We start from the raw sequence: 85,902 nt of genomic DNA on the forward strand, positions 1-85,902 counted from the left end.
GCGAGTGCGTGGTGGAAGGGGCCCTTGCGCAGCCGCAACTCGGTTTCGGGCACGGCGAGTTCGAGGTCGGGCAGCCGGTGGATGAGCTGGGTGAGGGCGGTCTCGGCGATGCTCATCGCGGTGCCGGGCACCGGGCAGGCGTGCGGGCCCATGGACCAGGCCAGGTGGGAGCCGCGCCCGGAGGCCGTGCAGCCCGGGCCCTGGGGGTCGGTGCCGATCGCCTCGTAGCCGATCATGACCAGGGTGTGGGCGGGGATGCCGCGGCCGTGGAAGGTGAGGTCCTGGCGGGGGTAGTGCGCCCCGTAGTTGGAGATGGGCGGCTGGTCGGCGAGGACCCGGTCGATGGCCGGGATCACGTCGAGGGTGCCGCTGACCACCTGGTTGTACAGCTCGTCGTCGCGCAGCAGCCGGGCGAGCGGGCTGGCGATGAGGTTGGTGGTGGGCTCCTGCCCGGCGCCGAAGGTCAGCACCACCTGGTGGACGATCTCCACCGGGTCGAGTCCGGCGGGGTGCTGGAGCATCCAGGTGGTGAGGTTGCGGCCCGGGTTCTCGCGCTTCTCCGCGATCAGCTCCATCAGATAGGACTCGAAGGCCTTCTTGCCCGCGTCGGCCTCCCGGCCGCCCTCCATCATCTTGGCGAGCCCCTCGACGAGCCGGGGCGCGAAGAAGTCGTCCCGGCCGAAGAGGCGGTTGAAGACATAGCTCGGCAGCGGGCGCGCGTACCGCGCGACCAGGTCGGCCTCGCCGTCCGCGGCGAAGGTGTCGATGAGCCGGTCGGCGACGTCGCGGACCATGTCGCGCAGATGGTGCGGCTCGATCATCGCGAAGGCGTCGGCGGTGACGCCGCGGTGCCGGGCGTGGTCGGCGCCGTCGGTGAACATCGGGTTGGGGCGCGGGCCGAGCATGCCGAGGATCGGGTGGTCCGCGGGCCACTGCGCCGCCCATGCGGTGGAGTCCTTGGTCCAGGTCGCGGTGTCGTGCAGCACGTCGGCGGCGGCGCGGTGCGAGACCACCAGGTAGCCGAAGACGCCGTCGACCAGCTCGATCGGGGCGAGGTCGCCGTAGTGCCGGCGCATGTCGGCGTAGTACTCGTGGCGGCGCTGCGCGAAGTCCTCGGTGTGCAGGCGGTAGTACGGGGGCGGGGGGAAGCTCATGGGCCTGTGTTCCTGCGGTAGACGTCGAGGGAGTGGCTGACGAGGCCGATCAGGGCGTCGATGGAGGACTCGCGCTCCAGCGCGTTGCAGAACAGCAGCGGCGTCTCGGGGTGCAGGTCGAGGTCGGCGCGGACGGTGGCGGCGTCCAGGACGGGCGAGCCGGGGAAGTCGTTGACGGCCACCGCGTACGGCATCCCCGACTCCTCCACCAGGTCCATCGCCTCGTAGCTGACCTCGGGTCTGCGCAGGTCCATCAGGACCAGGGCGCCGCGGGCCCCGTAGGCGGTGTCCAGCCAGGCCTGCCGGAAGCGGGCCTGGCCGGGGGTGCCGAAGAGGTAGAGCACCGTCTCGCCGGACTCGCCGAGGGTGAGGCGGCCGAAGTCCATGGTGACCGTGGTGTGGGTCTTCCGCGGGGTGAAGGCGAGGCTGTCGACGCGGCTGGACGGCGCCGTCATGACCTCCTCGGTGTGCAGCGAACGGGTCTCCGAGACGGAGCGGATCAGGGTGGTCTTGCCGACCCCGAGTCCGCCCGCGACCACCAGCTTCACCATGTTCCGCACCGAGCTGGGCAGATAGGCGGGGCCGTCCGGCGCGGCGGCCGGATCAGGCCGGCTTCTTGAGCTTGCGAAGGCCATCGAGGACGTTCTCCAGCAGTTCGACGTCGGGGAGTTCAGCGGGCTCGACGGCCTGGATGAGGCCCAGGTCGAGCAGGTCGCCCGCGAGGATGCGGACCGCGGAGACGGGCAGGCGCAGATGGCCCGCCGCGTCCGCGAGGGTGAGATCGCCGCCGTCGACCGCCGTCAGCAGGTGGTGCTGCGGCGGGCTGAGCGAGGCGGCGGCCCGTCCGTCCACCCGGACCAGCCGGGTCAGTACGTCGGGGAGCGCACGGCGCGCACTGGTCCGGCCGCCCGTCGCCAGATAGGCGGGGGTGATCCGGACCGGGTCGCGCCGGCGGCTCACCTCCCGTCACCCCGGCTGCTGATGTGCAGGGCGAAGGTGTCGGCCAGCTTGGCGAGTTCGTACATGACCCCGCCGAGGTCCGGGTCGGGCTGGGTGAAGGCGGCGATCCGCAGATTGTCCCCGGCGGCGACGATCAGCAGGAAGCGGCCGTCCTCGCCCTCGATGGTGACGCTGCGCGCGCGGGCGCCGCCGCCCGCGACGACCGCGAGGGACTCCCGGCCCAGGCTGTAGAGCCCGGAGGCGGAGGCGGCGGTGGTCTCCGCCTGCTCGCGGTCGACCTCGCCGCCCGCCCCGGCGATGAGCCCGTCGGTGCTGAGGAAGACCACGGCGGCGAGGTCGTGGCGCTGTTGGAGCAGCTTCTCCGCCTGCTCCGAGTAGTTGGGCGCCTCGGCGAGCGGGGTGCTCTGGGCACGGCGGTCGGGAGTGGTCATCGGGACGGCTCCTCGTGGGTGACTGGCGATTCGCTGCGGGCCCGCTCCAGGCTCGCCTGCATGCCCGCGTACCGGTCGCGGGTCGCGCTCGGGTCGTTGGGCCGGGGCGCCGCGTCCTGCGGTGCGGCCTGCCCGGCGGCGGGTGCCCGGCGCCTGCGGCGGGGCAGTCCGCCGGGGCCGGCCGCGGCGGGCGGGGCGGAAAGGGGGTCCTCGGCCGGTTCGGGGGCGAGGGGGCGGCTCGGTTCGGCGGGCAGCGGGGCCGCGGCGGACTGGCCGCCGCCCGCGGCCCGGTCCATCGAGACGAGCAGCGAGGCGTCGATGTGCACGACCGCCTCCATGCCGCGGGTGGCGGACGGCGACATGGCCACCTCGATGGCGTGCCTGCGGGTCAGCCGCCCGATCGCGGCGAAGCCGAGCTTGGGCGGGCTGCCGATCCCGGTGAGCAGGATGCGCCGGGAGGTGTCGAGCATCCGCAGCGCGAACTCCTGCTTCTCCGCGGTGTCCAGGCCGGGCCCCGAGTCGCTGACGACCACGGCGGCCCCGGCGGCGGTGCGGTGGATGCCGACGCGCACCGGCATGCTGCCGACGGTGCAGTAGGCGGCGTTGTCCATCAGCTCGGCGAGGACCATCGCCAGCGCCTCGGCGGCCGGTGCGGCCACCCCGAGCTGGGGCCCGGCGGGCAGGTGGTTGGTGATCTCGATGCGCCCGTAGGACTCGACGCGGGACTGGGCGGCGGTGACCAGGTCGGCGAGGTAGGAGTCCTGCCGGGCCAGGCCCGGGGCGTCACCGCAGACCACGCCGACGGCCTGCACCACGCGGCGCATCAGCACGGTGCGGTGGTCGAGTTCGTAGAGCACGGGGGTGAACTCGGGCCGGTCGCCGAAGTCGTGCTGCGCCTTGTCGAGGATCTTCTCCATCTGGGCGGCCAGGGTGCGCACCCGGCCCGCGACGGTGCGCATGACCTCCTGCGCGGCCTCGTCGGTACGGACCTGGCTGTCGCGCACCGCGGCGGTCAGCTGCTCGGCGACAGTGCGCAGCGCCTTGTCGACCTCGGTGTCCGCGAGCTCCGGGTGCGCGAGCGGCGGTACCCGGTGGGCGGGGTGGGCGAGTTGCCGGATCAGCGCGGGCACCCGGTTCTCGGCGAGGTGGCTCACCTCGGACAGCAGGGCCCGCCGCTGCCGCTCCTGGGCCCCGGCCTCCCGCCGCGCCTCCTCGGTCTCGGCGCGGGCGCGGGCGGTGGCGGCGCGGGCGCGGGTCAGGAGTACGGCGGCGAGCAGGCCCCACAGGGCGAGTACGCCGAGGGCGACGACGAGCGGTACGGGTATGTCCATGGGTGAGTCCTCGGTCAACGCGGTCGCCGGGCCCGGGGGAAGGGGAGTCCGGCGTGACGGTGCGGGCGGCGCGGTGGGCGGGGAGCCCGGGGTGCCGCCGGTGGGGATGGGTCCACGGCGGGAGCGGTCGGGGAAGGTGTCAGCCGCGGGCTCCTGTCGGCCGCGCAGGGGTGCGGCCCTGCGGGGCGCCGGGCGTTCTCGCGCCGCCGGACAGCGCTGCCCGGCGCGCCTCGCCGCCTGCGCTCCGCGCGCCCGCGCTCAGGCCTGCACGTACGGTTACTGACACGTACTCAAGACTGGTACAGCCGCTCCGCTTTGGCAATAAGTCGCTCTGCGGAGGCTTCGCGAATTTCCGGCACGGACAATCCTTCGCGATGCCCGCATCGCCAACTCCCCTGCCGCACAACGCAGATACGTCACTTCAGCGCGAATGAACGTTTCCCGGCGGCCCGGGAATTCACTTTTCCGTAATACGGCGGATACGCTGAGGCATGTCGGCAACTCTGGTGCGTCGGCGCCCTCTTGGGGATAATCCGCACAGAAGCGGAAGCCGGTCGACAGGCCAGGCAAATGGGGACAGCCCCGCGGGCGCGCGGCCGGAAATTGTGAGCGATGCCACATCCACGGCCGCCGACGCGCGTTTCGAAGGCTGGACAAGCGGTCGGGACCACCTCTCACCGGGCAGGTCCGCCATCCGCCGCCATCGGCCCCGGCAGGCCGCGCAGAGGGCCTCGCGGGCCGGGCCGGCACCGCCCGCACCGCCCCGCGGGACAGTGCGCCCGATATTCACAGAACCTTAGTGGTGGCCACTCAATTCGCCTTCACATGCGCGGAGTTGCTTCACTGACGAGTGATAAGGTCGGCGAACTTCCAGTGGGCTGACGGTGCGTGGATCGCACCAGGGGGATCAGCCGCTCAGGCCTCATCTCGGAGGGGACGACGACCGACGTGGTCGCATAGGCTGCGGCGGCCTCTTGGAGAGGTGGCTTCTTCCGAGGTCGGGAAGGGCCAGCCGTTCTTTCCGTTACGCCACTTGAAGAGAGTTCCATGACGTCACTTGTGCAGGACCCTGTCTTCTGGGTCCTGATAGCCGTAACTCTGGTCGCCCTGGCCGCCGTTCTGCGCGCGCGGCGGACCAACGTCGGCCTGCGGAAGCGTAACGCAGATCTCCATGACGAACGCGGCACCCTGCTGGGCAAGTTCGACGAGCTCCAGGCCCATCAGGCAGGCCTGCGGGCGCAGTTCGCGGCCGAGCTCGCCGATGTCCGCTCCGACGCGGAAGAGGAGACCAAATCGGTCCTCAAGGCCGCGATGCGCACCCTGCAGAGCCTCGCCGACGAACAGCAGATCGTCATCGACCAGGCGCAGAAGAAATACGGCGAGGACCCGCAGATCCTCGCCGACCTGATGGCGATCGACCACACCAACAGCCAGTTCGGCCGCCGCGCCCAGGGCATCGCGGTGCTCTGCGGCGGCTGGCTCGGCCGCCGCGAGTCGGTCGCCTCCGTCTACGACGTGGCCCGCAGCGCCCAGGGCCGCATCCGGCAGTTCGACCGGGTCCGCATCCACGCGCAGGCCAGCTTCTCCGTCGTCAGCAGAGCCGTGGAACCCGTCGCGGTGGTGCTCGCCGAGCTGCTGGCCAACGCCACCAAGTACTCGGCGCCCTCCACCCCGGTGGAGATCAACATCAAGGCCGTCTCCAAGGGCGTCTGCCTGATCGTCGACGACGGCGGCCTCGGCATGGGCCAGGAGGAGAAGGACCGCGCCGCCGCCCTGCTCTCCCCGGCCGCGCCGCTGACCATCTCCAGCCTGGGCAACCCCCCGCAGTTCGGCTTCGCCGTCTCCGGGATGCTCGCCACCCGGTACGGGTTCACCGTCTCGGTGGACTCGGTCTCGCCCTACGGGGGCGTCCGCGCGGTGATCCTGCTGCCCGACGAACTGCTCACCACGGAGGCAGTCCTGCCACCTTCCGCCGCCTCCCGTCCGCAGGGCCCCACCCCCATACAGCAGCCGCCCGCCCCGCAGCCCGTCGCGGTCGAGCACCCGGAGTCCCCCGCGGAGACGACCACCCAGCTCACCCCGGTCAGCGACAGCGGGCCCGGCCCGATGCCGCCGGTCGGCACCACGGCGGGCGGACTGCCCAAGCGGCGCCGCTCCAGCCCGGTCGCGGTCGTCCCGCCGGCCCAGCAGTCCACCCCCGAACCTGCCCGTTCCAACCAGGAGACGGCCTCCCTCCTCGGCGCCTTCCAGCGCGGGACCCGCTCCGGGCGTACCACCACGACGCACACGGAAGGACAAGAGAACTCGTGAACCCCGATCTGTCGTGGGCGCTCAACGACGTGCTCCAGGTACGCGGCGCGCGGCACGCGATCCTCGTCTCGTCCGACGGGCTGCTCCTGGAACACTCCAGTGAGTTCGGCCGCGACGACGCGGAGACCGTGGCCGCCGCGATCAGCGGCATGCAGTCGCTGAGCCGGGCCCTGGCCCCCTTCATCGGCAGCGGTCACACCACCGGCTGGCGCCAGACCCTCCTGGAGTACAACGACGGCTGGATCTTCCTGATCGCGGCGGGCAGCGGCGCCTACCTCGCGGCCACCGCCGGTGCCGACGTGGACATGGAGGCGATGTCCTTCCGTATGCAGCAGCAGGTGAGCGCGCTCGGCAAGGCCCTGATGACACCGCTGCGCGAGCATCCCGGCAGCGGCGCATGACGGCGCCCGGTGAGGAGCAGCCGGTCACGAGCGGGTTCATCCGCTCCTACGTCATCACCAACGGGCGGGACCTGCCGGACGCGGACGGGTTCTCCCTGGTCACGCTGGTCACCATCGCGCCCGACCGGGAGCCCCCGGCCCGGCTCAGTCCCGAACTGCGCTCCGTGTGGGACCTGTGCTCGGGCGGCTACCTGTCGGTCGCGGAGGTGGCCGCCCGCCTCGAACTGCCGGTCGGTGTGGTGCGGTTGCTCCTGACGGATTTAGCGGATCAGGGCCACCTGCTCCGGCGGGCCGCACCGCCGCCCGCCCAACTTGTCGACAGGAAGATCCTCAAAGAGGTGCTGCATGGACTCCAACGCCGCTTCGGCTGACAGCATTTACGTGCCGGACGCGGTGCAGACGGCCGCGAAGATCCTCGTCGTCGGCCACTTCGCGGTGGGCAAGACCACGCTCATCGGCACCCTCTCCGAGATCGCCCCGCTGCGTACCGAGGAGAAGATGACGCAGGCGGCGGCGCACGTCGACGACCTGCGGGGCGCGCCCGACAAGAAGACGACGACCGTGGCGCTCGACTTCGGCCGTCTGACGCTCAGCGACGAACTGGTCCTGTACCTGTTCGGCACCCCGGGCCAGCAGCGCTTCATGCAGCTGTGGGAGGACATGGCCAGGGGCGCGCTCGGCGCGCTGCTCCTGGTCGACCCCTCACGCCTGGCCGAGACCTTCCCGGTCATCGACCTGATCGAGAAGTACGGCCTGGAGTTCGCGATCGCGGTCAACAGCTTCGACGCGCGCTCCCGGTACGCGGAGGAGGAGCTGCGGGAGGCGCTCGACCTGCTGCCGCACACCCCGGTCGTCTACTGCGACGCCCGGGACCAGCACAGTTCGGCGCAGGCCCTGATCACCCTCATCCAGCACCTGCTCGCGCGCGCCTCCTGACGCGCCTGCCCCATCCGCCGCCCCGGACCTCCCCAAGACCCGGGCTCAGACCGAGAAACACCGAGGAACGACGATGGATTCTCAAGCCGGAGCCTCCCCGCAGACCGCACCGCCCGCGGGCTGCCCCATGCACCAGCCCCAGTCCGCGCCGCTGTACGGGGAGGACTTCGCCGCCCACCCCCAGGAGATCTACGCGCGTCTGCGGGCCCAGGGTCCGGTGGCCGCGGTCGAGCTGGCCCCGGGTGTCGACGCCGACCTGGTCATCGCGCACGACGCGGCGCTCAGGGTGCTGCAGAACCCCTCGCTGTTCGCGCGCGACGCACGGCGCTGGGCGGCGCTGAACGAGGGCCGGGTGCCCGCCGACAGCCCGGTGCTCGGCATGATGGGCTACCGCCCGAACGCGATGTTCTCCGACGGCGCGGAGCACCTGCGGCTGCGCAAGGCGATCACCGAGTCCCTCGCCCGGATCAACACCGCCCGGCTGAGCCGCGATGTGGAGCGGGTCGCCGACTACCTGATCGACCAGTTCAGCGAGCGCGGCAGCGCGGACCTCCTGAACGACTACGCCAAGCTGCTCCCGCTGCTGCTCTTCAACCAGCTCTTCGGCTGCACCGGCGACATCGGCGACCGGCTGACCCACTACATGTCCATGCTCTTCGACGGCCAGGACGTGGTGCGCTCCAACGAGGAGCTGAACGCCTGCCTGATGGAGCTGGTCGCCCTCAAGCGCCGCCAGCCCGGCGAGGACATGACCTCCTGGCTGATCCAGCACCCGGCGGGCCTGCGCGACGAGGAGCTGAAGGATCAGCTCGTCCTGCTGATGGGCGCCGGTGTCGAGCCGGAGCGCAACCTCATCGGCAACGCCCTGCTGCTGCTCCTGTCCGAGGAGGCCCCGGCGCCCGGTTCGCGCGGCGGCGGCCTGCTCGTCGAGGACGCCCTGGACGACGTGCTGTGGAACCACTCCCCGATCGCCAACTACGGCACCCACTTCCCCCTCCAGGACGTCGACCTGGACGGCACGGTGCTGCCCGCCAACTCCCCGGTGCTGATCAGCTTCGCGGCGGCCAACAGCGACCCCTCGCTCACCGACGCCCGGCAGACCCTCAGCAAGGGCGCGCACCTGGCCTGGGGCGCGGGGCCCCACGCCTGCCCCGCCAAGTCCCCCGCCCAGCTGATCGCGCTGACCGCGATCGAGCGGATCCTGAACGCGCTGCCGGACATCGCGCTGGCCGCCCCGGCCCGCGAACTCGCCTGGCGGCCGGGCCCGTTCCACCGCGCGCTCGTCTCGCTGCCGGTGCGGTTCACCCCGACCGCGGCCCGGCGGGCGGCGGCGCCCCGGCCGGTGGCGCAGACGGTGCCGGTGCCGCCCACCCAGGCCGTCCCGGGCGAGCAGACGCCCAAGAAGGCCAAGGGCTGGTGGAGTTCCTTCCTGGACGTTTTCCGGGTATGAGATCTGGCGTCCGTCGGCCGGTTGTGCGAGCCTGGCCGAAAACAGTCACCCTCCGTAGCTGGCATGTGACAATGGCAACAGCCAAACGTGCATGACCAAGGTGCCCGCAGGGGATGGTTGCGTAGACAACTACTCCCCTTGGCCAAGGAGTCGGAGTGACATCCCCTGTAGGCGACATAGCCGTCGACCGGCGTGCCGTTGTCCCTCTCCTCGGGCGTCTTCGCGCGCCCGAGGGGCTGGCGGAGCCCTTTCCCGTGTGGAATGAGATCCGGTCGCTCGGCGAGGCGGTGCCCACGCCCTGGGGAGGCTGGCTGCTGACCGGCTTCGACGTCTGCAACCAGGTGCTCCGCGGCCGGGACTGGCTGGTTCCCGACTTCGCCTGGCAGGCCCGGCAGCCGGACACCGAGCGCTGGCAGGCCCCGGCGACCCAGGAGATGAGCCGGACCCTCTCGCGCCTCAACCCGCCGATGCACACGCACCAGCGGCGCGGGATCGGCAACCTCTTCGACCGGGCCGCGCTGACCAGGCTCGGCCCGATGGTCGACGGGCACACCACCCACCTCCTGGACGAGCTGGCGGAGCGCCTCGCGCGCGGGCCCGCCGACTTCGTCCGGCCGGTCGGCGAGATGCTGCCGATCGCCACCATCGGGGACTGGCTGGGCATCCCGCCCGAGGACCACCGGTACCTGGTCGAGCTCACCCACGACCAGGCGCACGCCCAGGAACTGCTGCCCAACAAGAGCCAGTTGGCGCTGTCGGAGGAGGCCACCCGGCAGCTGCGCGGCTACTTCACCCAGTTGATCGCCGAGCGCCGCACGGCAACCGGCGAGGACGTGCTCTCCAGCTGGATCCGCACCTGGGACGAGCTGGAACCGGACCGGGAGAGCGCCGACGAGATCCTCTACACGCTCACCATGTTCGTCACCGTGGCCGCCCTGGAGACCACCACCACCCTGCTGTCCACGGTGGTCTGGCGGCTCCTCCAGGACCCGGCCCGCTGGGACTGGCTGCGCCGCAACCCGGAGCACATCGACAGCGCCCTGGACGAGGCGCTGCGCTACGACCCCCCGATCCAGCTGAACACCCGTATCGCCGCCGTCGACACCGAACTGGCCGGGATACCGCTCGCGAAGGACACGATGGTGCACGTGATGTACGGGGCCGCCAACCACGACCCCCGGGCCAACGACAACCCGGGTGACTTCGACATCCTGCGCGGCGGCAACCACCTCACCTTCGGCGGCGGCATCCACTACTGCCTGGGCGCGCAGCTCGCCCGCCTGGAGGCCAGGGCCCTGCTCGGCCAGCTCCTGGAGCGCTTCCCCACCCTGCACACCCCCGGGGCGCCGCACTACGCCTCCCGGATGGTCTTCCGCCGCATCATCTCGCTGGAGTTGGCCGTATGAAGTTCATGAACCTCTTCGGCGGGCAGGCCGTGCCCCACCAGCTGAAGACGGTCCGCGCCGAGCAGCACGACGCGGTCCTGTACGTGGAGCTGAACAGCCCTCAGACCGGCAACGCGGTCACCGAGCCCATGCTCGACGACCTGCTGTCGGTGCTCACCGAACCCGACCCGGCGACCCGGGTCATCGTGCTGTCCGGGGCGGGCGAGGACTTCTGCCTCGGCGGCGACCGCAGCGAGTTCGCCACCATGGTCGACATCGACCCGACCGGCGGCGGCATCCGCGGCACCGGCAACAAGGCCCGCCGGGTCTGCGAGGCGATCACCCACAGCCCGGCGGTCACCATCGCCCGCCTCCAGGGCAAGACCATCGGCGCGGGGCTCGCCCTCGCCCTCGCCTGCGATCTGCGGGTGGGCGCCGGCACCGCGAGCTTCCGGCTGCCCGAGCTGGCCCTCGGCCTGCCCACCGCCTGGGGCGGCGTGCTGCCCCGCCTGCTGCACGAGGTGGGCGCCGCCCGGGTGCGCGAGCTCGTCCTCACCGGCCGCGCCTTCGACGCCGCCGAGGCGCACCACCTCTCCGTGCTCCAACGCGTTGTCCCCGAGGCCGAGTTGGACGCCGCCGTGGACGCCTGGGCCAAGCCGGTCAAGCGCCGCCCGGCCGCCGCCCTGCGCGTGACCAAGGCCCTCTTCAGCGCCTACGCCGCCCAGACCCGCCTGGCCGACCCCTCCGCCCTCGACGGCGAACTCATGGCCTCGGTGGTCGCCGCCGCCCACTACGAACGCCAGCAGGCCACGGGCTGACCCCGGTCCGGACGGCTCCCGTACGGGCGGCTCCTGTACGGGAAGGTCTCGTACGAGCGGATCCCGTACGGCCGGATCCCCTGCGGGCGGGCTAGCGTCCCCGGAAGCTGCGCCGGTAGGAGAGCGGGCTGACGCCGGTGGTGCGCCGGAAGCGTTCCCGGAAGGCGTTGGCGGAACCGAACCCGACCTGGGCGCCGATGCGTTCGACCGGGTGCTCGGTGGTCTCCAGGAGGTGCTGGGCCTGCCGGACGCGGGCGCGGTGCAGCCACTGCAGCGGGGTGGTGCCGGTCTGCTCCCGGAAGCGGCGCATCAGGGTACGGGTGCTGGTGCCCGCCCGGTCGGCGATCTCGGCGAGGGTCAGCTCCCGGCCGAGGTTCTCCTCCAGCCAGCCGAGCAGGGGCTCCAGAGCGGCCCCGCGCGGGACCGGCGGATGCGGCGGCCGGACGATGAACTGGGCCTGCCCGCCCTCGCGTTCGAGCGGCATCACGGAGAGCCGCGCGGCGTCGGCGGCGACCGCGGAGCCGTAGTCCCGCCGGATCATGTGCAGGCACAGGTCGAGCCCGGCGGCGGCGCCCGCCGAGGTGAGGAACTGCCCGTTGTCCACGTAGAGCACCTCCGGGTCGACCTCGATCCGCGGGTGGGCGGCGGCGAGTTCGGCCGCGGCCAGCCAGTGCGTGGTGGCCCGCAGCCCGTCGAGCAGCCCCGCGGCGGCGAGCACGAAGGTCCCGGAGCAGATCGAGGCGATACGGGTGCCCTCGGCGGCGGCACCGCGCAGCGCCTCCCGCACCTCGGGCGGCAGCGGCGCCGCGGGGTCGGCGGTCCCGGGCACGATCACCGTGTCGGCGCCCCGCAGCCCGTCCAGCCCCCAGGGCGCCCGGAGGCGGAAGAGACCGGCGTCGACCTCGGGCCGGGCGGCGCAGACCCGCACCCGGTAGCCGGGCCGCCCGTCGGGCAGCCGGGTCCGCCCGAACACCTCGATCGGCGTGGACAGATCGAAGGGGATCACCTGGTCCAGGGCGAGCAGGGCGAGGGTGTGCATGGCGGGAATCTACCGGGTCCCGGATTCCCGCCAGCGGGCGATGCCGGGGAGTACGGACACGAGGGCGGGCACGGGGCCCCCGCGACCGGTGGATTCACGCCGCTCCCGGCCCTGGCGGCATCCGGGGGGAACCTGTCACGAATGCCACTGGGACGGCCTCGCGCGGGCGCCTAGCGTCGGGGCCGCACCGGCTCCCGCACCCGGCCCGGTGATCCCCGTCCCTCCCCTGTCCTGGAGCCCGTATGCACGCCTGGTCCGTTCCCCCCGCCGGCCCCCGCCCGACGCACTGAACGGGGGCGCCTGATGACGAAGTTCTTCCTCTCCCTGCACGTCCTGGCCGCGGTCCTGGCCATCGGTCCGGTGACGGTGGCGGCGAGCATGTTCCCGAAGTTCTGGCGCCGCGCGCAGGCGGACCCGGGGGAGGCGACCGCCCGTACGGTCCTCGCCACCCTGCACCGCATCTGCCGCGTCTACGCCGCGATCGGCCTCGCCGTCCCCCTCCTCGGCTTCGCGACCGCGAGCAGCCTCGGGGTGCTCGGCAGCGCCTGGCTGATCGTCTCCATCGTGCTCACCACGGTGGCGGGCGGCGTGCTGCTCCTGCTGATCCTGCCCGGCCAGGAGAACGCGCTCGAAGCACTGGGGGTCCCGGACGGCCACCTCGGAGCGGAGGGCACCACGGGCGGCGTCCCCTCGGCCGGAGCGAGGGCGGCCGGAGCGAGGGCGACCGAAGAGACGGCGGCCGAAGCGGCGGTCGAAGAAGCGGCGGTGGGCGTGGGGGCCGTGGAGGCGGTGCCCGGTCCGGAGACGACCGGCGCGAGGACACCGGCCCACGAGACGGCACCCGCACAGGAGGCGAAGGCGCCCGCACAGGAGACGAGGGCACCCGCCCAGGAGACGAAGGCGCCCGCCCCGGAGTCGGCGAGCGCGCGGGGCCGTGGGCCCGGGGCGCGGACCGCCGCCGGGCTCGCGATGTCCACCGGGGTCTTCAACCTGCTGTGGGCGACGGTCACCGTGCTGATGATCGTCCGGCCGGGCTCCACCACCGGGGCCTGAGCCCCCGGCACACGGGCCGACCGCGCTTCAGGCGCCGAGGCGGCCCGCCGGCCGTAGGGCGGGCCACTGACCTTGGGGCGGGCCACTGTCCGTAGGGGCCCGCCTCGCCTGGGTGGGCCCGCCTCGCCTGGCTCGGCCCGCCGGGCCGGAGGTGGTGCGCAAGCCTCGCCCGCAGCGGGCCCGTGCGGTCTCGCCGGTGCGGTCTCAGCCCGCCCGGTGCACGACCGCGTCGCACAGCTCCAGGAGGGCCGCCTTCGCGGCGCACTCGGGCAGCGGGGCGAGGGTGGCGCGGGCGTCCTCGGCGTAGCGGACGGTGTCCTCGCGGGCGAGTTCGAGGGCCGGGTGGACGCGCAGCCGGGCCAGTGCCTCGGCGTGCCGGGCGTCGTCGCTGAGGTCGGACTCCAGGAGGGCGACCAGCTCACGGTCCTCCTCGCGGCCGCGGCGGGCGGCCAGTTCGCGCAGCCGCAGCACCGGCAGCGTGGGGATGCCCTCGCGCAGGTCGGTGCCGGGGGTCTTGCCGGACTCCTGGGAGTCGGAGGCGATGTCCAGGACGTCGTCGGCGAGCTGGAAGGCGACCCCGAGGCGTTCGCCGAACTGCGTGAGGATGTCGACGACCTGCTCGTCGGCGCCGGACATCATCGCGCCGAAGCGGCCGGAGACGGCGACCAGCGAGCCGGTCTTGCCGCCGAGGACGTCGAGGTAGTGCTCGACCGGGTCGCGGCCGTCGCGCGGGCCCGCGGTCTCCAGGATCTGGCCCGTGACCAGGCGCTCGAAGGCCTGCGCCTGGATACGGACGGCCTCGGGACCGAGGTCGGCCAGTATCTGCGAGGCCCGGGCGAAGAGGAAGTCGCCGGTGAGCACGGCCAGCGAGTTGCCCCAGCGGGTGTTGGCGCTCGGGACGCCGCGGCGCACGTCCGCCTCGTCCATCACGTCGTCGTGGTACAGCGTCGCCAGATGCGTCAGCTCCACGACCACCGCGGCGGGCACGATGCCCGGTTCGTTCGGGTCGCCGAACTGCGCGGCCAGCATGACCAGCAGCGGACGGAACCTCTTGCCGCCCGCGCGCACCAGGTGCTGCGCGGCCTCGGTGATGAACGGCATCTCGCTCTTGGTGGCCTCGAGGAGGCCCTCCTCGACAGCCGTCAATCCGGCCTGGACATCGGCCTCGAGAGCCGTGTCCCGCACGCTCAGCCCGAAGGGCACGACGACGGTCACGAGGGGGTCTCCTGTCTGCTGACGATCACAGAGTCGATCACACGGTTTGTCGATGTGTCGCTGCGTTCATTCAACTCAGCGTATCCGGTCGTCTTTCGATCACAGTGAGCGCCTGCCCGGACAATCGGGGCAGCATGCGGTCACCAAGCGCGGTCAGCGGCCCGGGGCCCGTGATTGCCGGGCGAGCGGCGCCCTCCGGCCGCGCCCCCGCGGCTTCCCGGGGTCCGCCGGATGCGCCCCTGGTACGGCAGGAGAGTCATCCCCGGCCCCGGCGGTCCTGAGGGCGCGCGGCACCGCGCGGATCCCGCCGGGCCGCCCGGGGGAACTCCGCCGCCGGGCACCGCGCCCCTTCCGGCACGGCACCCGGCGGCGCCTCTGAGGGGCCCGCACGCCCTCAGGACCGGCGGGGCCGGTGAAACCGGCGGGGCCGGTGGAACCGCACCTCCGGGTTCTGCGGGGTCGGCCCCGTCGAGCAGCGGCTGCGGTACCGACTTCAGGTGCAGGCTGAGGAAGGCGGCGAGGGAGGTGTCCCCCGTCTCCGGGTCGGTCCGCTCGCAGGCCACGCAGGTCAGGGTGCGTCCGCCGGGGAAGGCGGTGCCGGAGGACTCGTAGGCGGGGTCGATCGCGGCGACCACGTACCCGCGGGAGGCGAGGTCCTCGGCGAGCGAGGTGAGGGTCGCCCTCGGCAGGGTGAAGCCGGGCGAGAGCAGCACCAGCGGGAAGCGGCCGGGCGCCGGGCGTGCGCCGGTGCGCGCATGGGTACGGGTGGCCGCCACCCGCGCCGGGTCCACCCCCGGCCGCTCCGGGAACTCGACCAGGAGCCGGGCCTCCTCCCCGGTGAGGTAGGGCCGCTCCCGGCCCGCTCCCCCGCCGCGGGCCGGGTAGGAGAGCGAGACCATCAGCTCCCGGTCGCCTGCCTCCGGCACCCAGGGGTCGCGGCGGCTGTGGTCGGTGAGGTGGAGGGTCTCGGCGCCGACCCGGAAGGGCCCGGTGGGGCGCGGCAGCCGGAGCCGCTCCTCCGCGCCCGCGTGCGCCTCCCCCTGGGCGGCGGCCGGGGACCGTTGGACGGCGCCCGGGGACCGCTCGGCGACGGCCGAGGACGGCTCGGCGCCCCGGTACGGGCCGGAGCGGCGCACCTGTACGGGCCGGGACGGCACCCTGGTACGACCGGCCCCGAGGCTCGTACCACCCGTCCCGAGGCCGGTACGACCGGTCCCGAAGCTGGTCCCATCCGTCCCGGCGGCCCCCTCAGCCGAAGTGGCGTTCCAGTACCACCGCGACCCCGTCCTCCTCGTGGGAGAGGGTCACCTCGTCGGCGACGGCCTTCAGTTCGGGGTGGGCGTTGGCCATGGCGACGCCGTGGGCGGCCCACTGGAACATCGGGATGTCATTGGGCATGTCCCCGAAGGCGATGGTCCCGGCGGGGCCGAGACCGAGCCGGGCTGCGGCGAGCGCCAGGCCCGCGCCCTTGGTGACGCCGTAGGGCTGGAGCTCCACGATGTCGGTGCCCGCCCGGGTGACGGTGACCAGGTCGCCGACGATCTGGTGGGCGGCGGCGGCCAGTTCCTCGTCGCTGAGGTCCGGGTGGCGCACCAGGACCTTGTTGATCGGCTCGGCCCACAGCCCGCGGCGGCCCTCGACCCGGGTGGCGGGCAGCGTCGGGTGCGGCATCCGGTAGCCGGGCTCGGCGAGCGTCAGGCCCTCGGTGTCGGCCTGGTTGACCGCCGCGTGCACGGCGCCGACCTCGGCCTCCAGCTTGCCGAGCACGGTGTCGGCGAGTTCGCGGTCCAGGGTGACGGAGTGCACCAGGCGGTCCTGCGCCGCGTCGTACACCTGCGCGCCCTGGCCGCACACCGCGAGCCCCTGGTATCCGAGACCGGTGAGCAGCGGCCGTACCTGGGGCACCGGGCGGCCGGTGGCCACGATGTGCACGGCACCGGCCGCGGCGGCCCGGGCGAGGGCGGCCCGCGAACGGGCCGAGATCGTGTCGCCGGTGCGCAGCAGGGTGCCGTCGAGGTCCGTCGCGATCAGCGCGAAGGGGGCGGCGGGGGCGGAGGTCCCCCCGGTTCCGGCGGGGGAGGGATTGTGCATGGGAGCGAGCATACGAAAGAGAGATCACCGGAGCGCGCCCGTCCCGGAGTGCAGGACGGCCCCGCCCCCGCCGCTCCCGCCGTACGGCGAGGGGCAGTTGCGGCGGTCCCGGCCCCGGCGCGGGGCGGCCCGCCGCCGGGCGGACTGTGACGTACGAGACCTCCGCGCTCCGGCTCTCGTACCCCGGCCGGGGAGCCGGTACCGTCTGGTCGGTCTGTTGACCACGGTTCAGTGACCAGGGCCCGGGCCACCGGGACACCGAGCAGGAGGAGGGGCGATGGCCCGCGCCGAGGCGAACGGCATCGAGATCGAGTACGAGACCTTCGGCGCCCCCGGGGACCCCGCCCTGCTCCTGGTCGCCGGGCTCGGCCAGCAGCTGCTCGCCTATCCCGCGGAGTTCTGCCGGATGCTGGCCGGGGCGGGCTTCCACGTCGTCCGCTACGACAACCGGGACAGCGGGCTCTCCTCGGGCACCCCGGAGGACGTCCCGCCGCCGGACTGGCAGGCGATCGTGAGCAACGACTACTCCTCCGCCTCCTACACCGTCCCCGACCTGGCCAAGGACGCCGCCGCCCTGCTCACGGCGCTCGGCATCGGCTCCGCGCATCTGGTCGGCGTCTCCATGGGCGGCATGATCGTGCAGCAACTGGCCATCCTGCGGCCTGATCTGGTGCGCAGCCTGACCTCCGTCATGTCCACCACCGGCGAGCGCGCGGTGGGCCGCCCCAGCCCCGAGGCCTCCGCGGTCCTCTTCGCCCCGCAGCAGCGCACCCGCCAGGCCGCCCTGACCCAGATGGTCCGCTCCCTCCAGGTCCTCGCCTCCCCGGAGTACCCCACCCCGGAGGAGGAGCTGTACGCGTACGTCGCCGCCGCCCACGACCGCGCCCACCGCCCCCTCGGCACCGCCCGCCAGCTCGCCGCGGTGATGTGCTCCCCGGACCGCACCGCCGAGCTCGCCCGGCTGGACGTCCCCGCCCTGGTGGTGCACGGCGGCGACGACTGCCTGATCGACCCCAGCGGCGGCCGGGCCACCGCCGCCGCCATCCCCGGCGCCCGCCTCCTCACCGTCCCCGGCATGGGCCACGACCTCCCCCGGCAGCTCTGGCAGCGCCTCGCGGACGAGATCATCCGGCTGGCGAAGGAGGCGGAGGCCGCGCGGAACGGGTCCGCCTCGCGGGGCGCGGAGCCTACCGACGGCGTGCGGGCCTGAGGGGGCGACGGGCCCGGCGAACGCCCCGGGCCCCGGGGACGCGTCCGCTCACCCTCCGCACTGCTCCAGCATCGTCGTCCGGTCCGCCGTGGTCACCGGAAGCTCGTACTTGCCGGCGACCTGGGCGAACCGCGTGACGTACGCGCAGCGGATCGTCCTGTCCGGCGGCAGCCAGGAGGCGGGGCCGGAGTCGCGCTTCGAGGAGTTGGCGCGGCCCTCGACCGGGAGCAGGTTGAGCACGTCGTTCGCCAGTTGCCTGCGCTTGCTCTCCGGCCAGCGGGCGGCGCCCATCTGCCAGCTGTAGGACAGCGGGACCACATGGTCTATCTGCACCTCGGCGGCCTCCGCCTTCTTCCAGGCGATGTCCTTGCCGGTGTACGGGTCGTGCAGGGTCATCGAGGCGACCACGCAGTCGGAGCCGGAGCGGAACCGCACCTGCCGCCCGTGGAGTTTGAGCAAGTCGTTGCGGGTGTCACAGCCGTTCCTCGCCAGCGGGACCCCGTCGGCCGTGTCCAGCCACGCGTAGCCGAACTCCTCCCGCTCGTACCCCGTCTTCGGCCCGCGCCCCTTGGTGGCGAGTCCTCGGATGAGCTTGCGGGCCTTGGCCTGATCCGCCTCCGAGGTGAGTGCGGCGAGCCCCGGCCCGGTGCCGTCCGGGTTGGCCAGCGGGCTCACCGCCCGGCTGTCCCCGGTGCCGCCGCCGGGCGGGGCGGCCTCGTCCGGGTCGGGCAGCCGGTCGCAGCCGAGGGCCAGGGTCAACAGGCCGAGCAGGCCCACCAGTCGAGTGCCCAGGAGCCCGGGGCGGGTCGCCCTGCCGGGCCCCGCCCAGAGCCGCGGGCCGCCGGTGTCCGCCCCGGGAAGCCCCGCCCGTCCGCCCGTCTCCGCCACGCCCGCCTCCGCCCGCCGCTGCCCCGACGGCATGTCCGTACGGTGACGGGCGACACGCTAGCCGGGGGCGGCGCCGAGCGGTACGGGAGGGCCGGGTGGCGGGCGGCCCGACGGGCCCCCGGGGCGGGTCAGTCGAGGACCGAGGTGAGGAACTCCCCGGTCCAGGCGAGGAGTTCGCGCCCGGTGACCGGCTTGCCGCCGATCCTCGCGGGCTTCGGGCGCGGCACCAGGAGCTGGCGGGCGGTGCCCTTGATGACCGTGCCCGGGTAGAGGCGCTTGAGGCGCAGCTCCTGGGATTCGCGCAACTCCACCGGGGAGAAGCGGATGTTGGGGCCCTGGAGCATGATCTCGCCGACCCCGCAGGACCGGGCGAGCATCCGCAGGCCCGCGACGAGCAGCAGGTTCTCCACCGGCTCGGGCAACTTGCCGTAGCGGTCGGTGAGTTCCTCCCGTACCGAGGTGATGTCCTCCTCGGTGTTCGCCGAGGCGATGGCGCGGTAGGCCTGGAGGCGCAGGCGCTCGCCGGGGGCGTAGTCGTGCGGGACGTGCGCGTCGACCGGCAGCTCGATCTTGACCTCCAGGGGCGGCTCCTCCTCGACGCCGCCTTCGAGGGAGGCCCGGTAGTCGGCCACCGCCTCGCCCACCATCCGTACGTACAGGTCGAAGCCGACGCCCGCGATATGGCCGGACTGCTCGCCGCCGAGGAGGTTGCCCGCGCCGCGGATCTCCAGGTCCTTCATGGCGACGTACATGCCCGCGCCCATCTCGGTGTGCTGGGCGATGGTGGCCAGGCGCTCGTGCGCGGTCTCGGTGAGCGGCTTCTCCGGCGGGTAGAGGAAGTAGGCGTAGCCGCGCTCGCGGCCGCGGCCGACCCGGCCGCGCAGCTGGTGCAGCTGGGAGAGGCCGAAGTTGTCGCCGCGCTCGACGATCAGGGTGTTGGCGTTGGAGATGTCGATGCCGGACTCCACGATCGTGGTGGAGACCAGGACGTCGAACTTCTTCTCCCAGAAGTCCACCACCACCTGTTCCAGGGCCTGTTCGGACATCTGGCCGTGCGCGGTGGCGATCCGCGCCTCGGGCACGATCTCGCGCAGCCGGGCCGCCGCCCGGTCGATGGACTCCACCCGGTTGTGGATGTAGAAGACCTGCCCCTCGCGCAGGAGTTCGCGGCGGATCGCGGCACCGATCTGCTTGGTCTCGTAGGGGCCGACGAAGGTGAGCACCGGGTGGCGCTCCTCGGGCGGGGTGGTGATGGTCGACATCTCGCGGATGCCGGTGACGGCCATTTCGAGCGTACGGGGGATGGGGGTGGCCGACATGGTGAGCACGTCGACGTTGGCGCGCAGCTTCTTCAGCTGCTCCTTGTGCTCGACGCCGAAGCGCTGCTCCTCGTCGACGATGACCAGGCCGAGGTCCTTGAACCTGGTCTCCGAGGAGAACAGCCGGTGGGTGCCGATGACGATGTCCACCGAGCCCTCGCGCAGCCCCTCCAGGGTGGCCTTGGACTCGGTGTCGCTCTGGAAGCGGCTGAGCGCCCGCACCTTGACCGGGAACTGCGCGTACCGCTCGGAGAAGGTCCCGAAGTGCTGCTGCACGAGCAGGGTGGTGGGCACCAGGACCGCGACCTGCTTGCCGTCCTGGACCGCCTTGAAGGCGGCGCGCACCGCGATCTCGGTCTTGCCGTAGCCGACGTCGCCGCAGATCAGGCGGTCCATCGGGACCGTCTTCTCCATGTCGTCCTTGACCTCGGCGATGGTGGTCAGCTGGTCGGGCGTCTCCGCGTACGGGAAGGCGTCCTCCAGCTCGCGCTGCCAGGGGGTGTCGGCGCCGAAGGCGTGGCCGGGGGCGGCCATCCGCGCCGAGTACAGCTTGATCAGGTCGGCGGCGATCTCCTTGACGGCCTTCTTCGCGCGGGCCTTGGTCTTGGTCCAGTCGGCGCCGCCGAGCCGGTGCAGGGTGGGCGCCTCCCCGCCGACGTACTTGGTGATCTGCTCCAGCTGGTCGGTGGGGATGTAGAGCCGGTCGCCGGGCTGTCCGCGCTTGGCGGGGGCGTACTCCACGACCAGGTACTCGCGGGTGGCGCCCTGCACGGTGCGCTGGACCATCTCGATGTAGCGGCCCACGCCGTGCTGCTCGTGGACGATGTAGTCGCCCGCCTCCAGGGTGAGCGGGTCGATGGTCTTGCGGCGGCGGGCGGGCATCCGCTGGCCGTCCTTGCCCGCGGCCTTCTGCCCGGAGAGGTCGGTCTCGGTGAGGACGGCGAGCTTCAGCCCGGGGTCGACGAAGCCGTAGTCGATGGAGCCGCAGGAGACGTGCACCACGGAGGGGGTGAGCGCGGCGAGGTCGGTGTCCAGGCGGGCCGCGATGCCCTCGCCGGAGAGGACCTCGGCGGTACGGGCGGCGGGGCCGTGCCCCTCGGTGACGTAGACGGTGCGCCAGCCCTCGGAGAGCCAGTGCTTGGTGTCGGCGAGGGCGCGGGCGGTGTCGCCGCGGTAGGTCTCGGGGGCGTGCATGCCGAGCTTGAGGGTGTCGCTCGCGCCCTCGGGGTCGAAGGCGGCGAGTTCCTCGTCGGCGGCGAAGGGGGAGACCGACCACCACATCATGCCGAGCTCGCGGGCGTGCTCGCGGATGTCGGCGAGCGAGCGCAGCGAGGCGGCGCCGACATCGATCGGGGCCTCGCCGCCCCCGGCGGTCGCGGCCCAGCTGGCCTGCAGGAACTCCTGGGAGGTGGCGACCAGGTCGGCGGAGCGGGTGCGCACCCGCTCCGGGTCGCAGACCACGCCCATGCTCCCGGCGGGCAGCACGTCCAGGAGGAGTTCCATGTCGTCGACGAGGACCGGGGCGAGCGACTCCATGCCCTCGACGGCGATGCCCTCGGCGATCTTGCCGAGGAGTTCGCCCAGTTCGGGGTGGTGCTCGGCGAGGGCCGCGGCCCGGCCGCGTACCTCCTCGGTGAGCAGCAGCTCCCGGCAGGGCGGCGCCCACAGGCCGTGCTCGGCGACCTCCAGGGAGCGCTGGTCGGCGACCTTGAAGTACCGGATCTCCTCGACGTCGTCGCCCCAGAACTCCACCCGCAGGGGGTGCTCCTCGGTCGGCGGGAAGACGTCGAGGATGCCGCCGCGGACCGCGAACTCGCCGCGCCTCTCGACCAGTTCGACCCGGGCGTAGGCCGCCGCGGACAGCGCCTGGACGACCTCCTCCAGGTCGGCGCTCTGACCGCCGCGCAGGGCCACCGGCTCCAGGTCTCCGAGCCCCGCGACCTGCGGCTGGAGCACCGAGCGCACGGGGGCGACGACGACCGAGACCGGTCCGGTCTCGGGGTCGTCGGGGCGGGGGTGGCTGAGCCGGCGCAGCACGGCGAGGCGGCGGCCGACGGTGTCCGAGCGCGGGGAGAGCCGCTCGTGCGGAAGGGTCTCCCAGGAGGGGTACTCGACGACGCCGTCCGGCGGCAGCAGGGTGCGCAGGGCGGCGGCGAGGTCCTCGGCCTCCCGGCCGGTGGCGGTGACGGCGAGCAGGGGGCGGCCGCTCTCCCGGGCGAGCGCGGCCAGCGCGAAGGGGCGCGCGGCGGGCGGGCCGACCAGGTCGACGTGCATGCGGTTGCCGTCGCGGGCGGCGCCCACCGCCTCGGTGAGTGCCGTGTCCTTGACGACGGCGTCGAGCAGACCGGTGAGGCTCATGGGATCTCTTGCTTCCTTCCGGTTCCCGGGCCCCGGGCGCCGGGGGCAGAGGAAGCCGACGGGCCGACCGCAGGGTGGACAACGCGAGTGCCCCGACTCGTGTACGGGCCGGGGTCTACCAAGAGTACGACGGGCCGGTGACAGCGGGAGGCCACGGCAGGAAGGGCCGGGTGCGCGCGGCTCTCGCCGCACGCACCCGGCCCTTCCTCCTCTCCCCGTCCCCCGTCGCCACCCGCCCGCTCCCCCGGTTCCCCCGTGGGCGGGTGGCGGCGGTGGTCTTCGCGCGCCCGGCGCTCAGTCCGTGGCGATGGCGTTCAGGACGTTCATCCGGCCGGCCCGGAAGGCCGGGACGAGGGCGGCGAACAGTCCTACGAAGGCCGAGCCGATGAAGACCCCGACGATGGTCGGCCACGGGATCTCCAGGGTCTTCAGCCCCTCCAGGGCCAGCAGCTTCTGGGCGGTGGCGCCCCAGCCCATGCCGAGCCCGAGGCCGACAAGGGCGCCGAAGAGGGCGATGACGACCGATTCCAGACGGATCATGCGGCGCAGCTGGCGGCGGGAGAGGCCGATGGCGCGCATGAGGCCGATCTCCCGGGTCCGCTCGACCACCGAGAGCGCCAGGGTGTTCACCACACCGAGGATGGCGACGATGATCGCGAGTCCGAGCAGGCCGTAGACGATGTTCAGGAGCTGGCCGACCTGGTCCTTCAGGTCCTCCTTGAAGTCCGCCTGGTTCTGCACCTTGTACTGGGGGTACGGGGCGAGCGAGGCCTTGATGCTCTTGTAGGCCTCCTTCTCCTTACCGTCCACGGCCGCCGCGAACATCATGTTGTTCGGCGGCATCCGGTCCGGGGTGATGTGCTTGCGCGCCGTGTCCAGGGAGAGGTACATCGCGCCCTTGTCGAGGCTGCTGTCGTCGCTGGTGATGGCGGCGATCTTCAGCTTGGTGCTGTCGCCCTCCTTGAAGTCCACGCCGAGGGTGTCGCCCACCTTGAGGTGGTTGCGGGTGGCGAACTCCTCGCCGACGGACATCGAGCCCGGCGCGTAGGCCTCGGCCAGCTCACCGGAGAGCGTCTCCCGGCGGAGGTCCTCGGCGTACGTGCGGTCGGCGCCGGTCAGGTCCTCCTTCTCCGTCTTGCCGCCGGGCAGCGTGAGGGTGGCCGGAAGCGACTTGTACTCGGTGATGTGGTCGAGGTACTTCGCCTTGCCCAGGGACTCCTGCGCCTTCGGCGTGATGCCCTGGGAGGAGCCCTGGATGATGAAGTCGGCGCCGACGGACTTGTCGAGTTCGTCGGTGGCGGAGGCCACCATCGAGGAGCCGACCACGGACAGGCAGGCCACCAGGGCCAGACCGATCATGAGCGCCGAGCCGGTGGCGCCGGTGCGGCGCGGGTTGCGCAGGGCGTTGCGCTCGGCCATGCGGCCCACCGGTCCGAAGACCCGGAGCACCACGACGCTGAGGACGCGGACGACACCGGCGGCGAGCAGCGGGGCGATCACCACGAAGCCGACCAGGGTCAGGAGCACCCCCAGGCCCAGGTAGCCCGAGCCCGGCTTGGCCTCGTCCGCCTGCCCGGCGGCGACCAGGGCGGCACCGCCCGCGCCGCTCAGCACCAGGCCGATGACGGCACGGATCCAGCTGGAGCGGGTGGAGGCGGGCATGCCCACCTCGCTGAGCGCCGCCATCGGGGAGATCTTCCCGGCCCGGCGGGCGGGGAGGTAGGCGGCGAGCACGGTGACGAGGACGCCGAGGGTCACGCCCACCACGGGGGTCGTCCAGGCCACGGTGAGGTCCCTGGTGGACAGCTCCATGCCCATCGAGCTCATCAGCTTCATCAGACCGACCGCGAGGCCGACCCCGGCGCCCACACCGAGCACGGAGCCGAGGACGCCGAGCATCATCGCCTCCACCAGCACGGAGCGGTTGACCTGCTTGCGCGAGGAGCCGAGGGCCCGCATCAGCCCGATCTCCCGGGTCCGCTGGGCGACCAGCATCGAGAAGGTGTTGATGATCAGGAAGATGCCGACGAGGAGGGCGATCCCGGCGAAGCCGAGCATCGCGTACTTCATGACGTCGAGGAACTGGCCGATGCCCTCCCGGCTGGCGTCGGCGTTCTCCTTCTGGGTCTGCACCTTGAACTCGCCGCCGAGCGCGGAGGCCACCTTCGCCTTGAGGGCCGCGTCCTCGACGCCCTTGTCGGCGGTGACGTTCACCTGGGTGTACCGGCCGGTCTCGCCGAGCAGTTGGCGCTGGGCGGTGGCGGTGTCGAAGTAGACCACCGCGGCGCCCGGGTTGGTCACCTTGAAGGACGCTATGCCGGTGATCTTCGCGGTGAAGTCGCCGGGCAGCGCGATGGTGCGCAGCTCGTCGCCGATCTTCAGGTGGTGCTTGTCGGCGGTGTCCGCGTCGACCATCACCTCACCGGCGCGGTGCGGGACCCGGCCGGAGGAGATGTCCATGACGCGGGAGTCGTTCTTCGTCCAGTTCCCGGCGATGGTGGGGGCCCCGGTGCTGGAGCCCATGTTCTTGTTGGCCTTGTTGACGACGGTCACGCTCATGCTGGTGACCCCGCCCTCGGCACGGCGGACGCCGTCGACCTTGCGGGTGCTTTCGAGGGTGTCCGCGGGCAGGGACTCGGGCTTGCCGTTCTCCGGCAGTTCGTCGGGGTCGGTGGCGTTCTTCGGGAACACCGTCACATCGGAGGCGGTGGCCGCGAAGAGCTTGTCGAAGGTGGTGTTCATCGTGTCGGTGAACACCAGGGTGCCGCAGACGAAGGCCACCGAGAGGAGGACCGCCACGGCCGACAGGGCCATGCGTCCCTTGTGCGCGAGGAAGTTGCGCAGCGAGGTCTTCACGACGGTCATGAGGTGCGCCCCCGCGCGTCGAAGGACTTCATCCGGTCCAGGACCTGCTCGGCGGTCGGGTTGTGCATCTCGTCGACGATGCGGCCGTCCGCCAGGTAGAGCACCCGGTCCGCGTAGGAGGCGGCGACCGGGTCGTGGGTGACCATGACGATGGTCTGGCCCAGCTCGGTCACCGAGCGGCGCAGGAAGCCGAGGATCTCCGCGCCGGCGCGGGAGTCGAGGTTGCCGGTGGGCTCGTCGCCGAAGATGATCTCCGGCTGGGCGGCGAGGGCGCGGGCGACCGCCACCCGCTGCTGCTGACCGCCGGAGAGCTGGGTGGGCCGGTGCTTGAGGCGGCCCGCGAGGCCGACGGTCTCCACGACCTGGTTCAGCCACCGGGCGTCGGGCTTGCGGCCCGCGATGTCCATCGGCAGCGTGATGTTCTCCAGGGCGTTCAGCGTGGGCAGCAGGTTGAACGCCTGGAAGATGAAGCCGATCCGGTCCCTGCGGAGCCGGGTGAGCTTCTTGTCCTTGAGCCCGGTGATCTCGGTCTCGTCCAGGTAGATCTGGCCGGAGCTGACGGTGTCGAGACCGGCGAGGCAGTGCATCAGGGTCGACTTGCCGGAGCCGGAGGGCCCCATGATCGCGGTGAACTGGCCGCGGGCGATGTCGACGTCGACCTGGTCGAGGGCGACGACGCGGGTCTCACCGGAGCCGTACGCCTTGACGACCTGCCGCGCCCGCGCGGCGACGGCCGTACGCCCTCCAGCGTCCCTGGGAATGGTCACAGCCGATGTCACGGTGGTTCTCCTATGTCGAATCCGGCGCGCGAGGGCTCCGGGAGCGGATGACGTCATGCACGGTGCCGCGGCCACTCCCCGGGGCGGGGCGGGGCCTTGGGCGGTCCGGCGAACTTTCAGGGCGCTCGCCGTCGGTCCTCAGTCTGGGCCGCGAGAGGTGCCGGGCACCCTGGTGCACAGCGCAGTCTTTTCCTGAGGAAAACCCCACCCCCCGGCCTGAGGCCGGCCCCCTCGCAGCGGGTAAAGCAAGGTTAAGGACGTGTACACGGTCTCCTCGTCCTCCGCCGGTACGAACCCTTGCCGGTCCCAAGTGCTGACTTCCCCCTAGGGGGTCTCCACCCGTCGGTGGACCGTTTCTCAGGGTCCCTCCACCCAACCGCCCCCGCGCCCTCGGCCCCCGGACCGAGCGCACCCGCTCCGACCACGCCCGTCACCGCGGTCCGGCCGGATGAGAAGGTGGAGACGACCAGGACCCGGGGTGGAGGAGGAGCGGGGATGGGGGAGGCCCGCGGACACCAGCCGCCCGCGCCGGACGGCGAGGACACCCCGGCGGCGGGCGACGCGCGAAAGGGCGGCCGGAGCGGACCGGGCGCGCCCCTGGTCGCCGCGCTGATGACGACCATGGCGCTGCCCGCGCTCGACGCCACCATCGTCTCCACCGCCGTCCCGCAGATCGTCGGCGACCTCGGCGGCTTCGCCGTCTTCTCCTGGCTGTTCTCCGGCTATCTGCTCGCCGTCACCGTCTCCCTGCCGGTCTACGGAAAGCTCTCCGACACCTTCGGCCGCAAGCCCGTCCTGATCGCGGGCAGCCTGCTCTTCCTCGCCGGTTCCCTGCTCTGCGCGCTGGCCTGGAACATGGCCGCCCTGATCGCCTTCCGGGTCGTCCAGGGCCTCGGCGGCGGCGCCCTCCAGGGCACCGTGCAGACCGTCGCCGCCGACCTCTACCCGCTGCGCGAACGCCCCCGTATCCAGGCCCGGTTGTCCACCGTGTGGGCGCTGTCCGCGGTGGCGGGACCGGCGCTCGGCGGGGTGCTCGCCGGGTACGCCGACTGGCGGTGGATCTTCCTGATCAACCTGCCGGTGGGCGTCTTCGCGCTCTGGCTGCTCGTCCGCCATCTGCACGAACCCGACCGGGTCCGCCGCGCCCGCCCCCGCGTCGACTGGGCGGGCGCCCTCGCGATCTTCGCCTGCGGCGGCGTGCTGCTGACCGCGCTGGTGCAGGGCGGCGTCGCCTGGGACTGGCTCTCCGCCCCCTCGCTCGCCCTGCTCGGCACCGGCGCCGCCCTCGCCGCCCTGGTCGTCCTCGTCGAGCGCCGCGCCGCAGAGCCCGTCATCCCCGGCTGGGTGTGGCGGCGGCGCACCATCGCCGCCGCCAATCTCGCCCTCGGCGCGCTCGGCGTCCTGATGGTCGCGCCCACCGTCTTCATCCCCACGTACGCCCAGGCCGTGCTCCAACTCGCCCCGGTGGCCGCCGGGTTCGTGCTCTCGGTGATGACGCTGAGCTGGCCGGTCTCGGCCGCGCTCGCCCAGCACGTCTACGCCCGGGTGGGCTTTCGCAACTCGGCCGCGCTCGGCATCGGCGCGGCCACCCTGGTCCTGCTCGGCTTCCAGCTGCTGCCCTACCCGGGGGCCGCCTGGCAGCCCGCGCTGATCATGCTGCTGCTCGGCGGCGCGCTCGGCATCTTCCAGCTGCCGCTGATCATCGGCGTGCAGTCCACGGTCGGCTGGGCCGAACGCGGCACCGCCACCGGCTCCATCCTGTTCTGCCGCCAGATCGGCCAGACCCTCGGCGCCGCCGTCTTCGGCGCGGTCGCCAACCACGTCCTCGCCGGGCACCTCGGCACCGCCGGCGACCTCGACGCCGTCAACCGCGCCCTGGAGGAGCCGGGGCGGGTCGACGAGACCCTGCGCCGCGCCGTCGACGCCGCGGTGGACGCGGTCTTCCTCGGCGCCGCCGCCGCGGCGGGCGCCGCCCTCCTGGTCCTGCTGCTCCTCGCGCCCCGCCGCTTCCCCGTCCTGTCCGCCGAACCGGCCCCCACCGCCGAGGCCGCCGCCCCCGAACCGGGCCCCTCCCCCGGGGCGCCCCCGGGAACCCCGCCGGTGCCCCCGGCCGCGGGACCGGCCGCTCCCCGCGAACCCGGCCAGGGCGTACGCCCCGACTGACCGCCCGCCTCGCCCTCAACTCCCCGGCGGCGTACGCCCGTCGGCGAGCGCCCCGAACAGCTCCCGCGCCGCCGGGCCGTCCCACAGCACGACATCGCCGACCCCCGCCACCGCCGTCTGCCCCGCCACCGGCACGGTGCGGGTCGCGCCCTTGCCCGCGGAGAGGTCCCGGGTCTGCTGCGCCAGCCGGGCCAGCGCGGGGACGCCGGTGCCGGAGTCCACGGTCAGCGCGTCCAGGCAGGCCCCGGCGAAGGGCAGCTGCCGCCAGGGGCTGAGCAGCACGCCGAGGCTCAGCGCCTTGCCGGAGACCGCGCCGACCAGCTGCCGCTGCCGCCGCACCCGGCCGAGGTCGCCCTCGGGGTCGGTGTAGCGGGCCCGTACGTAGGCGAGCGCCTGGGCGCCGTCCATGGTCCGGCAGCCCGGGCCGAAGTCCGCCCCGGACCTGCTGTCGTGCAGCCCGCCGCGCGGCAGGCACAGGCGCACCCCGCCCAGCGCGTCCACGACCTCGGTGAAGCCGAGGAAGCTGATCTCGGCGTAGTGGTCGAGGCGCAGCCCGGTGGCGCCCTCGACGGTACGGGTGAGCAGCCGCGGACCGCCGAGCGCGAAGGCCGAGTTGATCTTGCCGCGGCCGTGCCCGGGGATCCGTACGTAGGAGTCGCGCGGCAGCGAGATCAGCCGGGTGCCGCCGGGCCCGTGGTGCAGGACCATCAGGGTGTCGGTGTTGCGGCCGTGCTCGCCGCCCACATGGAGCCTGCTGCGCTGGGCGGGGGTCAGCCGGGAGCGGCTGTCGGAGCCGACCAGCAGCCAGTTGGTGCCCTTGCCGGGCGCCGGGCGGCCCGGGTGGTCGGCGAGGGCGGCGGTGGTGTGCAGCCGGGATCCGGCCCAGAAGTACCCGGCGACGCCGTAGCCGAGCAGGAGCAGCAGCAGGACGAGCAGGACCACCAGGAGCCGACGGCCCCACCGCGGGCGCCGTCGCGGCGGCGGGCCCGGCGGTGCGGACCCCCCGGGCACCGGCTCCCTGCTCATGCGGGCATGATCCGGGCCCGCCGGCCCGCTCGCGGTTCCGCACCCCGGCCGGGCGGCGGGCGGCACCCGTACGGGCACCGCCCGCGGCGCGAGTGGCGGATCGGACGGCGCACGGGTGGCCGATCGGGCCGCGGCGGGGGGCCGATCGGGCCATGGCGCGAGTGGACGGTCGGGCCGCGGCGCGGAGCGACGGGCAGACCGCGGCGCGAGTGGCCGACCGGGCCCCGGCGCGGCTCGCCGATCAGGCGGCGCCGCTACGTCAGCCCGCCCCCCGGGAGGGGACCGCTAGAGCAATCCGTCCCACATCTGCTCAAGGAGCACCGACCACCAGCTCTCCGCGGAGGCCAGCGCAGCCGGGTCGAGCTGGGCCAGCTGGACCTGGAAGTCCATCGTCCAGCGCGCCGCCTGCTCCGGGTTGAGCCCGGTCCGCAGCCGCCACATCCGGCCGAGCAGTGCCAGGCAGCGCACGAACTCCGGCAGCGAGTTGTTGACGAACTGCGGCGGCACCGGCGCCCCGCCGGGACCCGCCTCCACCGGTACGGCCACGATGTGCGCGGTGCCGTACTGCACGCAGATCGCCCGGCCGAAGTCGGAGCCCATCACCAGGTAGGAGCCCGCGTCCGAGGCGGGCTGCACCCCGCGCTCCGCGGCCAGTTCGGCGAGCGTCGGCACCGGGCGGCCCGGCTGCGCCTGCGCCCAGAAGAACGGGCCGAAGTCCACCGGAAGGCCCGCCCACAGCAGGGTCGCGGCGACCACCTCCGGCACCCCCTGGCGGGCCACCGACCGCTGGTCGAAGCGGAACACGGCGGGACCGAAGGCCTGCGCCAGCTCCTGCGCCACCCCCTCCGGCGGGACCGGCGGCAGCGGCTGCACCGGCGGCAGCGGCGCGCGCACCGGCGCCGGGCGCGCGGGGCCGTCCGCGACCTGGTGCAACTCGCCCTGGTGGGCCAGGAGTTGCTCCATGCCCTGGCGGCGCGAGGCGTGGTCCCTGCCGTACGGGGCGATCGAGGTGATCCGCGCCTGCGGCCAGGTCTCCCGGATCATCCGCGCGCAGTAGGCGCCCGGCAGCTCGCAGGACTCCAGCTCGGTGTGGAGTTCGAGGACCTGCTGCGGGGGGACGTTCATCGCCCGCAGCTCGTACATGATCTGCCACTCCGGGTGCGGGCTGCCCGGCGCGCTGCGCCGGATCAGCTGCTGCTCGGAGCCGTCGGCCGCGCGGTAGCGCAGCACCGCCTGATAGCCGGGTCCGACCATCGGCTGCCCGGGGGGCGCCTGCGGATAGCCGTACGCGGGCGGCTGCCCCGGCACCGCACCCGGCGGCATCCCGGGCGCACCCGGCGGCGGCATCCCCGGCCCCGGGGGCGGCCCGCCCGGGGCACCCGGCGGCATCCCGGGCGGCGGCGCACCGGGACCGCCGACCGCGGGCCCGGCCAGCATGGTCGCGGCCTGGTGGACATTGCCGCCCGGGGGCGGCGTCGAGCCCGGCGGGGGCGGCGGCGGGGTCGAACCGGGCGCGGGCGGCGGCCCGGGCGGCGGGGTCGAACCGGGCGGCCGCGTCCCGCCGAGGCTGCCCATGCCGCCGAGGCTCGGGTCGGCCAGCATCGTCGCGGCCTGGTGGACATTGCCGCCCGGCGGCGTCGAGCCCGGTGCGGGCGGCGCACCCGGCGGCGGAGTCGACCCGGGCGCGGGCGGCGGCCCGGGCGGCGGGGTCCCCCCCGAGGTGCTGTCCGGCAGCTGCGAGACCAGCTGCGTCGGTACGTAGCCTCCGGCGGGCGTACCCGGCGCTCCCGGACCCGAGGGCGGCGGCGTCGCCCCCGGGCGGGCACCCGGCGTACCGGGGGCGCCGGGCGGCGGAGGCGGCGCCGAGCCGCGGGACTTGCGCGGCGGCGGGCCGGCCTTGCTGGTCGCCGCGTCGGCGATGTCACCGGCCGGCTGCCCGGACTCCGGCCCGTGCGGGGCACCACCGGAGGGCGGACCGCCCGGCACCGACGGCGCACCCGGCGGCGGGGTCGCACCCGGCGCGGGCGGCGCCCCGGGCGGCGGGGTGCCGGGCTGTTGCGCGCCCGGCGGCGGGAAGAGCGGGTTGCCCTGGGGGTCCAGGGCGGGCGCGATCGCGGTGGGCGGCAGCTGGCTGCCGCCCGAGATCAGCGCCGTCTTCGCCTCCGAGGAGGTCGAGGGGGGCGGCGGCGTGGCCGGGTCGCCGGCCGGGTCCGGCAGCTGCGGCGCGAACACCGTCGCGGGCAGCGGGACCGAACGGTCCTCCTCCGCACCGGCGTTGGTGTCCGTACCCGCCCAGGGCGTCGTCGAGGCGTCGGAGGCGGACTGCGCGCCCGCCTCGCTGCCCGCCGCGGCGGGCCACGGCGAGGCCTCCCCGGCGGCGGCGACCGGAGCGGGCGGTGCGGGAGCAGCGGGAGGAACGGGCGCACCCGGGGCCTCCGGCCGGTCCGCGCCCGACGAGCCCGCGTCCGGGGAGTCCACCCCCGCGGAGCCCCCGCCCGCCGGCTCCGAGTCCGCCGAGCCGCCCCGGCGTTCGCCGATCCCCAGCTTGTCCGCGGCCTCCTGCAACCACTCCGGCGGAGTCAGCAGGAAGGAGGTCTGGTTCAGGTCCACCCGCTGCGGGGGCGCGGGTTCCGCCTCGGCCGCGGGCTCCTCCCGGACGCCGTACTCCTCCTCGTACCGGCGGATCACCTCACCCACCGGCAGCGAGGGCCACAGCGTCGCCTCCCCGCTGTCCCGGGCGATCACCAGGCGCTGCGCGCCGCCGTCCACCCGGACACCGCCCGCGCGGTCCTCCGCCCAGGCCACGAAGCCCAGATCGAACTCCCGCACCCGCACCTCGCGGTGCTGGTAGGCGGGCACATCCGCGTTCACCCACTCCTCGGCGCGCTCCTGCGCCTGCGCGAAGGTCACCATCGAAGTCACTCCCCCACCGGGACGGCATGGGCGAAACCGCCGTCCACCATCAGGTTCGCCACGGTCTCCAGCTCGGGCGGATTGCCCGCGAGCCGCCCGAGGAACACGTCGAAGTCGTCACCGCAGGGCAGCAGCAGCTGCTCCACCCGCTCCGCCACCGACCAGCCGTCCCGGTCCCGGGCGTCGTCGTACGCGCAGAACCAGACCGAACCCGGCCGCTCGCCCCGCACCTTCACCGCGAGCAGGCCGCCCTGGACGAAGCCCACGCCCAGGTAGTCCTTGGTCAGATGGTCCCGCAGGCACTTGTTCGCGTACACCAGGTCGTTCACCGCGGCCTCGTCCCGCACCGTGAAGAACGGCTGGTCCACGAGGAGCCCCAGCTCCGCGTCGAGCGCCGCGCCCACCGGGGCGCAACCGCCGGCCGCCTTCAGGAAGGAGCGGTAGGCACCGGGCAGCCGGTAGCCGAGGTCCTCCTCGACGCCCTGCACCTGCTGCTCGCTCACCGCCGCCGACTTCGGCAGCCCGAAGTGCGCGGGCCGCACCTCCTGCAGCGGCCGGGTGCCCCGCTTGCCGTGGTCCACCGCCGCCGTCGCCAGCCCGCCGTGGTGCCGGAGCAGCGCCTTCACCTCGACCGGCACCAGTTCCAGACGGCGACCGCCCGGTACGTGGTGCCAGGTCCAGCCGTGCGGGGTCGCCACGGCCGGGATGGTCTCCCACAGTTCGTGACCGGAGGCGGCGAGCGCCGCGTTCGCGGAGACGAAGTCCGTCAGCCGCAGTTCGTCGACGCCGAAACCCTCCGGCGGCTCCGCGATCTCCGCCGCCGCCCGCGCGTAGGGCGTGAACACCGGAAACCCGCGCTCGTCGACCCGCACACCCCGCGGATGGCGCGCCGCACGCACCGGATCAGGAAAACTCACCACCTGACCCGCGTACGCCGCATTCGGCGGCGCGGCCTCCTGCCCGAGGCGCCCAGTGGTCATGGCAGATGCCCCCATACGTCCAGCAAACGAGTCCAGCGGATGGCGAACAGCCTAAGCGCTCCCAGCAAAGCGGTCACCGGAGCTCTGCCCGGTCACCAGTCGTCACCGCGCTCTCACCCTCCCCGGCGGCTCTCCCCCGCCCGCCCGCGTGTCACCATGCCCCCGCTACCGAACCACCCACCCCATTTGGCAGGATCTCCGGCACTCGGCGCGACGCCCCAGGCCGCCGCCCGAGCAGGGAGGGGGTCCCGAGGGAGGGGGAAATCACATGAACACCACCGGCACCACCACCGAGGGCACCGGCCCCACCGACCCCGCGGGCACCACCCGGCACCCCGAGACCACCGGCGCCCGGCCGCCCGGGACGACAGGCACCGGGCACTATGAGACCGCGGGCACCCGGCACCCCGAAGTCCCCGGCGCCCGGCCGCCCGAAACCGCAGGCACCCGGCACCACGAGCCCCCCGAGAGCGGGCACGACCCCCGTGTCCCCGAGGGCGGGCACGACCCCCGCGTCGGCTGGTCCACCACCCACGCCCCGCCCCCGCCGCGCCTCACCGCCCGTCGCGACGGCATCCTCCCCGCCATCGCCGCCGCCCTCACCCTCCCCGGCGCCGGTACCCCGAGCCTCACCGGCACCGCCAGCCGCGCCGACCGGCCGCCCGCACTGCACCACCTGGTCCAGGACTTCCTCGACGCGCTCCCCACCGCCGCCCGCGACCGCTTCACCGGACGCTGCGCCGAGGCCCTGCTGCTCTCCCGCCACCTCACCGCCGCCGACGCCCAGCGCAGCAAACGCGCCCAGCGCAAACCCATGACCAACGGCGAAGCCCGCAAGACCCTCAAGAACGCCCGCCTCACCACCCGCCACATCCGCGAGGACGGCGACCCCCTGCACGGCGGCTACGCCCCGCCCTGCCGCGCCTGCACCGCACTCGCCGCCCACTTCGGCATCAGCCTCGACGACCCCGCACGCCCCTGACCCCGCGCCCCCACCCCAAGGCCACACCACCATGTCCGAGCCCAGCCACCACGACCGTCCCGCCGACGGCCCCACCCACCGCTTTCCCGAGGCCATCGAGCAGACCCTGCGCGCCGTCGGCTGGCAGCCCGGACGCTGGAACATCAAACAGGCCGAGTTCTGGGCCGACACCCTGCGCGGCCACACCTCGCCCGCGGGCCACCGGCACGCCGTCTTCCCCGCCGCCGTCGAGGCCTGGGCCGAATTCGGCTCCCTGCGCCTCACCCCGCCGGGCCCCGGCCGCCACCTCGCCCCGTCCGGCGTCCACCTCGACCCCCTGCACGGACTCCACCTCGCCCGCACCCTCGCCGACCTCGGCCGCGCCCTCGGCACCGAGACCGCACCCCTCGGCGAGGAGATCCACACCCGCGCCCTGCTCGCCATCGACACCGAGGGCCGCGTCTACAGCCTCGACCACACCGGCGACTGGTACCTCGGCCCCGACATCGACCAGGCCCTCACCACCCTCCTCACCGGCACCCGCCCCCAGCGCCTGACCACCGACGGCTAGCCGGGCTGCCGCAGCCGCCCTCGGACCTCCCGTACGACCGAACCTTCCGCACGGATCAGGCCCACCACCGACCTCGCGCACATCTCCCCTACGCATCGGGCCAGTTGACCGCTCGCACGCATCAGGCCGCGGAGCGCGGCGTACAGGCCACGGACCTCACGCACAGACCGCAGGGCTGACGTACGAACCGCGAGGTTCACGTACAGACCACAGGGCTCACGTACGGACCGCAGGGCTCACGTACGGACTTCAGCTCACCTGCACGGACACGGACACGGCTACGCGGACACGGACCCGCCTCAAGAAACCGGCAGTACCGCCGACACCCGGAAGCCGCCCGCGTCCGTCGGGCCCGAGACGAACACCCCGCCCAGCGCGGAGACCCGCTCCCGCATGCCCACCAGGCCGTTGCCCCCGCTGGGCAGGCCCGCGTCCGGGACCCCGCCCGGGGGCGGCTCGTTCTCGACCTGCATCGCCACCTCGGCGCCGCGGTGCGCCAGCCGCACCCGGGTCCGCGCACCCCCCGCGTGCTTGTGCACATTGGTCAGCGCCTCCTGGACCACGCGGTACGCGGTCTGCTCGACCACCGAGGCGTACACCCGGACCTCGCCCTCCACCAGGAGCTCCACCGCCATGCCGGCCGCCCGCGACTGGCCCACCAGCTCCTCCAGCTCCGCCAGCGAAGGGCCCTCGCCCCCGTCCTGCGCCACCGCGCGCGAAGCCGCCGCGGCCGCCGCGGCCCCCACCGCGGCCAAGGGGACCCGCGAGGAAGGCGCCCAGCCCTGCGTGCCCGCCCCGGCACCGGCGAACCCGGCACCGGGTCCCGCGGCGCTCACCGCCCCCGTACCGGACCCGGCACCCGCCGCCCCCGAAGCCGCAGGGGAACCCGGCGCGACCGGACCCCCGCCCCCCGAGGACGGAGTCCCCTCCCCCGACCGCAGCACCCCGAGCATCTCCCGCAGTTCGGTGAGCGCCTGGCGGCCCATGTCCCCCACCAGCGCCGCGTTGCGCACCGCCTTCTCCGGGTCCTTGCGCGCCACCGCCTGCAGGGCCGCCGCGTGCACCACCATCAACGACACCCGGTGCGCCACCACATCGTGCATCTCCCGCGCGATCCGGGTGCGCTCCTCACTCCGCGCCCACTCCGCACGCTCCTCCGCGCGGTCCGCGAGCAGCTGCAACTCCCGCTCCAGCGAACCGGCCCGCTCCCGCAGCGACTCCATCAACCGCCGCCGCGCCCCCACATACAGACCGAGCAGCACCGGCGGCGCCGTCACCCCGACCGCCGTACTGACCGCCACCGTGGGCACCACCCACTCGCCCAGCTGCACGTCCCCGTGCATCAGGTCCTGCCGCACCCGTACGAAGGTGACGATCAGCGTGGCCACCAGCGACATCCCGGAGAGCACCCCGATGATCCGCCGGGGCAGCTCCGAGGCGGCCAGCGTGTACAGGCCGACGAGTCCGAGGAGCAGGCCCATCTGCGCCGGTGCCACCGCGATCCCCACCAGGACCACCGCGATCGGCCAGCGCCGCCGCACCACCAGGGTCGCCCCGGCCAACAGGCCGAAAACCACCCCCACCGGGACCGGCAACCCGGTCTCCCGCGCGAAGGCCACCCCCTCCACCGCGCACTCCGCCGCGGACAGCAGCGCCAGACCCACGTCCAGCACGGCACTGCGCGGTCTCTGCCACCACCAAGGCCCGGTCACGGCCGCGGCGTGGTCGTCCCCCGTCGTGGTCATGCCCCCAGCCTACGGGCGCCCGCCACTCCTTTTCCGGCAGGATTCGCACGTACCCCGCATCACACAATCCGGCGCAAGACAAGAGAACCCGGAAGTAACGCCCGATATCGTGAACCACCCCGAACGTCTGCCCGTGATCCGCCCCTCCGCACGAAGGCTGGGGGCATGAACAGCCGGCCCGACTCGGGCGGACCCCCGAGCAAGTACGCCCCCTTCGAGGCCCTGCGCGAACAGGCCGTCACCCTGCGCCGCGCGGGCCTGAGCCGCCGCCAGATCCGGGACCGCCTGCACCTCGACAACAACGACATCCTCAACCGGCTGCTGCGGGGCGAACCCGCCCCGGAGTGGACCAGGCGCCCCAACGCCAAGGACGAGTCGCGCGAGAAGGCCCGCGCGCTCCGCCTCCAAGGCCTGACGTACGACCAGATCCAGGTGGAGGTGGGCTGCTCCAAGAGCTCGATCTCGCTGTGGGTGCGGGACCTCCCCCAGCCGGACCGCAGCCGGACCCGCGAGGAGGCCTCCGCCATCGCCCGGCGCGGCTGGGAGGCGACGCTGCGGGCGAGGGAGGAGCTGCGGCAGGCGACCAGGCGGTCGGCAGCCGAGGAGATCGGGGCCCTGAGCGACCGGGAGCTCCTGATCGCGGGTGCCTGCCTCTACTGGGCGGAGGGCGCCAAGTCGAAACCCCACCGCCGCCAGGAGCGCGTGACCTTCGTCAACAGCGACCCCGACATGATCAGGGTCTTCCTGCGGTGGCTGGATCTGCTCGGCGTGGAGCCCGCGCGGCGGCGGTTCGCCGTGCAGATCCACGAGTCCGCCGATGTGCCCGCGGCCGAGAGGTTCTGGGCGGCGCTCGTGGGGGTCGACCACGGCGCGCTCCAGAAGACGACGCTGAAGAAGCACAACCCCCGGACCAACCGGAAGAACACCGGCGAGACCTATCGCGGCTGCCTGCGCGTCCACGTGCTCCAGGGAGCCGAGTTGTACCGTCGCATCGAGGGCTGGTGGTACGGCATAGTGTGGGAGGGTGACACGAACGGGCCGCTGTCGAGGCCCGCGTCTCCACCTTCCCCCATGGTGTAACCAGGCAGCACAGGGAGTTTTGGTCTCCTCAGTTCAGGTTCGAATCCTGATGGGGGAGCTGTCGGCGTTCGGGTCCTGGCCCTCCGGGTCGGGACCCGTCGTTCTGCCCGCCGCAAAGGCCCCCCTACGCCCCGGTATTCTGCGGATGTCCGTACGCACCACCGTGTATCCCACACGCATCCACCCGGCCGAAGGGCAGTTCCGTGAGCGCCAACCTCCCCCCCGTGGCAGCCGTCGTCGTCCTCGCGGCGGGTGAGGGCACCCGGATGAAGTCCGCCACCCCGAAGGTGCTGCACGAGCTCTGCGGGCGGTCCCTGGTCGGTCATGTGCTCGCGGCGGCGCGGGAGTTGGCGCCGCGGGAGCTGGCGGTGGTGGTGGGGCACGCGCGGGAGCAGGTGGCGGAGCATCTGGCCGGGGTGGACGCCGGGGTGCGTACCGCGGTGCAGGAGGAGCAGCTCGGTACGGGGCACGCGGTGCGGATGGCCCTGGCGGAGCTGGGCGAGGTGGACGGCACCGTGGTGGTGGTGTGCGGGGACACTCCGCTGCTGCGGGGCGAGACGCTGGGGCGCCTGGTGGCGGCGCACGCCACGGACGGGAACGCGGTGACGGTGCTGACGGCGGAGGTGCCGGACGCGACGGGGTACGGCCGGATCGTGCGGGAGCCGGGCTCGGGCGCGGTCGCGGGGATCGTGGAGCACAAGGACGCGAGCGAGGCGCAGCGGGCGATCCGGGAGATCAACTCGGGGGTGTTCGCCTTCGACGGGCGGCTGCTCGCCGAGGGGCTCGGGCGGGTGCGCCGGGACAACAGTCAGGGTGAGGAGTACCTGACGGATGTGCTGGGGATCCTGCGGGAGCTGGGGCACCGGGTGGGTGCCGCGGTGGCGGCGGACCACCGGGAGATCGCGGGGATCAACAACCGGGTGCAGCTGGCGGAGGCGCGGCGGGTGCTGAACGAGCGTCTGCTGGAGGCGGCGATGCTGTCCGGGGTGACGGTCCTCGATCCGGCGACGACGTGGGTGGATGTCGCGGTGTCCTTCGGTCAGGACGCGGTGCTGCTGCCGGGGACGATGCTGCTCGGTGAGACCTCGGTCGGCGAGGGCGCGGTGGTGGGCCCGAATTCGCGGCTGACGGATGTGCGGGTGGGCGCGGGCGCGCGGGTGGACAATTCGGTGGCCGAGGGCGCGGAAGTGGGCGCGGGGGCTTCGGTCGGTCCGTTCGCGTATTTGCGGCCCGGTACCCGTCTCGGGGTGGCGTCGAAGGCCGGGACCTTTGTGGAGATGAAGAACGCCTCGGTGGGCGAGGGCACGAAGGTGCCGCATTTGTCGTACGTCGGCGACGCGACGATCGGTGAGTTCACGAACATCGGGGCGGCGAGTGTGTTCGTGAATTACGACGGTGAGGCGAAGCACCACACGACGGTGGGTTCGTACTGCAAGACGGGCTCGGACAATATGTTTGTGGCGCCTGTCACGGTGGGGGACGGCGCCTACACGGCCGCGGGGTCGGTGATCACGAAGGATGTGCCGCCGGGTTCGCTGGCGGTGGCGCGGGGCCAGCAGCGGAATATCGGGGGCTGGGTGGCGCGGAAGCGTCCCGGGAGCTCGGCGGCGAAGGCGGCCGAGGCGGCGGAGCGTGAGCAGGGCGGCACGGACTCGGCGGAGTGACCTGGTGCGGTTTCGTCGTACGGTAAGTGGTGCACGTTCCGGGGGCTCGTGGGTGTCCACCGGGTAAATACATGTGGCTGACACTCCGTCGCTGGGGGGCGCGGGCGGTTGGGCGCTTGAGATCACGTCGAGGAGACTGTGCTGTGACCGGGATCAAGACGACCGGCGAGAAGAAGTTGATGTTCTTCTCCGGCCGCGCGCACCCCGAGTTGGCCGAAGCAGTTGCCGATCAGCTGGGTGTCGGTGTGGTGCCGACGAAGGCTTTCGATTTCGCGAACGGCGAGATCTATGTGCGCTATCAGGAGTCGGCGCGTGGTGCGGACTGTTTTCTGATTCAGAGTCATACGGCTCCGATCAACAAGTGGATCATGGAACAGATGATCATGATCGATGCGCTGAAGCGTGCTTCGGCGCGGAGCATCACGGTGATCGTCCCGTTCTACGGCTATGCCCGTCAGGACAAGAAGCACCGCGGCCGGGAGCCGATCTCGGCCCGTCTGGTGGCGGATCTGATGAAGACGGCGGGTGCGGACCGGATTCTGACGGTGGATCTGCACACGGATCAGATCCAGGGCTTTTTCGACGGTCCGGTGGACCATTTGTTCGCGCTGCCGATTCTGGCCGACTACGTGGGTCAGAAGGTGGACCGCCAGAAGCTGACGGTGGTCTCCCCGGACGCGGGCCGGGTGCGGGTCGCGGACCGCTGGTGCGACCGGCTCGGCGCCCCGCTGGCGATCGTGCACAAGCGCCGCGACAAGGACGTGGCGAACCAGGTGACGGTGCACGAGGTCGTGGGTGATGTGCGCGGCCGGGTGTGCGTCCTGGTGGACGACATGATCGACACCGGCGGCACCATCTGCGCGGCGGCGGACGCCCTGTTCGCGCACGGCGCGGAGGACGTCATCGTGACGGCGACGCACGGGGTGCTCTCGGGTCCCGCGGGCGACCGGCTGAAGAACTCGAAGGTGAGCGAGTTCGTCTTCACGGACACGCTGCCGGACCCGGGCAATCTGAACCTGGACAAGATCACGGTGCTCTCGATCGCGCCGACGATCGCGAGCGCGGTGCGCGAGGTCTTCGAGGACGGTTCGGTGACCAGCCTCTTCGACGAGCAGTAGGCGGACGGCGGAAGGTCCGTGGACGAGCAGTAAGGTTCCGGCAGCCGCGGGTGCGCGGCCGGTGATCCTTTTGGGTGCGGCCTCCCGGCCGAGTAGACTGCGACAGTTGCTCGGCGAGGGAGGCCGCATCTTCGTATGCGGTGGTCCGTTATCGACGCGCTCTTCGTAGCAGGCCGTAGGTGGCCGGGTGACCTGCCATGTACGTCCCCGTGGTCCGCCCCCTGGGTGCGGGTCACCGCTTCTGCGAGGAGTGCCTTGTGTCCGAGGTGAAGATTTCCGCCGAGACCCGTAGCGAGTTCGGCAAGGGCGCCGCCCGCCGTATCCGCCGTGAGGACAAGGTCCCGGGTGTGCTCTACGGGCACGGCACCGACCCCAAGCACCTGACGCTGCCGGGCCACGAGCTGCTGCTCGCGCTGCGCACCCCGAACGTCCTGATCTCCCTGGACCTCGACGGCAAGAACGAGCTGGCGATCCCGAAGTCGGTGCAGCGCGACCCGCTGAAGGGCTTCCTGGAGCACGTGGACCTGCTCCTGGTCAAGCGCGGCGAGAAGGTCGGCGTCGAGGTCCCGGTCGAGGCCGAGGGCGAGCTGGCCCCGGGCGGCAACCTCCTGGAGCACGTGCTCAACGCGCTGCCGGTCCAGGCCGAGGCGACCCACATCCCCGAGTCCTTCTCGGTCTCGGTGGAGGGCCTGGAGGCCGGTGCCTCGATCCTGGCGAAGGACATCAAGCTGCCCAAGGGCGTCACCCTGGACGTCGAGGACGACGCGGTCGTCCTGCAGGTGCTCGCCGCGCAGGCGGAGGAGCCCACCGAGGAGTCCGAGGAGACCGAGGCCGAGCCGGCCGCCGAGGCCGGCGCCGAGGCCTGAGCGGGACGGTAGTTTGCTGGTCGGCCGCCGACCGGTCGCCTGCGGGCACCGGGCGGCGGCCGGTCCGCTGTACGGGGCCCTCCGGCGGCCGTACGGGGCCTTCGAAGAGCGAGCGCGGGAACCGGCACGGGCCGCGGGAAACGGAGTGGGCGGATGACGTCGGACAGCGGTGCGCCGTGGCTGGTGGTGGGCCTGGGCAACCCGGGCCCGGGGTACGCGGCGAACCGGCACAATGTGGGCTTCATGGTGGCGGACCTGCTCGCGGGGCGGATGGGCGGTTCCTTCAAGCGGGCGGCGAAGGCGCAGGCGCAGGTCCTGGAGGGCCGCTTCGGTGCGCCGGGCCCGGCGAGCCGCCGCGTGGTCCTGGTGAAGCCCGCCTCGTACATGAACCTCTCGGGCGGTCCGGTGTCGGCGCTGCGGGACTTCTACAAGGTGCCGCTGGAGCGGGTGCTCGCGGTCCACGACGAACTGGACATCGACTACGGGACCCTGCGGCTGAAGCTCGGCGGCGGGGACAACGGGCACAACGGGCTGAAGTCGATGACGAAGGCGATGGGGCCGGACTACCACCGGGTGCGGTTCGGGATCGGGCGGCCGCCGGGGCGGATGCAGGTCGCGGACTTCGTGCTGAAGGACTTCTCCTCGGTGGAGCGCAAGGAGCTGGACTACTTCGTGGACCGGGCCGCGGACGCGGTGGAGTCCCTGGTCGCGGACGGCCTGGAGCGGGCGCAGAGTTCGTACAATTCGTGAGCTCCGCTCCCGGGTCCGGGGCTTTCGCGCTTGCGAACGTGCCCTTCTTCACGGGTGTTTGTGCTCTGCGGCGGTTGACCAGGGGCAGTCCGATGGCCAAGGATCCCGGGCATGCCTGTCATGTCCTCGGCGCCCGCGAACCGGGTGAAGCGTTCGCGGGTGCGCAGAACCGGTGAGAGCGCCTTCGGTCTGCTGCTGCTCGGGCAGCGCCTGGTGATGGTGCTCGTGGCCCTGCTGCTCGTGGTGGCGGGGGTCTGGGCCTCCTGGGGTTCGGCGCAGTACGTGATGCTGACCGAGGGCCGGGAGCGCGGCTCGATGAAGGTGGAGCGCTGCGGCGAGGAGCACTGCACGGGCGCCTTCCTGCCGTCCTCGCCGGGCGCGCGGGCCCGGGCGGAGGTGACGGTGGAGGCCTCGGTCGCGGTGCGGGCGGGCGAGTCGGTGCCGGTGGTGGTGAAGCCGGACGGCTCCGGGGTGGTCCGCGCGGGCGCGACCGGCGTGCTCTACGCCTGGCTGCCGCTCGGCGGCGCCCTGGTCCTCGCCGCCCTGGTGGTGGCGGGCGGACTGCGGATGACCCGCACGGCGTGCGTACTGGGGCTCGCGGGCGCGGGGTTGGTGACGGCGGCGTTCGTGGCGCTGTAGGCGGAACGAACGGCGAAGGCCCGTACGTCCAAGGGGCGTACGGGCCTTCGCCGTCGGTGTGCGGCGGCTCGCTCAGCCGGTGTTCCGCAGCCCCGCCGCGACCCCGTTGACGGAGAGCAGGAGGGCGCGGGAGAGCAGCGGGTCGGGCTCCTCGCCGGCCTCGGTCGCCGCGCGCTGGCGGGCGAGCAGGGCGACCTGGAGGTAGGAGATCGGGTCGAGGTAGGCGTCGCGGATGGCGAAGGTCTGCTGGAGGACCGGGTTGGTGTCCAGGAGTTCCTCGCCGCCGGTGATGCGCAGCACCTCGTCGACGGTCAGCGCGTGTTCGGCCTCGATGGTGGCGAAGACGTGCTGGAGCTCCTCGGGGACCAGGGTGTCGACGTAGTGCCGGGCGATCCTGAGGTCGGTCTTGGCGAGGGTCATCTCGACGTTGGACAGGAAGTTCCGGAAGAAGTGCCAGTGGGTGTGCATCTCGTCCAGGACGCTGTCGAGCCCCGCCTCGCGCAGCGCCTTCAGGCCCGAGCCGACGCCGAACCAGCCGGGCACGATCTGCCGGGACTGGGTCCAGCCGAAGACCCAGGGGATGGCGCGCAGCCCGTCGAGCGAGACGCCCGAGCCGGGGCGGCGGGAGGGCCGGGAGCCCAGGTGCAGGTCGGCGAGCTGGTCGACGGGGGTGGAGGCGAGGAAGTACGTCGGCAGGTCCGGGTCCTCGACCAGGGCGCGGTAGGCGCCGTGGGCGGCGTCGGAGACCAGGTCCATCGCGGCGTCCCAGCGGGCGAGCGCCTCGTCGGACTGGCGGGGCGCGGTGTGCAGGGCGGAGGCCTGCAGGGTGGCCGCGACGGTGAGTTCGAGGTTCTCCCGGGCGAGCGAGGGCACCAGGTACTTGTCGGAGATGACCTCGCCCTGCTCGGTGACCTTGATCTCGCCTTCCAGGGTGCCCCAGGGCTGGGCGAGGATCGCGTCGTGCGAGGGGCCGCCGCCGCGGCCGACGGTGCCGCCGCGGCCGTGGAAGAGCCGCAGCCGTACGCCGTAGCGGTGGGCGACGTCGCGCAGTCGGCGCTGGGCGCGGTGGATCTCCCACTGGCTGGTGGTGATGCCGCCGAACTTGGAGGAGTCGGAGTAGCCGAGCATGACCTCCTGGACGTCGCCGCGCAGCGCGACCAGGCGCCGGTAGGAGGGGTCGGCGAGCATGGCGTCGAGGATGACGTCGGCGGCCTTCAGCTCGTCGGTGGTCTCCAGGAGCGGGACGATGCCGATCTCGGCCCAGCCCGCGTGCAGGTCGAGGAGCCCGGCCTCGCGGGCGAGCACGGCGGCGGCGAAGACGTCGTCGGCGCCCTGGCACATGGAGATGATGTACGACTCGATCACCTCGGGCCCGAAGACGTCCAGGGCCTTCTTGACCGTGTGGAAGACGCCGAGGGTCTTCTCGCCCGCCGCGTCCAGGGGCGCGGGGGTGGGGGCCAGCGGGCGCCGGGAGCGCAGTTCCTTGGCGAGCAGCCGGGTGCGGTAGTCGCGGGGCATGTCGGCGTAGCGCCAGGACTCCTCGCCGAGCCGGTCGAAGAGCTGGCCGAGCGCGTGGTGGTGGGCGTCCGCGTGCTCCCGTACGTCCATGGTGGCGAGCTGGAGGCCGAAGGCGGCCAGGGTGCGCAGGGTGACGTCCATGCGGCCGTCGGCGAAGAGCTCGCCGCGGTGGGCGCGGAGCGAGGTCTGGATGACGGTGAGGTCGTGCAGCAGCTCGGCGGTGCCGAGGTAGTCCCGGCCGGGCTCGTGGGCGGTGCCCTTGGCGAGGCGGGTCTTGGTGTTCTCCAGCTTCTGCCGTACGCAGGTGGCCTTGAGGCGGTAGGGCTCCTCGGCGTTGAGCCGCTTGTAGCGGGGGCTGATCTCGGGGAGCCGGTCGAGGTCGGCCTGGAGGGAGTCGAGGAGTTCCTCGGTGGCGCCGGTGTAGCGGATGGAGTTGGAGAGCAGTCCGCGCAGCCGGTCCACGCTCTCCAGGGCGCCGTTGATCCCGTGCTCGTGCTGGAGGATGAGGACGTCCCAGGTCACCTGGGGGGTGACATTGGGGTTGCCGTCGCGGTCGCCGCCGATCCAGGTGCCGAAGGTGAGCGGGCGGGACTGCTCGGGCAGCTCGACGCCGACCCGGGCCAGCTCGGCGGTGAGGTCCTCCAGGACGTCGCCGACCGCGCCGGCCTCCAGCTCGTCCAGGTAGTAGACGGCGTTGCGGGCCTCGTCGGCGGGTTCGGGGCGGACCACGCGCAGCTCGTCGGTCTGCCAGACCAGGTCGATGTTCTCGGCGAGGCGGGCGTCCTGGCGGCGGCGCTCGGTGCTGGGCGCGGACTCCTGGAGGAGTTCGGCGATGCGGCGCAGCTTGTTCAGCACCGAGCGGCGGGCGGCCTCGGTGGGGTGGGCGGTGAACACCGGGCGGACGTTGAGGCGGGCGACGGTCTCGCGCAGGTGCGCGGGGTCGGCGTCCTTGAGGCGGTCCGCGGTACGGGCGAGGAGCCCGCCCTCGTCGTCGCGGCGGGCGCGCAGCTCGCGGCCGCGGTGCACCTGCTCGGTGACGTTGGCGAGGTGGAAGTAGGTGGAGAAGGCGCGCACCAGCTTGGCGGCGGTCTCCAGCTCGGTCTCCCCGAGCAGGCGGGCGGCGGCCTCGCCGTCCTCGCGGGTGAGGCGGCGGACCTTCTCCACCAGGTCGAGCAGCTCGGGGCCCTCCTGGCGTACGAGGGTCTCGCCGAGGAGGTCACCCAGGCGGCGGATGTCGGCGCGCAGCTCGGCGCTCGCGGCGGCCTGGCGGCCCTGGTCGTCGGCACTGCTCACAGGTGCGGCTCCTTGCAGTGTTGAGCTTGTCCCCGGGGTGTCCCGGGCATGCTTTCCGGGATGAACACAGCGGACCGCGCTGTCCGACCGCGTCCCAGGATAGGTGGCACTCGGGGCGCGCGGTCGCGGACCTCTTGCCGCCGGGCCACGCGCTGCCATACTTACGACGCCGTAGGTTATGCGGGCGCAGGGCGACCGTAACCGGGCTCTTCCCACCACCCTCGACCCCCCAGGGGCTGCCCATGTCCACTCAGTCCGAAGTCCTCGACCAACCCGCGAATCCGCCGGCGGCGCAGCCCGCCGCGGCGGGCACGCTGGGCGGCGAACGCAAGGGAACGCTGGAGAAAGCCACCCTCGGCGCGTTCATCGTCGTGCCGTTCCTGGCGCTGCTCGCCGCGGTTCCGCTGCTGTGGGGCTGGGGCGTGAGCTGGCTGGACCTGGGTCTCCTGGTCTTCTTCTACTACCTGGGGATCCACGGCATCACGATCGGTTTCCACCGGTACTTCACGCACGGTTCGTTCAAGGCGAAGCGCCCGCTGCGGATCGCGCTGGCGCTGGCCGGTTCGCTCGCGGTGGAGGGTCCGCTGGTGCGGTGGGTCGCCGACCACCGCAAGCACCACAAGTTCTCCGACGCGGAGGGCGACCCGCACTCGCCCTGGCGGTACGGCGAGAGCGTGCCCGCGCTGATGAAGGGCCTGTGGTGGGCGCACATCGGCTGGATGTTCGACGAGGAGCGCACCTCGCAGGAGAAGTACGCCCCCGACCTGCTGAAGGACGGCGCGACCCGGGTGATCTCCAAGCAGTTCATCATGTGGACCGCGCTCTCGCTGCTGCTGCCCGCGCTGATCGGCGGACTGGTGACCTGGTCCTGGTGGGGCGCGGTGACCGCGTTCTTCTGGGGCTCGCTGATCCGGGTGGCCCTCGCCCACCATGTGACCTGGTCGATCAACTCCATCTGCCACGCGGTCGGCAAGCACCCCTTCAAGTCCCGCGACCGCTCGGGCAACGTCTGGTGGCTGGCGCTGCTCTCCGGCGGCGAGTCCTGGCACAACCTCCACCACGCGGAGCCGACCTCGGCCCGGCACGGCGTCGAGCGCTGGCAGCTGGACTCCTCGGCCCGGATCATCCGCTGGTTCGAACAGCTCGGCTGGGCGTACGACGTGCGCTGGCCGACCCCGGAGCGGCTGGCCGCCCGCCGTACGGAACCGGCCGCCGACGCGGCATGATGGAGCGCGTGGCGACCGATCCCAGCACCCAGAACAGCGACAAACCGCGGCGCTCCCGCCGCACCCGGATGTCGGGTGCCGAGCGCCGTGAGCAACTGCTCGAGATCGGCCGCACCCTCTTCGCCTCGAAGGGCTTCGAGGGCACCTCGGTGGAGGAGATCGCCTCCCGCGCCGGGGTGTCCAAGCCCGTCGTCTACGAGCACTTCGGCGGCAAGGAGGGGCTGTACGCGGTGGTCGTGGACCGCGAGATGCGCCAGCTGCTCTCCATGGTGACCAGCTCGCTGACCGCGGGCCACCCGCGCGAACTCCTCGAACAGGCCGCCTTCGCGCTGCTCGACTACATCGAGGAGCACACCGACGGCTTCCGCATCCTGGTCCGCGACTCCCCCGTCGCCCAGTCCACCGGCAGCTTCGCCTCGCTGATCTCGGACATCGCCACCCAGGTCGAGGACATCCTCGGCCGGGAGTTCAAGAACCGCGGCTTCGACGCCAAGCTCGCCCCGCTCTACGCACAGGCCCTGGTCGGCATGGTCGCGCTGACCGGCCAGTGGTGGCTGGACGTCCGCAAACCGAAGAAGGCCGAGGTCGCCGCCCACCTGGTCAACCTGGCCTGGCACGGCCTGGACGGCATGGAACCGAAGCCTCGGCTGATCGGGCATCGGAAGAGTTAGGGGTTCGGGGGTCGCGTCAGCTCTGGGTTGACCCGTCACTCGAAGTGGGGGCATTTTCCCCTCCGGCCGGCTACGGCTGACGGGCGCGCACCAAGATCCCGTTCATGGGAGACGCCATGAACACCGAGCCTGCCGCGCCCCCGTCGGCAGAAGCAGTGTGCGACTGCGGGACCAGCTGGCCGGAACCCCCGCAGGACGGGTACACCGTCGACGATGTGTACACGCTGCCCGAGTTGCCGCGGCATACCCAGCTGATCGATGGAAGCCTGGTGTTCGCGGCCCGGCAGCAGCTGTTCCACATGCGCATGGTCGACCTGCTGACAGCCGGTCTGCGCGGCACTCTCGTACCACCGCTCAAGGTCCGCAGGCAGATGTCCGTGGAACTGGACCGCCGCAACATGCCCGAGCCCGACGTCAGCGTCGTACGCGAGGACGCAGCGGAGACCGGGCCGGATCGGACGCGCTACCTGGCCTCCGAGGTCCTGCTCGCCGTGGAGGTGGTCTCCCCCGACTCCGAGGCCCGGGACCGGGACACCAAGCCCCGCAAGTACGCGGCGGCGGGCATCCCGCACTTCTGGCTGGTGGAGCGCGCCGGTTCGGACGGCCACCCGGTGGTCCGGGTCCATGAACTCGACCCGGTCACCAAGAGCTACGCCATCACCGGTATCCACCACGACGAGCTCAAGTCCTCCGTGCCGTACGACATCGCGGTGGACATCTCCCTGGAGGCTCTGCGGGAGCTGTGACAGCGGAGGAACGCTCTCACCCCTCCCGCCGCGCCACCGCGAAGATCCGCCGGAACGGGAGCACCGTGCCGTGGGCGGTGCGCGGGTAGGCCTCGCGCAGCAGGGTGCGGTATTCGGCGAGGAAGTCCTCGCGGGCGCCGGGGTCGTCGTCGAGGGCGGTCAGCACGGGGCGCAGTCCGGTGCCCTTGACCCAGTCGAGGACGGGGTCCTCCCCTTCGAGCTGGTGGAGGTACGTGGTCTCCCAGACGTCGGCGCGGCAGCCGAGGGCGGAGAGGCGTTCCAGGTAGTCGGCGGGGGTGAGCACGGCGTCCTCGTGGCGCAGGATGCCGCCGAGCCGCGCGCTCCAGCGCAGGGAGGTGGCGAGCTGGCGCATCAGGGCGTGGCTCGGGGCGCCGAAGTTGCCGGGGACCTGGAAGGCGAAGGTGCCGCCGGGGCGGATTCCGGCGAGCCAGTCGGCGAAGCGGTCGGCGTGGCCGGGCACCCACTGGAGGGTGGCGTTGGAGACGATCAGGTCGTAGGGCTCGGCCGGATCCGGGGCCCAGGTGGCGGCGTCGGCGTACCGGAACTCCACCGTGCCGCCGCCCCCGGTGGGCCCCTGGTGGGCCTCGCGGGCCCGGTCGAGCATGGCCGCGGAGTTGTCGAGGCCGGTGATCCGCGCGGTGGGCCAGCGCTCGGCGAGGATCTTGGTCAGATGGCCGGGGCCGCAGCCGAGGTCGGCGAGGCGCGGGGCGGCGTCCTGGGCGGCCGGCAGCGGCGGGACCTGGGCGAGCAGATCGTGGAAGGGGCGGGCGCGGTGATCGGAGTGGCGCAGGTACTGACCGGGGTCCCAGCGGGGTCCGGCGGGCGGCGGGGTCTCGGGCATGTGCGCTCCTCGGTCACGGCGGGCAGGGGGGTCCGGGCTCGTCCTCGGTCCGGATCCGTTCCGGTCCCGCATCCTCGTGGAGCAGGTCTCTTGACGTCAAGAGACTTCATGTCGAGGGACCTACTACACTGATCGCCATGGAGGACGAGGTCGACCGTTTGGTATCGGCGTGGCGCCGCGAGCGCCCCGATCTCGACGTGGAGCCGCTGGAGGTACTCAGCAGGGTGAGCAGACTCGCGCGGCATCTGGACCGCGCGCGGCGCCTCGCCTTCTCCGAGCATGCCCTGGAGCCGTGGGAGTTCGATGTACTGACCTCGCTGCGCCGCGCCGGGGATCCGTATCAGCTCTCGCCGGGGCAGCTGCTCACCCAGACCCTGGTCACCTCCGGGACCATGACCAACCGGATCGACCGGCTCGCCAAGAAGGGCCTCGTCGAGCGGCTGCCCGATCCCAGCGACCGGCGCGGAGTGCTCGTACGGCTCACCGCGGTGGGACGCGACCGGGCGGACCAGGCGCTGGCCGGGCTGCTCAGCCAGGAGCGGGCGATCCTCGGCGAGCTGTCCGCCGCCCAGCGCAGCGAACTGGCCGGACTGCTACGCCAGTTGACCGCACCCTTCGACAACATCCCGGGCTAGGGCCTGGTTCCTGGTTGCGGCAGCCCCGCTCAGGAGGCCTCCTCCAGGTCCGCGGGTCCCACGCCCGCCCGGCGGGCCAGGGCCACGGCCGCCAGGGTGGAGTGGACGCCCAGCTTGCCGAGGACGTTCTGCATATGGGTGCGTACGGTGTGCGGGGAGAGGTAGAGGCGCTCGGCGACCGCCTTGCGGCCGAGCCCGGCGACCATGCAGCGCAGCACCTCGCGCTCGCGCGGGGTCAGCTGGTCCACCAGCTGCTCGCTCTCGCTGCGGTGCTTGCGGGCCGAGGTCAGCTCGCGCAGTACGCCGGTGAGCAGCGCGGGCGGCAGATGGGTCTCGTCGCGCAGTACGCCCCGGACGACCGTGTGCAGCCGCTGGAGCGAGGAATCCTTGGCCACCCAGCCCGCGGCCCCGGCCTGGAGCGCGAGTGCCGCGCGCCGCGGTTCGTCCTGCTCCGCGATCACCACCGTGCGCACCGGCTGCCCGCTCTCGCGCAGCGCGGCCACCAGGGCGAGGCCGTCCGCGGGTGCGCCCTCGGTGCCCGCCGTGGCCAGCCGGGGCGGTGAACCGGCCGCCGGGGCACCGCACTTGCCGAGGTCGGCGTCGACCAGGACCACATCGAAGGCGCGGCCCTCGGTGGCGGCGCGCTGCAGGCAGCGCAGTGCGGCGGGCGCGCTGCCCGCCGCCCCGACGTCCACGTCCGGCTCGGCGGCGAGCGCCGCGGCCAGTGACTCGGCGAAGATCCGGTGGTCGTCCACGACCAGCACTCTGATCCGTCGTCCCACGGCAACCCCCAGGTGAGCAGGGGGAGGGCAGTGCGGGTACGGCGCCCGGGCCCTCTGCCAAAACCTTTCGGCAGACGGCAGGCCCACCTCAGCGACACGACCGCCGTCGTGCGCACTCAAGCGGACACCCCGGGCGTCGCACCCGACTGTCTTGCCCCCTGATGTGCACCGGCCCCCACCGGTGCTGCTCCTCAGCCTAGGCCCGTGGGGCAGAAGCGGAAAGATATTCACGAAAGTGGTTGCGGAGATCCGCATAGGCTGGGCCGCATGGTGCGCATCGAGACAGCAGTCGACAAGGCCCGCCGGGCGCTGCTCCACTCCCGGCTCCGCGAGGCCAACACCGCCGCCTCACCCGCCCTGCGCGCACTGCGCGACACCCCGCTGGACCGGGAGAATCCCTTGCAGCTGTGGGCACTTGACGACTCCGGCGAGCTGATCGCCGGGCTCGACGCGCACACCTGGGCGCGGTGGCTGCACATCAACCTGCTCTGGGTGCACGGCGGTTACCGCGGCGCGGGCCTCGGCTCCCAGCTGCTCGCCGCCGCCGAGGAGGAGGCCCGCACCGGACGGGACTGCCGCAGCTCCCGGGTGTGGACCTGGGACTTCCAGGCCCCCCGCTTCTACCGCCGCTGCGGCTACCGGGTGGTCTGCGAACTGCCCGACTACCCGGAGGGCGTCACGGAGTACACCTTGGTCAAACAGCTCCGGACGTAAGGGAGTTCAGGCGCCGCCCCAGGTACGGAGCGGCCGCCTACCGCACCCGCCGCGCCCCCTCCGCCGCCACCGCCGGGAAGACGCGCGGGGCGGTGAAGGAGGCCCCGGCGAAGGCGGTGCGGATCGCCTCGGTGACCGCGGGGGCCGCCGCCTCCTCGACCAGGACGACGGCGCTGCCGCCGAAGCCGCCGCCGGTCATCCGGGCGCCGAGGGCACCCGCCTCGTTCGCCGCGGCGACCGCGAGGTCGAGTTCGGGGCAGGAGATCCGCAGGTCGTCGCGGAGCGAGTGGTGGCCCTCGGTGAGCACCGGGCCGATCGCGCGGACCTCGCCCGCGTCGAGCAGGCCGATGACCCGCTCCACCCGGTGGTCGTCGCCGACCACGTGGCGGACGTAGCGGCGCACCTTCTCGTCCGCCAACTTCTCCAGGGCGTCCGGGAGTTCGGCGTACGGCAGATCGCGCAGGAAGGGCACGCCGAGGAGGCGGGCGCCCTCCTCGCAGCCCGCGCGGCGCTCGGCGTAGGCACCGTCGCCCAGGGCGTGCTGGACGCGGGTGTCGACGACGAGGAGCATCAGGCCCTCGGCGGCGAGGTCGAAGGGGATCTGGCGGACGGCGAGGTCGCGGCAGTCCAGGTGGAGCAGATGGCCCTCGGTGGCGCAGGCGGAGGCCATCTGGTCCATGATCCCGCAGGGCACGCCGACGAAGTCGTTCTCGGCGCGCTGCGCGAGGCGGGCCGACTCGGGTCCGCTCAGGCCGAGTTCGAAGAGGCCGTCCAGGGCGAGCGCGGTGACCACTTCGAGCGCGGCGGAGGAGGACAGGCCCGCGCCGGTCGGCACGGTGGAGGCGAGGTGCAGGTCCGCCCCGGTGACCGCGGTGTGGCCGGCCCGGCGCAGGGCCCAGACGACGCCCGCCGGGTAGGCGGCCCAGCCGCCGTCGGACAGCGGCCGCAGCTCGTCCAGGCGCAGCTCGACCAGGGGGGCGTCGATGTCCGCGGAGTGCAGCCGCAGGACGCCGTCGGTACGGGGCGAGACCGCGGCGACCGCGGTGTGCGGCAGGGCCAGCGGGAGCACGAAGCCCTCGTTGAAGTCGGTGTACTCGCCGATCAGGTTGACCCGGCCGGGCGCCGCCCACACCCCGGCGGGCGCGGCACCGTACAACTCCTCGAATCCGGCGGCGACTTCGGCCACCAGATCGCGGGGCTGCCGCGCGGCGGCGTCCGGTCCGGCGGCGTCGGCCCCACCGCTCGCGCCGGTCGCGCCGGTCGCACTGCTCGCGCCTGTCGAGTCCGTCGTCCCGGTCATGCCTGCTCCTCTGCCCGGCGCCGGGTGAACTCCCAGGCGTCGGCGACGATGGCGGAGAGCTCGGGGCGCGAGGGGCGCCAGCCGAGGCGGGTGCGGGCCGACTCGGCGGAGGCGACGAGCACCGCCGGGTCGCCGTCGCGGCGCGGGGCGGCGGTCTCGGGGATCGGGTGCCCGGTGACCTCGCGCACCGTCTCGATGACCTGGCGGACCGAGAAGCCGGTGCCGTTGCCGAGGTTGCAGACCAGATGGCTGCCGTCGGCGGCGGCCGCCAGGGCGAGCAGATGGGCCTCGGCCAGGTCGGCGACGTGGATGTAGTCGCGTACGCAGGTGCCGTCCGGGGTCGGGTAGTCGTCCCCGTAGACCGAGATGGACTCGCGGCGGCCCTGGGCGACCTGGAGGACCAGCGGGATGAGGTGCGACTCGGGGTCGTGGCGCTCGCCGTAGGCGCCGTAGGCACCGGCGACGTTGAAGTAGCGCAGGCTGACCGCGCCGAGGCCGTGTGCGGCGGCCTCTCCGGTGATCATGTGGTCGACGGCCAGCTTGGAGGCGCCGTACGGGCTGGTGGGCGCGGTCGGGAAGTCCTCGGTGATGGGGCTGGAGGCGGGCTCGCCGTAGGTGGCGGCGGTGGAGGAGAAGACCAGGCGGCGGACCGAGGCCTCGCGCATCGCGGCGAGCAGGGCCATGGTGCCGCCGACGTTGTTGTCCCAGTACTTCTCCGGCTTGGCGACGGACTCGCCGACCTGCGAGAAGGCGGCGAAGTGCAGCACCGCGTCGTAGGAGGAGTCGAGCCACTTGGCGGCGTCCTGGACGCGGCCCTCGACGAACTCGGCGCCCTCGGGCACCCCCGCGGCGAAACCGGTGGACAGGTCGTCGAGCACGGTCACCCGGTGGCCGGCCTCGAGCAGGTGCGCCGCCACCACGCTGCCGACGTATCCGGCGCCTCCGGTGACCAGGTACTTGCCGCTCATGAACTCGCTACCTCTCGCAGTCGCTCGGCCGCGGACTCGGGCGGCACGTCGTTGATGAACACACTCATGCCGGACTCGGAACCCGCGAGGAACTTCAGTTTGCCCGCAGTACGTCGGATGGTGAAAAGCTCGAGGTGAAGTGCGAAGTCCTGCCGCGTGGCGCCCGGCTCGCCACCCTCGGTGAAGGGCGCCTGGTGCCAGGCGGAGATGTACGGGGTGGGCGGCTGGTCCGCACCGAAGAGCCGGTCGAAGCGCTTCAGGAGCTCCAGGTAGACGGCCGGGAACTCGGCGCGGGCCGCCTCGTCCAGGGCGAGCAGGTCCGGCACCCGGCGCTTGGGGTGGAGGTGCACCTCGTAGGGCCAGTGGGCGGCGTAGGGGACGAAGGCGGCCCAGTGGGCGGTCTCCAGGACGACCCGGGGGCCCGCGAGCTCCTTGCCGAGGATCTCGTCGAAGAGGTTGGCGCCGGTGCGGGCGTGGTGGTCGGCGAGGGAGCGGAGCATCAGCGCGGTGCGGGGCGTGGTGAAGGGGTAGCCGTAGATCTGGCCGTGCGGGTGGCCGAGGGTGACGCCGATCTCGGCGCCGCGGTTCTCGAAGCAGAACACCTGCCGTACGGAGGGGAGTCCGGCCAGCGCGGCGGTGCGGTCCGTCCAGGCGGCGAGGACGAGCGCGGCCTGCTCCTCGGTGAGCGAGGCGAAGGAGGCGCCGTGGTCCTCGGTGAAGCAGACCACCTCGCAGCGGCCGGTCTCCCCGGCGAGGGAGGGGAAGCGGTTCTCGAAGACCACCACGTCGTACGAGGAGTCCGGGATCTCGCTGAGGCGGCCCTCGTGGGAGGGGCAGAGCGGGCACTCGTCGGCCGGCGGGTGGTAGGTGCGGCTCTGGCGGTGCGAGGCGATGGCGACGCTGTCGCCGAGGAGCACATCGTGGCGGACCTCGCTGAGCGCGGGCCCGGCCGCCTCCAGCGGGCGCAGGTCGGGGGCCTCGCGGACCACGTCCTCGCGCCGGTCGTAGTAGATGAGCTCACGACCGTCGGCGAGCCGGGTCGAGGTCTTTTTCACGGGGTTCCTCCACGTCGTGCCCGTCGAGCGGATCCGGCGCGCCGGGGCGGCGGCCACCGCGCCCGCGGCCGGGCTCCGGGCCCCGTAACTGGGCGTCCACACTCGAACACTCATCACACAGAATCAAACACAAGGAACAATAAACCAACAGAAGAGCGGCCGGGAAGAGCGACGGGGGAAGCATCCGCCCGGTGCGGGGCCGAGCGAGCCCGGCCCCGCACCCAGCGGGGATCGCGCGGCCGACTTCCCCGCAACCCGGACAGATCGGAGAAAACCGCAATTCCGATCAAGATCCAACAAAGAATGTCAGCTCAAGTGTTCAGTTTCTGAACTCAAGGGCGTAAGTTTCCGCACTGATCAGTTCGCGCAACGAAGCGGGATTCCCCCATGACATATCTGGCCGACGGGCTCCGGCTCCCCACGAACGGGCTGGACTACACGATTCTCGGCATCTACTTCGCCGTGGTCCTCGGCGTGGGCTTCGCCGCCAGGCGCTCGGTGAAGACCAGCCTCGACTTCTTCCTCTCCGGACGGTCGCTGCCCGCCTGGGTCACCGGACTCGCGTTCGTCTCCGCGAACCTGGGCGCCACCGAGATCCTCGGCATGGCCGCGAACGGCGTGCAGTACGGCGCCTACACGGTGCACTGGTACTGGATCGGCGCCATCCCCGCCATGGTCTTCCTCGGCCTGGTGATGATGCCCTTCTACTACGGCTCCAAGGTCCGCTCGGTGCCGGAGTTCCTGCTGCACCGCTTCGGTCCCTCCTCCCACCTGCTCTCCTCGATCATCTTCGCCGTCTCCTCGGTGCTGATCGCGGGCGTCAACCTCTACGCCATGGCGATCGTCATCGAGGCGCTGCTCGGCTGGCCGCAGTGGGTCGCCATCGTCGTCGCGGGCCTCTTCGTCCTCGCGTACATCACCATCGGCGGCCTCTCCTCGGCGATCTACAACGAGGTCCTGCAGTTCTTCGTCATCCTCGCCGCGCTCATCCCGCTGACCATCGTGGGCCTCAAGCGCGTCGGCGGCTGGGGCGGCATGACCGACAAGATCACCTCCCAGCACGGCGACAACTTCATGAGCGCCTGGGGCGGTACGGGCATCGGCGAGGCCAACCCGCTCGGCGCCAACTGGCTGACCATCGTGCTCGGCCTCGGCTTCGTGATGAGCTTCGGCTACTGGACGACCAACTTCGCCGAGGTGCAGCGCGCCCTGTCCGCGAAGAACCTCTCCGCGGCCAAGCGCACCCCGCTGATCGCCGCCTTCCCGAAGATCTTCATCCCGATGGTCGTGGTGGTCCCCGGCCTGATCGCGCTGGTGATGGAGCCCACCATCGGCAAGGCGGGCAGCGGCCTGGACTACAACGACGCCATCCCGGTCCTCATGCGCGACCTGCTGCCCAACGGTGTCCTCGGCATCGCGGTGACCGGTCTGCTCGCCGCCTTCATGGCGGGCATGGCGGCCAACGTCTCCTCCTTCAACACGGTCTTCACCAACGACATCTGGGCCGCGTACATCAAGAAGGGCCAGGAGGACCGGCACTACCTGCTGACCGGCCGGGTGGTCACCGCGGTCGGCGTGCTGATCGGCATGGGCACGGCGTTCATCGCCTCCAGCTTCAGCAACATCATGAACTACCTGCAGACGCTGTTCTCCTTCTTCAACGTCCCGCTGTTCGTGGTGTTCATCATCGGCATGTTCTGGAAGCGGACCACGGCCGCGGCCGGTTTCTGGGGCCTGCTCTCCGGCACCGTCGCCGCCATGCTCAACTACTTCTGGCTGTACAAGCAGAACGTGGTCTCGATCCCCAGCGACCAGGGCGCCAACTTCGTCTCCTCGATCGTCGCCTTCGTGGTCGGCGCCGTGGTGATGGTGGTGGTCTCGATGGTGACCAGGCCCAAGCCCGCGGCCGAACTCGCCGGACTGGTCTACGGCACCAAGTCGCCGGGCATGGAGGAGGCACCGGAGGCCGGGGACGAGGCCTGGTACCGCAAGCCGGCGCTGCTCGGCTGGGGCGCGCTGATCCTGGCCGCCGTCTGCTACATCCCCTTCTCCCTGTGACCGCCCGAGACGACCAGCAAAGGAGCACGACAGCATGAGCGAGAACCAGGCTCCCGGGTCCGGCTCGGGAGACGGCGGGCACCCGGCCTCCGGCGCCACCCCCGAGACGGCGGAGACGGAGTACCAGCAGGAGGTCACCGAGCTGGAGGCCCAGTCGGCCACCGCCGCCCGCCTCTTCGACGTACGCCGCATCATCGGCGGCCTCTTCGTGATCTACGGCGTGATCGTCACCATCGCCGGGTTCACCGCCTCCGACGCGGACCTGGAGAAGGCCGAGGACATCAACATCAACCTCTGGACGGGCCTCGCGATGCTCGCCCTCGGCCTCTTCTTCCTGATCTGGCAGCAACTGCGGCCCGCCGTGCCCCCGGTACCGGCGACGGAGGAGCAACTCCCCCGCGAATAGCGGCCGTTCACCCCGGGCGGGGCCGGTGTCACCTCGGGTGCACCGGCCCCGCCGGCGTCCCCGCCTCCGGGTGCGGGACGGCTTCCAGGCGGGCCGGCCCGGCCCGTTCGAGCAGCCCGGTACGGGCCGCGAGGGCCGCCGCCTCCAGCCGGGAGCCCACGCCGAGCTTCATCAGGACCCGCTGCACATGGGTACGGGCGGTGGACGGGGCGATCCCCATCCCGGCCGCGATCACCCGGGTGTCCTCGCCCTCGGCCACCCGGACCAGGACCTCGGCCTCCCGGGAGGTCAGCACCCCGAGCAGCCGGGCGGCCTCGTCGTCGGGGCGGGCGGCCGGGTTCAACAGCTCGCAGAAAGCTTCCTCCAGGAGCGCCGGGGCGACCGCGGCCTCCCCCGCCCGCGCCTTGAGCATGGCCCGCTCGACCCCCTCGATGCGCTCATCGGACCGTACGTAGCCGGAGGCGCCCGCGGCGAAGGCCTCCGCGATGCCCCGGGGCGCGGGCACCGGGCCGAGCACCACCACGGCCACCTGCGGCCGCTCCTTCTTGATCCGCCGGACCGGCTCGAAGACCCCGGCCCTGCCGGGCTCCCGGGTGCCGAGCAGGCAGACCTCCGGGGCACGGCTGATCACCAACTCCGCCGCCCCCGCCGCCGGGGCCGCCGCGGCGAGCACCCGGTGCCCGCGCTGCTTGAGCGCGGAGGCCAGCGCCTCGGCGAGGAGCCGGTGATCGTCGAGAACCATCAGCCGCACACTCATCGCATCCCCCAGTCCCCCGCCGGGCGCCCCCCGGCAGATCCCGGCCCACTGTGCTGGGGAAGCTACACGGATGCGGCGCCGAAGGGACCCACTATCGCGGAGTACGTCCGCCTGCCCGCGTCCGTACCGCATCGGGACGCGCGGCCGGACACAGGGGAAACACAGGGGAAGCGGACACGCGGAAGGGGCCCGGCGCCGCCCTGGCAGGCGGTTCCGGGCCCCTTCGCCGCGAGGGCCTCGGGCGGGCGTCAGTTCCTGCTGAAGCCCATCCCCAGGTAGTTGAACTCGCTGCCCGCGGACGGCTTGCTGATCAGCTCCTCGCTGAGGAACATATGGCCGTTCCGGTACCGCAGTTCGGCCCGGTCGGGCGAGAGCCCGATCAGCGCGCGCAGCACCTGCCGGTCGTCCGTGGTCTCCAGGAGCTTGGTCTGCTTCATCGTCTTGCTGTCGATGGAGACGACCTGGTGCCCCTTGTCGTACGGACCGCTCTTGTACGCGAGGAGGTTGGTGCCGTCCATGCGCATCGGGAAGAGCTTGTAGCCGTTGCCGCCGTCCATCCGGTCGCCGGTGAGCTTGCCGGTGGCCAGCGAGAAGGCGACGACCTCGTTGGTGCGCTCGTAGGACTTGCCGCCGGTGCCCTCGTGCTCCTCGGTCGGGACGTAGAGCTTGTCGCTGCCGACCACGATGCCGCTGCAGCTGTAGACCTTGTTCACCTCGCAGCGGTGCATGCTGTACCGCTCCGGGTCGAGGGAGATCTTGAAGCGCAGCTTGCCCGCGTCGTCGAAGGAGAAGACGTCGGAGGTGCCGGGCAGGGTCTGCTCACCGGAGTCCACGCCGACCACGACCGGCTTGGTGGAGATCACCTTGGCGTTGTCGACGCCCGCGGCGAGCGGGTACTTCCAGAGCGGCGAGCCGTCCTTCGGGTTCAGCCGCTGGATCTCGTACTTGTAGTCGCCGTAGCTGCCGCACCGGTAGAGGGCGACCAGCTGCTCGCCGCCCGCGTAGCCGACGTCCTCGCAGGAGTCGCCGACGTTCGGGCTCCACAGCTTCTTGCCGGTCTTCACATCCCAGGCCGCGCCGCCGCTGAGGCCCGAACCGGCCGCGACGGTGTCACCGACGATGGTGACCTCCTCGAACTTCATCGGCTGGTCGGAGACGTCGAGGTGCTTGGTCCACTTCTGGCTGCCGTCGTTCAGGTCGAAGGCGGTGACCTCGGTGCAGGGGTTGTACTTCTCCTTCTTGGACGCGGCGTGCAGCACCACGGCCACGCCGTCCGCGGAGAGCTCCTTGGAGCCGCCGCAGGTCTCGCCCTTGAGCGGCAGGGTCCAACTCTCCTTGCCGGTGCCGAGCGCGTAGCCCTTGACCTCGGCGTAGGAGGACTTCGCGTAGATCTTGTCGTTCAGCCAGGAGCCGGAGACGTTGCGGACCTCGTCCTTGGGGACCTCGGGCTGGGGGATCTGGAGCGAGACCTTGGCCGAGGGGTCCGAGGGGACCTTCTCCTCGCCGCCGTAGCCGCCCTTCTCCCCTTCGCCGCCCTTGCCGCCGTCAGTGCCGCCGGAGCTGGAGCCCGCCTCGTCCTTGCCGTCGTCGGAGCTGTTGGCGTAGAGGACGCCGCCGCCGATGATCAGCGCCATGGCGGCGACCGCCGCGGTGATGATCCAGACCACCGGGCTGATCTTCTTGCCGCCGCCGGGGCCCTGGCCGCCGGTGAGCACGGTGTTCGGCTGGGCGTAGCCGCCGGGCTGCTGGCCCGGGTAGCCGTAGCCCGGCTGGCCGCCCTGCACGGTGCCCGGCGGCGGGGGCGGGGCGGAACCCGGTCCGCCCGGGTAGCCGTACGCGGACTGCCCCGCGATCATCGTCGGCTGCTGGGAGATCTGGGTGGGCTGCTGGGCGGGCGGCGGCGGAGGCACCGGGGCGCCCGCGGGCGGCGGCGGGGTGGCCGGAGGACCCGCGGGCGGCGGCGGAGCGGCCGGGGCACCGGCGGGCGGCGGCGGGGTACCGGGCGCCTGGCCGGGCTGCTGCGGGTAGCCGTAGCCCGGTTCCGGCGCCTTCTCGAAGCTCGGCGGGTTCTGGCCCTGCTGCGGGTGGTGGCCCGGCGGGTTCGGCGGGGGGTCCTGCGGGGCGCCGAAGCCGCCCTGCGGGGGCTGGTTCGGCGGCTGGGGCGGCTGCGTCATGGCGTGTCTACCTCTGGGGACGTGGTGGTCAGGAGCGGGCGGTCAGTTGCCGTAGGCCAGCATGAGTTTCTGCTGGCTGCCGGAGTTGCTGAGCCGCGTGCTGGAGATGTAGAAGCGCCCGTCCACGTAGTCGATGTCCCGGGAGAAGAAGCTGTTCTCGATCTCCGAGGGGCCCGAGGGGTTCTGCAGGAGCTTCTTCGGCGTGTGGCTCTTGCCGGCGGCCGGGATCGCGTAGACGGTGCCGCCCCCGTCGTAGGTGGGCTCCAGATAGGCGATCAGGTTGCCGTCCTCGACCTTCATCGGGAGCAGCGTGCTGTCGCCGGGCGCCTTGGTGCGCCACTTCTCCTTGCCGGTGTCCAGGTCGACCGCCACGACCTCGTTGGCGCCGGTGGTCTTGTCGGTCGGCAGGTAGAGCGTGTCGGCGTCGGCGGCGACACCGGAGCAGCTGCTCAGCTCGCGGCCGATGGAGAACATCCCGCACTCCGGGGCGAAGGGCCCGTCGACGCTGACCTCACTGCGGGTCGCGCTGCTGTTCTCCTTGAAGGTGGTGATGTTCCACTGCTTCTTGTCCTTGTTGGTGAGGTACACCACGACCGGCTTGGTCGAGTACACCTTGTCGACCGTCCAGCCCTTGGGGAACGCCTTGTTCCACTTGGTCTTGCCGGTCTTGGCGTCGATCTCCTCCAGCTCGTCGTGCTCGTTGGGCTGGCTCGCCGCGCAGGACAGCGAGACGAGGATCTTCTCGCCCCCGGCGAAGCCGTTGGGGAAGCAGACGCCCTCCTCCTTCTTGCCCTTCTCCCAGATCTTGTCGCCGCTGGAGAGGTCGTAGCCGGTCCCGGACATGGAGCGCCCGACGACCAGGGTGTTGCCGGTGATGCCGAGGCTGACGCTGATGGTGCTGTCGAACATCCCGCCCTCGCCGAGGGTCCGGGTCCAGCCCTTCTTGCCGGTCTTGAGGTCGATCAGCTGGAGCTTGTTGCAGCGGGCGGAGGTGGAGCGGCCGTTCTCGTAGGCCACCACGACCTTGCCGTCGGCGCTGGCGGTCTGCGTCGCCCCGCAGATCTTCGCCGGGAAGGTGATCTTCTCCCAGGCCGGCTGGCCGCCGTCGATCCTGTAGCCGACGACCTCCTTGTACGCGGCCTTCACCGCGACCTGGTCGGTTATCCACATGCCGGGGGCGTCGCCGCCCGAGCCGGGCACGTCCGGGGCCTCCTTGTACCAGAGGACCTTCGCCTCGCCGTCCTTGCGGCCCGCGTTGAGGTCCTCCTGCTCCTCCTTGCCGTCACCGCTGCCGTCACCGGGGTTGATCGGCGCGGAGGCGGAGGGCTTGGGGTCCTTCTTCTCGGCCTCGGGCTTCTTGTCGTCGTCGCCGCTCATGGTGACCGCGGCGACCACACCGCCCGCCACCAGGAGCACCGCGACGGCCGCGGCGATCACGATGCCGGTCTTGCCCCGGAAGAAGCCGCCGGGGCCACCGGGACCGCCGGGACCGGGCGCGCCCGCGAACTGCTGCTGCGGATAGCCGTATCCGGGCTGCTGGCCGTAGGGCCCGGGCTGGGTCGGCGCGTTGTACGGACCCGGCTGCTGACCGTAGGGCCCGGGCTGCTGGCCGTAGGGACCCTGCTGGGTCGGCTGGCCGTACGGGCCCGGGGCGCCCGGCGGCTGCTGCGGGTAGCCGTAGCCGGGCTGGCCCGCGGTGGGCGGGGTGTTCGGCGGCGGGGTCGGCGGCATGCCGGGCGGCGCGGCGGGCGGCGGGCCCGCCGGGCTCTGCGGCGGCTGGCCCGACTGGCCCTGCTGCGGATCCTGCGGTGGTCCGAAACCGCCGGAGGGCGGCTGGTTGGGCGGCTGAGTCATCAGCGCTTCCCCCTTCACTGATTTTTCGGCACGCCAGTCATGCACAGGTCGTTTCTCGGTCGTCTTTCTATCACCCGCCGGCGGCCGGGTTTGCCGCCGGTGCGCCCCCTGTACCCAAGGGAGGACCGGCTTGTGATGCCGCTGTTACGCGGCGGCGCGCGCGGTGAGCGGGCGCAAACGGGGCGTACCGCTCAGGCATCCTCGGCGAGTTCGAGCCAGCGCATTTCCAACTCCTCGCGCTCGGCGACGAGTTCCCTCAGCTCCGCATCCCATTTCGCCACCTTTTCGAAATCAGTGGCATTGTCGGCGATCTGCTGGTGCTTGTCGGATTCCTTCTGGGAAATCCGGTCGAGTTGCCGCTCGATCTTCTGCAATTCCTTCTTCGCGGCCCGCTGTTCGGCCGCCGAGACCTTCTTCTCCTGCTTCTCCTCGGCCGCGGGGCCGCTCGCGGGCACCGCCGGGGTGCTCGCCTCGGCCATCCGCGCCCGGCGCTCCAGGTACTCGTCGATGCCGCGCGGCAGCATCCGCAGCGTGGTGTCGCCGAGCAGGGCGAAGACCCGGTCGGTGGTGCGCTCCAGGAAGAAGCGGTCGTGGGAGATGACGACCAGGGAGCCGGGCCAGCCGTCGAGCAGGTCCTCCAGCTGGGTCAGGGTCTCGATGTCGAGGTCGTTGGTGGGCTCGTCGAGGAAGAGCACGTTCGGCTCGTCCATCAGGAGCCGCAGCAGCTGGAGCCTGCGCCGCTCGCCGCCGGAGAGGTCGCCGACCGGGGTCCACTGCTTCTCCTTGGAGAAGCCGAAGGTCTCGCAGAGCTGCCCCGCGGTCATCTCGCGCCCCTTGCCGAGGTCGACGCGCTCGCGGACCTCGGAGACCGCCTGGAGCACCCTGAGGGCCGGGTCGAGTTCGGAGACCTCCTGGGAGAGGTAGGCGAGCTTCACGGTGCGGCCGACCTTGATCCGCCCGGCCGCGGGCTGCACCTCGCCCTCGCTGCGCGCGGCCTCGGCCAGCGCCCGCAGCAGCGAGGTCTTGCCCGCGCCGTTCACCCCGACCAGGCCGATGCGGTCACCGGGTCCGAGCTGCCAGGTCAGGTGCCGCAGCAGCAGTTTGGGTCCGGCCTGGACGCTGACGTCGGCCAGCTCGAAGACGGTCTTGCCGAGCCGGGAGGAGGCGAACTTCATCAGCTCGGAGCTGTCCCGCGGCGGCGGTACGTCCGCGATCAGCTCGTTGGCCGCCTCCACCCGGAACCGCGGCTTGGAGGTGCGCGCCGGTGCCCCGCGGCGCAGCCAGGCCAGCTCCTTGCGGACCAGGTTCTGCCGCTTGACCTCCTCGGTGGCGGCGATCCGCTCGCGTTCGGCGCGCGCGAAGACGTAGTCGGAGTAGCCGCCCTCGTACTCGTAGACCGTGCCGCGCTGGACGTCCCACATGCGGGTGCAGACCTGGTCGAGGAACCAGCGGTCGTGGGTGACGCAGACCAGGGCGGAGCGGCGGGCCCGCAGATGGCCCGCGAGCCAGGAGATGCCCTCGACGTCGAGGTGGTTGGTGGGCTCGTCCAGGACGATCAGGTCCTGTTCGGCGATGAGCAGCTTGGCGAGGGCGATCCGGCGCCGCTCGCCGCCGGAGAGCGGGCCGATGACGGTGTCCAGGCCCTGCGGGAAGCCGGGCAGCGCGAGCCCGCCGAAGAGCCCGGTGAGCACATCGCGGATCCGGGCGTCGCCCGCCCACTCGTGGTCGGCGAGGTCCCCGACCACCTCGTGCCGTACGGTCGCCGCCGGGTCGAGGGAGTCGTGCTGGGTCAGCACCCCGGTCCGCAGCCCGCCGCTGTGCGTGACCCGCCCGGTGTCGGCCTCCTCCAGCTTGGCGAGCAGCCGGATCAGGGTGGTCTTGCCGTCGCCGTTGCGCCCGACGACACCGATCCGGTCACCCTCCGAGACGCCGAGGGACACCCCGTCGAGCAGGGCGCGGGTGCCGTAGACCTTGCTGACGGTCTCGACATTGACCAGATTGACGGCCACCAGGACTCCTTCTTGCGGTTCGGCCGCACCGCAGCGCGCGGGTCGGCTCGGCGTTCCAGCCTAGGCGTTCGGCCGGGGGGCGGGCGAAGCCGCAGGGGCCGGTGCTCCCGTACCGGTCCTGCGCGCCCCTCCCGTACGGGCAGGCCCGTCCTGCGGTACGAGCACGCCCGGCCCCGGCGGTACGAAAGCACCCGCCCCGGCGGTCAGACGACCGTGGCCCCCGGGGCGGGCGAGGTGGCGGTGCGGGCGGTGCGGCAGTGGCCCGAGGCGGTCAGGGCGGCGGCGATCCGCTCGGCGGCGCTCTCGTCGGCGGCGAGGAAGGCCGTGGTGGGCCCCGAGCCGGAGACCAGGGCGGCGAGCGCGCCCGCGGCGCTGCCGGTGGCCAGGGTGTCCCGCAGCGCGGGGAAGAGCGAGAGGGCGGCGGGCTGGAGGTCGTTGGCCAGCCGGGCGGCGAGGGCGTGGGGGTCCCCGGTGCGCAGCGCCGCGAGGAGCTGCTCGTCGGCGGCGGGCGCGGGCACCCGGCGGCCCTCGGCGAGCCGGTCGAACTCCCGGTAGACGGCCGGGGTGGAGAGCCCGCCCTCGGCCGCGGCGAAGACCCAGTGGAAGCCGCCGCCGACGTCCAGCGGCTCCAGCTTCTCGCCCCGCCCGGTGCCGAGCGCGGCCCCGCCGACCAGAGCGAAGGGCACATCGCTGCCCAACTCCGCGCAGATGTCGAGCAGTTCGGCCTGCGAGGCGCCGGTCCCCCAGAGCCGGTCGCAGGCGAGCAGGGCCCCGGCCGCGTCCGCGCTGCCGCCCGCCATGCCGCCCGCCACCGGGATGTCCTTGGCGATGTGCAGCCGGACGTCGGCCCGGCGCCCGTACCGCGCGGCCAGGGCGAGCGCGGCGCGGGCGGCCAGGTTGGTCTCGTCCAGCGGCACCAGCTCGCTGCCCGGTCCGGTGCAGCTCAGCGCGAGCGCGGGCGCCGGGGCCGCGGTGACCTCGTCGTACAGGCCGACCGCGAGGAAGACATTGGCGAGGTCGTGGAAGCCGTCGGGGCGCGCGGGCCCCACCGCGAGCTGGACGTTGACCTTCGCCGGAACCCGGACCGTGACCCCCACCGCGTACCGCCTCTCCCCGTGTGCCGCTGTTCCTGCTGCTGCTTGTGCTGTTCCCGCTGCTGTTGTTGCTTCCGGTGCCTCTAGCACTTCCCGTACTTCCCGTACTTCCGCCGATGCCGCTTCCGGTGGCCGGGCCGCCGCACCGCTCACCCACGGGCCTCCGCGATCCGGGCGAACTCCTCGACGGTGAGCGCCTCCCCGCGGGCCTGCGGGGAGACCCCGGCCGCGCGCAGCGCCTCCTCGGCGGCGGCGGCCGAGCCCGCCCAGCCCGCGAGGGCGGCGCGCAGGGTCTTGCGGCGCTGGGCGAAGGCCGCGTCGACCACCGCGAAGACCTGCTTGCGGGTGGCGGTGGTCACCGGCGGCGACTCCCGGCGGACCAGCGAGACCAGTCCGCTGTCGACGTTCGGCGCGGGCCAGAAGACCGAGCGCCCGATCGCCCCGGCCCGCTTCACCTCGGCGTACCAGTTGGCCTTCACCGAGGGCACCCCGTACACCTTCGAGCCGGGTGCGGCGGCGAGCCGGTCGGCGACCTCGGACTGCACCATCACCAGGGTGCGTTCGATGCTCGGGAAGGTCTCCAGCATGTGCAGCAGCACCGGCACGGCGACGTTGTACGGGAGGTTGGCGACCAGCGCGGTCGGCGGCGGCCCCGGCAGTTCGGTGACCCGCAGGGCGTCCTGGTGCACCAGGGCGAAGCGGGCGGCGCGCTCGGGCAGCCGGGCGGCGACGGTGGCGGGCAGGGCGGCGGCGAGCACCTCGTCGATCTCCACGGCGGTGACCCGGTCCGCGGCCTCCAGGAGCGCCAGGGTCAGCGAGCCGAGGCCCGGGCCGACCTCGACGACCACGTCCGTCGGCCGTACGTCCGCGGTGCGCACGATCCGGCGCACGGTGTTGGCGTCGATGACGAAGTTCTGGCCGCGCTGCTTGGTCGGGCGGACGCCGAGGGCGGCGGCCAGTTCGCGGATGTCGGCGGGCCCGAGCAGGGCGCCGGACTCCGCGGCGGCGCTGTCGGCGGGGCCCTCGGTGCTCTCGGCCGCGGCGCGGTCCGCGCCGGCTCCGGGGCCTGCTGCCGCGCCGGATCGGTCCGCGCCGGATTCAGTGGTGCTCACCGCACCAGGTTACGGGGGCCCGGGCACCCGCCCCGCCACCGCGTCCGCCCCGCACCGCACAGCCCGGGCGGACACCGGGGCGCCCGGGCACCCCCCTCGCGGGGCGGCACCCGGGCGCCGGGTGGGTGCGGGCACAAGGCGCGGGCCCGCACCCCGGACGGGAGGGCCTCCCCGCCGCTCGGGCGCGAAGGGCCCGGAGCGGCGGGGAGGCGGGCTGCCCCCGAGCCGCGGGCCGCCCCCGAGCCGCGGGCCGCCCCCGAGCTGCGGGCTGCCCCGGGGCGGCGGGCTCAGCCGCCGCGCACCCCGTGCGTACGGTTCCCCGCCGGACCGGTGCCGCTCACAGCCGCGCCCCGCAGACCGGCCAGGGCTGGGCCCCGCGCTTGGCGTAGAGCTGCTTGGCGCGGGCGGTCTGCTCCTCCGGGGAGGCGTGCTGGGGCAGTCCGGTGCCGCCGAGGCTCTGCCAGGTGCGGGCGTCGAACTGGTAGAGCCCGCCGTAGGTGCCGCTCGGGTCGACCGCGCCGGGGCGGCCGCCGGACTCGCACTGGGCGAGCGCGGCCCAGTTCGGGCCGCCGGAGGAGCGGGGGATGTGCACCGGGGCGCCCGGGGCCGGGCGGTGCGGGCGCTCGGCGGGCGGGCGCTTCTTCGTGCCGGTGCGCACCACCTCGGGCCGGGGCTCGCGCAGCCGCTCGGCGTGCAGCCGCTGCGGCTTCTGCCGCTCGCCGTCCACCGTGCGCACCCGGTAGGTGACCCGCTCGCGGCCCTTCCTGCCCTCCTGCTGCACGACCTCGCTGCCGCGCAGGAGGCCGCCGTCCTTCTTGCGGCGGACCGGGAAGGGCACGTCCTGCTCGCGCACCTCGGTGGCGGTGCGGATCCGGGTGACCGTGACGGTCTGGCCCGCGCGCGGGAAGGCGGACAGCGCGAGCGAGGTGGTGTCCTCGCCGCGCAGCCGGATCCCGGCCCGGTGCACCGCCTCGGCGACGGTGGCCGCGTTGGTCCGCACGGTGCGCCGGACGCCGTCGGCCACGAGGGTGAACTCCCGCGCGGTACGCACGTCCAGGGCGAGGCCCCGGCGGTCGATGCCCCGTGAGACGGGCGCCGAGAGATAGGCGCCCTCGGCGCGCACCCCGGCCTCGCGCAGCGCGCCCCGCACCGTGCGCTGCACGGTCCAGGAGGTCACGGCGCGGCCGTCCAGGTTGAAGGTGACCGGCCTGCGGTAGCGCACCGCGACGGTGTCGCCGTCGTGCAGTTCGGCCCCGGGGCCCGGCGCCACCACGTCGTGCTCCTCGACCTCGATGCCCTCCTTGGCGAGGAGTTCACCGACGTGGTCGGCGGTGGTGTGCAGGGTGCGCCGCTCGCCCTCGATGCTCAGCTGCACCGTCTTGTCCTGGGCGAGGGCCACACAGGTCCCGGCGGCCAGGGCGGCGACCACCAGCGCGGGCGGCAGCAGCCGCCGCACGGTGACCCGGCGGGTGGGCAGCGGGCGGCGGACGGGGCCCGGCCCGGGGCCGGTGCGTCCCGCGGGGCGGGGCTCCGGCAGGCGCCGGGCGAGCACCGGGCCGTCGGCGGGCTTGGTCAGGCACACGGCCGGCTGCTTCGCCGCACAGGGCGCTGTGCCCTTGCGGCGCCGGCCGTGCCCGGTGGCGCGTCCGGCGTGCGGGCGGTGCCCGGCCTCGGGGGCCGGCACCGACTGCCTATCGTGCGACTCCTTGGAGTTGCGGCACTTCGTGTTACTGCTCACCACGGGGTCTCCCTAACGGGGCGGACAGAACCGGTGGCGAGCCTCGAACGCGCAGCGCGGTGAAACAAGCACCTTGTGTGATGAACTTTGGCGTGGCGCATCCGCCAGAGGTGTGAAAAATGATGATCCGTCAGTAGCCAAACGCCCGCGCGGTATTCGCGGACAAGGCCTCGGCCAGCAGGTTTTCCTCCAGGCCGCGCACTTTGGCCATGGCCCTGACAGTGAGCGGAATCAGATACGGCGCATTGGGCCGTCCGCGGTACGGCATCGGCGTCAGATAGGGCGCGTCCGTCTCCACCAGGACCAGTTCGAGCGGCGCCACCGCGAGCGCCTCCCGCAGCGGCTGGGCGTTCTTGAAGGTGACCGTCCCCGCGAAGGAGAGGAAGTAGCCCGCCTCGGCGCACTCGCGGGCCATCGCCGCGTCACCGGAGAAGCAGTGGAAGACGGTCCGCTCGGGGGCGCCCTCCTCCTTCAGGATCCGCAACACGTCCGCGTGCGCCTCCCGGTCGTGGATGACCAGCGCCTTGCCGTGCCGCTTGGCGATCTCGATGTGCGCCCGGAAGGACCGCTGCTGCGCGGCCACCCCCTGCGGCCCGGTACGGAAGTAGTCGAGCCCGCTCTCGCCGACGCCCTTGACCTGGTCGAGCCCGGCGAGCCGGTCGATCTCGGCGAGCGCCTCGTCCAGCGCCGCCTCGCCCCCGGCGGGACGCGCCGACTGCCGGGGCCCGCCGTTCCCGGCGTCCCCGAGCACCAGCCGGGGCGCCTCGTTGGGGTGCAGCGCCACCGTCGCGTGCACCTGCGGGTACTCGGCGGCCAGTGCGGCGGCCCACCGCGAGCCGTCCAGATCGCAGCCGACCTGGACCACGGTGGTCACCCCGACCGAGGCGGCCCGCGCCAACTGCTCCCCCGGCGTGCCCGCCTGCATGTCCAGATGGGTGTGCGCGTCGGCCACCGGCACCGCGAGCGGCTCGGGCAGCGGGGGCGGGGTGTTCTTCGCGTCGTCCTTGGCGGGCATGCTCCCGATCCTACGGAGCCGGGTTCCGCGGGAGCGCAGGGAGGTTCCGGGGGACGCACGGGAGGTTCCGAGGGATGTACGGGAGGTTCCGGGGGACGTACGGAAGGCTCCGCGGGGGGCTTGGCCCGTACCGCCGGCTGCACGCCCCCGGGACCCACCGGCCCTGACCGGCCGGAGCCGACCGCCCGAAGCCCCCCGCATCCGCTTGCCTCGCCTCAGCCCCGGCGCCGCTGGAAGGGGTGCAGCAGGTCGGAGAGTTGCCAGCGGTGTGCGCCCCCGGCGCCCTCGTCGGCGTGCGCGCCGGGGCGCACGGGCTTGTCCGCGGGCGCGGAGTCCCCGGCCCCGGAGCGCCGGGCGGTGCCGTAGTCCACCGGGACCGCGCCCGCCGGGCCCGAGCCCTCGGCGGGCTGCTGCGGCATCAGGTACGACTGCACCGAGGAGACCCGCCCCGGCCGCATGATCCGTACGACATGGCCGCCGCAGTTCAGACAGGTCGGCCTGGTCAGCGGCGAGGGCACCCGCACCCCGTTCGCGAGGTACGTGACGTAGGGCTGCCCCTCGGCGTCGACGTGGTGCTCGATCTCGTACGCCTGCTCCCAGCCGTGGCCGCAGCGCATACAGGCGAAGGAGTAGGCCTCGTGGACGGTGCTCCGCGCACCGGAGGGATCCGGGGCCGCCGTGCCGCGGGGGCCGGTACCGGTGATCTCGCTCATGCCAGCTCCTGAGTTCGCTGGACAGTCGCTCCCGGCGGCGGGCCACGCCTGCCGGAGGCGCGGGACGGGTGCGTCCCCGCTTTCCAGTGGACGCCCCGGACGGCGTGCGGTCAGCAGTCCTGTTCGACTATTGGCACCGATTTGGCCTTTTCCTGGCCGAAGGCCCGTCCGCACGGCTTTTCGCTTTGCTTTTCACGATAGTCCTTTGCCCGCGCATGAGCCGCGCCGAGCCCCCGAACTCCCTGCTCAGCACCGGTCCCCGCACCCCAGGAGGCCCGCCGGAACCGCCCGGACCGCCCGCCCCACACCTCCGCTGGATCCGCCGAGTCCGCCGCCTCCGCCACGAGAGCCCCGGCGCCGCCCGGGATGCGGACGCCGCCCCTACCCGGCCGCCTGACCCGCCTGATCCGCCTTCTTCGCGGCCACCACCGCGTCGAAGACCTCCCGCTTCGGCAGCCCGGCCTCGGCGGCGACCGCGGCGATGGCCTCCTTGCGGCGCTCCCCAGCCTCCTCGCGCACCCGCACCCGGCGCACCAGCTCCCCGGGCCCGACCTCCTCGGCCCGCTCGGGCGCCCCGGCGACCACCACCGTGATCTCGCCGCGGACCCGCTCGCCCGCCCAGTCCGCCAGCTCCCCGAGACCTCCGCGCCTGACCTCCTCGTACGTCTTGGTCAGCTCCCGGCAGACGGCGGCCCGGCGCTCGGCGCCGAAGGCCTCGGCCATGTCGCGCAGCGCGTCCTCCAGCCGGTGCGGGGACTCGAAGTAGACGAGGGTGCGGCGCTCCTCGGCGGCCTCGCGCAGCCGGGTCAGGCGCTCGCCCCGCTTGCGCGGCAGGAAGCCCTCGAAGCAGAACCGGTCCACCGGCAGCCCCGACAGCGCGAGCGCGGTGAGCACCGCCGAGGGCCCCGGCACCGCGGTGACCCGGATGTCCCGCTCCACACACGCGGCCACCAGCCGGTACCCCGGGTCCGACACCGACGGCATCCCCGCGTCGGTCACCAGGAGCACCCGGGCCCCGCCCGCCAGCGCCTCGACCAGATCGGGGGTCCGCGCCGACTCGTTGACCTCGTGGTACGAGACGATCCGGCCGCCCGGCTGCACCCCGAGGGACTGGGCGAGCCGCCGCAGCCTGCGGGTGTCCTCGGCGGCGATGACGTCCGCCGCCCGGAGTTCGGCGGCCAGCCGCGGCGGGGCGTCGGAGACCTCCCCGATGGGGGTGCCTGCCAGAACGAGTGTGCCTGTCGCTGTCATCGAGCCCTTCTCACCGCGCCTGCCGCCGGTCCCGGGCCGCCCGCGGCCGGCCCGCCGGCGGAGCACCGGCGCCGGTCCTGTCCACGGACGTCCACTGTAGAGAGGTGTACGGCGCCCGCTCGCCCCGCGGCGTACGGCCCCCGCCGCCCGGACCCCCGGCAGGGCCGCCGAGCGGAGTCCAGGACAGTGGAGAGGACCGGCCGCGGGACTCCCACAGCCGGGTTCCCTACGATGGCGCGGTGACCAGTACCGCGTCCTCCCCCCAGACCCGGCAGGGCAAGACCGCCGCCCGCGCGCAGTCGGGCCGGCGGTGGCCGCGCGTTCCCGGCCGCACGGCCCGGGCCACCGAGGACGTACGCGAGCGCCTGGTGCCGCCCTTCGCGGTGATGGGCCCGCGCGGCCTGCTCGCCCTCGGACTGCCCGCCGCCGACGCCGCCCGGCTCTCCCGCGTCTTCGCCTGGCTGGGCCCGCTCCTGGTGACCCTCGCCGCCGGGCTCATGCGCTTCTGGCACCTCGGCAGCCCCAAGGCCGTCATATTCGACGAGACCTACTACGCCAAGGACTCCTGGGCGCTGATCCACCGCGGCTGGGAGGTCAACTGGCCCAAGAACGCCAACGACCAGGTCCTGGAACAGGGCAGCGGCATCTCCCTGCCCACCGACCCCTCGTACGTGGTGCATCCGCCGGTCGGCAAGTACGTGATCGGGCTCGGCGAGTGGATGTTCGGCTTCACCCCGTTCGGCTGGCGGTTCATGACCGCTCTGCTCGGCACCCTCTCGGTGCTGATGGTCTGCCGCATCGGGCGCCGGATGTTCCGCTCCACCTTCCTCGGCTGCGTCGCGGGCGCGCTGCTCGCCGCGGACGGGCTGCACTTCGTGATGAGCCGCACCGCGCTGCTCGACCAGGTGCTGATGTTCTTCGTCCTCGCCACCTTCGGCTGCCTGGTCCTGGACCGCGAACGCGCCCGGGCCAAGCTGGCCGCCGCCCTCCCGGTGGACGCGGAGGGCCGGGCCGGCCCCGACCTGCGGATCGCCGAATCCTTCCGCTTCGGGCTGCGCCCCTGGCGGATCGCCGCCGGGATCTGCCTCGGCCTCGCCTTCGGCACCAAGTGGAACGGCCTCTACATCCTCGCCGCCTTCGCCGTGATGGCCCTGTGGTGGGACGTCGGCACCCGCCGCACCGCGGGCGCCCGCCGCCCCTACCGGGCCGTCCTGCGCCACGACCTCGGCTGGGCCTTCCTCTCCACGGTGCCGGTCGCCTTCACCACGTACCTGCTCTCCTGGCTCGGCTGGATCCTCTCCCCCTCGGACGGCAGCGGCGGCTACTTCCGCGACTGGGCGGCCACCGACGGCAAGGGCGGCAGCTGGACCTGGCTCCCCGACTGGCTGCGCAGCCTGTGGCACTACGAGTACGAGGTCTACAAGTTCCACGTCGGCCTCGACTCCCCGCACACCTACCAGTCGAACCCCTGGAGCTGGCTCGTCCTCGGCCGCCCCGTCTCCTTCTTCTACGAGTCCCCCGCCCCCGGCAAGGACGGCTGCCCCCCGGGCACCACCGACAAGTGCGCCCGCGAGGTACTGGCCCTCGGCACCCCCCTGCTGTGGTGGGCCGCCTGCTTCGCCCTCGCCTACCTCCTCTACCGCTGGCTCTTCCGCCGCGACTGGCGCGCCGGCGCCCTCACCTGTGCCATCGCCGCCGGCTACCTCCCCTGGTTCCTCTACCAGGACCGCACGATCTTCTACTTCTACGCCGTCGTCTTCGTCCCCTTCCTCTGCCTGGGCCTCGCCATGCTGCTCGGCGCCCTCCTCGGCCCCCCGGGCGCCGACGAACGCCGCCGCGTCATCGGCGCGGTGGGCGCGGGCACCCTGGCCCTCCTGATCTTCTGGAACTTCATCTACTTCTTCCCGCTCTACACGGGCCAGCCGATCCCGATAGGGGGGTGGCGCTCGCGGATGTGGCTGGATACGTGGATCTAGCCACCCGCGGCCCCGAAGGCGCCCAGCCGCCTTCCGCACCTTTATAGGGCGCTTTTCGGCCCCATTTTTTCACCACTGCAACAGTTGCCGTACGGCAAATAAGGCCAAGCAGTGCGTCATACCGGCAGAAATCGGGACGGGCGAGCCGGGCCGGATATCGCGTGTTTGCGTATTTCTGATCGCCGAAATGTTCGTGTCGCGTGAAGCCCCCATGGCAGCGTGTGCCGCTCCGGTGACCAAGCGGTCACTGCTTCTACACGTCCTGTGGGGGGATCCGTGTCATCACGTGCCTTCGGCACGCCGCTTCGGCGTGCCCGGAAACGAACAACTCTGCTGTCCGCGATCGCGGTCGGCACCAGTGCGGCGCTGTCGCTGTCGCTGCTGGCCGCGCCGGCGGTCGCCGAGACGGGCGAACCCGGTTCGGCCTGGGGCAAGGACGCTCCACGCTTCACCGTGCCCGAGGTGAAGCCCGGCAGCAACGAACCGGTGGCGAGCAGGGTCGAAGCCCCGGTCGAGGCGGAGGTGGCCGCCTGGCGGGCGGAGCAGAAGAAACGTGCCGCCGGGCAGTCGGGCGGAGTTTCGGCGAGGGGCCGCGCCGCGGATGCGGCTCCCTCGACGTATGTGCCGGAGGGGCAGGGCAGGGTGCCCTGGCACAAGGTCTCCGATTTCGCGATCACGGACGCGCTGTCGGCGCACATAGACTTCTCGACGGGCAACCTGATGCTCACCGCCACCGACTTCGACGTCGCCGGTGTGGGCCAAAGCCTTCGGCTCGCCCGTACCTACAACTCCCTCGACGCCCCCTGGGGCAAGATCTCCCAGCGCTGGTGGCAGCAGTACGAGCGCTATCTCCAGCTCGCCGACGACGAAGCGGTCCTGTACGACGCCTCCGGCAACACCCTGCGCTTCGGCAAGAAGCCGGACGGCACCTTCACCTCGCCCAAGGGGTACTCGAAGGAGCTGAAGAAGAACGCCGACGGCACCTGGACGGTCACCGACTGGAAGTCCTCGTCCAAGGACACCTACGACACGAACGGCACCCTGACCAAGGTCACCGACCGCAACAAGGGCACGATCACCGTCACCCAGCACGACGAGGGCGGCGAGCACAAGGGCTTCAAGCTGACCGAGACCCGCTCCGGCCGCTGGGTGGACCTCGTCAGGACCGACGCCTCGCAGTGGCAGGCCAAGGACCACACCGGCCGCACCGCCGTCTTCGACCTCGACGCGACGGGCAACCTCGCCCGCACCACCGACGCCGAGGGCAAGACCACCGCCTTCGGCTACGACTCCTCCCGCCGCCTGACCAAGATCACCACGGCGGAGGGCAGGGTCACCGCCTTCACCTACGACGGCGTCAACCGGGTCACCTCGATGCTGCGCGCCACCGAACTGAACGGCTCGGGACACACCGGTCCGACCTGGACCTACGCCTACGGTTCCGCCTCGCCCACCGAGTCGGGCACCACGAAGGCGACCGATCCCGAAGACCACGCCACCACCTACGCGCACGACAGCGACGGCCAGGTGGACAAGGTCACCGACCATCTGGGCCGCGATCGGTCCACGAAGTTCGACGCGAACCACAACGTCGACACGGCCACCGACGCCATGGGCACCGGCGGAGTCGGCGGCAACGTCACCGACTACGGCTTCAACGCACGCAACAACCTCGAAGAGGTCAAGCAGCCCACCGGAGGCAAGAGCGTCAACTCCTGGCAGACCATCGCCGGCGGCGACGTACCCAAGGACTCCACCAACGCCGACGGGGAGAAGACCACCTTCGGCTACGACACGGTGGGCAACACCACCTCCGTCGCCCAGACCGGCAGCGGCGGCGGCAGCGTCTCCTACACCTACAACTCCGCAAGCCCCACCTGCGGCGGCTTCGAGGGCCAGCGGTGCACCCAGAAGACGAAACTCTCGTCCTCGAAAACGGTCACCACGTCCTTCCACCACGACGCGAAGGGCAACCTCGACAAGGTCACCCCGCCCGCCCCGCTGGCCGCGACCACCTACACCTACGACGCCCTGGGCCGCACCGAGACCACCACCGACGGCCGCGGCACCAAGACCGTCTACACCTACGACAACCTCGACCGTATCCGGAAGGTGTCCTCCACCAACGACACCGTCACCTACGCCTACGACGGCGACGGCAACCTCACCCAGCGCACCGACTCCACCGGTGTGGTGAAGTACGCCTTCGACCCGCTCCAGCGCGAGACGGTACGCACGCTGCAGGACGGCTCCCAGACCCTGCTCGCCTACACCCCCGCGGGCAACGTCGACTTCTACCAGGACCCGGCCGGCAAGACCGACTACACCTACAACGCGGTCAACAAACTCACCGAACTCAAGGACCCCCAGGGCCGGTTGACCACCTACGGCTACAACGGCAACGACGTCCGCACCCGCACCACCTACCCCGGCGGCACCGTGCAGAACACGGACGTCGACGAGTCCAGCCGCCCCAAGCGCATCTGGGCCACCAGCAGCAAGGGGACGGTGACCGACCTGTCCTACACCTACGGCTACGGCACCGGCGGCAAGACCGACGGCAGCAAGATCCGCACCCGTACCGACGCCGTAGCGGGGACCAAGACCAGCTACAGCTACGACGGCGCCGGACGCTTCTCCTACGCCGCCGAGAACAAGGGCTCCACCCTCAACGAGTCCTGGCAGTACTGCTACGACCTCGCGGGCAACCTCACCAGCCAGGGCATCGAGCAGGGCTGCCCCCGCGGCACCACCTACAGCCTCAACGACGCCCAGCAGATCACCGCGAAGAACGGTTCCACCACCAACTGGTCCTACGACAAGGACGGCAACGAGACCGCCGCCGCCCCCACGCCCGAGGGCACCCGCACCGCCGAGACCTGGTCCGACCACTCCCAGCTGACCTCACTGACCGTCGGCGGCAAGACCTACCAGGGCCAGTACGGCTCCACGGACCAGAGCGAGCGGATCAGACTCGGGGACACCTACTTCCACAACGGTCCCCTGGGCCTGTCGGCCACCTCGACCGCCGGAGCGGACACGGGCTTCAACCGAGAGGCCGGGGGCACACTCAACTCCGTGACCACCGGCGGGAAAGCGTACTTCTACCTCACCGACGCCCTCGGTTCCGTCATCGCGCTCACCGACGAATCCGGCAGCAAGGTCAACGCCTACTCCTACAGCCCCCGGGGCGTCACCCGCGCCAGTAGCACGGAGAAGATCGCCCAGCCCTACCGCTTCACCGCCGGCTACCAGGACCCCACCGGCCTCTACCACCTCCAGGCCCGCTACTACGACCCCGCCCTCGGCCGCTTCACCCAGCCCGACCCCTCCGGCCAGGAACAGAACCCGTACCTGTACGCCGAAGGCGACCCCGTCAACCGCATCGACCCCGACGGGCTCTTCAGCTTCTCCGACATACTCGACACAGGCAGTGACATTTTCGGGGTTGTCTCGGGTTGTGTCGCGGGAATCTCAGCTGCCGCCGAAACCGGATCCATCGCTTATGCCGGTGCAGTTGGCGGTGCGGTCGGCGCTGGAGTGGGCAGTGCGGTGGGTGCTGGTGCTGCCGTAGTCGGCAGTTGTGCGCTCGGAGGCACAGCAGGGTACTACGGAGCAGAGATCCTCACCTATGGGTAAGAAAAAATAACATAGGTAACCTATCGGCATCTCGTTGCGGGGTCGTGAAGAAATTCTCGACCCCGCAACTCTCACACAGAACAGACGCGCTCCAACGAATGGATTACGTTATGAAAGAGGCAGTAAGAGGAGCGGCTATCTTTTCTGCGATTCTTATCGCGGGAGGGGTGGGCGGATGTATTGCAGGATCAGCAACCGGCGATACTGTGCCAATCGTGCTGGGTGTGATTGCTGCGGTGTGCGGACTGGTTCTTGCGGTCCTCACCTTCAAAGCAGGCCGCAAAAACAGCTCTTGACCTCAAGCTGCCATCAACGTCGAGAGAGGAATGCGCCTGCCTCCCGCAGCAGCGACGCCGACGCGGTGAAGAGGCGGCACCTGAGAGCGGGACGCCACCTCTTCACCGTGCCCGGCCCCATGGGGTGTGCGTTGATCAATCGCGACCCTCCAGAGGGCGGCCGAGACCTGTCAGATGCGGTGTGCCGGGTGGAGGCTACCGACCCGTCCAACTGGACGCTGCCTGCTACCGCCGCGGCGGACGTCCTCGGTACGGCCGACGCGGTGCTCGTACTCCTGGGAGAGCGGTGCGGCAGGCCGGGTGCAGGAAACCACGACCCCCGCCCGGGAGGCCCTTGCCAGGGCACCGAGCAGCCACATCCAAGTCACGGAGACTCTTCCGGCCTGGATGAAGCCGGTGCTCAAGCCCTTCATCAGCGAGCCGTCGATGCCTCCGAACCCGGTGACACCCCCCGGATCATGAACAACAAGGGGGGAAGTCATCCCGGACCCGAAGGCCGGATGCCCCATTGCGGAGCCACGAAAAAGGTAACGGGGGCTGTGCCATCACGTGCCTGCGGCACACCGCTTCAGCGTGGCCGGAAACGAACAACTCTCCTGCCTGGGCAGCGGGACAACTGGCTTCCAATCTGACCAGCGAAATACTCGAGTAGCAGCACGCGGTTGATCGACAACGGAACAGGAAAGATATGGAATCACCAGAGAGACGCCAACAAAGACTGCATATATCCAGAATAATGCACAAGGTCAGCAATGTGGCATGGATCGTCATGCTGTTACTCGCGGTGATCTTGGCCATCATCGGGGAGCCCGTTGCGGGCGTCGTCGTAGCCCTGATAACTCTGGGGTTCTGGGGGTTTTTCTACTTCTTGAGGAGAATGACACCCAGCGAATAACTGCAGGTTGACGAACATCGAGCAAGAGCATCCGGGCCGGCTCATTCAGTAGCTTCACTTGAATGAGCCGGCCCGGACACAGGGCCAGTACAACTCCACGGACCAGGGCGAGCGGATCCGTCACCGCGGCAGAGTTCACATCAGAGCGATTACGCAAGCATGGGTTCTCACGAGAGATCCCGATTGACTCCGAACATGGAGCCGAGGATGAACGCTAGAGTCAAGCTGCAAAATTTCTCTGTCGCATGCGTTGTGGCATCCGTCGCAGCGTTGGTGGCCGGCGTGCAGACAGGCGATGGGATGTATCTGTTCTTGGGGGATTGAGATTGCTGGGGACGGCCCTGCTTGTCTTCGCGGTAGCGCGGAGACGGGGGGAAGTTCTTGATCGGCGAGATGATCCACCGCGGTGCCCTTATATCAAACTCCTCTCACCTGCAACGACCCGGGCGGCAAGACGGAATCGCCGTCCGGACACCCGCGAGCCGTGCTTTACTCGGTCACGCCGCACCTCTTATAAGAGCGACCTTGCTGCGTGTCTCAATGCAGCTTGGCAGCACGGAATCCGGAGAACGCGCGGAATCGCCAGAGAGGCGCCGGCGGAGGCGCCAGATGTCCCGCACCCCTGCACAAGATCAACAATGCGGCAGGATCGTCATGCTGCTGCTCGCGGCGCTCTTGGCCGTCACCGGAGAGCCTGCTGCAGGTGCTGTAGCCGTTGAGGTCGGATGTGTGGGCCTGTCGAGCGCCGCTGGCACATGGGCTTCGACCTACACGGCGCCCAGGCTTTCCTCATAGCACTGACAAGATTGGTGGCTGCAGTAGGACTGGCCCCCGACCGCAGCCACCATCGCCCTGGAGATGACGATGTCGAACATGCACGAAAGTCATTCGGATCTCGACGTGCGATTCGCCGCAATGCGCTGATTCTCGTCATGTCCTCTCTGGCCTGTTACGTAATTTCAGGGATCCTCATGGCCAAGGCCGGCCCGGCAGCAGGCTTCGCACCCTTGGCGATCGCCTTGGGCGCCGACCTTTTCGCTCTGATCATCTGGCTCGTTTTCCGGAATCATGGAGGTATGACACGTGACGAAAAGTGAACTTTCTGCAAGAGGACTGGAACAAGCGGCTGGAACCTCCTTGCCTGGAGGGGTCTGGCTGCTGGTCATTGCCGTTGTCTCGGCAATTCTGGTACTGGTACCCATAGTGAACGCGTGGCGCAAGAATCGATAAGCAAAGACGGGCCGGCCACTTCATTTCGACCAGTAAACTCCGACCTATCGGGCCGCCAGGAAACCCTTGGCAGCCCGGTCGGTCGTGATGAGCACTATATCTTCATCTTCGCTTCACCTGCTACTTATACCGCCGGGGAGTTGCAGCCCTGTTGACCATAGGGCTCTGAACGTTCTTCTCTTTCTTGAGAAAAATCACAGCCAACGAAAAACCATAAAGCGACGGACAGACGACCCGAAAACCGGGAAAAACCTCAGCCTAGGTGATCTGTGAACTGGTCGACGGGATGGGTGTCTTGAGGCAGGGGTGAATGCCGGCGGGGCTGAGGCCGACTGCCGCCCGGGGCTTCTGTGACTCGGCTTCGCCCTGACCGAGGGAGGGAGCCCGTTCGCGCCGTCGGCTGGGTGTTGTGAGAGCCACGCCGGTGCGGTCCGAGTGCCCGAGCCGCGCGCGTTGGCTGCACCTCGCGAACCGAGCCGACCTCGCCCTCTCCGTCCCGCCCCGGTCAGGAGCGGCAGGCATCGGTGTCGATGGGGCCCTGGGGGCCCAAGAGGCAAGCGTGCCTGCTGAGGCTGACGTGAGCATGGGGAAGTGTGAATATAGGATGGACTGATGGGGCGTCAGGCTTTGTTTAGCGCGTTCAATCTGCCGACCCTTCTATCCTTTTTGTGCAGAAAATCTCCTGGAGTCAGACGCGTTGGGCACCTTCACCTCCTTCATGTCGGCCTGCATCCCCATGATCGAATGGCTCAGCCGCTCAGGCCTGATGAGCTGACCCCGCGGAGGGCACCGTTCCGGGCCGCCCCCTGTCCGCGAAGCCCCGGCACTGCCAGGATCACTCCCCATGGATTTCTCCGAAGTGGTCCGCCGTCGCCGCATGATCCGTCACTACTCCGACAAGCCGCTCGCCCCCGAGGTGATCGAGCGCGTACTCGACAGTGCGCTGCGGGCGCCCTCGGCCGGGTTCTCGCAGGGCTGGGCCTTTCTCGCGCTTACCGAGCCGGGTGACCGGGCACGGTTCTGGCCGTTCGTGCCGCGGCGGGTGGAGCAGACGCCGACCATGCAGGACGCGCCCCTGGTCGTGGTGCCGCTCGCGCACAAGGCGGCCTACCTGGAGCGTTACGCCGAGGCCGACAAGGGCTGGGAGGACCGCGCGGAGGACCGCTGGCCGGCGCCGTACTGGTACATCGACACCGGGATGGCCGCCCTGCTGATGCTGCTCTCGGCGGTCGACGAGGGGCTGGGCGCCTGCTTCTTCGGGATCATGCCGGAGCAACTCGACGGATTCCGCGCGGAGTTCGGCATCCCCGAGGAGTACGCCCCGATCGGCGGCATCTGCGTCGGCTACCGCGCCGAGGACGTCCCCGCACAGCCCGCCCGCATCGCCGAGCGGCGCCGGGACAAGGAGGCGGTCGTCCACCGGGGGCAGTGGGGGCGGCACGGCTGAACGGGCCGGACGCCCGCGGCCGGCCCCGAAAAGCCTTAGCTGCCCCGATCACCCGCGGCCATACTCGTACGCGTGTTCCTGACGATCGAGACCACCGGTAATTCGGAAAGCCCCGCGACCGACCTCGGGTTTCTGCTGCACAAGCATCCCGGGAAGGCGCAGGCCTTCTCCACCTCGCACGGCACCGCGCATGTCTTCTACCCGGAGGCGGAGCAACAGCGGTGCCGGGCCGCGCTGTTGCTGGAGGTCGATCCTGCGGCGCTGGTGCGGCGGGGCAAGGGGAAGGGGCGCGGCGGGGCTCCGGACGCGGCGCTCGCGCAGTACGTCAACGACCGGCCGTACGCGGCGTCTTCGCTGCTCGCGGTGGCGCTGAGCGCGGTGTTCTCCAGTGCGCTCAAGGGGCAGTGCACGGCGCGGCCCGAACTGGTGGAGCGGGCGCTGCCGTTGCGGATCGAGGTGCCGGTGCTGCCCGCGCGCGGGGGTGCGGAGCTGGTGCACGCGCTCTTCGGGCCGCTGGGCTGGGCGGTCGAGGCCGAACCGGTGCCGCTGGACACGGAGTTCCCGGAGTGGGGCGACTCGCGGTACGTACGGCTTGTGCTGCGCGGGGAGTCGACGCTCGCGGCGGCGCTGCGGCACCTGTATGTGCTGCTGCCGGTGCTGGACGACGCCAAGCACTACTGGGTCTCGCCGGACGAGGTCGACAAACTGCTGCGGGCGGGCGAGGGCTGGCTCGCCGAGCACCCGGAGCAGCGGCTGATCACCGACCGGTATCTGGCGCGGCGGCGTTCGCTGACCGAGGCCGCGCACGAGCGGCTGGAACTCGTACGGCTCGCCGAGGCGGACGACCGCGAGATCGAGGCGGTCGACAACGCGGTGGACGAGGAGGTGGACACCGAGGAGCGACCGGTGCCGCTGGCGGTGCGGCGGCGTACCGCGCTGCTCGCCGCGCTGCGCGAGGCGGGAGCCCATCGGGTGCTCGATCTCGGGTGCGGGCAGGGGCAGTTGGTGCAGGAGCTGCTGAAGGACCCGGCGTTCACCGAGATCCTCGGGGTGGACGTCTCGGTGCGCGCGCTCACCGTCGCGGCCCGGCGCCTGAAGCTGGACCGGCTCGGCGAGCGCCAGGCCTCCCGGGTACGGCTCGTGCAGGGCTCGCTGACCTACACCGACGCCCGGCTGAAGGGGTACGACGCCGCCGTGCTGAGCGAGGTGATCGAGCACCTCGACCTGGCGCGGCTGCCCGCCCTGGAGCACGCGGTCTTCGGGACCGCGCGGCCGGGCACCGTCCTGGTGACCACGCCGAACGTCGAGTACAACGTGCGCTGGGAGACGCTGCCCGCGGGGCACACCCGGCACGGGGACCACCGCTTCGAGTGGAGCCGGGAGGAGTTCGCCGCCTGGGCGGATTCGGTGGCGGAGGAGTACGGCTACCGGGTGCGGATCGCCCCGGTCGGGGACGAGGACCCGGAGGTCGGCGCACCCACTCAACTGGCGGTGTTCACACGGGACTTCAGGGCCTCCTCCGCCAACTCCACCGCGTCCGCCACATCCGCCGACCCTGCCCAACCCGCTGACCCCGCCGACGGCGGGGCGCCGTCCACCGCCGCGAGCAGGAAGGGAGAGGCCGCATGAGCAACGAGCAGGAGAGCAGGGACAGCGAAGAGGGCGCGAGCAGTACGGGCAGTGGACGGGACGAGAAGGGCCTTCGACCCGCGGAGCAGGGGCGTGGGGCGGGCGGGACGGAGGGGGTGACCGGGCGCGCCGGGGGGCGGGTGCTGCCGGTCACCGATCTCTCGCTCGTGGTGCTCGTCGGCGCCTCCGGCTCGGGCAAGTCCACGTTCGCGCGGCGGCACTTCAAGGGGACCGAGGTGCTGTCCTCGGACTTCTGCCGGGGGCTTGTCGCCGACGACGAGAACGACCAGGGGGCGAGCAAGGACGCCTTCGAGGTGCTGCACTACATCGCGGGCAAGCGGCTCGCGGCGGGGCGGCTGACCGTGGTCGACGCGACCAGTGTGCAGTCCGAGAGCAGGCGCCGACTCATCGCGCTGGCACGGGAGTACGACGTACTGCCGATCGCCATCGTGCTCGACGTACCCGAGGAGGTGTGCGCCGAGCGCAATGCGGCGCGGGCCGACCGGGCCGGGATGCCGCGCCGGGTCGTTCAGCGCCACACCCGTGAACTGCGGCGCTCGCTGCGGCACTTGGAGCGGGAGGGCTTCCGCAAGGTGCATGTGCTGCGCGGGGTCGAGGAGGTGGAGTCGGCCGAGGTGGTGCGCGAGCGCCGCTACAACGACCTGAGCCACCTCACCGGACCCTTCGACCTGATCGGCGACGTGCACGGGTGCAGTTCCGAACTGGAGTCGCTGCTCGCGCAGTTGGGCTACGTCGACGGGCACCACCCGGAGGGCCGTACCGCGGTGTTCGTGGGTGACCTGGTCGACCGCGGTCCCGACAGCCCGGGGGTGCTGCGCCGGGTGATGGCGATGGTGGCGGCCGGGGACGCGCTGTGCGTGCCCGGCAACCACGAGAACAAGCTGGGCCGCCACCTGGCGGGCCGCACGGTCCGGCTCAGCCACGGCCTCGCCGAGACCGATGCTCAACTGGCGGGCGAGAGCGAGGAGTTCAGGGCCCGGGTCGCGGAGTTCATCCGCTCGCTGGTCAGCCACTACGTGCTCGACGGCGGCCGGCTGGTGGTCTGCCACGCGGGACTGCCGGAGAAGTACCACGGCCGCACCTCGGGCCGGGTCCGCTCGCACGCCCTGTACGGGGACACCACCGGGGAGACCGACGAGTTCGGGCTGCCGGTGCGCTATCCGTGGGCGGAGGAGTACCGCGGGCGGGCGGCCGTGGTGTACGGCCACACCCCGGTGCCCCGGGCGAGCTGGCTGAACAACACGATCTGCCTGGACACCGGCGCGGTCTTCGGCGGCAAGCTCACCGCGCTGCGCTGGCCGGAGCGCGAACTGGTCGACGTACCGGCCGAGAAGGTCTGGTACGAGCCGGTGAAGCCGCTGCACAGCACGGCGCCGGGCGGGGCCGACGGGCGCCCGCTCGACCTCGGTGACGTCACGGGCAAGCGGGCCGTGGAGACCCGGCACGCGGGCCGGGTCGCGGTGCGCGAGGAGAACGCGGCGGCGGCCCTGGAGGTGATGAGCCGGTTCGCGGTCGACCCGCGGCTGCTGCCGTACCTGCCGCCGACCATGGCGCCCACCGCCACCTCCCGCCAGGAGGGCTATCTGGAGCACCCGGAGGAGGCCTTCGCCGGATACGCGGCGGACGGCGTCGAGCGGGTGGTGTGCGAGGAGAAGCACATGGGCTCGCGGGCGGTGGTCCTGGTGTGCCGGGACGCCGCCGCGGCCCGGGAGGCCTTCGGCGTCCTGGGCGAGGACTGCCCGACGGGCGCGGTGTACACGCGGACCGGACGGCCGTTCTTCGGCGAGGCGGCGACGACCGAGGCGGTGCTCGACCGGCTGCGGACGGCGATCGGCGCGGCCGGTCTGTGGACGGAGCTGGAGAGTGGATGGCTGCTCCTGGACGCGGAGTTGATGCCCTGGTCGCTGAAGGCCTCCGGGCTGCTGCGCACCCAGTACGCGGCGGTCGGCGCGGCCTCCGGGGCGGTCTTCCCGGGCGCCCTGGACGCGCTGGAGCGGGCGGCGGCGCGCGGCACCGACGTGGGCGCGCTGCTGGCCGCGCAGCGTGAACGGGCCGCGGACGCCGCCGCGTTCACCGAGGCGTACCGCCGGTACTGCTGGCCGACCGAGGGCCTGGACGGGGTGCGGCTCGCGCCCTTCCAGCTGCTCGCCGCGCAGGGCCGGAGCCTCGCGCTGCTGCCGCACGACGAGCAACTGGCCCTGATCGACCGGATCGTGGCCGAGGACGAGAGCCCGGTGACCGCTGAGCAGAGCGGTCCCGCGACCTCCCCCGGGGCTCAACTACCGGGCGGCGGCGGCCTGTTGCAGACCACCCGGCGGCTCTTCGTGGACACCGCGGATCCGGCCTCGGTACGGGCGGGCGTGGACTGGTGGCTGGAGATGACGGCGCGCGGCGGCGAGGGCATGGTCGTCAAGCCGGTGCGGCCGGGCGTGCGCGACGGCAAGGGACGGCTGGTGCAGCCGGGCGTGAAGGTCCGCGGCCGGGAGTACCTGCGGATCATCTACGGACCGGAGTACACCCGGCCCGAGCACCTAGACCGGCTGCGCGGCCGCTTCCTCGGCCACAAGCGCTCGCTCGCCCTGCGCGAGTACGCGCTCGGCCTGGAGGCCCTCGACCGGCTCGGCGGCGGCGAGCCGCTGTGGCGGGTCCACGAGGCCGTCTTCGCGGTCCTCGCCCTGGAGTCGGAGCCGGTCGACCCGCGACTGTGAAGCCGGTCGACCCGCGGCTGTGAGGCCGGTCGGCCCGCGGCTGTGAACCGGCACCGGGCCCGGCGGGAACGCGGACAGCTGCGTTTCCGCCGGGAACTCGGTCAGTCGGGTTTCCGCCGGGAACGCTGGCAGTCGGGTCTCCGGGCGGCTCGGGGGCGCGTCCTGGCCGGGTCCGGGTGCGCGCATCCCGCTCGTGCGCGCAGGCCCGGGCCCGGGGCAGGAGCGCGCCTCTCGGGCCCCGGTGAGCGGGACCGACGGGCTCAAGCACCCGCCTGAGCGCCTGCGCCTGCCCCCGTTCCCGTTCCCGTTCCCGCCCCCGTCCCGGTCCCGGTCCCGGTCCCCGGCCCCTGGAGCACCTGCTCCGCCCAGATCACCTTGCCCCCGCTGCGTGTGTACCGGGTGCCCCAGCGGTGGGCGAGTTGGGCGACGAGGAAGATGCCCCGGCCGCCCTCGTCGGTGGTGGCCGCCCAGCGCAGATGGGGTGAGGTGCTGCTGGCGTCGGAGACCTCGCAGACCAGGGTGGCCGCGCGCAGCAGGCGTACCCGGACCGGCGGGTCCCCGTAGCGGATGGCGTTGGTGAGGAGTTCGCTGAGGAGCAGTTCGGTGGTGAAGGCGTGCTCCTCCAGACCCCATTCGGCCAGCCGCCGCAGGCAGGCCGCGCGCAGCGGCGCCACCTCGGCGGGGTCCGCGGGCACCTCCCACTCGGCGACCTGCCCGGGGTCGAGCAGCCGGGTGCGGGCGACGAGGAGGGCCACGTCGTCGGTGGGCCGGGGGTCGAGCATCCGGGCGACCGCGGCCCGGCAGAGGCCTTCGGGTCCGGCCCCGGCCGCCTCGGTGAGCACCATGCGCAGCTGGTCCAGGCCCCGGCCGAGGTCGCGGGTGCGGCTCTCCACCAGGCCGTCGCTGAACAGCACCAGCTGGGAGCCCGCGGTCAGCCGCAGCTCGGTGACCTCGAAGGGGTGGCCGCCCACCCCGAGCGGCGGGGAGACCGTCACCTCGGGGTACTCCGCGCTGCCGTCGGGGAGGACCAGGGCGGGGCCGGGGTGTCCGGCGCGGGCCAGGGTGCAGATTCCGCTGATGGGTTCGTAGACGGCGTACAGGCAGGTGGAACCGGTGATCTGGGCGCCGCTGGACTCGCTGTCCAGGCGGTCGACGAGTTCGTCGAGGCGGCCGAGGACCTCGTCGGGCGGCAGGTCGAGGGTGGCGAAGTTGTGGACGGCGGTCCGCAGCCGCCCCATGGCGACGGCGGCGTGGATGCCGTGCCCGACGACGTCTCCGACGACGAGGGCGGTACGGAAGCCGGGCAGCGTGATCACGTCGAACCAGTCGCCGCCCACCCCCGCCTCCGCGGGCAGGTACCGGTGCGCGAGGTCGAGGGCGGTCTGCTCGGGCAGCACGCTCGGCAGCAGGCTGCGCTGGAGGGTGACGGCCATGTCGTGCTCGCGGCTGTAGCGGCGGGCGTTGTCGAGCGAGACGGCGGTACGGGCGGCCAGCTCCCCGGCGAGGGAGCGGTCCTCCTCGTCGAAGGGCGCCGTCCCCTCGCGCCGCCAGAAGGTCACCTCGCCCAGCGCGGTCCCGCGCACCCGCAGCGGCACCGAGAGCGCGGCGGGCGGTACCCGGCGGCCCGCGGCCGGACCCGGC

Annotated in this window: 62 protein-coding genes and 2 pseudogenes (1 of these 64 cut by a window edge); 30 read left to right on the forward strand and 34 right to left on the reverse strand. The window is 72.4% G+C overall.

The features are described 5' to 3' along the window. The 5 genes in view from HFV08_RS31405 to HFV08_RS05645 are tightly spaced (each overlapping or abutting the next) and all read right to left on the reverse strand, a layout consistent with a single transcriptional unit that may run on beyond the window. Positions 1-1,154, reverse strand: the 5' portion of a protein-coding gene (locus tag HFV08_RS31405; protein WP_246341508.1) for a cytochrome P450 family protein. The gene continues 229 nt to the left of window position 1, outside the view; the window shows 1,154 of its 1,383 coding nt (coding positions 1-1,154); the start codon lies at positions 1,152-1,154; its stop codon lies beyond the left edge, outside the window. Further along, on the reverse strand, positions 1,151-1,789 hold the full coding sequence (locus tag HFV08_RS05630) for a GTP-binding protein (protein WP_168536385.1): 639 nt from the start codon (positions 1,787-1,789) through the stop codon (positions 1,151-1,153). Before HFV08_RS05630 ends, HFV08_RS31405 begins: the two co-directional genes overlap by 4 nt. Next, complete coding sequence (locus HFV08_RS05635) at positions 1,758-2,114, reverse strand: DUF742 domain-containing protein (RefSeq protein WP_168536387.1); 357 nt, start codon at positions 2,112-2,114, stop codon at positions 1,758-1,760. Before HFV08_RS05635 ends, HFV08_RS05630 begins: the two co-directional genes overlap by 32 nt. Continuing rightward, positions 2,111-2,545, reverse strand: a complete 435-nt coding sequence (locus HFV08_RS05640) for a roadblock/LC7 domain-containing protein (protein WP_052482469.1) — start codon at positions 2,543-2,545, stop codon at positions 2,111-2,113. The genes HFV08_RS05635 and HFV08_RS05640 overlap by 4 nt, the downstream gene beginning before the upstream one ends. Continuing rightward, complete coding sequence (locus tag HFV08_RS05645; protein WP_168536389.1) at positions 2,542-3,876, reverse strand: ATP-binding protein; 1,335 nt, start codon at positions 3,874-3,876, stop codon at positions 2,542-2,544. Before HFV08_RS05645 ends, HFV08_RS05640 begins: the two co-directional genes overlap by 4 nt. A 1,047-nt stretch (positions 3,877-4,923) precedes the next feature. Here HFV08_RS05645 and HFV08_RS05650 point away from each other — a divergent pair. The 7 genes from HFV08_RS05650 to HFV08_RS05680 all read left to right on the forward strand — a co-directional run bounded on the left by HFV08_RS05650 (position 4,924) and on the right by HFV08_RS05680 (position 11,176). Continuing rightward, on the forward strand, positions 4,924-6,186 hold the full coding sequence (locus tag HFV08_RS05650) for an ATP-binding protein (RefSeq protein ID WP_168536391.1): 1,263 nt from the start codon (positions 4,924-4,926) through the stop codon (positions 6,184-6,186). Beyond that, positions 6,183-6,587, forward strand: coding sequence for a roadblock/LC7 domain-containing protein (locus tag HFV08_RS05655; protein ID WP_040252554.1), 405 nt, complete (start codon positions 6,183-6,185; stop codon positions 6,585-6,587). Before HFV08_RS05650 ends, HFV08_RS05655 begins: the two co-directional genes overlap by 4 nt. After that, a complete protein-coding gene (locus tag HFV08_RS05660; RefSeq protein WP_040252552.1) occupies positions 6,584-6,958 on the forward strand; it encodes a DUF742 domain-containing protein in 375 nt (124 codons plus the stop codon). Before HFV08_RS05655 ends, HFV08_RS05660 begins: the two co-directional genes overlap by 4 nt. Next, a complete protein-coding gene (locus HFV08_RS05665) occupies positions 6,933-7,523 on the forward strand; it encodes a GTP-binding protein (RefSeq protein WP_168536393.1) in 591 nt (196 codons plus the stop codon). The genes HFV08_RS05660 and HFV08_RS05665 overlap by 26 nt, the downstream gene beginning before the upstream one ends. A gap of 73 nt (positions 7,524-7,596) precedes the next feature. Then, entirely contained in the window at positions 7,597-8,973 is a 1,377-nt protein-coding gene (locus HFV08_RS05670) for a cytochrome P450 family protein (protein ID WP_210429852.1), read from the forward strand. Between the two features lie 254 nt (positions 8,974-9,227). Beyond that, the gene (locus HFV08_RS05675; protein ID WP_376770562.1) at positions 9,228-10,379 is read left to right on the forward strand and encodes a cytochrome P450; all 1,152 of its coding nucleotides are present in this window, start codon (positions 9,228-9,230) and stop codon (positions 10,377-10,379) included. Further along, complete coding sequence (locus tag HFV08_RS05680; protein ID WP_376770564.1) at positions 10,376-11,176, forward strand: enoyl-CoA hydratase/isomerase family protein; 801 nt, start codon at positions 10,376-10,378, stop codon at positions 11,174-11,176. Before HFV08_RS05675 ends, HFV08_RS05680 begins: the two co-directional genes overlap by 4 nt. A 91-nt stretch (positions 11,177-11,267) precedes the next feature. Here the strand turns inward: HFV08_RS05680 and HFV08_RS05685 are convergent, their stop codons facing one another. Next, positions 11,268-12,215 carry a GlxA family transcriptional regulator gene (locus HFV08_RS05685; RefSeq protein WP_168536395.1) on the reverse strand — a complete coding sequence of 316 codons (948 nt, stop codon included), beginning with the start codon at positions 12,213-12,215 and terminating at the stop codon, positions 11,268-11,270. A 303-nt stretch (positions 12,216-12,518) separates the two neighbouring features. Between HFV08_RS05685 and HFV08_RS32485 the strand changes: the two are divergent. After that, positions 12,519-13,031, forward strand: a pseudogene (locus HFV08_RS32485) (protease); the annotation flags it as partial. A gap of 441 nt (positions 13,032-13,472) precedes the next feature. Here HFV08_RS32485 and HFV08_RS05695 read toward each other — a convergent pair. The 3 genes from HFV08_RS05695 to HFV08_RS05705 form a co-directional block, all read right to left on the reverse strand. Beyond that, positions 13,473-14,483 (reverse strand): polyprenyl synthetase family protein, encoded by a 1,011-nt coding sequence (locus tag HFV08_RS05695; RefSeq protein ID WP_168536399.1) that lies wholly within the window; start codon positions 14,481-14,483, stop codon positions 13,473-13,475. A 140-nt stretch (positions 14,484-14,623) separates the two neighbouring features. Next, positions 14,624-15,640: an alpha/beta hydrolase gene (locus HFV08_RS05700; RefSeq protein WP_168536401.1), complete on the reverse strand. Its 1,017-nt coding sequence runs from the start codon at positions 15,638-15,640 to the stop codon at positions 14,624-14,626. A 91-nt stretch (positions 15,641-15,731) separates the two neighbouring features. Next, a complete protein-coding gene (locus tag HFV08_RS05705) occupies positions 15,732-16,574 on the reverse strand; it encodes an HAD family hydrolase (protein WP_168536403.1) in 843 nt (280 codons plus the stop codon). 277 nt (positions 16,575-16,851) lie between these two features. Here HFV08_RS05705 and HFV08_RS05710 point away from each other — a divergent pair, with 277 nt between their 5' ends. Further along, complete coding sequence (locus tag HFV08_RS05710) at positions 16,852-17,784, forward strand: alpha/beta fold hydrolase (RefSeq protein ID WP_168536405.1); 933 nt, start codon at positions 16,852-16,854, stop codon at positions 17,782-17,784. A 48-nt stretch (positions 17,785-17,832) separates the two neighbouring features. On the opposite strand, the gene HFV08_RS05715 is transcribed toward HFV08_RS05710, so the two are convergent. The 4 genes from HFV08_RS05715 to HFV08_RS05730 form a co-directional block, all read right to left on the reverse strand. After that, the gene (locus HFV08_RS05715; RefSeq protein WP_246341509.1) at positions 17,833-18,705 is read right to left on the reverse strand and encodes an HNH endonuclease family protein; all 873 of its coding nucleotides are present in this window, start codon (positions 18,703-18,705) and stop codon (positions 17,833-17,835) included. A gap of 95 nt (positions 18,706-18,800) precedes the next feature. After that, positions 18,801-22,349 carry a transcription-repair coupling factor gene (gene mfd, locus HFV08_RS05720; protein WP_168536407.1) on the reverse strand — a complete coding sequence of 1,183 codons (3,549 nt, stop codon included), beginning with the start codon at positions 22,347-22,349 and terminating at the stop codon, positions 18,801-18,803. 294 nt (positions 22,350-22,643) lie between these two features. Next, positions 22,644-25,214, reverse strand: coding sequence for an ABC transporter permease (locus HFV08_RS05725; RefSeq protein WP_168536409.1), 2,571 nt, complete (start codon positions 25,212-25,214; stop codon positions 22,644-22,646). Continuing rightward, complete coding sequence (locus HFV08_RS05730) at positions 25,211-25,993, reverse strand: ABC transporter ATP-binding protein (RefSeq protein ID WP_168536411.1); 783 nt, start codon at positions 25,991-25,993, stop codon at positions 25,211-25,213. The genes HFV08_RS05725 and HFV08_RS05730 overlap by 4 nt, the downstream gene beginning before the upstream one ends. A 495-nt stretch (positions 25,994-26,488) precedes the next feature. On the opposite strand from HFV08_RS05730, the gene HFV08_RS05735 reads away from it, so the two are divergent. Then, a complete protein-coding gene (locus HFV08_RS05735) occupies positions 26,489-28,156 on the forward strand; it encodes an MFS transporter (RefSeq protein ID WP_168536413.1) in 1,668 nt (555 codons plus the stop codon). A 15-nt stretch (positions 28,157-28,171) separates the two neighbouring features. On the opposite strand, the gene HFV08_RS05740 is transcribed toward HFV08_RS05735, so the two are convergent. The 3 genes from HFV08_RS05740 to HFV08_RS05750 all read right to left on the reverse strand — a co-directional run bounded on the left by HFV08_RS05740 (position 28,172) and on the right by HFV08_RS05750 (position 33,075). Beyond that, positions 28,172-29,182 carry an LCP family protein gene (locus HFV08_RS05740; RefSeq protein ID WP_168536415.1) on the reverse strand — a complete coding sequence of 337 codons (1,011 nt, stop codon included), beginning with the start codon at positions 29,180-29,182 and terminating at the stop codon, positions 28,172-28,174. A gap of 285 nt (positions 29,183-29,467) precedes the next feature. After that, positions 29,468-32,095: an SUKH-4 family immunity protein gene (locus HFV08_RS05745; protein ID WP_168536417.1), complete on the reverse strand. Its 2,628-nt coding sequence runs from the start codon at positions 32,093-32,095 to the stop codon at positions 29,468-29,470. 5 nt (positions 32,096-32,100) lie between these two features. Beyond that, positions 32,101-33,075 (reverse strand): SMI1/KNR4 family protein, encoded by a 975-nt coding sequence (locus HFV08_RS05750; RefSeq protein ID WP_168536419.1) that lies wholly within the window; start codon positions 33,073-33,075, stop codon positions 32,101-32,103. Between the two features lie 478 nt (positions 33,076-33,553). Here HFV08_RS05750 and HFV08_RS05755 point away from each other — a divergent pair. Next, positions 33,554-34,057, forward strand: a pseudogene (locus tag HFV08_RS05755) (YwqJ-related putative deaminase); the annotation flags it as partial. A 31-nt stretch (positions 34,058-34,088) separates the two neighbouring features. Then, complete coding sequence (locus HFV08_RS05760) at positions 34,089-34,607, forward strand: SUKH-3 domain-containing protein (RefSeq protein WP_168536423.1); 519 nt, start codon at positions 34,089-34,091, stop codon at positions 34,605-34,607. A 299-nt stretch (positions 34,608-34,906) separates the two neighbouring features. Here the strand turns inward: HFV08_RS05760 and HFV08_RS05765 are convergent, their stop codons facing one another. Beyond that, positions 34,907-36,352, reverse strand: coding sequence for a sensor histidine kinase (locus HFV08_RS05765; protein ID WP_168536425.1), 1,446 nt, complete (start codon positions 36,350-36,352; stop codon positions 34,907-34,909). 165 nt (positions 36,353-36,517) lie between these two features. Between HFV08_RS05765 and HFV08_RS05770 the strand changes: the two genes are divergently transcribed. The 6 genes from HFV08_RS05770 to HFV08_RS05795 all read left to right on the forward strand — a co-directional run bounded on the left by HFV08_RS05770 (position 36,518) and on the right by HFV08_RS05795 (position 42,469). After that, positions 36,518-37,432 carry a hypothetical protein gene (locus HFV08_RS05770; protein WP_246341510.1) on the forward strand — a complete coding sequence of 305 codons (915 nt, stop codon included), beginning with the start codon at positions 36,518-36,520 and terminating at the stop codon, positions 37,430-37,432. A gap of 203 nt (positions 37,433-37,635) precedes the next feature. Beyond that, positions 37,636-39,096 (forward strand): bifunctional UDP-N-acetylglucosamine diphosphorylase/glucosamine-1-phosphate N-acetyltransferase GlmU, encoded by a 1,461-nt coding sequence (gene glmU / locus HFV08_RS05775; protein WP_168536427.1) that lies wholly within the window; start codon positions 37,636-37,638, stop codon positions 39,094-39,096. Positions 39,097-39,239: 143 nt separating this feature from the next. Next, positions 39,240-40,214 carry a ribose-phosphate diphosphokinase gene (locus HFV08_RS05780; RefSeq protein WP_168536429.1) on the forward strand — a complete coding sequence of 325 codons (975 nt, stop codon included), beginning with the start codon at positions 39,240-39,242 and terminating at the stop codon, positions 40,212-40,214. 257 nt (positions 40,215-40,471) lie between these two features. Next, positions 40,472-41,080, forward strand: coding sequence for a 50S ribosomal protein L25/general stress protein Ctc (locus HFV08_RS05785; protein WP_168536431.1), 609 nt, complete (start codon positions 40,472-40,474; stop codon positions 41,078-41,080). A gap of 153 nt (positions 41,081-41,233) precedes the next feature. After that, a complete protein-coding gene (pth, locus tag HFV08_RS05790) occupies positions 41,234-41,830 on the forward strand; it encodes an aminoacyl-tRNA hydrolase (RefSeq protein WP_168536433.1) in 597 nt (198 codons plus the stop codon). 111 nt (positions 41,831-41,941) lie between these two features. Continuing rightward, on the forward strand, positions 41,942-42,469 hold the full coding sequence (locus tag HFV08_RS05795) for a hypothetical protein (RefSeq protein WP_168536435.1): 528 nt from the start codon (positions 41,942-41,944) through the stop codon (positions 42,467-42,469). Positions 42,470-42,541: 72 nt separating this feature from the next. Here HFV08_RS05795 and ppc read toward each other — a convergent pair whose 3' ends face one another. Continuing rightward, positions 42,542-45,280 carry a phosphoenolpyruvate carboxylase gene (gene ppc, locus HFV08_RS05800; RefSeq protein WP_168536437.1) on the reverse strand — a complete coding sequence of 913 codons (2,739 nt, stop codon included), beginning with the start codon at positions 45,278-45,280 and terminating at the stop codon, positions 42,542-42,544. A 242-nt stretch (positions 45,281-45,522) separates the two neighbouring features. Here ppc and HFV08_RS05805 point away from each other — a divergent pair, with 242 nt between their 5' ends. From HFV08_RS05805 to HFV08_RS05815, 3 genes are all read left to right on the forward strand, one after another. Then, on the forward strand, positions 45,523-46,506 hold the full coding sequence (locus tag HFV08_RS05805; RefSeq protein ID WP_168536439.1) for an acyl-CoA desaturase: 984 nt from the start codon (positions 45,523-45,525) through the stop codon (positions 46,504-46,506). Next, positions 46,503-47,177, forward strand: coding sequence for a TetR/AcrR family transcriptional regulator (locus HFV08_RS05810; protein ID WP_168536441.1), 675 nt, complete (start codon positions 46,503-46,505; stop codon positions 47,175-47,177). Before HFV08_RS05805 ends, HFV08_RS05810 begins: the two co-directional genes overlap by 4 nt. A 116-nt stretch (positions 47,178-47,293) precedes the next feature. After that, positions 47,294-47,923, forward strand: a complete 630-nt coding sequence (locus tag HFV08_RS05815) for a Uma2 family endonuclease (RefSeq protein ID WP_168536443.1) — start codon at positions 47,294-47,296, stop codon at positions 47,921-47,923. 16 nt (positions 47,924-47,939) lie between these two features. On the opposite strand, the gene HFV08_RS05820 is transcribed toward HFV08_RS05815, so the two are convergent. After that, a complete protein-coding gene (locus HFV08_RS05820; RefSeq protein WP_168536445.1) occupies positions 47,940-48,785 on the reverse strand; it encodes a trans-aconitate 2-methyltransferase in 846 nt (281 codons plus the stop codon). Between the two features lie 137 nt (positions 48,786-48,922). On the opposite strand from HFV08_RS05820, the gene HFV08_RS05825 reads away from it, so the two are divergent. Next, positions 48,923-49,420, forward strand: coding sequence for a MarR family winged helix-turn-helix transcriptional regulator (locus HFV08_RS05825; RefSeq protein ID WP_168536447.1), 498 nt, complete (start codon positions 48,923-48,925; stop codon positions 49,418-49,420). 29 nt (positions 49,421-49,449) lie between these two features. On the opposite strand, the gene HFV08_RS05830 is transcribed toward HFV08_RS05825, so the two are convergent. Next, complete coding sequence (locus HFV08_RS05830; protein WP_210429923.1) at positions 49,450-50,214, reverse strand: response regulator transcription factor; 765 nt, start codon at positions 50,212-50,214, stop codon at positions 49,450-49,452. 255 nt (positions 50,215-50,469) lie between these two features. Here HFV08_RS05830 and HFV08_RS05835 point away from each other — a divergent pair, with 255 nt between their 5' ends. After that, complete coding sequence (locus tag HFV08_RS05835; RefSeq protein ID WP_168536451.1) at positions 50,470-50,916, forward strand: GNAT family N-acetyltransferase; 447 nt, start codon at positions 50,470-50,472, stop codon at positions 50,914-50,916. Between the two features lie 37 nt (positions 50,917-50,953). On the opposite strand, the gene galK is transcribed toward HFV08_RS05835, so the two are convergent. Genes galK through galT form a run of 3 tightly spaced genes read right to left on the reverse strand, consistent with a single transcriptional unit; the run spans position 50,954 to position 54,239 of the window. After that, entirely contained in the window at positions 50,954-52,216 is a 1,263-nt protein-coding gene (gene galK / locus HFV08_RS05840; protein ID WP_168536453.1) for a galactokinase, read from the reverse strand. Next, positions 52,213-53,184, reverse strand: a complete 972-nt coding sequence (gene galE / locus HFV08_RS05845; RefSeq protein WP_168536455.1) for a UDP-glucose 4-epimerase GalE — start codon at positions 53,182-53,184, stop codon at positions 52,213-52,215. The genes galK and galE overlap by 4 nt, the downstream gene beginning before the upstream one ends. After that, entirely contained in the window at positions 53,181-54,239 is a 1,059-nt protein-coding gene (gene galT / locus HFV08_RS05850; protein ID WP_168536457.1) for a galactose-1-phosphate uridylyltransferase, read from the reverse strand. Before galT ends, galE begins: the two co-directional genes overlap by 4 nt. 387 nt (positions 54,240-54,626) lie before the next feature. Between galT and HFV08_RS05855 the strand changes: the two genes are divergently transcribed. Next, positions 54,627-56,297 (forward strand): sodium:solute symporter family protein, encoded by a 1,671-nt coding sequence (locus HFV08_RS05855; protein ID WP_168536459.1) that lies wholly within the window; start codon positions 54,627-54,629, stop codon positions 56,295-56,297. Positions 56,298-56,331: 34 nt separating this feature from the next. After that, positions 56,332-56,703: a hypothetical protein gene (locus HFV08_RS05860; protein ID WP_376770565.1), complete on the forward strand. Its 372-nt coding sequence runs from the start codon at positions 56,332-56,334 to the stop codon at positions 56,701-56,703. A gap of 28 nt (positions 56,704-56,731) precedes the next feature. Here HFV08_RS05860 and HFV08_RS05865 read toward each other — a convergent pair whose 3' ends face one another. From HFV08_RS05865 to rsmI, 10 genes are all read right to left on the reverse strand, one after another. Then, entirely contained in the window at positions 56,732-57,460 is a 729-nt protein-coding gene (locus HFV08_RS05865) for a LuxR C-terminal-related transcriptional regulator (RefSeq protein ID WP_168536461.1), read from the reverse strand. Between the two features lie 248 nt (positions 57,461-57,708). Further along, positions 57,709-59,634, reverse strand: a complete 1,926-nt coding sequence (locus HFV08_RS05870) for an outer membrane protein assembly factor BamB family protein (protein WP_168536463.1) — start codon at positions 59,632-59,634, stop codon at positions 57,709-57,711. Positions 59,635-59,676: 42 nt separating this feature from the next. Continuing rightward, complete coding sequence (locus HFV08_RS05875; protein WP_168536465.1) at positions 59,677-61,488, reverse strand: outer membrane protein assembly factor BamB family protein; 1,812 nt, start codon at positions 61,486-61,488, stop codon at positions 59,677-59,679. 191 nt (positions 61,489-61,679) lie between these two features. Continuing rightward, the gene (locus HFV08_RS05880) at positions 61,680-63,497 is read right to left on the reverse strand and encodes an ABC-F family ATP-binding cassette domain-containing protein (protein WP_168536466.1); all 1,818 of its coding nucleotides are present in this window, start codon (positions 63,495-63,497) and stop codon (positions 61,680-61,682) included. A 203-nt stretch (positions 63,498-63,700) separates the two neighbouring features. After that, the gene (locus tag HFV08_RS05885; protein WP_168536467.1) at positions 63,701-64,594 is read right to left on the reverse strand and encodes a 4-(cytidine 5'-diphospho)-2-C-methyl-D-erythritol kinase; all 894 of its coding nucleotides are present in this window, start codon (positions 64,592-64,594) and stop codon (positions 63,701-63,703) included. Between the two features lie 146 nt (positions 64,595-64,740). Beyond that, positions 64,741-65,577, reverse strand: coding sequence for a 16S rRNA (adenine(1518)-N(6)/adenine(1519)-N(6))-dimethyltransferase RsmA (gene rsmA, locus HFV08_RS05890; protein WP_210429925.1), 837 nt, complete (start codon positions 65,575-65,577; stop codon positions 64,741-64,743). 463 nt (positions 65,578-66,040) lie between these two features. After that, on the reverse strand, positions 66,041-67,441 hold the full coding sequence (locus HFV08_RS05895; RefSeq protein ID WP_312885402.1) for a resuscitation-promoting factor: 1,401 nt from the start codon (positions 67,439-67,441) through the stop codon (positions 66,041-66,043). Between the two features lie 130 nt (positions 67,442-67,571). Further along, positions 67,572-68,456, reverse strand: coding sequence for a TatD family hydrolase (locus HFV08_RS05900; RefSeq protein ID WP_168536476.1), 885 nt, complete (start codon positions 68,454-68,456; stop codon positions 67,572-67,574). A 215-nt stretch (positions 68,457-68,671) separates the two neighbouring features. Then, entirely contained in the window at positions 68,672-69,169 is a 498-nt protein-coding gene (locus tag HFV08_RS05905; protein ID WP_168536478.1) for a hypothetical protein, read from the reverse strand. A gap of 381 nt (positions 69,170-69,550) precedes the next feature. Continuing rightward, positions 69,551-70,420: a 16S rRNA (cytidine(1402)-2'-O)-methyltransferase gene (gene rsmI, locus HFV08_RS05910; protein ID WP_168536480.1), complete on the reverse strand. Its 870-nt coding sequence runs from the start codon at positions 70,418-70,420 to the stop codon at positions 69,551-69,553. Positions 70,421-70,659: 239 nt separating this feature from the next. Between rsmI and HFV08_RS05915 the strand changes: the two genes are divergently transcribed. From HFV08_RS05915 to HFV08_RS05935, 5 genes are all read left to right on the forward strand, one after another. Beyond that, positions 70,660-72,396 carry a dolichyl-phosphate-mannose--protein mannosyltransferase gene (locus HFV08_RS05915; RefSeq protein ID WP_168536487.1) on the forward strand — a complete coding sequence of 579 codons (1,737 nt, stop codon included), beginning with the start codon at positions 70,660-70,662 and terminating at the stop codon, positions 72,394-72,396. Between the two features lie 342 nt (positions 72,397-72,738). Then, the gene (locus tag HFV08_RS05920; RefSeq protein ID WP_168536595.1) at positions 72,739-76,035 is read left to right on the forward strand and encodes an RHS repeat-associated core domain-containing protein; all 3,297 of its coding nucleotides are present in this window, start codon (positions 72,739-72,741) and stop codon (positions 76,033-76,035) included. Between the two features lie 3,265 nt (positions 76,036-79,300). Continuing rightward, positions 79,301-79,903 (forward strand): nitroreductase family protein, encoded by a 603-nt coding sequence (locus HFV08_RS05925; protein WP_168536489.1) that lies wholly within the window; start codon positions 79,301-79,303, stop codon positions 79,901-79,903. A gap of 72 nt (positions 79,904-79,975) precedes the next feature. After that, entirely contained in the window at positions 79,976-81,532 is a 1,557-nt protein-coding gene (locus tag HFV08_RS05930; RefSeq protein ID WP_168536491.1) for a 3' terminal RNA ribose 2'-O-methyltransferase Hen1, read from the forward strand. A gap of 116 nt (positions 81,533-81,648) precedes the next feature. After that, a complete protein-coding gene (locus HFV08_RS05935) occupies positions 81,649-84,261 on the forward strand; it encodes a polynucleotide kinase-phosphatase (protein ID WP_312885408.1) in 2,613 nt (870 codons plus the stop codon). Positions 84,262-84,521: 260 nt separating this feature from the next. Here HFV08_RS05935 and HFV08_RS05940 read toward each other — a convergent pair. After that, the coding region (locus HFV08_RS05940; RefSeq protein WP_168536495.1) for a SpoIIE family protein phosphatase at positions 84,522-85,902 on the reverse strand (1,381 nt) is incomplete at its 5' end.

The sequence above is a fragment of the Streptomyces physcomitrii genome, assembly GCF_012273655.1.
GTDB lineage: Bacteria > Actinomycetota > Actinomycetes > Streptomycetales > Streptomycetaceae > Streptomyces > Streptomyces physcomitrii.

Bases quoted from the DNA above. Each gene is read 5' to 3' on its own strand.
- HFV08_RS05805 (WP_168536439.1), top strand. From the start codon at position 45,523: ATGTCCACTCAGTCCGAAGTCCTCGACCAACCCGCGAATCCGCCGGCG.
- HFV08_RS05855 (WP_168536459.1), top strand. From the start codon at position 54,627: ATGACATATCTGGCCGACGGGCTCCGGCTCCCCACGAACGGGCTGGAC.
- pth (WP_168536433.1), top strand. From the start codon at position 41,234: ATGACGTCGGACAGCGGTGCGCCGTGGCTGGTGGTGGGCCTGGGCAAC.
- HFV08_RS05865 (WP_168536461.1), bottom strand. From the start codon at position 57,460: ATGAGTGTGCGGCTGATGGTTCTCGACGATCACCGGCTCCTCGCCGAG.
- HFV08_RS05740 (WP_168536415.1), bottom strand. From the start codon at position 29,182: ATGAGCAGGGAGCCGGTGCCCGGGGGGTCCGCACCGCCGGGCCCGCCG.
- HFV08_RS05925 (WP_168536489.1), top strand. From the start codon at position 79,301: ATGGATTTCTCCGAAGTGGTCCGCCGTCGCCGCATGATCCGTCACTAC.
- HFV08_RS05630 (WP_168536385.1), bottom strand. From the start codon at position 1,789: ATGGCCTTCGCAAGCTCAAGAAGCCGGCCTGATCCGGCCGCCGCGCCG.
- rsmI (WP_168536480.1), bottom strand. From the start codon at position 70,420: ATGACAGCGACAGGCACACTCGTTCTGGCAGGCACCCCCATCGGGGAG.
- HFV08_RS05665 (WP_168536393.1), top strand. From the start codon at position 6,933: ATGGACTCCAACGCCGCTTCGGCTGACAGCATTTACGTGCCGGACGCG.
- HFV08_RS05670 (WP_210429852.1), top strand. From the start codon at position 7,597: ATGGATTCTCAAGCCGGAGCCTCCCCGCAGACCGCACCGCCCGCGGGC.
- HFV08_RS05875 (WP_168536465.1), bottom strand. From the start codon at position 61,488: ATGACTCAGCCGCCCAACCAGCCGCCCTCCGGCGGTTTCGGACCACCG.
- HFV08_RS05795 (WP_168536435.1), top strand. From the start codon at position 41,942: ATGCCTGTCATGTCCTCGGCGCCCGCGAACCGGGTGAAGCGTTCGCGG.
- HFV08_RS05660 (WP_040252552.1), top strand. From the start codon at position 6,584: ATGACGGCGCCCGGTGAGGAGCAGCCGGTCACGAGCGGGTTCATCCGC.
- HFV08_RS05715 (WP_246341509.1), bottom strand. From the start codon at position 18,705: ATGCCGTCGGGGCAGCGGCGGGCGGAGGCGGGCGTGGCGGAGACGGGC.
- HFV08_RS05650 (WP_168536391.1), top strand. From the start codon at position 4,924: ATGACGTCACTTGTGCAGGACCCTGTCTTCTGGGTCCTGATAGCCGTA.
- HFV08_RS05725 (WP_168536409.1), bottom strand. From the start codon at position 25,214: ATGACCGTCGTGAAGACCTCGCTGCGCAACTTCCTCGCGCACAAGGGA.
- HFV08_RS05860 (WP_376770565.1), top strand. From the start codon at position 56,332: ATGAGCGAGAACCAGGCTCCCGGGTCCGGCTCGGGAGACGGCGGGCAC.
- HFV08_RS05680 (WP_376770564.1), top strand. From the start codon at position 10,376: ATGAAGTTCATGAACCTCTTCGGCGGGCAGGCCGTGCCCCACCAGCTG.
- HFV08_RS05825 (WP_168536447.1), top strand. From the start codon at position 48,923: ATGGAGGACGAGGTCGACCGTTTGGTATCGGCGTGGCGCCGCGAGCGC.
- HFV08_RS05640 (WP_052482469.1), bottom strand. From the start codon at position 2,545: ATGACCACTCCCGACCGCCGTGCCCAGAGCACCCCGCTCGCCGAGGCG.
- HFV08_RS05735 (WP_168536413.1), top strand. From the start codon at position 26,489: ATGGGGGAGGCCCGCGGACACCAGCCGCCCGCGCCGGACGGCGAGGAC.
- HFV08_RS05685 (WP_168536395.1), bottom strand. From the start codon at position 12,215: ATGCACACCCTCGCCCTGCTCGCCCTGGACCAGGTGATCCCCTTCGAT.
- HFV08_RS05710 (WP_168536405.1), top strand. From the start codon at position 16,852: ATGGCCCGCGCCGAGGCGAACGGCATCGAGATCGAGTACGAGACCTTC.
- HFV08_RS05765 (WP_168536425.1), bottom strand. From the start codon at position 36,352: ATGACCACGACGGGGGACGACCACGCCGCGGCCGTGACCGGGCCTTGG.
- galK (WP_168536453.1), bottom strand. From the start codon at position 52,216: ATGACCGGGACGACGGACTCGACAGGCGCGAGCAGTGCGACCGGCGCG.
- HFV08_RS05645 (WP_168536389.1), bottom strand. From the start codon at position 3,876: ATGGACATACCCGTACCGCTCGTCGTCGCCCTCGGCGTACTCGCCCTG.
- HFV08_RS05820 (WP_168536445.1), bottom strand. From the start codon at position 48,785: ATGCCCGAGACCCCGCCGCCCGCCGGACCCCGCTGGGACCCCGGTCAG.
- HFV08_RS05810 (WP_168536441.1), top strand. From the start codon at position 46,503: ATGATGGAGCGCGTGGCGACCGATCCCAGCACCCAGAACAGCGACAAA.
- HFV08_RS05905 (WP_168536478.1), bottom strand. From the start codon at position 69,169: ATGAGCGAGATCACCGGTACCGGCCCCCGCGGCACGGCGGCCCCGGAT.
- HFV08_RS05900 (WP_168536476.1), bottom strand. From the start codon at position 68,456: ATGCCCGCCAAGGACGACGCGAAGAACACCCCGCCCCCGCTGCCCGAG.
- HFV08_RS05745 (WP_168536417.1), bottom strand. From the start codon at position 32,095: ATGGTGACCTTCGCGCAGGCGCAGGAGCGCGCCGAGGAGTGGGTGAAC.
- HFV08_RS05770 (WP_246341510.1), top strand. From the start codon at position 36,518: ATGAACAGCCGGCCCGACTCGGGCGGACCCCCGAGCAAGTACGCCCCC.
- HFV08_RS05760 (WP_168536423.1), top strand. From the start codon at position 34,089: ATGTCCGAGCCCAGCCACCACGACCGTCCCGCCGACGGCCCCACCCAC.
- HFV08_RS05835 (WP_168536451.1), top strand. From the start codon at position 50,470: ATGGTGCGCATCGAGACAGCAGTCGACAAGGCCCGCCGGGCGCTGCTC.
- galE (WP_168536455.1), bottom strand. From the start codon at position 53,184: ATGAGCGGCAAGTACCTGGTCACCGGAGGCGCCGGATACGTCGGCAGC.
- HFV08_RS05750 (WP_168536419.1), bottom strand. From the start codon at position 33,075: ATGACCACTGGGCGCCTCGGGCAGGAGGCCGCGCCGCCGAATGCGGCG.
- HFV08_RS05870 (WP_168536463.1), bottom strand. From the start codon at position 59,634: ATGACGCAGCCGCCCCAGCCGCCGAACCAGCCCCCGCAGGGCGGCTTC.
- HFV08_RS05815 (WP_168536443.1), top strand. From the start codon at position 47,294: ATGAACACCGAGCCTGCCGCGCCCCCGTCGGCAGAAGCAGTGTGCGAC.
- HFV08_RS05705 (WP_168536403.1), bottom strand. From the start codon at position 16,574: ATGCACAATCCCTCCCCCGCCGGAACCGGGGGGACCTCCGCCCCCGCC.
- mfd (WP_168536407.1), bottom strand. From the start codon at position 22,349: ATGAGCCTCACCGGTCTGCTCGACGCCGTCGTCAAGGACACGGCACTC.